General features: G+C 73.4%; 88 protein-coding genes and 5 pseudogenes (1 of these 93 running past the window's edge). 50 read left to right on the top strand and 43 right to left on the bottom strand.

Going from position 1 to position 115343, the window contains the following annotated elements:
• The 4 genes in view from L6E12_RS15760 to L6E12_RS15745 are tightly spaced (each overlapping or abutting the next) and all read right to left on the bottom strand, a layout consistent with a single transcriptional unit that may run on beyond the window.
• Positions 1–416 carry the 5' portion of an aminodeoxychorismate/anthranilate synthase component II gene (locus L6E12_RS15760; RefSeq protein WP_236228663.1) on the bottom strand. 202 nt of this gene lie to the left of the window's left edge, so the window shows 416 of its 618 coding nt (coding positions 1–416); its start codon is at positions 414–416; its stop codon lies off the left edge, out of view.
• Complete coding sequence (locus L6E12_RS15755; RefSeq protein ID WP_236228662.1) at positions 413–1879, bottom strand: anthranilate synthase component I family protein; 1467 nt, start codon at positions 1877–1879, stop codon at positions 413–415. The genes L6E12_RS15760 and L6E12_RS15755 overlap by 4 nt, the downstream gene beginning before the upstream one ends.
• Positions 1876–3192 carry a cytochrome P450 gene (locus L6E12_RS15750; RefSeq protein WP_236228661.1) on the bottom strand — a complete coding sequence of 439 codons (1317 nt, stop codon included), beginning with the start codon at positions 3190–3192 and terminating at the stop codon, positions 1876–1878. The genes L6E12_RS15755 and L6E12_RS15750 overlap by 4 nt, the downstream gene beginning before the upstream one ends.
• Entirely contained in the window at positions 3189–6044 is a 2856-nt protein-coding gene (locus tag L6E12_RS15745) for an aminotransferase class V-fold PLP-dependent enzyme (protein ID WP_236228660.1), read from the bottom strand. The genes L6E12_RS15750 and L6E12_RS15745 overlap by 4 nt, the downstream gene beginning before the upstream one ends.
• A 606-nt stretch (positions 6045–6650) precedes the next feature.
• On the opposite strand from L6E12_RS15745, the gene L6E12_RS15740 reads away from it, so the two are divergent.
• A complete protein-coding gene (locus tag L6E12_RS15740; RefSeq protein WP_236228659.1) occupies positions 6651–12131 on the top strand; it encodes a biotin carboxylase N-terminal domain-containing protein in 5481 nt (1826 codons plus the stop codon).
• Positions 12132–12190: 59 nt separating this feature from the next.
• On the opposite strand, the gene L6E12_RS15735 is transcribed toward L6E12_RS15740, so the two are convergent.
• A complete protein-coding gene (locus L6E12_RS15735; protein WP_236228658.1) occupies positions 12191–12610 on the bottom strand; it encodes a hypothetical protein in 420 nt (139 codons plus the stop codon).
• Positions 12611–12652: 42 nt separating this feature from the next.
• The gene (locus L6E12_RS15730; RefSeq protein WP_236228657.1) at positions 12653–13114 is read right to left on the bottom strand and encodes an ATP-binding protein; all 462 of its coding nucleotides are present in this window, start codon (positions 13112–13114) and stop codon (positions 12653–12655) included.
• A 321-nt stretch (positions 13115–13435) separates the two neighbouring features.
• Here L6E12_RS15730 and L6E12_RS15725 point away from each other — a divergent pair, with 321 nt between their 5' ends.
• Entirely contained in the window at positions 13436–14701 is a 1266-nt protein-coding gene (locus tag L6E12_RS15725) for a serine/threonine-protein kinase (RefSeq protein WP_236228656.1), read from the top strand.
• A gap of 32 nt (positions 14702–14733) precedes the next feature.
• On the opposite strand, the gene L6E12_RS15720 is transcribed toward L6E12_RS15725, so the two are convergent.
• Positions 14734–16311 (bottom strand): GMC oxidoreductase, encoded by a 1578-nt coding sequence (locus tag L6E12_RS15720; RefSeq protein WP_236228655.1) that lies wholly within the window; start codon positions 16309–16311, stop codon positions 14734–14736.
• Positions 16312–16415: 104 nt separating this feature from the next.
• Between L6E12_RS15720 and L6E12_RS15715 the strand changes: the two genes are divergently transcribed.
• Both L6E12_RS15715 and L6E12_RS15710 read left to right on the top strand, forming a co-directional pair.
• Positions 16416–16985 (top strand): TetR/AcrR family transcriptional regulator, encoded by a 570-nt coding sequence (locus L6E12_RS15715; protein ID WP_236228654.1) that lies wholly within the window; start codon positions 16416–16418, stop codon positions 16983–16985.
• A 200-nt stretch (positions 16986–17185) separates the two neighbouring features.
• A complete protein-coding gene (locus L6E12_RS15710; protein ID WP_236228653.1) occupies positions 17186–18106 on the top strand; it encodes a triacylglycerol lipase in 921 nt (306 codons plus the stop codon).
• A 90-nt stretch (positions 18107–18196) separates the two neighbouring features.
• Here the strand turns inward: L6E12_RS15710 and L6E12_RS15705 are convergent, their stop codons facing one another.
• The 3 genes from L6E12_RS15705 to L6E12_RS15695 form a co-directional block, all read right to left on the bottom strand.
• The gene (locus L6E12_RS15705; protein WP_236228652.1) at positions 18197–19633 is read right to left on the bottom strand and encodes a radical SAM protein; all 1437 of its coding nucleotides are present in this window, start codon (positions 19631–19633) and stop codon (positions 18197–18199) included.
• Positions 19633–22242, bottom strand: a complete 2610-nt coding sequence (locus tag L6E12_RS15700; protein ID WP_236228651.1) for a glycosyltransferase — start codon at positions 22240–22242, stop codon at positions 19633–19635. The genes L6E12_RS15705 and L6E12_RS15700 overlap by 1 nt, the downstream gene beginning before the upstream one ends.
• An 80-nt stretch (positions 22243–22322) precedes the next feature.
• Positions 22323–23246 (bottom strand): NAD(P)H-binding protein, encoded by a 924-nt coding sequence (locus L6E12_RS15695; protein WP_236228650.1) that lies wholly within the window; start codon positions 23244–23246, stop codon positions 22323–22325.
• Between the two features lie 148 nt (positions 23247–23394).
• On the opposite strand from L6E12_RS15695, the gene L6E12_RS15690 reads away from it, so the two are divergent.
• The gene (locus L6E12_RS15690) at positions 23395–23772 is read left to right on the top strand and encodes a VOC family protein (RefSeq protein WP_236228649.1); all 378 of its coding nucleotides are present in this window, start codon (positions 23395–23397) and stop codon (positions 23770–23772) included.
• A 10-nt stretch (positions 23773–23782) separates the two neighbouring features.
• Here L6E12_RS15690 and L6E12_RS15685 read toward each other — a convergent pair whose 3' ends face one another.
• From L6E12_RS15685 to L6E12_RS15645, 9 genes are all read right to left on the bottom strand, one after another.
• The gene (locus tag L6E12_RS15685) at positions 23783–24373 is read right to left on the bottom strand and encodes an LUD domain-containing protein (RefSeq protein WP_236228648.1); all 591 of its coding nucleotides are present in this window, start codon (positions 24371–24373) and stop codon (positions 23783–23785) included.
• A complete protein-coding gene (locus L6E12_RS15680; protein ID WP_236228686.1) occupies positions 24370–25803 on the bottom strand; it encodes a lactate utilization protein B in 1434 nt (477 codons plus the stop codon). Before L6E12_RS15680 ends, L6E12_RS15685 begins: the two co-directional genes overlap by 4 nt.
• A 17-nt stretch (positions 25804–25820) precedes the next feature.
• Complete coding sequence (locus tag L6E12_RS15675) at positions 25821–26558, bottom strand: (Fe-S)-binding protein (protein WP_236228647.1); 738 nt, start codon at positions 26556–26558, stop codon at positions 25821–25823.
• Positions 26555–28018 (bottom strand): rhamnulokinase family protein, encoded by a 1464-nt coding sequence (locus tag L6E12_RS15670; RefSeq protein ID WP_236228685.1) that lies wholly within the window; start codon positions 28016–28018, stop codon positions 26555–26557. Before L6E12_RS15670 ends, L6E12_RS15675 begins: the two co-directional genes overlap by 4 nt.
• Before the next feature lie 61 nt (positions 28019–28079).
• Positions 28080–30119, bottom strand: a complete 2040-nt coding sequence (locus L6E12_RS15665) for a bifunctional aldolase/short-chain dehydrogenase (RefSeq protein ID WP_236228646.1) — start codon at positions 30117–30119, stop codon at positions 28080–28082.
• A 50-nt stretch (positions 30120–30169) separates the two neighbouring features.
• A complete protein-coding gene (gene rhaI / locus L6E12_RS15660) occupies positions 30170–31345 on the bottom strand; it encodes an L-rhamnose isomerase (protein WP_236228645.1) in 1176 nt (391 codons plus the stop codon).
• On the bottom strand, positions 31342–31704 hold the full coding sequence (locus L6E12_RS15655) for an L-rhamnose mutarotase (protein WP_236228644.1): 363 nt from the start codon (positions 31702–31704) through the stop codon (positions 31342–31344). Before L6E12_RS15655 ends, rhaI begins: the two co-directional genes overlap by 4 nt.
• A 59-nt stretch (positions 31705–31763) precedes the next feature.
• Complete coding sequence (locus tag L6E12_RS15650; protein ID WP_304523885.1) at positions 31764–31955, bottom strand: hypothetical protein; 192 nt, start codon at positions 31953–31955, stop codon at positions 31764–31766.
• Complete coding sequence (locus tag L6E12_RS15645) at positions 31952–32620, bottom strand: VanZ family protein (RefSeq protein ID WP_236228643.1); 669 nt, start codon at positions 32618–32620, stop codon at positions 31952–31954. Before L6E12_RS15645 ends, L6E12_RS15650 begins: the two co-directional genes overlap by 4 nt.
• A gap of 258 nt (positions 32621–32878) precedes the next feature.
• Between L6E12_RS15645 and L6E12_RS15640 the strand changes: the two genes are divergently transcribed.
• The gene (locus tag L6E12_RS15640) at positions 32879–33247 is read left to right on the top strand and encodes a YciI family protein (protein ID WP_236228642.1); all 369 of its coding nucleotides are present in this window, start codon (positions 32879–32881) and stop codon (positions 33245–33247) included.
• 41 nt (positions 33248–33288) lie between these two features.
• Positions 33289–34521, top strand: coding sequence for an RNA polymerase sigma factor (locus L6E12_RS15635; RefSeq protein WP_236228684.1), 1233 nt, complete (start codon positions 33289–33291; stop codon positions 34519–34521).
• A gap of 7 nt (positions 34522–34528) precedes the next feature.
• Here L6E12_RS15635 and L6E12_RS15630 read toward each other — a convergent pair whose 3' ends face one another.
• From L6E12_RS15630 to L6E12_RS15615, 4 genes are read right to left on the bottom strand one after another with little or no spacing between them, the layout of a single operon-like run.
• Positions 34529–35734, bottom strand: a complete 1206-nt coding sequence (locus tag L6E12_RS15630; RefSeq protein WP_236228641.1) for an MFS transporter — start codon at positions 35732–35734, stop codon at positions 34529–34531.
• Between the two features lie 57 nt (positions 35735–35791).
• On the bottom strand, positions 35792–37315 hold the full coding sequence (locus L6E12_RS15625) for an FAD-dependent monooxygenase (protein ID WP_236228640.1): 1524 nt from the start codon (positions 37313–37315) through the stop codon (positions 35792–35794).
• Between the two features lie 38 nt (positions 37316–37353).
• A complete protein-coding gene (locus L6E12_RS15620) occupies positions 37354–38280 on the bottom strand; it encodes a VOC family protein (protein ID WP_236228639.1) in 927 nt (308 codons plus the stop codon).
• A 6-nt stretch (positions 38281–38286) separates the two neighbouring features.
• Positions 38287–39168, bottom strand: a complete 882-nt coding sequence (locus tag L6E12_RS15615; protein WP_236228638.1) for a fumarylacetoacetate hydrolase family protein — start codon at positions 39166–39168, stop codon at positions 38287–38289.
• 222 nt (positions 39169–39390) lie between these two features.
• On the opposite strand from L6E12_RS15615, the gene L6E12_RS15610 reads away from it, so the two are divergent.
• The gene (locus L6E12_RS15610) at positions 39391–40206 is read left to right on the top strand and encodes an IclR family transcriptional regulator (protein WP_236228637.1); all 816 of its coding nucleotides are present in this window, start codon (positions 39391–39393) and stop codon (positions 40204–40206) included.
• Positions 40207–40212: 6 nt separating this feature from the next.
• Here L6E12_RS15610 and L6E12_RS15605 read toward each other — a convergent pair whose 3' ends face one another.
• Positions 40213–41004, bottom strand: coding sequence for an IclR family transcriptional regulator (locus L6E12_RS15605; RefSeq protein ID WP_236228636.1), 792 nt, complete (start codon positions 41002–41004; stop codon positions 40213–40215).
• Between the two features lie 116 nt (positions 41005–41120).
• On the opposite strand from L6E12_RS15605, the gene L6E12_RS15600 reads away from it, so the two are divergent.
• The 8 genes from L6E12_RS15600 to L6E12_RS15565 are packed head-to-tail and all read left to right on the top strand — an operon-like array spanning position 41121 to position 48990.
• Positions 41121–42743: an FAD-dependent monooxygenase gene (locus L6E12_RS15600; RefSeq protein WP_236228635.1), complete on the top strand. Its 1623-nt coding sequence runs from the start codon at positions 41121–41123 to the stop codon at positions 42741–42743.
• Positions 42736–43665 carry a VOC family protein gene (locus L6E12_RS15595; RefSeq protein WP_236228634.1) on the top strand — a complete coding sequence of 310 codons (930 nt, stop codon included), beginning with the start codon at positions 42736–42738 and terminating at the stop codon, positions 43663–43665. Before L6E12_RS15600 ends, L6E12_RS15595 begins: the two co-directional genes overlap by 8 nt.
• Positions 43666–43668: 3 nt before the next feature.
• Positions 43669–44529: a fumarylacetoacetate hydrolase family protein gene (locus L6E12_RS15590; RefSeq protein ID WP_236228633.1), complete on the top strand. Its 861-nt coding sequence runs from the start codon at positions 43669–43671 to the stop codon at positions 44527–44529.
• Complete coding sequence (locus L6E12_RS15585; protein WP_236228632.1) at positions 44526–45488, top strand: TAXI family TRAP transporter solute-binding subunit; 963 nt, start codon at positions 44526–44528, stop codon at positions 45486–45488. The genes L6E12_RS15590 and L6E12_RS15585 overlap by 4 nt, the downstream gene beginning before the upstream one ends.
• A 30-nt stretch (positions 45489–45518) precedes the next feature.
• Positions 45519–46511, top strand: a complete 993-nt coding sequence (locus L6E12_RS15580) for a hypothetical protein (RefSeq protein WP_236228631.1) — start codon at positions 45519–45521, stop codon at positions 46509–46511.
• Positions 46508–47605 carry an alcohol dehydrogenase catalytic domain-containing protein gene (locus L6E12_RS15575; protein ID WP_236228630.1) on the top strand — a complete coding sequence of 366 codons (1098 nt, stop codon included), beginning with the start codon at positions 46508–46510 and terminating at the stop codon, positions 47603–47605. The genes L6E12_RS15580 and L6E12_RS15575 overlap by 4 nt, the downstream gene beginning before the upstream one ends.
• A gap of 16 nt (positions 47606–47621) precedes the next feature.
• Entirely contained in the window at positions 47622–48272 is a 651-nt protein-coding gene (locus L6E12_RS15570; protein WP_236228629.1) for an MBL fold metallo-hydrolase, read from the top strand.
• Between the two features lie 16 nt (positions 48273–48288).
• On the top strand, positions 48289–48990 hold the full coding sequence (locus tag L6E12_RS15565) for a class II aldolase/adducin family protein (RefSeq protein WP_236228628.1): 702 nt from the start codon (positions 48289–48291) through the stop codon (positions 48988–48990).
• A gap of 62 nt (positions 48991–49052) precedes the next feature.
• On the opposite strand, the gene L6E12_RS15560 is transcribed toward L6E12_RS15565, so the two are convergent.
• Entirely contained in the window at positions 49053–49847 is a 795-nt protein-coding gene (locus L6E12_RS15560; RefSeq protein ID WP_236228627.1) for an alpha/beta hydrolase, read from the bottom strand.
• A gap of 638 nt (positions 49848–50485) precedes the next feature.
• Positions 50486–50872, bottom strand: a complete 387-nt coding sequence (locus L6E12_RS15555; protein ID WP_236228626.1) for a hypothetical protein — start codon at positions 50870–50872, stop codon at positions 50486–50488.
• A gap of 596 nt (positions 50873–51468) precedes the next feature.
• On the opposite strand from L6E12_RS15555, the gene L6E12_RS15550 reads away from it, so the two are divergent.
• Positions 51469–51699 carry a hypothetical protein gene (locus L6E12_RS15550; RefSeq protein WP_236228625.1) on the top strand — a complete coding sequence of 77 codons (231 nt, stop codon included), beginning with the start codon at positions 51469–51471 and terminating at the stop codon, positions 51697–51699.
• A 308-nt stretch (positions 51700–52007) separates the two neighbouring features.
• On the opposite strand, the gene L6E12_RS15545 is transcribed toward L6E12_RS15550, so the two are convergent.
• On the bottom strand, positions 52008–52631 hold the full coding sequence (locus L6E12_RS15545; RefSeq protein WP_236228624.1) for a TetR/AcrR family transcriptional regulator: 624 nt from the start codon (positions 52629–52631) through the stop codon (positions 52008–52010).
• Positions 52632–52764: 133 nt separating this feature from the next.
• On the opposite strand from L6E12_RS15545, the gene L6E12_RS15540 reads away from it, so the two are divergent.
• The 15 genes from L6E12_RS15540 (at position 52765) to L6E12_RS15470 (ending at position 66087) form a co-directional block, all read left to right on the top strand.
• The gene (locus L6E12_RS15540; protein ID WP_236228623.1) at positions 52765–53706 is read left to right on the top strand and encodes an alcohol dehydrogenase catalytic domain-containing protein; all 942 of its coding nucleotides are present in this window, start codon (positions 52765–52767) and stop codon (positions 53704–53706) included.
• A 69-nt stretch (positions 53707–53775) separates the two neighbouring features.
• Positions 53776–54060, top strand: a complete 285-nt coding sequence (locus L6E12_RS15535) for an acyl carrier protein (RefSeq protein ID WP_236228622.1) — start codon at positions 53776–53778, stop codon at positions 54058–54060.
• A complete protein-coding gene (locus tag L6E12_RS15530) occupies positions 54050–55309 on the top strand; it encodes a beta-ketoacyl synthase (RefSeq protein ID WP_236228621.1) in 1260 nt (419 codons plus the stop codon). The genes L6E12_RS15535 and L6E12_RS15530 overlap by 11 nt, the downstream gene beginning before the upstream one ends.
• Positions 55306–56397, top strand: a complete 1092-nt coding sequence (locus tag L6E12_RS15525; protein ID WP_236228620.1) for a beta-ketoacyl synthase N-terminal-like domain-containing protein — start codon at positions 55306–55308, stop codon at positions 56395–56397. Before L6E12_RS15530 ends, L6E12_RS15525 begins: the two co-directional genes overlap by 4 nt.
• Positions 56394–57923, top strand: a complete 1530-nt coding sequence (locus L6E12_RS15520) for an FAD-dependent monooxygenase (RefSeq protein ID WP_236228619.1) — start codon at positions 56394–56396, stop codon at positions 57921–57923. The genes L6E12_RS15525 and L6E12_RS15520 overlap by 4 nt, the downstream gene beginning before the upstream one ends.
• On the top strand, positions 57920–58855 hold the full coding sequence (locus L6E12_RS15515; protein ID WP_236228618.1) for an AfsA-related hotdog domain-containing protein: 936 nt from the start codon (positions 57920–57922) through the stop codon (positions 58853–58855). Before L6E12_RS15520 ends, L6E12_RS15515 begins: the two co-directional genes overlap by 4 nt.
• Positions 58852–59523: an HAD family hydrolase gene (locus L6E12_RS15510; protein WP_236228617.1), complete on the top strand. Its 672-nt coding sequence runs from the start codon at positions 58852–58854 to the stop codon at positions 59521–59523. The genes L6E12_RS15515 and L6E12_RS15510 overlap by 4 nt, the downstream gene beginning before the upstream one ends.
• On the top strand, positions 59520–60230 hold the full coding sequence (locus L6E12_RS15505) for an SDR family oxidoreductase (protein WP_236228616.1): 711 nt from the start codon (positions 59520–59522) through the stop codon (positions 60228–60230). The genes L6E12_RS15510 and L6E12_RS15505 overlap by 4 nt, the downstream gene beginning before the upstream one ends.
• A gap of 59 nt (positions 60231–60289) precedes the next feature.
• On the top strand, positions 60290–61567 hold the full coding sequence (locus tag L6E12_RS15500) for a hypothetical protein (RefSeq protein ID WP_236228615.1): 1278 nt from the start codon (positions 60290–60292) through the stop codon (positions 61565–61567).
• Between the two features lie 29 nt (positions 61568–61596).
• A complete protein-coding gene (locus tag L6E12_RS15495) occupies positions 61597–63132 on the top strand; it encodes an MFS transporter (protein WP_236228614.1) in 1536 nt (511 codons plus the stop codon).
• Positions 63129–63509, top strand: a complete 381-nt coding sequence (locus L6E12_RS15490; RefSeq protein ID WP_236228613.1) for a 3-hydroxyacyl-ACP dehydratase FabZ family protein — start codon at positions 63129–63131, stop codon at positions 63507–63509. The genes L6E12_RS15495 and L6E12_RS15490 overlap by 4 nt, the downstream gene beginning before the upstream one ends.
• Positions 63506–63958: a 3-hydroxyacyl-ACP dehydratase FabZ family protein gene (locus L6E12_RS15485; protein ID WP_236228612.1), complete on the top strand. Its 453-nt coding sequence runs from the start codon at positions 63506–63508 to the stop codon at positions 63956–63958. The genes L6E12_RS15490 and L6E12_RS15485 overlap by 4 nt, the downstream gene beginning before the upstream one ends.
• A 13-nt stretch (positions 63959–63971) precedes the next feature.
• Positions 63972–64919 (top strand): ACP S-malonyltransferase, encoded by a 948-nt coding sequence (locus tag L6E12_RS15480; RefSeq protein ID WP_236228611.1) that lies wholly within the window; start codon positions 63972–63974, stop codon positions 64917–64919.
• Entirely contained in the window at positions 64919–65317 is a 399-nt protein-coding gene (locus L6E12_RS15475; RefSeq protein ID WP_236228610.1) for a PPOX class F420-dependent oxidoreductase, read from the top strand. Before L6E12_RS15480 ends, L6E12_RS15475 begins: the two co-directional genes overlap by 1 nt.
• Positions 65318–65589: 272 nt before the next feature.
• On the top strand, positions 65590–66087 hold the full coding sequence (locus tag L6E12_RS15470) for a hypothetical protein (protein ID WP_236228609.1): 498 nt from the start codon (positions 65590–65592) through the stop codon (positions 66085–66087).
• Positions 66088–66321: 234 nt separating this feature from the next.
• Here L6E12_RS15470 and L6E12_RS15465 read toward each other — a convergent pair whose 3' ends face one another.
• From L6E12_RS15465 to L6E12_RS35740, 4 genes and pseudogenes are all read right to left on the bottom strand, one after another.
• Positions 66322–67965: an acetylserotonin O-methyltransferase gene (locus L6E12_RS15465; RefSeq protein ID WP_236228608.1), complete on the bottom strand. Its 1644-nt coding sequence runs from the start codon at positions 67963–67965 to the stop codon at positions 66322–66324.
• Between the two features lies 1 nt (position 67966).
• Positions 67967–69337, bottom strand: a complete 1371-nt coding sequence (locus tag L6E12_RS15460) for an aldehyde dehydrogenase family protein (protein ID WP_236228607.1) — start codon at positions 69335–69337, stop codon at positions 67967–67969.
• Complete coding sequence (locus L6E12_RS15455; RefSeq protein ID WP_236228606.1) at positions 69337–70389, bottom strand: AMP-binding protein; 1053 nt, start codon at positions 70387–70389, stop codon at positions 69337–69339. The genes L6E12_RS15460 and L6E12_RS15455 overlap by 1 nt, the downstream gene beginning before the upstream one ends.
• Before the next feature lie 241 nt (positions 70390–70630).
• Positions 70631–70744: pseudogene (locus tag L6E12_RS35740) on the bottom strand (beta-ketoacyl synthase N-terminal-like domain-containing protein); the annotation flags it as partial.
• 1549 nt (positions 70745–72293) lie between these two features.
• Here L6E12_RS35740 and L6E12_RS15450 point away from each other — a divergent pair.
• The 3 genes from L6E12_RS15450 (at position 72294) to L6E12_RS15440 (ending at position 75290) form a co-directional block, all read left to right on the top strand.
• On the top strand, positions 72294–73016 hold the full coding sequence (locus L6E12_RS15450; RefSeq protein WP_236228605.1) for an IclR family transcriptional regulator: 723 nt from the start codon (positions 72294–72296) through the stop codon (positions 73014–73016).
• A 382-nt stretch (positions 73017–73398) separates the two neighbouring features.
• Positions 73399–74631 carry a 2-isopropylmalate synthase gene (locus tag L6E12_RS15445; protein ID WP_236228604.1) on the top strand — a complete coding sequence of 411 codons (1233 nt, stop codon included), beginning with the start codon at positions 73399–73401 and terminating at the stop codon, positions 74629–74631.
• Positions 74628–75290, top strand: coding sequence for a hypothetical protein (locus tag L6E12_RS15440; RefSeq protein WP_236228603.1), 663 nt, complete (start codon positions 74628–74630; stop codon positions 75288–75290). Before L6E12_RS15445 ends, L6E12_RS15440 begins: the two co-directional genes overlap by 4 nt.
• 230 nt (positions 75291–75520) lie before the next feature.
• On the opposite strand, the pseudogene L6E12_RS35735 reads toward L6E12_RS15440, so the two are convergent.
• Positions 75521–75637: pseudogene (locus L6E12_RS35735) on the bottom strand (hypothetical protein); the annotation flags it as partial.
• An 8-nt stretch (positions 75638–75645) separates the two neighbouring features.
• On the opposite strand from L6E12_RS35735, the pseudogene L6E12_RS35730 reads away from it, so the two are divergent.
• Together L6E12_RS35730 and L6E12_RS15430 are read left to right on the top strand one after the other, a co-directional pair.
• Positions 75646–75828, top strand: a pseudogene (locus tag L6E12_RS35730) (SDR family oxidoreductase); the annotation flags it as partial.
• 31 nt (positions 75829–75859) lie between these two features.
• A pseudogene (locus L6E12_RS15430) lies at positions 75860–76075 on the top strand (NAD(P)H-binding protein); the annotation flags it as partial.
• Positions 76076–76137: 62 nt separating this feature from the next.
• Here L6E12_RS15430 and L6E12_RS15425 read toward each other — a convergent pair.
• Positions 76138–76893: an SDR family oxidoreductase gene (locus L6E12_RS15425; RefSeq protein ID WP_236228601.1), complete on the bottom strand. Its 756-nt coding sequence runs from the start codon at positions 76891–76893 to the stop codon at positions 76138–76140.
• Between the two features lie 149 nt (positions 76894–77042).
• Positions 77043–77825, bottom strand: a complete 783-nt coding sequence (locus tag L6E12_RS15420) for an SDR family NAD(P)-dependent oxidoreductase (RefSeq protein ID WP_236228600.1) — start codon at positions 77823–77825, stop codon at positions 77043–77045.
• An 85-nt stretch (positions 77826–77910) separates the two neighbouring features.
• Between L6E12_RS15420 and L6E12_RS15415 the strand changes: the two genes are divergently transcribed.
• Positions 77911–78762, top strand: a complete 852-nt coding sequence (locus L6E12_RS15415) for a helix-turn-helix transcriptional regulator (protein ID WP_236228599.1) — start codon at positions 77911–77913, stop codon at positions 78760–78762.
• A 225-nt stretch (positions 78763–78987) separates the two neighbouring features.
• The gene (locus tag L6E12_RS15410) at positions 78988–80103 is read left to right on the top strand and encodes an NAD(P)/FAD-dependent oxidoreductase (protein WP_236228598.1); all 1116 of its coding nucleotides are present in this window, start codon (positions 78988–78990) and stop codon (positions 80101–80103) included.
• Positions 80104–80126: 23 nt separating this feature from the next.
• Here L6E12_RS15410 and L6E12_RS15405 read toward each other — a convergent pair whose 3' ends face one another.
• On the bottom strand, positions 80127–81299 hold the full coding sequence (locus L6E12_RS15405) for a serine hydrolase domain-containing protein (RefSeq protein WP_236228597.1): 1173 nt from the start codon (positions 81297–81299) through the stop codon (positions 80127–80129).
• Between the two features lie 146 nt (positions 81300–81445).
• On the opposite strand from L6E12_RS15405, the gene L6E12_RS15400 reads away from it, so the two are divergent.
• Positions 81446–82027: a TetR/AcrR family transcriptional regulator gene (locus tag L6E12_RS15400; RefSeq protein WP_236228596.1), complete on the top strand. Its 582-nt coding sequence runs from the start codon at positions 81446–81448 to the stop codon at positions 82025–82027.
• 28 nt (positions 82028–82055) lie between these two features.
• Here L6E12_RS15400 and L6E12_RS15395 read toward each other — a convergent pair whose 3' ends face one another.
• Positions 82056–82745, bottom strand: a complete 690-nt coding sequence (locus tag L6E12_RS15395) for a GntR family transcriptional regulator (protein WP_236228595.1) — start codon at positions 82743–82745, stop codon at positions 82056–82058.
• A gap of 9 nt (positions 82746–82754) precedes the next feature.
• A complete protein-coding gene (locus L6E12_RS15390) occupies positions 82755–83285 on the bottom strand; it encodes a carboxymuconolactone decarboxylase family protein (RefSeq protein ID WP_236228594.1) in 531 nt (176 codons plus the stop codon).
• Positions 83286–83617: 332 nt separating this feature from the next.
• Between L6E12_RS15390 and L6E12_RS15385 the strand changes: the two genes are divergently transcribed.
• From L6E12_RS15385 to L6E12_RS15370, 4 genes are all read left to right on the top strand, one after another.
• Positions 83618–84271: a cupin domain-containing protein gene (locus tag L6E12_RS15385; protein ID WP_236228593.1), complete on the top strand. Its 654-nt coding sequence runs from the start codon at positions 83618–83620 to the stop codon at positions 84269–84271.
• 55 nt (positions 84272–84326) lie between these two features.
• The gene (locus L6E12_RS15380) at positions 84327–85187 is read left to right on the top strand and encodes a LysR substrate-binding domain-containing protein (RefSeq protein ID WP_236228592.1); all 861 of its coding nucleotides are present in this window, start codon (positions 84327–84329) and stop codon (positions 85185–85187) included.
• Between the two features lie 209 nt (positions 85188–85396).
• Positions 85397–86590: a GDSL-type esterase/lipase family protein gene (locus L6E12_RS15375; protein ID WP_236228591.1), complete on the top strand. Its 1194-nt coding sequence runs from the start codon at positions 85397–85399 to the stop codon at positions 86588–86590.
• 207 nt (positions 86591–86797) lie between these two features.
• Positions 86798–89224, top strand: coding sequence for a helix-turn-helix domain-containing protein (locus L6E12_RS15370; protein ID WP_236228590.1), 2427 nt, complete (start codon positions 86798–86800; stop codon positions 89222–89224).
• Positions 89225–89353: 129 nt separating this feature from the next.
• On the opposite strand, the gene L6E12_RS15365 is transcribed toward L6E12_RS15370, so the two are convergent.
• The gene (locus L6E12_RS15365; protein WP_236228589.1) at positions 89354–89572 is read right to left on the bottom strand and encodes a hypothetical protein; all 219 of its coding nucleotides are present in this window, start codon (positions 89570–89572) and stop codon (positions 89354–89356) included.
• A 312-nt stretch (positions 89573–89884) separates the two neighbouring features.
• On the opposite strand from L6E12_RS15365, the gene L6E12_RS15360 reads away from it, so the two are divergent.
• Complete coding sequence (locus L6E12_RS15360) at positions 89885–90835, top strand: DUF3883 domain-containing protein (RefSeq protein ID WP_236228588.1); 951 nt, start codon at positions 89885–89887, stop codon at positions 90833–90835.
• A 352-nt stretch (positions 90836–91187) separates the two neighbouring features.
• On the opposite strand, the gene L6E12_RS15355 is transcribed toward L6E12_RS15360, so the two are convergent.
• The gene (locus tag L6E12_RS15355; protein WP_236228587.1) at positions 91188–98747 is read right to left on the bottom strand and encodes a type I polyketide synthase; all 7560 of its coding nucleotides are present in this window, start codon (positions 98745–98747) and stop codon (positions 91188–91190) included.
• Positions 98748–99003: 256 nt separating this feature from the next.
• On the opposite strand from L6E12_RS15355, the gene L6E12_RS15350 reads away from it, so the two are divergent.
• The 3 genes and pseudogenes from L6E12_RS15350 (at position 99004) to L6E12_RS15340 (ending at position 110749) form a co-directional block, all read left to right on the top strand.
• Complete coding sequence (locus L6E12_RS15350) at positions 99004–104223, top strand: type I polyketide synthase (protein WP_236228586.1); 5220 nt, start codon at positions 99004–99006, stop codon at positions 104221–104223.
• 2 nt (positions 104224–104225) lie between these two features.
• Positions 104226–109490: pseudogene (locus L6E12_RS15345) on the top strand (SDR family NAD(P)-dependent oxidoreductase); the annotation flags it as partial.
• Positions 109491–109909: 419 nt separating this feature from the next.
• Positions 109910–110749 (top strand): helix-turn-helix transcriptional regulator, encoded by an 840-nt coding sequence (locus tag L6E12_RS15340; RefSeq protein WP_236228584.1) that lies wholly within the window; start codon positions 109910–109912, stop codon positions 110747–110749.
• Between the two features lie 154 nt (positions 110750–110903).
• Here the strand turns inward: L6E12_RS15340 and L6E12_RS15335 are convergent, their stop codons facing one another.
• The 4 genes from L6E12_RS15335 to L6E12_RS15320 all read right to left on the bottom strand — a co-directional run bounded on the left by L6E12_RS15335 (position 110904) and on the right by L6E12_RS15320 (position 114231).
• Positions 110904–111689, bottom strand: a complete 786-nt coding sequence (locus L6E12_RS15335) for an IclR family transcriptional regulator (RefSeq protein ID WP_236228583.1) — start codon at positions 111687–111689, stop codon at positions 110904–110906.
• Positions 111690–112090: 401 nt separating this feature from the next.
• Positions 112091–112591 (bottom strand): helix-turn-helix domain-containing protein, encoded by a 501-nt coding sequence (locus L6E12_RS15330; protein WP_236228582.1) that lies wholly within the window; start codon positions 112589–112591, stop codon positions 112091–112093.
• A 286-nt stretch (positions 112592–112877) separates the two neighbouring features.
• The gene (locus L6E12_RS15325) at positions 112878–113798 is read right to left on the bottom strand and encodes a LysR family transcriptional regulator (protein WP_236228581.1); all 921 of its coding nucleotides are present in this window, start codon (positions 113796–113798) and stop codon (positions 112878–112880) included.
• Between the two features lie 94 nt (positions 113799–113892).
• Positions 113893–114231: a hypothetical protein gene (locus L6E12_RS15320; protein WP_236228580.1), complete on the bottom strand. Its 339-nt coding sequence runs from the start codon at positions 114229–114231 to the stop codon at positions 113893–113895.
• A gap of 571 nt (positions 114232–114802) precedes the next feature.
• Between L6E12_RS15320 and L6E12_RS15315 the strand changes: the two genes are divergently transcribed.
• Together L6E12_RS15315 and L6E12_RS35725 are read left to right on the top strand one after the other, a co-directional pair.
• A complete protein-coding gene (locus tag L6E12_RS15315) occupies positions 114803–115024 on the top strand; it encodes a hypothetical protein (RefSeq protein ID WP_236228579.1) in 222 nt (73 codons plus the stop codon).
• A 30-nt stretch (positions 115025–115054) separates the two neighbouring features.
• A partial coding sequence (locus L6E12_RS35725; RefSeq protein WP_374201885.1) for a MerR family transcriptional regulator occupies positions 115055–115343 on the top strand: 289 nt, incomplete at its 3' end.

Genomic DNA, 115343 nt, shown 5'->3' with positions numbered 1-115343 from the left:
CCGAACGGGTTGGGCAGCCCGCCCAGCGGCCCGCTCCCGTCGTGGGCGACCTCGGACGTCTTGCCGTGCGTCGGCACGCCGCGCACGATCCGGCCGCCGAAGGCCCGCGCGATGCCCTGGTGCCCGAGGCACACCCCGAGTACCGGCATCCGCCCGGTCAGCTCCCGGATCGCCCGCACCGACACACCCGCGTCGTCGGGGTTCCCCGGGCCGGGGGAGACGACGAGCAGGTCGTGCTCGGCCAGCTCGTCCACCGTGGTCTCGTCGTTGCGCCGCACGGTCACCTCGGCGCCGTGCTCGGCGAGGTAGTGGACCAGGTTGTAGGTGAAGGAGTCGTAGTTGTCGATCACGACCACCCGCTTGCCCGTGCCCACCGCGCCCGCGGCGGGTCCGGGGACCGGTGTCCGCGTGCTCATCGGGCCTCCTCGGCGGAGCGGACGGCGGTGAACAGGGCGTTCGCCTTGTGCAGGGTCTCCAGGTACTCGGCGGTGGGGTCGGAGTCGGCGACCACCCCGGCGCCCGCCTGCACGTGGACCAGGTCGTCGGCGACGACCAGGGTGCGCAGGCCGATGGCGAAGTCGACCAGGCCGCCGAAGCCGACGCAGCCCAGCGCGCCGCCGTAGACGCCGCGCCGGTCGGGCTCCATCTCGGCGATCAGCTCCATCGCCCGGATCTTCGGGGCGCCGCTGAGCGTGCCCGCCGGGAAGGCGGCGCGCAGCGCGTCCAGTGGGGTGGCGCCGTCGGTCAGCTCACCGGCCACGGTGGACGACAGGTGCATCACGTGGGAGAACCGCTCGACCTCCATCAGCCGCTCGACCCGCACCGTGCCGGGCACGCACACCCGGCTGATGTCGTGCCTGCCCAGGTCGACCAGCATCACGTGCTCGGCGCGCTCCTTGCTGTCGGTGAGCAGGTCGCGCTCCAGCGCCAGGTCGCCTTCGTGGTCGCTGCCGCGGGCCCGGGTCCCGGCCAGCGGGCGGGTCCGCACGGTCCGGCCGTCGGCGCGCACCAGCAGCTCGGGGGAGGCGCCGATGACGTGCCTGCCGCCGCCCAGGCTCAGGTGGTAGAGGTACGGCGACGGGTTGACCGCGCGCAGGTGCCGGTACAGCTCGGCGGGCTCGACCCGCAGCGGCCGGGTGAACCGCTGCGACAGCACGATCTGGAACGCGTCGCCCGCGGCGATGTGCTCCCTGGCCCGGCGCACCCGCTCCTCGAATTCGGCCTGCGTGGTGTTCGACGCCCACCCGTCGTCCGGCCGGACCCCGCCGGGGGGCTTGGCCGTCGCGGTGAGCACCGTCGACGGCGGCTCGGCGGTCAACCGGTCCTGCAGGTCGGACAGCCTGCCCAGCGCCGCCTCGTAGGGTTCCCCGGCCGGTCGGTGCAGGGTCACCAGCACCACCGAGCGGGTCGCGTGGTCGAACACGACCAGGTCGTCCGCGGCCAGGAACGCCGACTCCGGCACCCCCGGCCCCGGCCCGGCCGCCCGCGGCAGCCGCTCGAAGTGCCGGGCCGCCTCGTAGCCCAGGTAGCCGACCGCGCCGCCGGAGAACGGCGGCAGGCCCGCGACCGGCGCCACCGACCGCCCGGCCACCTCGGCCAGCGCGGGCAGCGGGTCGCCCTCGGGCAGGTCGAGCGGGCGGGGCCGGTACCCCAGGTAGGAGTAGCGGCCCACGTCGCCGCCGACCGGGACGCTCTCCAGCAGGAACCCGGTGTCGCCCGGCCCGCACAGCCGGTCGAACGCCGAGGTCGGGGACAACCCCTCGACCAGCAGTTCGCGGAAGACGGGCACCCACTCGTAGTGCTCGGCCAGGTCGGCCACCTCGGCCGGGCCCGGCACCGCGGTGCCGGTGGTCGCGGCGGAGTGGTGCACGGTCGTCATCGGTCCTCCACCACGCACTCGGTGCGCTCCGGGGCCATGAAGATGCCCTGCTGCCGCGCGGCGGGCACCGGCCCGACGGCGCGCATGTCCACCGAGGCCAGCACCATCGCCAGGATGACCCGCATCTCGGCGCGGGCGTAGCCGCGGCCCACGCACATCCGCGCCCCGCCGCCGAAGGCCCCGAACACGTACGGGTCGACCGGGGCGCCCAGGAACCGCTCCGGCCGGAACACCAGCGGGTCCTCGTAGTTGCGCGGGTCGCGCTGGATGACGTGCGCGCAGTGCACGACGACGGTCCCCGCGGGCAGCTCGTGCCCGTCGACGACCAGCGGTTCCACGACCATCCGCACCCCGTTGAGCGCCGACACCGGGTGCAGCCGCAGCGCCTCCGACAGCACCGCGTCGACGTAGTCCAGGTCCTTGGCGGCCTCGCCGGGCACCGGCCGGGTGGCGAACCGGTCGCCGATCTCGGCCATCAGCCGGTCCCGCACGCGCTGGTCGGCCAGCACCTCCAGGAACGCCCACGACAGCGCGTTCGCCGTGGTGGAGAACCCGGTGTAGAGCAGGCTGAACACCTCGTCGCGCACGACCTCGTCGGTCAGCGCCTCGTCACCGGCCTCGGCGTGCCGCTGCAGGGCGGCGCTGACGTCGTCGACGCCCGCCGCGTCGCACCGCTGCCGGTGGCCCGAGAGGTGCCGGTCGAGGTAGGCGCGCAGCTCCCGGTCGGCGGCGACGACCTCGTCCCGGCTGTACTTCGCGTTCTCCATCCGCGGCAGCATGGCGGCGATCTCGGCCTTGACCCCGGTGGGCATCCCGCCGCACACCACCTCGGCGATGATGTCGGAGGTCAGCGCCTGCAGGGCGGTGAACAGGTCGAACCGCTCCCCGCGCGGCCACCGGGCCACGTGCTCGTCCACCGCGGTGGTGATGATCGCGGCGTAGTCGCGGCCACCGCTGAACGCCGGGTGAAGCTGGCTGCGGCGGCGGCGGTGCAGGGTGCCGTCGATGTAGCCGACGGACTCCTCCGGCGTGCCGAAGAAGAGCTGGTTCGCCAGCGCGCCCGAGGTGCCCGCGTCCGGGGCGTACATCGCGCGCAGTTGGTCGGGGCGGGTCAGGAACACCCACGCCCCGTTGTGCTCGACGTCGACGAGGTCCTCGTTGCCCAGGCCGCCGAGGCGGAGGGTGAACAGGTCCCCGTACTCGCGGGTCATCCGCTCGACGCAGCCGAACGGGTCCGCCTCGAACCCGGCGAGCTGCTCGTCGACGGGCTCGTCCGGGCCTGGCGGCAGGCCCCTGAGGGTCGCGGTGGTCATGACGCGGTCTCCTTCTCCAGTCGCTGCATGGCGGACTGCACGTCTTCGACGAACTGGTCGACGACCAGTTCGTCGGTGAGGTGGTGGGTCAGGCACGCGCGCACGACGGTGCCCTCGCGCGGCAGCACGGACGTGGCGACGTAGACGTTGCCGCGGGCGCACACCCGCTCGCACAGCTCGGCGGTCGCCGCGTCCGAGTTGCGCACCCGGAACGCCACCGTGGGCAGGTGCGGGGCCGCGCGGTCCACCACGGCCACCCCGGGCAGCGCGGCCAGCCGGGCGGCCAGCTCGTCGGCCAGGTCGAGCTTGTGGTCCAGGCCGCGCTCGAACGCGACGGCCCCGTGCAGGCGCAGCGGCAGCCACGCGGTCAGGCCGCGGAACTCGCGGGTCACCTCCGGGCCGTAGTTCATGAAGTCGGCGGTGTCCTCGTCGGTGGACAGCTCCGGGATGTAGGCGGCGCCGGGGATGGCGAACGCCGCGCGCAGCGCCGCCTTCTCCCGCACCAGCAGCGCGGAGCTGCCGTGCGGCAGGAACAGCGACTTGTGCGCGTCCACGGCGATCGAGTCGGCCAGCTCGGTGCCCGCCAGCAGTTCCCGGCCGCGGGCGGTGAGCCGGAAGAAGCCGCCGAAGCAGGCGTCGACGTGCAGCCACACCCCGTGCTCGGCGGCGACCGCGGCCAGCGCGCGGATGTCGTCCACCGCACCGGTGTTGGTCGTCCCCGCCGTGGCCACCACGCACCCGGGCGGGTCGCCCGCGCGGGCGTCCGCCAGGATCGCCGACCGCAGCGCGTCGACGTCCATCCGGTGGTCGGCGCCGGTGGGCACCACGACCACCCGGTCGGCGGGCAGCCCGGCCAGCTTCGCCGCCTTGGCCACCGAGAAGTGCCCCTGGTCGGACACGTACACCCGGGCGCGGTGCCGGTCGTGCTCCGGGACCCGCTCCAGCGCGCAGCGCAGGGCCATGAAGTTCGCGATCGAGCCGCCGGTGGTCAGGTAGCCGAACGACCCGGACCCGTAGCCCATGATCCGGCAGAACCAGTCGATGACGTCGGTCTCCATCCGGGCGAACCCGGGTGCGGCCGCCCACGCCCCGGCGAACCGGTTGAGCGCGCGGGCCAGGAACTCCCCGACCGCGCCCTGGAACAGCCCGCCGGAGGGGACGTGCGCGAGGAACCCGGGGTGCGCGTGCATCATGCCCTGCGGCATCGCGGTGTCGAACAGCTCGTCGAGCAGCGCGGGCAGGTCCGTCCCGCACTCGGGCAGCGGGCTGGGGCCCTGGGTGTCGGTCGCCGGGTAGGACGCCGGGAAGTTCCGCTTGGCCAGGTCCTCGTGGTAGTCGGCCAGGCGGGCCGAGACCGCGTCCAGCAGGGCGCGCTGCCGGGCCGGGCCCAGGTCCAGCGACGCCGTCGCCCGGACGTGCTCGTCCTCGTGCCGCGGCGCGGGCACCGCGGCGCCCGCGCCGAGCACCGCGGCGTACTCGGCGATGATCAGGTCGCGGTCGGTGCTCGGGTCGTGGCGGCGGCACAGGTCGTCGAGCACCGCGCGCTGCCTGCGGTGCCTGGCCACCACCTCGTGGTAGGGCGAATCGGTGAACGCCACCGCGTGGTACAGCGGGACGTAGAGGTCCGGGTGGGTGGCGTGCAGCACCTTCTCCAGCGCCGAGCGGGCCCGGAAACCCGGGTCGCCGGTCCGGTTCTTCAGCTCGCGGGCCATGGCCAGCGACAGGTCGGCGATGGCGTCCCCGGCGGGCTTGCGCAGCCGGGTGTACTCCGGCAGCGCCGCGGCGATCGCGGCCGGGCCGTCTGCGCGGTTGCGGTTGGCCTCCAGCAGGGCCAGGAACGTGCGCACGTCCTCGAAGCTGCAGTTGATGCCCTGCCCGAAGAACGGCACCAGCGTGTGCGCCGAGTCTCCCAGCAGGACGGTCTTCCCGTGGTGGTAGGGGCCGCAGCGCAGCGTCTTGAGCGGTGCGGGCGGGAAGCGCAGCACGTCGTCGGCGAACCCGGGCGCCAGCGGCACCAGGTCGGCGAAGTGCTCGGCGAACAGCGCCTCCACCTCGGCCCGGCCGCTGAGCGTGCGCCAGTCCGGCGCGTCGCCGTCCGCGGTCATCGGCATCCACAGGCCCGCGGTGTACGTCCCGTCCACATTGGGCTGCGCGAGCAGCATGAAGTCCCCGCGCGGCCACACGTGCAGGCCGTGCACGAGGCTCTCCGGGGTCGCCGGGTCGCGCAGTTGCCGCAGCAGCGCGTGCCCGCCGTCCTCGGCGGCCGGGACGACGATCTCCACGAAGCCGTCGCGCACGTACTCCTGGTGGATCGTCATCCGCGACCCGCGCCGGGAGATCTCGTGCCGCACCGTGCTGTTCGCCCCGTCGCAGCCGACCAGCAGGTCGGCCTCCACCCGCACCATGGTGTCGGCGACGAAGGTCGCCGCCCCGGCCACCGGGTCCACCGAGACGCAGTCGTGCTCGAAGTGGATGCGCGCCCCGGCCCGCTCCGCCTCGTCCAGCAGGATGCGGTGCAGCAGGCCGCGGGGGATGGACAGCAGGTGGTGGTCCGGGTCCAGGCTGTAGGGCTGGTAGGACACCGACCCGTCCCCGGCGTGGATCACCCGCTGCGGCAGCGGGACACCGTTGGCGTACAACAGGTCCACCACCGCCGGGTCGAGGGACCCGAGACCCCGCTTGGTGAGGGTCAGGTTGAACGAGTGGCCGCGCCCTCCCTCGGCCCGCCGGATGTCCGGCCCCCGTTCGTAGAGGTCGACCTCGAACGACTGCGCGCGCAGTCCGATCGCCACCAGGCAGGCGACCGGCCCCGCGCCGACCACCGCCGCCGTCAGTCGGGTGGTTCCCGACATCAGCGCCTCCTCCCGTTCGACCAGGCTCGTCCGCGGCTGGTTCGCGCGGATCCGACCGTTCCGACGCTAGGAACGAGACCTCTCGCGGCACTCTCCGCTGACTCTTAACGATCACGCTGATCGCCGGGAGAGGGGATCGAGAGCGCGGTGCGCGACGGTGTCGGCGACGGACCCGCGCGGGCCGGTCGTCCACCTCGGAGTCGATCGCCGGGGGTCATCCGGGCGAGCCCGGCGAGGCGGTGCCCGGCGCCCCGCCCGCCGCGGACCCGGTCGCCCGATCCCGACCTGCCCGGGGAGTGCGCCGACCGCGCCGCCGACCCCGGTCGCCGCCGCCTGACCGCCCGCTGACGGACCGCAGGGCGCCCGCGGGCGGCAGCGCCGGGTGGTTATACCGGGTTTTGTGTCAGATCTCGTGCGAAACCCGAGCGATATGGGGTATGTAGGGGCCCCTTGTTGTAGGGTTCCCACAATGCAGCGGCCTGGTCCTGCGCGATGCGGACATTGGTGTACCGGCCGGTAATCGGACAGGGTAGGGACCAGGTGCAGGCGGCGGTCCGAGACCCGGGCGCCACCTTCTGCGTGTGGGGTACTTGGGAGGCTCAGCCGGTGTTCAGTCGTGTCGCCATTGTCAACCGTGGAGAGGCCGCGATGCGGCTCATCCACGCGGTCCGGGACCTTTCGGCCGAAACCGGGACGCGGATCGAGACGGTCGCCCTCTACACCGACGCGGACCGGGGGGCCACGTTCGTTCGGGAGGCCGACGTCGCCCACCCGCTCGGCCCCGCCTCGGCCCGGCCCTACCTCGACCTCGCCGTGCTGGAGCGGGCGCTGGTGGACACCGGCGCCGACGCCGCCTGGGTCGGCTGGGGGTTCGTCGCGGAGGACCCGGCGTTCGCGGAGCTGTGCGAGCGGATCGGGGTCACCTTCGTCGGCCCGAGCCCGGAGGCCATGCGCAAGCTCGGCGACAAGATCGGCGCCAAGCTGATCGCCGAGGAGGTCGGCGTCCCGGTGGCGCCGTGGAGCCGCGGTGAGGTCGCCACCCTCGAGGACGCGCTGCGCGCGGGCGAGGAGATCGGCTACCCGCTGATGCTCAAGGCCACCGCGGGCGGCGGCGGGCGCGGCATCCGCATGGTCGCCTCCGGGGAGGACCTGGCCGAGGCCTACGAGCGCACCAGCCAGGAGGCGCTGCGCGCGTTCGGCTCCGGCGTGGTGTTCCTGGAACGCCTGGTCACCGGCGCCCGGCACGTCGAGGTGCAGGTCATCGCGGACGGGCAGGGCACCGCGTGGGCGCTGGGCGTGCGCGACTGCTCGGTGCAGCGGCGCAACCAGAAGGTCATCGAGGAGTCCGCCTCCCCGGTGCTCGCCCCGGAGCAGACCGCCGAGCTGAAGGCGTCGGCCGAGCGGCTGGCGGTGGCGGTGGGCTACCGCGGCGCCTGCACCGTGGAGTTCCTCTACCACCCCGGCGACAAGCTGTTCGCCTTCCTGGAGGTCAACACCCGGCTCCAGGTCGAGCACCCGATCACCGAGATCACCACCGGCACCGACCTGGTCCGGCTGCAGCTTCACGTGGCGGCGGGCGGCAGGCTGCAGGGCCCGCAGCCGGTCGAGTCCGGGCACGCCGTGGAGGCCCGGCTCAACGCCGAGGACCCCGACCGCGACTTCGCCCCCGCACCCGGGCGCATCACGCGCCTGGTGCTGCCCGCGGGCCCCGGCATCCGCGTCGACACCGGGGTCAGCGAGCGCGACACCATCCCGGCCGACTTCGACTCGATGATCGCCAAGATCATCGCCTACGGCACCGACCGCGAGCAGGCCCTGGGCAGGCTGCGCCGCGCCATGGCCGAGACCACGGTGATCATCGAGGGCGGCGCCACCAACAAGAGCTTCGTGCTCGACCTGCTCGACCAGCCCGAGGTGATCGACGCCAGCGCCGACACCGGCTGGATCGACCGGGTGCGCGCCGAGGGCCGCCTGGTCAACCACCGGCACTCCGCGATCGCCCTGGCCGTCGCCGCGATCGAGGCCTACCAGGACGAGGAGGAGGTCAGCCGCCAGCGGCTGCTGTCCACCGCGTTCGGCGGGCGCCCGCAGGTGCAGCACGAGAGCGGTCGCCCGCTGGACCTCAAGCTGCGCGGCGCCGCCTACCGGGTCAGCGTGTCCCGGGCCGGTCAGCAGCGCTTCCGCGTCGGGGTGTCCGGCGGCGGGGACGCGCACCCGGCCGACGTCGAGGTCGAGCGGTTCGACGCGCACAGCGGCCAGATCGTGGTCAACGGCCACCGCTTCCGGGTGGTGTCGGCCACGCACGGCCCGATCCACCTGGTCGAGGTCGACGGCGTCACCCACCGGATCAGCCGCGACGAGGGCGGCGTCGTCCGCTCGCCCGCGCCCGCGCTGGTCGTGGCCACACCGCTGGCCGTCGGCGACGAGGTCGACTCCGGGGCGCCGATCCTGGTGCTGGAGAGCATGAAGATGGAGACGGTGCTGCGCGCGCCGTTCCGCGCCAGGGTCCGCGAGTGCCCGGTGTCGGTGGGCAGCCAGGTGGAGACCGGCGCCCCGCTGATGCGCCTGGAACCCCTCGCCGACGAGGGCGCCGAGGTGGAGGCCGCGGGCGAGGTCGTCGAGATCGACCTGCCCGCCGAGCCCGCGGCGGTGTCCGCGGCGGAGCGGGCCGAGCGGGGCCTGAACGACCTGCGCGGCCTGCTGCTGGGCTTCGACGTCGACCCGCACGACCGCGAGCGCGTGCTGTCGGGCTACCTGGCCGCGCGGGCCGAACTCGGCGGCAGGCCGCTGCCGGGCGAGGTCGACCTGCTGACCGTGTTCGCCGACCTGTCCGAGCTGAGCCGCAACAGGCACGGCGGCGAGGTCGAACTCGAACCCGGCAACCCGGTGCACAGCCCGCGCGAGCACTTCCACACCTACCTGCAGAGCCTCGACGTGGAGCGGGCGGGCCTGACCGAGGGCTTCCAGGCCAAGCTCAAGCGGGTGCTGGAGCACTACGGCGTCACCGACCTCGACCGCACACCCGAGCTGGAGGAGGCGGTCTTTCGCATCTTCCTGGCGTTGCAGCGGATGACCACCGACATCACGGTCGTCTCCGAGCTGCTGCGCCAGTGGCTCGTCGGGTCGCCGCCGGGGGAGTCGCTGAGCGAGCGCGCGGGCCTCGCCCTGGAGCACGTCGTCGAGGCCACCCAGGTGCGGTCCCCTGCGGTGTCGGACCTGGCCCGCGGCGTGGTGTTCCGCTGGTTCGCCCAGCCGCTGCTGCGCCGCAACCGGGCGACGGTCTACGCCGCGGTGCGCGAGCAGTTGCGCCACCTCGACCGCAACCCCGACGCCCCGGACCGCGCCGAGCGCATCCAGAAGATGGTGGCGGGCCCGCAGCCGCTGGTCCGCATCCTCGGCCAGCGCATCGGCCGCGCGGGCCACGACCACGCCCCGCTGCTGGAGGTGCTGACCCGCCGCTACTACGGCAACCGCAACCTCTCCGAGGTCACGGTGCACGAGGAGGGCGGCTGCAAGCTGCTCAGCGCCGCGCACACCCGGGAGAGCGGGGTGACCCGCCTGGTCACCACCGCCGTGGACATCACCGGCGCCGCCGAGGCCCTGGCCGCGCTCCGCGCCTTCGGGGCGCGGGCGGGCGGGGACGGGGTGGTCGCCGACCTCTACCTGACCTGGGAGTCCCAGCCCGACGAGGAGGGCATGGCGGTGCGGCTGCGCGAGCTGCTCGTCGAGCACCTCACCGAGGGCGTCCGCCGGATCACCACCACCGTCGCCGGGGCCAGCGGCGCGGTGATGCACCACCACTTCAGCTTCCGGCCCGACGGCGCGGGCGGCTTCACCGAGGACCGGCTGATCCGCGGCCTGCACCCGCAGATCGCCCGGCGCCTGCAGTTGCAGCGGCTCAGCGAGTTCGACCTGACCCGGCTGCCCTCCTCCGACGAGGAGATCTACCTCTACCAGGGCGTGGCCCGCAGCAACCCGGCCGACGAGCGGCTGTTCGCCCTCGGCCAGGTCCGCGACATGGCGCCGCTGCGCGAGACCGACGGCAGGCTGGTGTCGCTGCCCGCGGTGGAGGACGTGTTCACCGGCTGCCTCGACGCGATCCGCACCGCGCGGGCGGGTCGCCCGCAGAACAAGCGGTACGACACCAACCGGATCATGATCTACATCTGGCCGCAGACCCGGCTGACCGCCGAGGAGATCGACACCGTGGTCCAGCGCATCCTGCCGACCACGGTGGGCGCCGGGCTGGAGGAGGTGCAGTTCGTCGCCCGCACCCGCACCGAGGAGGGCCGCTCGGCCGAGATCGCCGCGCGGATCACCCTCAACGCCTCCGGCGGCTACCGGCTGCACGTCGGCGACACCACCGACGAGCTGGTGCGACCGCTGGACGACTACCGGCTCAAGGTGCTGCGCGCGGCCCAGCGCGGCAACGTCTACCCGTACGAGCTGACCGGCCTGCTCTCCGGGCCCGACGGCGGCTTCACCGAGCACGACCTCGACGACAGCGGCGCCCTGGTGCCGGTCGACCGGCCCGCGGGGAAGAACACCGCGGCGATCGTGGCGGGCGTGGTGACCACCCCGACCGCGCGCCACCCCGAGGGCGTCACCAGGGTGGTGCTGCTCGGCGACCCGACCAAGGCGCTGGGCGCGCTGTCGGAGCCGGAGTGCTCGCGGGTCATCGCCGCGCTCGACCTGGCCGAGCGGATGCGGGTGCCGCTGGAGTGGTTCGCGCTGTCGGCGGGCGCGCGCATCTCCATGTCCTCCGGCACCGAGAACATGGACTGGATCGCGGCGGCGCTCAAGCGGATCGTCACCTTCACCCAGGGCGGCGGCGAGATCAACATCGTGGTCGCCGGCATCGCCGTCGGCGCCCAGCCGTACTGGAATGCCGAGGCGACCATGCTCATGCACACCAAGGGCGTGCTGGTCATGACGCCGGACTCGGCCATGGTGCTCACCGGCAAGCAGTCGCTGGACTTCTCCGGTGGCGTCTCGGCCGAGGACAACTTCGGCATCGGCGGCTACGACCGGGTCATGGGCCCCAACGGCCAGGCGCAGTACTGGGCGCCGAACCTGCCCGCGGCCCGCGAGGTGCTGATGGCGCACTACGACCACACCTACGTGGTCCCCGGTGAGGCGGCGCCGCGCCGGGCGGAGACCAGCGACCCGGTCACCCGCGACGTGTCCTCCTTCCCGCACGCGGTCGTCGGCAGCGACTTCACCACCGTCGGCGAGATCTTCTCCGCGGCGCACAACCCCGACCGCAAGAAGCCGTTCGACATCCGCACGGTGATGCGCGCCCTGTCCGACCAGGACCACCCGGTGCTGGAGCGCTGGGCGGGCATGGCCGACGCGGGCACCTCGGCGGTGCAGGACGTGCACATCGGCGGCTGGCCGGTCTGCCTCATCGGCATCGAGTCCCGCTCGATCCCGCGCCGCGGCTTCCCGCCCACCGACGGCCCGGACACCTACACCGCGGGCACGCTGTTCCCCAGGTCGTCGAAGAAGACCGCGCGGGCGATCAACGCCGCGTCGGGCAACCGGCCGCTGGTGGTGCTGGCGAACCTGTCCGGGTTCGACGGTTCCCCGGAGTCGATGCGCAAGCTGCAACTGGAGTACGGCGCCGAGATCGGCCGGGCCATCGTCAACTTCGACGGCCCGATCGTCTTCTGCGTCATCTCCCGCTACCACGGCGGCGCGTTCGTGGTGTTCTCCAAGGCGCTCAACCCGAACATGACCGTCCTGGCGCTGGAGGGCTCCTTCGCCTCGGTCCTCGGCGGCGCCCCGGCCGCGGCCGTGGTGTTCTCCGGCGAGGTGAACAACCGCACCGCCACCGACCCGAGGGTGACCGAACTCCAGGCCAGGGTCACCGCCGCGGGCGGCGCGGAGCGCGCGGCGCTCACCCTCGAACTCGCCGAGGTGCGCTCGGCGGTGCGGGCGGAGAAGCTGGGCGAGGTCGCGGCGGAGTTCGACCGGGTGCACAGCATCCAGCGCGCGGTCGAGGTCGGCTCGGTGGACGCCATCATCAGCGCCGCGGAACTGCGACCCCGGATCATCGAGGCCATCGAACACGGCATGAAGCACTGACACCGCGCGAAACCGGCCGCCACCTGCTCGGGTGGCGGCCGGTTCGCGTATCCGGGACCTCAGCGGTTGTCAGGTGGGGTGGGTCGTTGCTTGCGGCTCTTCCGCCAGTGGGCGCTCTGCCGGTAGTACAGGTTCGACGGGGGCAGGTAGACCAGCACGGCACCGGCGACGAAGAGGACTGTGCCGATCAGGGCATAGCTCGCGGCCTGGCCCGCCGTCTCGTCGCCCAGGTTTTCGACGGCGCCGGGGAACCATTGGATGGTCAGGAAGGCCAAGATGACCACTGACGTCGTGCGGGCCCAGTTGCGGATTGCCGCCAGGGAGATGAGCAAGGCCAGCGAGGGGAGATTCGTTTCCGGACCCCCGGGGCCGTGGAGGTTGTTCACGGTCATGCCGAACAGCGCAGCCGCCAGCGGCAGCGCCACCAGGGCGGCGATCAGCACGGGTGGGCAACTCGGGCGCTTCGCCTGCTCGGTCATGCGCCGAGCGTGCCGCCCCCGGCGGGGGACCGGTCCCCGCTGTCACTCGGTGCGGATGGCGAACCGCATGGCCACGGTGGTGCCCGCGCCGACGCGGATGTCCACGGTGGCGGCCAGCGCACGCATGATGCCGACCCCCCGCCCCCGGTGCAGGGTGGCCTCGGGGGTGGGTTCGCGCCACCGCCCGTGGTCGGAGACGCTGATGACCAGCGCGGCGGTCGGGGCGGTGGCGAGGTGGGCGGCGACGGTGACGCTGCCCGGCGGCAGGTCCCGGTAGCCGTGCTCGACGCTGTTGGCCACCGCCTCGTCGACGACCAGCAGGACGTCGGTCACCAGCCCGGCCGGGACGGCCTGCGCCCCCAGCCAGGCCTCCAGCGTCCGCCGGGTGACGGCCAGTTCGGTGCTGGTCGCCGGAACGGTCAGCACGAGCCGGTGCCCACCGGGAGCGCCCCCGGCCGCCTGCGCCGGGTCCACCGCGCTGACGGGCGCGCGAACCCGTGCCACCTCCCGACGCGGGTTCACAGCGAGGCTGGGTCGGACGGCGCAGGCTCCCCGGTGGGCGCCTGCGCGGGCGGCGGTGAGTTCATCTGGGCTGCATACCCCGCAGCGCCGCGCTCAACCGTCGAGTTCGCCCGCCCAGGGCGCGCATCGGGCGGCACGGGCGGTGGTCCCGGGCGACCGCCCTGCGTCGTTCCCGGCCCCGGAACTGGTGTGGAATTGATGGACCGTGCCAAGGTGGGAGCGGGATTTCGTCACGACGGGCAGGTTTGCGCGTTGGACCGATCGGGTACAGAGACACTTTACGAGTCAGAAAGGGGACAGGCCGTGACCTCGTCCGCCGATCGTGCTGACCTGTTGGTGGCCGGGCGTTACCGACTGCTGGAGCCGCTGGGGGTGGGTTCGACGGCCGAGGTGTACCGGGCGCTCGACACCAAGCTCGACCGACCGGTGGCGGTCAAGGTCCTCACCGGCACCGCCGAGATCAGCGACCCCCGCCGCTTCGCCAACGAGATCCGGACGCTGGCGGGCCTGTCGCACCCCAACCTGGTCACCGCCTACGACGCGGGCACCGAGGGCGGCACCCCGTTCGTGGTGCTCAACCTGGTCGAGGGGCACACCCTGCGCGAGCGGATCCAGCAGGGGCCGATGTCCGTCGCCGAGGTGCGCGGGATGGGCGCGCTCCTGGCCGACGTCCTGGCCCACGTGCACGAGCACGGGATCGTCCACCGCGACGTCAAGCCCTCGAACATCCTGCTCGACACAGCGGGCGAGCCGCACCTGACCGACTTCGGCCTGGCCCTGCTCACCGGGGGCACCCGGCTGACCCACAGCGACCAGATGGTCGGCACCGCGGCCTTCCTGGCCCCGGAGCAGGTGCGCGGCACCGAGGTTGGCGCGCCCGCCGACGTCTACGCCCTGGGGCTGGTGCTGCTGGAGTGCCTGACCGGGCGCCGCGAGTACGTGGGCACCGAGGTCGAGGCGGCGGTCGCCCGCCTGTACCGGTCGCCTGCGATCCCCGACGACCTGCCCGCCGACCTGGTGCGGCTGCTGTCGCTGATGACCGCCCTGACCTCCCGCCGCAGGCCCACCGCCGCCGAGTGCGCGGCCGTGCTGCGCGGTACCGGCGCGGAACCGGGCCCCGCCGTCCCGGCCGAGAGCGCCGTCCCGGCGGAGACCGCTGTCCTGCCGGTACCCGCGCCCCGGCGACAGATGCCGCGGAAGTACCTGGTCACGGCAGGTATGGCCCTGCTCAGCGCGGTCGGCACGACGTTGGTCCTGACCGCGGGCAGCACACCCCCGGAATCGGTCTCCTCCCCGCCTGAGGTCCCGGCGAGTTCGTCCCCCGTGGCCGTGGTCCCGCCTGCCGTGGGGGTGGCGAGCAACGTCATCACCGGCCGGGACGAGCAACCCCGTCAGGTCGCCGACCCCCCGGTCGGGCAGGTCGCCACCAATGACCCCGGTGGGGCAGGCAAGCCCGACAACTCCGCGGCGGGCAACAGCGGGCCGGGCAACAACTCCTCCGCCAACAGCGGTGGCCCGGCCGCGGAGCAGGCGGCGAAGAAGCCCGCCAAGGGGAAGCCGGGGAAGTAGGCCCCGCCCTCGGGGCCGGGACGCGGGTGGGCTCAGATGACGGTGCCCACGTCCTGGCTGATCAGCTCGTCCAGTGCCCGTTCGGCCACCGCGGCGATGGTCATGGACGGGTTGCACGCGGCGGTGGTCCCCGGCATCAGCGCGCCGTCGAGCACGTAGAGGCCGCGGTGGCCGAGCACCCGCCCCGCCAGGTCGCACACCGACCCCATCGAGGCGCCGCCCAGCGGGTGCCAGGTGGAGGGGGCGATCGCGGTCGTGTCGAGCAGGACGCCGAAGGTGCCCGCGATGCGGGAGATGCGGGTGTGGATGCGCTCGCTGAGCGCCTTGTCGGCGTCCTTGGGCCACTGGAGTACGGCGTCGTCCTTCGCCGAGTCGTAGACGAACCGGCCCCGGCCCTGGCTGACGCCGTAGCCGACGAGCATGGTGGTGCGCAGGTTCGGTGACGGGGGCAGGGAAGCCTGGATGACGGTGTTGGCCGTGGCCGGGTCGTCCCACTCCTTGCTGCCGTAGATGACCGGCCCGCCCTGGGGGGTGCCGAAGTCGTCGGCGAAGTTCGTCCAGGTGTAGATCCGGTCGCCGTTGGAGCCCCAGTTGGCGCCCAGGTCGTCGGGCATGTCCGGGATGTCGCCCTTGGCCGCGGCGCGCATCAGCAGCCGGGTGGTGCCCGCGGTCCCGGCGGCCATCACCAGCGCCCGGGTGGTGATGATCTTCTTCTCCAGGACCTCGCCGCCGGTGCCGATCCGGTCGGTGTGGACCTGCCAGCGGCCGTCCGGCGCCAGCACCACGTCGGTGACGTTGTGCTGGGTGGCCACGGTGCAGCGCCCGGTGGCCTCGGCGGCGGCGACGTAGGTGACGTCGACCGAGTGCTTGCCGCCGTTGTTGACCCCGAGGGCGCAGTCGCCGTTGGTGTAGGACGGCTTCATCTCGCCCTTGAGCTCGCGCCGCGCGAAGTCCCAGTCGATCGGCATGGGGATCTTCTCCACGGCGTAGCCCGCGCGCTCGGCGTTGCGCGCGAAGATCCTGGACGCGGCGTAGGTCTTGCTGTTGACCACGTCGTCCGGTGCGACCCGCGGGCGCAGCATGGCGGCGACGCGCGGGTAGTACACGCTGTCCATCCGGGCGTAGTCGAGTTCCTGCGGGAAGGTCGCGTTGAACACGTCAGCCTCGGGCTGCAGCGTCATGCCCTGGTAGACCAGGGAGCCGCCGCCCACGCCCGAGGCGCACATGATGTCCATGCCGTTGCCCGCGACCCGTTCCAGCAGCCCGGTGTACCGCTCGAACGGCACGTTCGGGATGCCCGGGATCGTCGGCGCGGTGCCGAGCCAGAAGATCCGCTTGTCCGGCGAGAGCGGGCGCGGGAACGTCTCGGCGTCGGGGCCGGTGGGCCAGCGCAGGCCGCGTTCGAGCACCAGCACCGGCACCCCGGCCTGGGCCAGCCGCAGCGCGGTCACGCCCCCGCCGAAGCCCGACCCGATGACCACGACCCGGTGCTCCTCGCGCGTCACCGGCACCCGGCGGGGAGCGGCGATCCCGGTCGCCACCCCGACCGCCGACAGCCCCGCCGCCGCGGCGGCTCCCAGGAGGACGGAACGTCGGGTGACAGCGGGCATCGGCACTCCTCGGGGGACGGCTGCGGCACGGGCAACGGTAGGGAGGGCAACCGAGAGAAGGAACCGATTGCCGGTCTCACTACTTACCGGTAACATCACCCGGCGTGCGCCCCGCGAGGTCATCGACGTCTCGTCGCGCTGACGCCCGCCGCAACCGCGAGGTCATCCTCCGCGTCGCCGACGAGGCCTACGCCGAGGGGTCCGAGGTCGTCGCGCTCGATGAGATCGCCCGCCGCGCCGGTCTGGGCCGGGCCACGGTCTACCGCCACTTCCCCGACCGGCGGTCCCTCGGCCTGGCCGTGGCGACCGAGCGACTGGCCTGGCTCGGCCGCGTCGGCGCGGCGGGGGAGGAGTGCTCGTTCCGGGAGTTGCTGCTGCTCGTGCTCTCGGCGCAGGTCGAGCGCCGCTCCCTGGTCAACCTGTTCCGCAGCCTGCCGAACCGCTACCAGCAGCAGTACGCCGAGGCGCTCATCTCGGTGCTCAAGCCCGCCTTCGAACGCGCCAGGGACCAGGGCGACCTGCGCCCCGACATCGAGCTGACCGACCTGGTGCTGGTCTTCGAGATGGTCGAGGCCGCCCTGCTGGCCGACTTCGCCTGCGTCCACGGCGACGAGTCCACCCACCGCCTGATCAACGTGATCGTCGACGGGCTGTTCGCGCAACCGGGCGCCTGAGCACCCCGACCTGCGTCGCGTACCAAATCCTCGCTCGGTTCTTGACCGCCCACGCGCACTTCGCGCCCGCTGCGGTCTCCGTGTTGCCGGTCACGGCCGCGTCTGTCCTAATGGGTTTCCGCCCAGTCCGTCCGGAACACTCGCCCGGCCACGCGCGGAACCAGCACCAGCACGGAAGAACCTGCCGGAAAGGCACTTGCATGACCCCATTGCGCACCGCGCTCGCCGTCACAGCCGCCTGCGCGGCTGTGTTCGCGTCCGCGGTACCGGCGTCCGCGGACCCGGCCATCCCCAGCTTCGTCGTCTCCTTCACCTACACCAAGCTCGCCCCCGAGGCGACCCCGCCCGGGGCCAACAACTGGGCGTGCCGCCCCGACGCCCGGCACCCCCGGCCGGTGGTCCTCGTGCACGGCACCTACGAGAACCGGTACAACGACTTCGCCGCCATGTCACCGGCGCTGGCCGCCGACGGGTTCTGCGTCTTCGCGCTGAACTACGGCGACACCGACGACAGCCTGGCCTCGGTTCCGCCCTCGATCAAGGCCACCGGCGACATCCGGCGCTCCGCGGAGGAACTCGGGGCCTTCGTCGACCGGGTCCGCGAGGCGACCGGGGCGGCCCAGGTCGACATCGTCGGGCACTCGCAGGGCGGGCTGATGCCCCGGCGGTACCTCAAGGACGGCGGCGCGTCCGCCGTGCGCAACCTGGTGACCCTGGGCGCGACCCACCACGGCACGACGCTCAACGGCATCGCCACCCTCGTGGACACCCTGGGGCTGCTGGGGTTCACCCCGCCCGCGATCGGCAAGGCCGCCGCCCAGCAGGTCGTGGGGTCGGAGTTCCTGCTCGACCTCAACGCCGGGGGCGACACCGTGCCCGGCGTGTCCTACACGGTCATCGCCACCCGGTTCGACGAGATCACCACGCCGTACCGGTCCACGTTCCTCAGCGCCGGTCCCGGTGCCCGGGTGGACAACGTGACCCTGCAGGACGGTTGCCTGCTGGACCTGTCCGACCACCTGACCATGACCTACTCGCCCCGGGCCATCGGCTACGTCCGCCGCGCCCTCGACCCCACCGCGCCCGCACCCCCGTGCCTGCCCGCCCTGCCGCTCCTGTGATCGACCCACCGCGCGGGACCGACCGCGTGCAGTGCCCGGAATGCGCTGTGCCGACCGCGAACGTGGTCGGCACAGCGCATCCCGCTGTGCTCACAGCTCCGCGTTGATCAGCGCCTCCACCAGGGTACGGCCGTTGCCGGTCAGCTCGACCAGCCCGCCCACCCGGTCCACCCGGACCAGGTCCCGCCCCGCCAGCCGGTCGAACGCCGACGCCCACGGTTCGGCGAACAGCGACCGGCCGAAGCGCGCCCGGTACAGGTCCTCGCGCAGCGGTTGCAGCGTCGTCAGCGCCATCTTCACCGCCCTGGCCGCCTGGGCCTCCGGGGTGAACCGGGTCGCCGAGCCCAGGGGGATGCGGCCCTCGCGCACGGCCCGGGCGTAGCGGTCGCGGTTGGTGTCGGTGATCGCCTCGGAGGCCCGGCAGGACGAGCTGCCGCCGAGCCCGATCGCCACCTCGGCCTCCTGCCGGTCCTGGTCGACCATGATGGCCTTCCACTTCTCCGGCGGCAGCCCGGACCGGGCGAAGTACATCGTCGGGTGCTCGGTGTACCCGGCGGCCGTCAGCCCCTCGGTGAGCAGTTCGCGCATCTGGTACTGCTCACCGAGGGAGGGCCAGTGGTGGCCGGTCTCGCCGAGCTTGCGGCGGTAGTCCGGGAACTGCCAGGCGGCCGGCTTCTCGCCGGTGACCCCGGTGCGGGTGTCCGCGTAGGACATCAGGTGCAGCTTGGTGCACACCACCGCGTCCACCCCGTGTTCCAGCACCACGTCCAGGTCGCGGCGGACGCTGTCCACGGTCTGGTCGAGCAGGCCGTACATCAGGTCGATGCTCGCCCACTCGAAGCCCAGCGCGCGGGCGTTGCGCACGAAGTCCACGCACATCGCCGACGAGTGCTCCCGGCCGCACTCCCGCAGCACCGTGTCGTCGAAGGACTGCACGCCGCTGGAGATCTTGGTGCAGCCCAGTTCGCGCAGCAGTTCCAGCTTCTCCGGGGTGAAGGTGCTCGGGTCGCCCTCGAACCGGATCGTGGTCTCGGCGGTGAAGCCGAAGTTCTCCCGGTAGAAGTCCAGCAGCCTGCGGATGGCGTGGGCGGGCAGCATCGACGGGGTTCCGCCGAAGACGTTGAACTCGCCGACCGGTGCGCGGCGCAGGTTGGGCACCGCGTCGAGCCACAGCCGGGCCTCCTGGATGTTCCAGTCCACCCACTGCGCCGCCTTGGTGTCCACCACCTCCGGCGCCCCCTTGACCAGCACCACCGGGTACTGGCAGAAGCGGCACCGGTAGGCGCAGGTCGGGATGTAGGACCACAGGTGGATCGGGGCGGTGTCGGCGAGCTGGGCGTCGAGGTCGGCCAGGAATGCCTCCGGCGGGTGGCCGGGCACGTTGCCGGGGAACACGTGCGCGCCGAACGGGTCCTCCTCCAGGTACTCCAGCAGGTGCGCGTTCACCGGGTCGGCCAGCGCGTCCAGCACGGCGGGCCTCGGGTACGCCGGGTCCAGCCGGTGCAGCGACTCGCGGGCGGTCGACATCAGAACACGCCCCCGTTGCCGAAGTAGTTGTGCGCCTCGCCGGACTCGCGGTCCTCGCAGTAGTAGTGCACGAACTCCGCGAACCGCTCCTCGGGCACCCCGCGCAGGCACTCCGGCAGCGGTGGTGGGGCGCCGATGTCCTCGCCGACCGTGCGCCGCAGCACCGCGAACAGCTCCTCGCGGAATTCCAGGTAGAGTCGGTAAGACGGGGTCTTGTAGGCGTGGATCGGGGTGAAGTCGACCACCCGCATCTCGTCGCGGATCTCCGCGATCCGGTCGCGCAGCCGGGCGGCCAGGTCCGCACCGAAGAAGTCCACGACCCGCTGTTCTTCCAGCAGAGCCGGGGTGAGCAGCACCGGCAGCACGATGTTCTTCGGGGTGAAGTCCTTGATCGAGAACTCCCACGCCTGCCGCGCCTCGGCCGGGGTGAGGTCGCTGTCGCGGGCGGGCGCCGGGTCCGCCACCCGGATGTCGCGCATGACGATGATGCCGTCGTTGCCGTAGGCGCGGCCGGTGATCACCTCCTCCAGGGCGTGGTTCACCCGCCGCGGGTTGATCTCCACCCGGGACCTCGGGGCGTAGGCGATGTCGTACCCGCTGCTGCGCACCTTGATGCCGAAGTCCCAGTCGTCGGAGAGGTGGTTGACGAACCGCCCGTCCTGCACCTGGTAGAAGATCTCGATGCCGCCGACCGCCGCGTACGCCTCCCGCTCCACGGCGAAGCCCTTGCCGTCGGGGAACCCGCCGAACACCGACCAGGCCACCACCCGGCAGCGCAGGGTGCGCTGGATGGCGTCCCACAGCCGCGGCCTGCCCGCGAAGTGCTCTGCGGTGTAGTAGTAGTCGCACACCCCGATGGCGGCCTTGCTGGACTCCATGGCCGAGAACAGCTCCCACAGCCAGTCCGGGTCCACTACGCAGTCCGCGTCCGCCGACACCAGGTAGCACCGCTCGTCCGGGTCGGCGAACGGCCGCGCCCGGCTGCGCTGCACCGCGAAGTCCATGCCCGCCCGCCGCGCGCACGACACGCCCTGCTCGGCCTCGGTGATCAGGTGCACCGCGAGGTCCGGGTGCGCCTCGGCGAACCGGCGGGTGATCGCGGCGGTGTCGTCGGTAGAGTTGTTGTCCACCACCACGACCTCGAACAGCTCCCGGTCCAGCGGCCCGCCCGGGCCGCGCTGGTCGCGCAGCCCGGCGAGCACCCGCTCCAGGTGCGCGGCCTCGTTGAACACCGGCAGCACCACGCTCAACCGGGTCCGCGCGCCCATGGGCGCCGGGAACAGCCGCGCGACCGCCTCGCCCACCCGGTCCCGGCCGAAGTGCCCGGCACCCAGCCGGTGGTTGTGGGTCATGACCGCGTTCCACCTCTCCCGATCGGTGATCAGCTCCGCCACCTCGGCCACGAACTCCTCGGTGGGCAGGTCGTGGGTGGTGACGTCGAGCAGCGGCGCCCGGAACCCGCGCCCGCCGTAGACGGCGTCGTACAGCTCGTAGCGGCTCGCGGCGTACGGCGTGCCGGAGGCGATCGCCTCACCGACCGGGTTGCCGTAGCTCTCGTAGTCGTAGGAGGTCAGGAACAGCGCCAGGTCCGCGTGCGCGAGCAGGTCCCGCACGCTGTACCGCCCGCCGGGGGAGTCGTAGGGCGCGAGCCTGCCGCCGAACACGACCCGCCCGCGCACCCCCAACTCCTCGGCCAAGGCGACCAGCCTGGCCTGCTCGGGTGCGGACTCGGTGGGGTCACCGGCCACGAACAGCACCGCGTCCACACCCCGGGCGAGCAGCCCGGCGAGCAGGTGCAGGTCCCGGTCGATGCGCTTCTGCGGGATGATCCGGGTGAACCGGGCCAGCAGCGCCGCGTCCGCCGGGATGCCGAAGTCGGCGCGGAACCGGGCGTTGCGCCCGTCCACGCGGGCGGGCTCGTGGGTGAAGGTGTTGGGCAGCACGCTGATGTTGCCCAACCCGGGAACCCACTCCCTGGTGCGGCGCAGCGCGTGCTCGTGCAGGGCGAAGTAGTGGATGTGCCTGCTGTCGCGGGGGCGGGGGGTGGTCGGGTGCGGGAACGCGCCGTACTTGCCGGTGCCCGGTTCGCTCTGCCACATCAGGTCGTGGTCGCGCCAGAACACGAAGCGGCCCAACCGGTGCCGTGCGCCGTACCGCTCGATCGCCAGGTACAGCGCGGTGGTGTAGGTGATGTTCTCCGGCAGGGTCCCGTTCTCCACCACGACCAGCGTGACCCCGCACTCCTCCCACGTCGCCACGATCCGGTCGGCGACCGCCTCGGCGACCCGCCGCACCCTGGGCAGCAGCGCCTCGTCCCCCGCCGCCACGACCTCGCTGAGCACGCGGGCGACGAAGTCCTGGTCGTAGCCGGGCACGGTGTTCAGGTCGGCGACCCGGTCCAGGGTGATCCAGTCGGGCAGCAGGTCGGCTTCGCCGTCGTAGGGGCGGAAGAACCGGTGCTTGTCGGCCTTGATGTCGTAGCCCAGGTCCAGCCGGACCCGGTGGCCCCGGCGGGCGAACTCCCCGGCGACCTTGACGAACTCGACCACGACCCCGGAGATGGCGGCCCCGTCGAAGGACACACCCCACAGCGTCGGCGCCGATGTCACGTTCCCAGTATCGGGTTCGCCGGGTGGGTGCACCACCCGCCACTCGGACCGGATCACCGGCACCCGGGGTCGGCGGGGTGTCAGCCCTTCTCCCGGACCGCCTCGACCGTCTCGACCATCGCGGGGTCGATCGGGCGCGTGCCGGTGCCGGTGAGGTGGAGGTGGCGCAGGAGCAGGTCGGCCAACCGGGTCGGATGCAGGCCCGGTTCCTTCCCCGAGAACCGGTAGCGCAGGGCGGTCAGGCGCAGGGCCAGCCGGAACACCGCAGAGGGGAGCACCTTGACCGGGCGGGGGTTGCCCGCGGCGGCGGCGAGGCCGCCGATCATCTCCGCCCAGGTCAGGTTGCCGTCGGCCGCCGGGAGGTCCGCACCGGAGGCCGCTTCCAGGGCGTCGACCGCGATGTCCGCGACGGTCTCCGCGGTGGTCACCGCCGTGCCGCCGGTCGGGGCCAGCAGCGGGGACTTCGAGCTGACCCAGCCCACCAGGCCCTCCGCCCACGCCGGGAACCGGTCGCCCGCGCGGCCGAACACGAACGGCACCTCGACGACCGCCACCGGCAGACCCGGCCCGGCCGCCGTCCGCCCCTCCGCCGCCTGCGCGACCCGGCTGCGGATGTAGGGGTGGGCGCCCGCGAGGTCCCACTCCGGGTGTTCCCGGTTGAAGTGCGTGAAGTACGAGCCGAGCACGACCGCGCGGGTCGCGCCCGCCTGCCGCGCGGCGGTGAGCAGGGTGACGACCGGGACGACGTTGCCCGCGTGGAACGCCGAGTACGCGGGCCGCGCGGGCACCTCGCGGTCGTCGGCACCGGCGGCGAACACGACGCCGTCGCAGCCGGCCAGCAGCGGCAGCCAGGTCTCCACGTCGGCCGTGGTGGCGTCCACCGCGTGGTCGACCCCGTCCCGCGGTGTGCGGGCGACCGCGACCGCGGTGTGCCCGCCCGCGCGGAGCCGGGTCACGATCCGCCGACCCAGCAGGCCACTTGCACCGACCACGAGAACCTTCATGGGGCACGATGATCGCACCGCACCCCCGCGGTCGCCGCGCGGGTGCCCCGGTGGCGGGTGCCGTTGTCGAGCGCCCGGCCCCGCACCTTGGTAGACCGGTCCACGACAACGGCGGGCCACCGGGCCGCCGGAGGACTGGAGGACGCCCGTGAGCTGCCGCATCAGCGAGATCGTCATCGACGCCCGCGACCCCGAGCGGCTGGCCCGCTTCTGGTCGGACGTGCTGGGCTTCGTCGAGCTCTCGCGCGAGGACGGCGCCGTCGAGATCGGCCCGGCGTCCGGTTTCGGCGGCCCGCAGCCCACCCTGCTGTTCATCCCCGTCGCCGAGCCCACCCCCGGCAAGCTGCGCCTGCACTTCGACGTCAACCCGACCGACGGCGACCAGGAGCGGGAGTTGACCCGGCTGCTGGAGCTGGGCGCCCGCCCGGCCGACGTGGGTCAGGCCGACTCGGCGAGCTGGCACGTGCTCGCCGACCCGGAGGGCAACGAGTTCTGCCTGCTGCGCAAGCGGCTCGACCAGGTTTGACCGGCCCAGCTCACCCCACGACCAGGATGTGCAGGTTGCGGGGGCCGTGGACGCCTTCGACCCGGTTGAGTTCGATGTCGCTGGTGGCGCTGGGCCCGCTGATCCAGGTCTGCGGGCGGCGGGGGTCCAGTGCGGCCATGGCGGCGGGGACGTCGGGGACCACCCGGTCGGCGCGGACCAGGCACAGGTGGGTGTCGGGCAGCAGGGTCAGGGCCCGGCGGCCCTGGCCGTCGGTGTGGTCGAGGACGAGGGTGCCGGTGGCGGCGATCGCCAGGGCCGCGGTGGTGACCACGGCCTCGACCCGGTCCAGTTCGGCGGTGCTCTCGCCCGCGTCCACGGGGATGGGCAGGGGGTAGGGGAAACCGGGCGGGACCAGGACGCGGGTGAGGCCGCCCAGTGCCGAGGCGACGGCGGCGGGGACGTCCGCCTCCGCGCACCGGACCACGTGCGCCCGGTAGTCGGCGGCGCGCTCGATGAACAGGCCGACGACGTCGGCGGGCGGCGGGGCGTCCCGGTAGGCGCGCGGCACCGGGGCGTCCGCGCGGTCGGCGCCCGCCAGGGCGCTGCGCACGGCGGCCAGGATTTCCTCGCGGGCACTCATCGGCGGTCCTCCCACCAGTTCCGGAACGAGCGGCGCGGCGGGGCGGGCAGGTCCCGGGCGCCCGTCCACAGCGACCCGGGCCACGGCAGCCAACCCAAAGCCCGCCGACCGCCCGGCAGCACCCGCCGCCCCAGCCGGGAAGCCAGCCCGCTCGCGCCCTCGGCGGCGGCGAGGCGACGGGCGTCGCCGAACAGCCAGCCCGCAGCGCGCATGGCCAGGGCCTCCGCCGACGGTGGACCCGACCGGTGCGCGTCGACCACCCGGGAGCGCAGGTGGACCAGTACCTCCGGGATGTCGATGCGCACGGGGCAGACCTCGAAGCAGGCACCGCACAGCGTCGACGCGTACGGCAGCGAGTCGGTCTGCGCGTCCTCGCCGACCCCCTTCATCAGCGGGTTCAGGATGGCCCCGATCGGGCCCGGGTAGACCGACCCGTAGGCGTGGCCGCCGGTGCGCTCGTAGACCGGGCACACGTTCAGGCACGCCGAGCAGCGGATGCAGCGCAGCGTCTGCCGCCCCACCTCGTCGGCCAGCACCCGGGTCCGCCCGTTGTCCAGCAGCACCACGTGCATCTCCTGCGGCCCGTCCCCGGGGGTGACCCCGCTCCAGGTGGAGGTGTACGGGTTCATCCGCTCCCCGGTGCTGGAGCGGGGGAGCAACTGGAAGAACACGTCGAGGTCCGACCAGGTGGGCACGACCTTCTCGATGCCGACCACGCTGATCAGCACCTCCGGCAGCGTCAGGCACATCCGCCCGTTGCCCTCGGACTCGACCACCACCAGCGTCCCGGAGTCCGCCACGGCGAAGTTCGCCCCGGACACCGCGACCTTCGCCCGCAGGAACTTCTCCCGCAGGTGCCGCCGCGCCGCCGCGGCCAGCTCCGCGGGCTCGTCGGACAGGCCCTCGGGTGCGGGCATCCCGACCGAGCCCATCCGGTCGCGGAACAGCTCGCGGATCTCGGCGCGGTTGCGGTGGATGGCGGGCACCAGGATGTGGCTGGGCAGGTCGTCGCCGAGTTGGACGATCAGCTCGGCCAGGTCGGTCTCCCAGGCGGCGATGCCGTGCTCGGCCAGCGCCTCGTTGAGGCCGATCTCCTGGGTGGCCATGGACTTGACCTTGACCACCTCGTCCACCCCGTGCCCGCGGGCGATGGAGGCGACGATCGAGCAGGCCTCGGCGGCGTCGCGCGCCCAGTGCACGGTGACACCGTTGCCCTGCAACGACTCCTCCAGCCGCAGCAGCGTCTCGTCCAGCGAGCGCAGCGCGTTGTCCTTGATCGCCGCGCCCGCCACCCGCAACTGCTCCCAGTCGTCGACCTCGGCCACCACACCCGCGCGCTTGCCTCGGATGGTGCCGGTGGCGTGGGCGAGGTTGTGCCGGAGCTGGCTGTCGGCCAGGGCGGCGCGCGCCGCCACGGGGAACGGGGGCATCCCCAGGAACGTGCCGCTCACCGCTGGTCCTCCGTGCTGGCCAGGACCTCCGCCAGGTGCGCCACCCTGGTCCCCGCGCGCTGCCGCGACAGCACCCCGCCGATGTGCACCAGGCACGAGTTGTCCCCCGCCACCAGCACCTCGGCCCCGGTGGCGCGGACGTGGCGGGCCTTGTCCGCGCCCATGGCGATCGAGGTGTCGGCGTTCTTCACCGCGAAGGTGCCGCCGAAGCCGCAGCACTGGTCGGCGGCGGGCAGGTCGAGCAGGCGCAGGCCGCGCACCGCCCGCAGCAGCCGCAGCGGCCGGTCGCCGACGCCGAGCAGGCGCAGCGAGTGGCAGGTGGGGTGGTAGGCGACGGTGTGCGGGAAGTAGGCGCCCACGTCCTCGACCCCGAGGACGTCGATCAGGAACTCGGTGAGTTCGTGGGTGCGCGGCGAGGTTTCGGCGATGGCGGCGGCCAGGCCGGGGTCGCCGCTGCGGCGGCCGACGATGGCGTGCTGGTGGCGCACCGACCCGGCGCACGACCCGGAGGGGGTCACGACGGCGTCGTAGCCCGCGAAGGCGTCGACGAACGCGCGGACGGCGGGCACGGCCTCGTCCAGGTAGCCGGTGTTGACCATGGGCTGCGCGCAGCAGGTCTGCGCCGCCGGGAAGTCCACCTCGACGCCGAGCCGCTCCAGCAGCCGCACCACCGCCTTGCCGGTGTCCGGGAACAGCGCGTCGTTGACGCAGGTGACCATCAGGGCGACCTTCATCCGCGCGGCTCCCACAGTCCGGCCGAGACCAATCGGGCCTCCACAGCATCCCACCGCCCCGCCTGATCGCCCGGTTGGTGCGGGCGGGGGGCGTGCGTGTCGGCGATCAGCGCGCGCATCGCCCACCGGTCCGGCAGGTCGGCGCCCAGCGCCCTGGCCTGCACGACCACGTTGCCCAGGGCGGCGGCCTCGACCGGCCCGGCCAGCACCGGGACCCCGCACGCGGCGGCGGTCAGGTCGCACAGGAGTCCGTTGCGCACACCCCCGCCCACCAGGTGGATCACCTCGACCGGGTGACCGGTCAGCTCGCCCAGCTCGCGCACCGCCCGCCGGTAGGCCATGGCCAGGCTCTCCAGGACGCAGCGGACGACCTCGCCGGTGGTGCGCGGCGGGGTCTGCCCGGTGGCCAGGCAGGCCCGCTCGATCCGGGCGGGCATGTCGCCGGGCGGCAGGAACTCCGGCGCGTCGATGTCGACCACCGGCCCGAAGGCGGGCGCCTCGGCCCCGGCGGCCAGCGCCCCGGCGAGGGTGGTCGTGCGCCAGCCGCGCAGGCACTCCGACAGCACCCACAGGCCCATGACGTTGCGCAGCAGCCGGACCGTGCCGTCCACGCCGCCCTCGTTGCCGAACCCGGCGGCCCGGGCCGCCTCGGTGGTGACCGGCGCGTCCAGCTCGACCCCGACCAGCGACCAGGTCCCGGAGGAGATGTAGGCGAAGCGGGTGCCCGGGGCGGCGGGCACACCGAGCACGGCGGAGGCGGTGTCGTGCGAGCCGACCGCGACCACCGGCACCTCCGCGCCCAGTTCAGCGCTCACCTCGGGGGTCGTGCGGCCGATCAGGTCCCCGGCCGAGCGCAGCGGCGGCAGCAGGCGGCTGGGCACACCCACCCGTTCGGCCAGGTCAGTGGCCCAGTCGCCGGTCGCGGCGGCGTAGAGCTGGGTGGTGGAGGCGTTGGTGCGCTCGGCGCCGACGCGGCCGGTGAGCCAGTAGGCGAGCAGGTCCGGGATGAGCAGCAGCGCCTCGGCCGCGCCCAGCCGGGCACCGCCCGCCTCGGCGGCGAGCTGGTAGAGGGTGTTGAAGGGCAGTTGCTGCAAGCCGGTGACCGAGTACAGCTCCCGGGGCGTGACCAGCTCGTGCACCCGGGCGGGGACACCGTCGGTGCGGCTGTCGCGGTAGTGCACGGGGTTGCCCAGCAGCGCCCCGGACGCGTCGAGCAGCCCGTAGTCGACCGCCCACGAGTCGATGCCGATCCCGTCCAGGGGCCCGGACGCCAGCGCGGCCCGCAGCCCGGCGAGCGTTTCCCGGTAGAGCCCGAGGACGTCCCAGTGCAGGGTCGGACCGAGGCGCACCGGCTCGTTGGGGAACCGGTGGACCTCCTCGGTGGCCAGCTTGCCCGGCCCGACCGACCCCACCACGACCCGGCCGCTGCTCGCTCCCAGGTCGACCGCCGCCACGCGGATGCCGCTCACCGCACCACCACCAGTTCCAGACCCGCGATCCCGGGCCGGGCGAGGGTGCCCATCAGCGGAGGAAGGCCGCGGCGACGCCCGCGTCCACCGGGATGTGCAGGCCCGTGGTCTGGCTCAGGTCGCCACCGGTGAGGGCGAAGACCGCCGCCGCGACGTGGTCGGGCAGGACCTCGCGCTTGAGCAGGGTGCGCTGGGCGTAGAAGGCACCCAGCTCCTCCTCCGGCACGCCGTAGACCGCGGCCCGCTGCGCGCCCCAACCGCCCGCGAAGATCCCGGAGCCGCGCACGACCCCGTCGGGGTTCACCCCGTTGACCCGGATGCCGTGCTCGCCCAGCTCCGCCGCCAGCAGCCGGACCTGGTGCGCCTGGTCGGCCTTGGCCGCGCCGTAGGCGAGGTTGTTCGGCCCGGCGAACACCGAGTTCTTCGACGAGATGTAGACGATGTCACCGCCGAGGCCCTGGGTGACCATGGTCCGGGCGGCGGCCTGCGAGACCAGGAACGAGCCCTTGGCCATCACGTCGTGCTGCACGTCCCAGTCCCGCTCGGTGGTCTCCAGCAGGGACTTGGAGATGGACAGGCCCGCGTTGTTGACGACCAGGTCCACCCCGCCGAAGGCCAGCGCGGCGGCGTCCACCGCGGCCCGCACCGCCTCGGCGTCGGTGACGTCGGCGGTCACCGCGACCGCCCGGTCCGGGCCGCCGATGCCCTCGGCGACGCCGGTGGCCGCGGCGGCGTCGAGGTCGGCGATGACCACGCAGGCGCCCTCGGCCGCCAACCGCTCCGCGACGGCCTTGCCAATGCCGGACCCGGCGCCGGTCACCAGCGCGACCCGCCCGGCCAGCGGGGCGGGCGGGGGCATCCGGCGCAGCTTGGCCTCCTCCAGCTCCCAGTACTCGATGCGGAACTTCTCCGCCTCGTCGATGGGGGCGTAGGACGACACCGACTCCGCGCCGCGCATGACGTTGACGGCGTTGACGTAGAACTCGCCCGCCACCCTGGCGGTCTGCTTGTCCCTGCCGAAGCTGAACATGCCCACCCCGGGCACCAGCACGATCGCCGGGTCGGCGCCGCGCATCGGCGGGCTGCCCGGGGTGGCGTGCCGGTCGTAGTAGGCGCGGTACTCGGCCCGGTAGTCCGCGTGCAGCTCGCGCAGCCGGGCCACGACGTCCTCGACCGGGGCGGCGGCGGGCAGGTCGAGCACCAGCGGGCGGACCTTGGTGCGCAGGAAGTGGTCCGGGCAGGACGTGCCCAGCGCCGCGAGCGGCGCCAGCTTCTCCCGGGACAGGAACTCCAACACGGTGTCGCTGTCGGTGAAGTGGCCGACCTGGCGCAGGTCGGTGGAGACCAGGCCGCGGACCACCGGGGCCAGCGCGGCGGCCCTCGCCCGGCGCTCGGCCTCGGGCAGGGGCTCGTTGCCGGGCACCACCGCGCCGAACGGTTCGGCGGAGCCGCGCTCGGCCAGGAACCGCTCGGCGGTGCGGATGATGTCCAGGGAGTTGGCCCGGCACTCCTCGGACGTCTCACCCCAGGCGGTGATGCCGTGCCCGCCCAGGACCACGCCGATGGCCTGCGGGTTCGCCGCCTTGACGGCGGCGATGTCGAGCCCGAGCTGGAACCCGGGCCGCCGCCAGCCCACCCAGGCCACCCGGTCGCCGAAGCACTCCCCGGTCAGCGCCTCGCCGTCGGCCGCGGTGGCCAGGGCGATGCCGGAGTCGGGGTGCAGGTGGTCGACGTGCGCGGCGTCGACCAAGCCGTGCATGGCGGTGTCGATCGACGGGGCGGCGCCGCCGCGGCCGTGCAGGCAGTGGTCGAACGCGGCGACCATCTCGTCCTCGCGCTCGACGCCCGGGTACACCTCGACCAGGGCGCGCAGCCGGTCCAGCCGCAGCACGGCCAGCCCGGACCCGGTCAGGGTGCCCAGGTCGCCGCCGGACCCCTTGACCCACAGCAGCTCCGTGGGCGCGGCGGTCACCGGGTCGACCGCGCTGCCCTTGGCCGAGGTGTTGCCCCCGGCGAAGTTGGTGTTGCGCGGGTCGGCGCCGAGGGCGTTGCTGCGGGCGACCAGCTCGGCCGCCGGGGACTGCTCGGGCATGTCCGCCTCCCTGTCCTGGGTGGTCGATTCGAGGTCGGTCGGTGCCGGGGTCACGCGCCCCAGCCCGCCTGCTCGCCGCCCGCCCGGTCGGCGGTGATCTTCTCCTGGTGGCCGCTGCGCCTGTAGGCGGCGACCGGGTCCGGGTCCAAGCCCTGGTCGGCGCGCACGTCGGCCAGCAGCGGGCGCACGTCGGTGTTGTAGGCGTCCATGAACACCGCGTTGGCCTCCAGCACGTCCCCGCAGCGCTGGGCGGCGGCCAGGGCGTCGCGGTCGACCAGCAGCGCCTTGGCGGTGGCCTCCTGCACGTTCATCACCGAGCGGATCACCGCCGGGATCTTGGCCTCGATGTTGTGGCACTGGTCGAGCATGAAGTTGATGCCGCGGGCGGGGTCCAGCGCGTCCGCCCGGACGATCTCGTACATGATCCGGAAGAGCTGGAACGGGTCGGCCGCGCCCGCCATCAGGTCGTCGTCGGCGTAGAAGCGGGAGTTGAAGTCGAACGCGCCGAGCCGGTCCCGGCGCAGCAGGAACGCCACGATGAACTCGATGTTCGTGCCCGGCGCGTGGTGGCCGGTGTCGATGCACACCGCGGCCTTGGGCCCCAGCTCCACGCAGTGCGCGAACGAGGTGCCCCAGTCCGGGACGTCGGTGGCGTAGAAGGCGGGCTCGAACAGCTTGTACTCCAGCAGGATGCGCTGGTCGTCGCCGAGGCGGTCGTAGGTCTCGCGCAGGGCGGTGGCCAGCCGGTCCTGGCGGTCGCGCAGGTCGTCCTGGCCGGGGTAGTTGATCCCGTCGGCGAACCACAGCTTCAGGTCGCGCGAACCGGTGGCGTCCATGACCGCCACCGCCTCCAGCAGGTGGTCGGTGGCCTTGCGGCGGATGCCCGCGTCCGGGTTGGTGACCGAACCCAGCCGGTAGTCGTCGTCCTGGAAGACGTTGGTGTTGATCGCCCCCACGCCGACCCCGAGGTCCTCGGCGTACCGGGCCAGGGCGGCGTAGTCGTCAACCCGGTCCCACGGGATGTGCAGGGCGACGCTGGGCGCGGCACCGGTGAACCGGTGCACGGTGGCGGCGTCGGCGATCTTCTCCTCCGGGGTGCGCGGCACCCCGGGCTGGGCGAACACCTTGAACCGGGTGCCGGAGTTGCCGAAGGCCCAGGACGGGGTCTCGATGCGCTGTGCGGCGAGGGCTTGCTTGACTGCGGACAGGTCGGGCACGGCGATCACGTCACCTCTCGGGTTGCCGGGGTGGGGCGGGCGAGCTGCTCGTCGAGGTCGAACACCGGTTCCAGCAGCAGGAAGCCCTCATCGGGCGCGCGGTCGCCGAGGTCGGCGAAGAACTCGGCCATCTCCGCCTGCCAGCGGGCGTTCACCTCGGTGCGGGCCATCGCGGCCTGCGCGGCCTCCAGCGACTCCGCGCGCACGTGGCCCACCAGCAGGCCGTCCGCGCGCAGGAACAGCGCGTAGTCGTGCCAGCCGGTGTCGCGCAGCGCGGCCAGCATCTCCGGCCACACCGCCCGGTGCCGCTCGGCGTACTCGTCCACCCGCTCGGGTCTCACCTGGAGGCAGAAGCAATACCGCCGCACCGGATCTCCTCACCGGTCGGGCCGCGGCGGGCCGGGGACGACCCGGCCCGCCGCGGCGGTCAGAAGTCGTACTGGTCGAGTGGCGGCGTCGAAGACCGTCGGCGGCCGAGGACGATCTCCCCGTCCGCGCCGGTGGTGTACTCGCCGAGCTTCCCGGCCTTGAACTTCTCACCCCGCTTGCCGGGGATCTGCCCAGACTTGAGCGCCGCACAGCCTGACTCCCGACCCAGGCGGCCCCGCCCCGGCTTCACCCCTCGCGCTGCCGGGACGGCACCCCCACCGCCACGCGCCACCACCGGCGCGAGGCCAACGCGGCCAACGCGGCACCCACCGCGTTGACCAGCACGTCATCCACCGACGACACCCGGTCCAACCGGAAGGCGTACTGCGCGACCTCGACCAGGACCGAACAACCCGCCCCGAGCGCCAGCACCCGCGGCACGGACGCCAACGCCGCGAACCGCATCGGCGCGAAGAACCCCAGCGCCGCGAAGACCAGCAGGTTGCCGCCGATCCCGAGCGGCCCCATCGTCACCAGGTCCCGAAACGGGACCAGGCTGACCCGCCCGGGGACGACGCCCGCCCCGGAGCCCGGCATCAAGGTCAGCCACACCCAGGGCACCGTCCCGTAGACCAACCCCACCTCGGCCAACGACACCCGCCACGCCGACGGGTCGCCCGCGGCAACGCGGTGGCGTGCCAACGCCCACGCCACCAGAAGGGCCAGCGGCAGCCCCACCAGCATCATGAGCAGCACACCGTTCACGGTGTCGAAGCAGCCGTGCCACCGCCCGGCCACACACGCGGGCCCGGCCATCAGAAGCGGCCCCCGAACGGTGAACAACACAGCCGCCAGGCCGAGGACCGCCAGGCTGACGAACACGGTGCGACGCGTGCCGCGGGGTGGTGCTGACAAGGGTGGACTCTGGTTCACGCTCCCAGTGGACACGCGGGGCTGTTGCGACGGCGTATCCGATTTCGGATACGCCCGCGATACACCGATGCCCGCTGGAAACCAGCCCCCGGGTCCGGCAGGGGAGCCGGCAGGTCCTCCGGAGGGTTCGGTCGAGTCGCGGCCGGAAGTTTTTTCCGGGGTCGTGTCGATCCGCGGGCCGCCCGTTCGACGTGTGGGTGCGAGGGTTGAGAGGCGGCCCAGCCGGATGAGGAGAACGCGATGGCGAAGTACATGCTGATCATGCGGGGCACCGACGAGTCGAACGCGGCCATGATGGCCTCGATCGAGGAGCTGATCGCCGCTACCCGCCGGTTCATCGAGGAGACGGTCAAGGCCGGTGTCTACCTCGCGGCCGAGGGGCTGGATCAGGACAAGGGGGTCGTGGTCGATTTCAGCGGTGAGACCCCGGTGGTCACCGACGGGCCGTACGGGGAGACCAAGGAGCTGTTCGGGGGCTTCTTCCTGCTCGACGTCGCCTCGGAGGAGGAGGCGGTCGAGTGGGCCAAGCGGGTCCCGGTGGTCCGCGGGTCCAAGATCGAGGTCCGGCGGGTGCCCGGGGACGACGAGGTCCCGGGGGACAACGGGTGACCGCCGGGGAACGCCCCCCGGCGCCTGCGCGGCGGCCGGGCCTGGTGGGCGCGGCCGATGTCGAGGCCGTGTGGCGGATCGAGTCGGCGCGGATCGTCGCCGCGCTGACCCGGTTCACCGGCGACTTCGAACTGGCGGAGGACGCGGCCCAGGAAGCGGTGGCCGAGGCGCTGGTGTCGTGGCCGCAGACCCCGCCTGCCAACCCGGCGGCCTGGCTGATGGCCGCGGCCCGGCGGCGGGCCATCGACGCGGTCCGCCGCCGCAGCGCCCTGCGGGACCGCTACGCCCTGCTGGCGACCGCCCCGGCGGTCGACGGGGGGATCGACCCGGACCGGCTCGAAGGCGACAGGATCGACGACGACGTCCTGGCGCTGATGTTCATCAGTTGCCACCCGGTGCTCTCCCCCGAGGCCCGGGTGGCGCTGACCCTGCGCGTGGTCGGCGGCCTGTCCAGCGAGGAGATCGCCCGCGCCTTCCTGGTGCCGGTGCCGACCGTGCAGGCCCGCATCACCCGGGCCAAGAAGACGATCGCGGCCGCGGGCGTCCCGTTCGAGCTGCCCGCGGCAGGGGAGCGCCGAGAACGGCTGGGCGGCGTCCTCAGCGTCATCTACGTGATCTTCACCGAGGGCTCGACAGCCACGTCGGGCGACCGGCTGCTGCGCCCCGACGTCGCCTACGAGGCGATCCGCCTGGCCCGCACGCTGGCCGCACTGCAACCGGACGAACCCGAGGTGCACGGCCTGCTCGCGTTGTGCGAGCTGACGGCCGCGCGTTTCCCGGCCCGGACCGCCCCGGACGGTTCCCCGATCCTGCTCGAACACCAGGACCGGGCGCGGTGGGACCTCTCGGCGATCCGCCGCGGACTGGCCGCGCTGACCGAGGCCGCGCCCCGCGGCCTCGGCCCCTACGGCCTCCAAGCCGCGATCGCGGCCACCCACGCCTCGGCCCCCTCGGTCGAGGCGACCGACTGGGACCGGATCGTGGTGCTCTACGAGGCACTCGGCCGGATCGCCCCCTCACCGGTGGTCGAGCTCAACCGCGCCGTCGCCGTGGCCATGGCCACGGGCCCGGCACAGGCCCTGGCCATCGTGGACGAACTGGTCGCCGCGAACCGCCTCCCCGGTTCACACCTGGTCCCGACCGTCCGCGGCGAACTGCTGACCCGCCTCGGACGGCGACCGGAGGCGCGCGCCGAGCTGGAGCTGGCGGCCCGGCTGTGCACCAACCAGCGCGAACGTTCGGTGCTGCTGCACAAGGCGGCCACACTGGACTGATCACCTGTCACTCGGGGGGCGGTGTGAGGGTGCGGGGCAGCAGCGCGATGGTCGCCGCGCCCAGTACCGCGGGGACCATGAAGGCGATGAACCCCGCGCGTGGTGAGGCGTTGAGGGTTGTGGCGATGGACAGGTAGCCGGGGCCGACGATGGCGCCGATGCGGCCCACGCCGAGGCCGAAGCCGAGGGCGGTGCCCCGCAGTTGTGGTGGGTAGAAGGTGCTCATGCAGGCGATGACCAGGCTCTGGCAGCCCAGGGAGCCGAGACCGGCCAGTGCGGAGATCGCCAGCAGCAGGGGGCGCGGTTGGTTGGTGCTGAGGACGAGCAGTGCCACCGCGGCCAGCAGGAAGGTGCCCAGTGTGATCGTCTTCAGGTGGCCGCGATCGGCGATGACCGCCGCGACCAGGCCGCCCGCGCTGGCCCCGATGGTGAAGGCGATCAGGAATTCCAGCGACGAACTCAGGTTGTAACCGTTCTTCATCAGGACCGTCGGCAGCCAGGCGGTGGTGCTGTAGAGCAGGGCCATGCTCATGAAGGTCGCGGTCCACAGCAAGACGGTGCCCCGGCGGTTCCGCCCGGTGAGCAGGTGGGAGATCCGTTGGCGTTCCGCGGTTCCGGGGCGGCGGAGCGGGGTGGACGGCACCACCCGCCAGATCACCGGCACGAGCACGACGGCCAGCGTGCCGAGGAGGAACAGGGTCCGGAAGTGCGTGTTGGGCAGCAGCGCCCTGCCGAGCAGCGCGGAGGCGGTGCCGCCGACCCCGATGGCGCCCAGGGCGATCGCCAGGTGCAGGGTGCGGCGGTTCGCCGGGGCCGTGTCGGTGACGAACGCGCTGACCAGGGGGGCGAGCGCGCCGATGCCGATGCCGGTGCCGAAGCGGGCGGCGCCGAGCAGGGTGAGGTCCGGCGCGAGCGCCGCGGCGAGCATCGACGCCGAGATCCAGGTGACGGCCACCGCCATCGGGGTGCGCCTGCCCCAGGCGTCGGCCGCCCACCCGGCGAGGACGGATCCGAGTGGCATGCCCAGGGCGGTGACGCTGCCGAGGACGCCGAGCGTCGCCGGTGTCGCGCCCCAGGACCGTTCCTGGATCAGGCTGGGCCCGATGGTGCCGAGGGTGAACAGGTCGTAGCCGTCGATGAACAGGATGAGGCAGGCGAGGGCGAGCACGCTCGCCTGCTTCCGGGCCAGGGGTGGGGTATCGGTGGTGGTCATGTGACTTCCTTGTCTGTGACCAGGTGGGAGAGGAGTGGTGCGGGCCGGTGGGTGTGTTCAGGGGTGGCCGATCGCCCGGCGCAGGACGTCGCGGGGGACACCGGGGTCGGCCGCGGTCCACGCCACGTGCTGGTCCGGTCGGACCAGGGCCGGTTCGCCGGTGGGGTCGTCGAACAGCGCCAGCGGGACGCGTTCCGCGGCGGCGGCGGCGGAGAATTCCTCGACCAGCGGGTGGGTGAGGTCGCCGATGAGGGTGAATTCCCGGCCGAGGTGGTCGTAGAGCGAGTTCCCCGGTCCCAGCCAGCGGTGCGGCAGGCGCCCGCCCGCCGCGCCGGTCACGTGGGGGGAGCCGCGGTAGGTGTAGCCGAGGACCAGGTCCAGGCTGTGGAATTCGCTGTCCTTGGCGTGCTGGACCGCGCGGGCGACGGACGGGCGCGCGGCGGCGAACTCGCTGTCGGTGCCGATCAGCCGGTCGTCGGTGAGTTCGGGGCCCAGGGTCGCCATGTTCCGCGCGGCCTCGGCGATGGTCCGCGCCGCGATGGGCCTGCGTTCGGCCTCGTAGCCGACCAGCAGGGAGCGGGGTGCCCAGCCGTTCAGCACCGCGGCCAGCCTCCACCCGAGGTTCACCGCGTCACCGATCCCGGTGTTGAAGCCGTGGCCTCCCCACGGCGGGTTGAGGTGCGCCGCGTCGCCCGCGAGGAACACGCGGTCGGTGCCGTAGCGCTGCGCGAGCAGCAGCTTCGCCTTCCAGGGATCGGTGGCGACGACCTCGGCCTCGACGTCGGCGCCCACCAGGGCCCGCACGATCCGCAGCGGGTCGGCGTCCCCCTCCTCCCCGGTGACGCCCTGGGCGATGCACCACCACAGGTCCGCCAGGTCCAGGCGCCCGACGACACCGGGCTGGGTGGGGTGCAGGACCCAGTAGTGCACGGCGGGCCCGTGCGGCACCCTGTCGGCGAGTCCCGGTGCGCGGAAGACGATGTTGAAGTTGGGGCGCTCGTCGGCGCTGCCCTCGTACCGGGTGCCGATCGCCTCGCGGACCGTGCTCCACGCCCCGTCGGCGCCGACGACGTAGTCGGCGCGGATCCGGTGAGCGGCGCGGTCGGGACCCACGAGGCCCACCGCGACCCCTTCGGCGTCCTCCGCCAGCGTGTCGACTGACCAGCCCGTGAGCAGTGCCGCCTCGGCGGTGCGTTCGACCGCCTCGCGCAGCACCTGCTCGACCGCGGGCTGGGCGATCTGCTGGCCGGGTTCGGCGGCCAGGTCGTCGCCGGTGAGGTCGAGTCCGAAGCAACCCCGGATGCGGGTGACCTCCCGGCCGAGGAGTCCGGTGGTGAACACCGCCTCGTCCGACCACTCGACCGGGAGTGCGGCGCGGGCGCGCACGGTGCCCGCCAAGCCCCAGCGGCGGAACAGTTCCATGGTGCGCGCCGAGGTGGTCTTGGCCCGCGGCCGCAGCCACGACACCTCGTCGCGGGGTTCGACGACGAGGCTGCGCACGCCGTGGTGGGCGAGTTCCAGGGCGGTCGCCAGCCCGACCGGGCCTCCGCCCGCGATCAGAACGGGGATGCGGCTGTGCACGTCCGACGTCCTCCTTGTCCCTCTTGTGGTGCGGGGGTTCAGCCCCGGGTGGAGTGGGCGCCGGTCATCAGGGCGGCCAGGTCGTCGGGTTCGAGGAACGACGGCGGCGGTGGCGGTCCCCAGGCGTAGAGCCCCTGGACCCCTTCGAGGACCTGCGGTGTCCACAGCTCGTCCTCGGGGATGGTGTCCATGTCGGAGTAGTACTCGCAGAAGGTGCCCGCCGGGTCGCGCAGGTACCAGAAGAAGTTCGCGCCCGCGAAGTGGCGCCCGAGTCCCCAGGTGTGGCGCTCGGGGTGGTCGGTGAGCATGGCGTGGGCACCGCGGCCGACCTCGTCGACGTCGTCGACCTGCCAGCTCGTGTGGTGCAGGAAGGCGACCGGGGCGGCCATGACCAGCACGTTGTGGTGCTCCACCGAGCAGCGCAGGAACGCCGCCCGGTCTCCCATGTGGTCGCTGACCCGGAACCCGATCCCCTCGGTGAAGAACCGGCTGGTGGTGTGCAGGTCGGTGCTGCCGATGACGACGTGGCCGAGTTTGCGCGGCCGCACCCGGTCGGTGCGGGTGAGGAACGGCGCGCGCCCCCACCTGTCGATGCGCCCGGGACCGTTGTAGGGCGTGGTGGGAACGGGCGGGTCGGGCGCGATCCGCGGGCGGACCGCGACGGTGACGGGGGTGCCGGTGACCGGCTCGACCGCGCGGACGCGGTCGGTGTGCCGGTGCGCGGTGATCCCGTGCGCGGTGAGGCGCTGCGCCACGGCGGCGATGTCGTCGGGGTCGTCCGCGGCGATGGTCAGTCCGAGCAGCCTGCGGGTGGGCGAGTGGGTGATGCGCAGTTGTTCGCCGCCGTCGCGGGTGGCGAAGCGGCCGTCGCCGCGGTGCTCCAGGCCGAACTCGGTGTAGAAGCCGATGGCCTCGGCCACGTCGGGGACACCGATGCCGACCTCGGCGAGTCCGTGCAGTGCCATGTCGACCTACCTCCCGTCCGCGGCGGCGCGGAAGGTCTGGTGCAGTTCGCCGATGCCGCCGACCCAGCTCCGCAGGTGTTCCCCCGGTCGCAGGAAGCGCCGGGGTTCGCGGCCGAGGCCGACGCCCGCGGGCGTGCCGGTGAAGATCACGTCACCGGGGTGGAGGGTGACGGTCCGCGACAGCTCCGCGATGAGGGCGGGGACCGGGAAGACCAGGTCCCGGGTGCGGCCCTGCTGGACCTGCTCGCCGTTGATGTCGCAGCCGAGTTCGAGGTCGTCGGGGTCGGCGAACTCGTCGGGCGTGACCAGCCACGGGCCCTGCGGGGAGAACCCGGGGAACGACTTGCCGAGACCGAACTGCGGAGCGGGACCGCGCAACTGGGAGACGCGCTCGGAGACGTCCTGGCCGACGGTCAGACCCGCCACGTGCGACCACGCGGCCTCGACGTCGACCCGGTGCCCCCGCCTGCCGAGCACGACGACGAGCTCGACCTCCCAGTCGACGTCGCCGCCCGCGGGGATGGTGACGGTCGTGTCCGGACCGGTGAAGCTGGAGGAGTACTTGGTGAACACCGGCGGCAGGCCGTCGGGCGCTTCGAAACCCGATTCCGCGGCGTGGGCGCGGTAGTTGAGGCCGACCGCGAACACCTGCCGGGGCGCCGGGGACGGCGCACCCAGCAGGGCGCGGTCGAGGGCCGCGGCGTGCTCGGCGTCGGCGGTGCGGTCGCGGTCGCGCGCCCAGGCGGTGAACTCCGGCCAGTCCCGGTACAGCGCGGGCAGGTCGGGGCCGAACCGGCCGCCGGAGGCCGCCTCGACGTCCACGACGCGCTCGGCGCCTGCCTCGCCCGTGACCAGGGCGGCTCGATCGTTGTGGTTGGCGATGCGCATGGTCGGCGGGGTCTCCTCGCTCGATCGGGACGGCGGTGCGGTCCCGGGGGATGGCCTGTGTGGAGTCCGGACGTCGCCCGAGAGGAAGTGGGGCTGGTGATCCGCTCCGACCCGAGCAGCGGTGCGGGTTCGGGCCTGCGCTCGGGCGATGGCCTATCTTGGGTCGCGTGGCAGCCGTCACAGTTGTCGAGTTCCACTCAGCGGCACAGATCGAGGTGAACCGTGTCCGGTGACAAGGGTCCGGTCACATCGGACAGGAGCGCGGGGGAGCCGGTCCTCGACCGGGCGTTCCGGTTGCTGGGCGCGTTCTCGGTGGCGGACGACAGCCTGTCGCTGACCTCCCTGAGCACCCGCAGCGGGCTGCCCAAGTCGACCGCGCTGCGGATGGCGACCCGGCTGGTGGGACTGGGAGCCCTGGAGCGCACCGGCGACGGGCGCTACGTCATCGGGCTGCGCCTGTACGAACTCGCCTCGCTGGCGCCGAGCCACGGGTTGCGCGGTGTCGCGCTGCCGTACCTGGAGGACCTGCACCACGCGACCGGCCAGCACGTCCTGCTGGCGGTCCGCGACGGTCACGAGGCGGTGCTGGTCGAACGGCTGTCCGCGCACCGGGCCGGGCGCGTGCTGTACCGGGTGGGCGGGCGGATGCCGCTGCACGCCACCGGCGTCGGCCTGGCGCTGCTGGCCCACGCACCGGACGCCGTGCAGCGCGAGGTCCTCGACGGCGACCTCACCCTGCGGCCGGAGAACCTGGCCAGGTCGCCGCGCGAGGTGCGCCGGTTGCTGGCGGGGGTCCGCACGGAGGGGGTCGCGGTGATCTCGCGGGCCCGCCCGGAGCCGATGACCTCCGTCGCCGCGCCGGTCTTCGGCCCGGGCCGGGCCGTGGTCGCCGCCCTGTCGGTGGTGGTGCCCGCCGGGTCCGCGGATGCCTCGGCCGTGCGCCCGGCGGTCATCGCGGTGTCGCGGGCGGTGTCCCGGCAGGTGGGTCACCGGGAGGGTGGCGCGGGCCGTGGCCGGGGGCTCGCCGCCGGGGGCTGAGCTCGGTCAGGCGTCGCGCAGAGCGAGTTCGCGCGAGACGGCTGCCGCGGCGTCGCTCACCGCGGCCTCGACGGTCTTCAGCTCACCCGGTGGGACCCGGGCGGCCAGCGCGGCGACGCTGATGGCCGCGCACACCGAGCCCGCGGCGTCGCGGATGGGCGCCGCTACGCCGAGGATGTGGTCGTCGAGCTCGCCCTGGGAGAGCGCGACACCGCGCTTGCGGATGTGGGCGAGCCGGGTGCGCAGGGCGTCGGGGTCGGTGAGGGTCTTCGCGGTGAACCGCTCCAGCGGGGCCTGGTTCAGGACTGCGGTGACCTCGCCGGGGTCGGCCCAGGCGAGCAGCACCTCGGCGGCGGCACCGGCGTTGATCGGCAGCACGTGCCCGCGCTCGTAGGACAGCCGCACCGCGTGCTGGGCCTCGACCAGGTCCAGGCACACGACCGAGCGGCCGGAACGCCTGGTCAGCAGCACGGTTTCGTTCACCTCCGCCGCCAGTGCCCGCATGACCGGGAGGGCGACCTCGGACAACCCGATCCCGGTCCGGGCCAGTCGTGCCAGTTCGAAGATGCGCGGTCCCAGCCGGAACCCCCCGGCGGCCTCTTCGAGGAACCCGGTCCCGGTGAGGCTCTGCAGGTACCGGTAGCCGGTGGAGCGCGCCACCCCGAGCCGCGCGGCGATCTCCGCGCCCGCCCAGACCGGTTTGTCGGCGCTGAACAGCAGCAGGATGTCCAGCGCCCGGTCGGCGGTGGAATTGCGTTCTCGGTAGCTGCCGCTCGCCGCGTCAGTGGGTCCGGCCATGCGCACACCGTAGCCAGTTCCACCTTGTCCTGTAAATCAGGACGTTGCTTACGAAATTTAGGACAGTGCTCGTACTGTGGTGGCAACGGACCGGACGAGCGGGAAGAGGTGGAGCCGTGGCGCCGAACGCGACGGGTGACCGCGTCGACGTGGTGGTCTGCGGCGCGGGCCCGGTGGGCCTGACCGCCGCCGCGCTGCTCGCGGCCCGCGGCGTCGGCGTGGTCGTGCTCGAACAGCACAGCGGCACCAGCGACGAGCCGAAGGCGATCAGCATCGACGACGAGGCCCTGCGGGTGTACCAGCAGGCGGGCGTCGTCGATCGGGTCCTGCCGGTGATCGTGCCCGGCACCGGGACCCGCTACCACGGCTGCGACGGGCAGGTGCTGTTCCACGCCCGCGGCCCCCAGCCCTTCCGGCTCGCCTACCCGTTCAAGAACCCGTTCGCGCAGCCGGACCTCGAACGCGCCCTGGCCGCCGCCGTGAGTGCGGCGCCGACGGTGGACCTGCGGTTCGACACCCGGGTCACCGGGTTCGACCAGCACCCCGACCGGGTGACGGTCCACGCGTGGGCGGGAACGACGCCGGTGGCGATCGACGCGGCGTACGTCCTCGGGTGCGACGGCGGGCGGTCGGCCACCCGGCTGCTGCAGGGCGTCGACATGACCGGGCGCAGCCACGACGAGGTCTGGCTGGTCGTGGACACCCTCGACGACCCGCACACCGAGCGGTTCGCCATGCACCACGGCGACCCGGACCGCCCGCACGTGATCGTGCCGGGGCTCGGCGGGCGCTGCCGCTACGAGTTCCGGCTCTTCGACGGCGAAGGGGTCCCGGGCCGGGAGCCGTCGTTCGACCTCATCCGGCGACTGGTGTCCAGGTACCGGGTGATCACCGCGGACCAGGTCGAGCGGGCCGTCAACTACCGCTTCAACGCCGTGGTGGCCGACGAGTGGATGATCGGGCGCTCGTTCCTGCTCGGCGACGCCGCCCACATGATGCCGCCGTTCGCCGGTCAGGGCCTGAACTCCGGCATTCGGGACGCGGCCAACCTCACCTGGAAGATCGCCGACGTCCTGGCGGGGCGCCTCGACGCGGGGGTGCTGAGCAGCTACCACAGCGAACGCGGCCCGCACGCGCTGGCCACGGTGCGGCTGTCGGAACGGCTCGGCCGGGTGGTCATGACCACCTCGCGCCGGGTGGCGGCCCGGCGCGACGCCGAGGTCGCCCGCGCCGTGGCGACCGACGAGGGCCGCGCCCACCTGGAGGAGATGCGGTACCGGCCCGCGCTGCACTATACCGACGGGCTGGTGGTCCCGGGCGACCGGCCCGAGACCGTCGGCGTGCCGGTGGGGCAGCCGCTGGTGTTCGACACCGGCACCCACCGGATACGCCGCCTCGACGACGCGCTCGGCATCGGGTGGGCCGTGCTCGCGGTCGGGACCGCCGAGGCGGACTGGGCCGCGGTCGAACCGGTCGTGCGCGGACTGGACGCGGTGGCGCTGCGGGTGGCCCTCGGCGACGACATGCCCCGCACCGGTCACCGGACGCTGATCGACGTCGACGGTGCCCTGGTGCGCGAACTCGCCGACCACACGGGACGTTTCGTGTTGCTGCGACCGGACCGCGTGGTGGCCGCCGCCTGGCCCGCGAGCGGCAGCGCCGAGACCTGCGCGCGCGTCCTGTCCTGGGCGCCCGCCTCGATCACCGACTCACCGGAAAGGGTGTTGAACCATGGATGAACCGCAGCGGGTGGTACTGGCCGAACGCGGCGCGGCCGGGAGCCTGACCAGAACCTCGGTGTCGCACGTCGGTTTCGCCGTCCCCGACGTGGCCGCGACCGCCGAGTTCTACCGGCGGGTGCTGGGCATGGTCGTGCACGACGAACTCCCGGCGGGCGGGCTGCGGCTGGGGTGGGGGAGCGGCCACCACGTCATCGAGCTGGTCGAGGGGGAGAAAGCCCTGCACCACTACGGTTTCGAGGTGCGCGACCCCGACGGCGTCGACGGGATCGCCCGGCGGCTGTCCGCCGCCGGGCACCCGACCACCGACCTCGACCCCGCCTACCTCGACGCCGGGGTCGGTCCCGCGCGCGGCATCGCGACGGTCGACCCGCACGGCACCGGGGTGCACTTCCACACCGCTGTCGAGCGCCAGGGCGAGGCCACCGCGGACACCGGGCGGCGGCCGGTCAAGTACCAGCACATCACCCTGGCCACCGACGACGTCGAAGCCGTGGCGGCGTTCTTCGTCGACGTGGTCGGGTTCCGCATCTCAGACCAGCTCGACGACGGCCGCTTCGCCTGGCTGCGCAGCGACCGCGACCACCACACCCTGGCCGTGGTGAACACCGGGGCGGGCGGCGACATCGACCACTACTCCTACGACCTGGCCGAGTGGGAGGACTTCAAGACCTGGTGCGACCGGCTCACCGACGAGGGCGTGGACGTGACGTGGGGACCAGGGCGGCACGGCCCGGGCAACAACCTGTTCGTCTTCTTCGACGACCCCGCGGGCAACCACATCGAGCTGTCGGCGGAGATGGAGAAGTTCCACGACGACCGCGCCACCTACGTGCCGCGGCGGTGGGAGCCGATCCCCCACACCGTGAACCTGTGGGGCGGCCAGCTCGCCTCGTGGCGCAAGACCAGTGGGAGCAGGTGACCGGTGGCGTACGCGAGCTACGAGCACCTCGGTGTCCGCCGCGTCGGTGAGGTGCGGGGGTCATCGCTGGTCCCCCTCGAAGGCCACGCCGAGCTGGGTCCGGGGACCGGCCCGGAGTGGTTGCGCGACGCGGTCCGCGAGGAGCGGGCGCGGGTGCCGGTCGACGAGGTGCGGCTGCTGCCGGTCGTGCCGCGGCCGTCGAAGGTCTTCTGCGTCGGCCTCAACTACCGCGACCACGTGACCGAGACGAAGCGCGAACTGCCGACCTACCCCGTGCTGTTCCCGAAGTTCGACTCCAGCCTCATCGGCGCCCACGACGACATCGTGCTGCCGCCGGAATCGACCCAGGTGGACTACGAGGGCGAGCTGGCCGTGGTGATCGGGCGGGCGGGCAGGCGCATCGCCGAGGCCGACGCCCCGCACCACGTGCTGGGCTACACCGTCGCCAACGACGTCACCATGCGCGACTTCCAGTACCGGACGCACCAGTGGGTGCAGGGCAAGGCATGGGACGCCAGCACACCGATCGGCCCGTACCTGATCCCACCCGATGGGGTGAACCTCGCGGGCGCGGGCATCCGCACCGTCCTCAACGGCGAGAAGGTGCAGGAGTCCGACCTGTCGATGCTGATCTTCTCCGTGCCGCGGCTGATCGCCACGATCTCGACCTTCACCGCGCTGCGACCCGGTGACCTCATCCTCACCGGCACACCCGGCGGCGTCGGGTACCGCCGCGACCCGCAGGTCTTCCTCACCGCGGGCGACCGGATCAGCGTCGAGGTCGACGGCATCGGGACCCTGAACAACCTGGTTACCATGGAACAGCAGACCGATCAGTCCAATCAGGAAGGTGCAGGCCGGTGACCGGACGCCCCGAGGAACCACGGATCCGGCGGTCGCTGACCCTGCACCTGAAGGGTGACTGGGGGACCGCGAACCTGCACCGCGTCTGCGGCTGGATCGCCCAGGAACTCACCGACCGCAGTGGACCGCACACCCGGATCGCGATCTGGAACGGACGCGGCTTCAGCGACTCGGTCCGCGCCGTCGGCCGCGGTGAGGTCGACATCGCGATGACCACCCCCGCGGCGTTCGCCACCGCGGCCCTGGACGCGCGCGGGGTGTACCGCGACGAGTCCTTCCCCGAGCTGCGCGCGCTCGGTGTCGTGCCGCAGCGCGACCGGCTCGTGGTCGGCGTCCACAAGTCGGTCGGCGCCACGACCTTCGCCGAGCTGCGGGACCTCAAGCCCGCGTTGACGGTCGCCACGTCGGTCGACGACGGCGTCAACCACGTCGGGCTGGCCGCGCACGCGCTGCTCGACCGCGCCGGGATCGACGTGCCGGGGTGGGGCGGGGGATTCCTGGCCGACGAGCGGCCGTTCGAGTCGTTCGAGCACGTGCTGGCCGGACGCGCGAACGCCGTCGTGCACGAGGCGGTCATGCTGCCGCACTGGCAGCGGTTCGGACCGGACTTCGACTTCCTGGAGGTCGAACCCGAGGTGCTGGCCGCCCTGGAGGCCGACTTCGGCTGGCCCGCCGCCACCGTCGACGACGAGTTCTTCCCCGGCCGCAGCGCGTTCCGCACCCTCGACTTCTCCGACTTCCTCGTGCTCACCCGCAGCGACCTCCCCGACGACGTGGCCCACGCCATCGCCTGGATTCTGGGCGAAACCCGCCACCTCATCGAACAGCAGTACCGGCACCTGCCACCCGAGCGCAGCCCCATCACCTACCCGCTGGACCCGCCCACCATGGGCCGCTCCCCGATCCCGCTGCACCCCGGCGCCGCCCGCTACTACGACGCGCTGCCCGAGAACCGATAGCCCACCGATCCACGAGACGAGGAGGTCGCCGTGAGGGTCGTCGAAGACGTCGTGCTCATGGGGTCCGACCGGCCGCTGCGCAGCATCGACCGCGACGAGGAACTGCTGCTCGCCCCGCCACGCCCGGGCAAGGTGCCGATGAAGCTGTCGAGCGACCACCCGCCGCTGACCGTCGTCCACCACCCGCAGCAGTACCGGGCCCAGCCGTTCGCCCCGCCGCGCGGCCTGTACGAGAACGACCAGATCCGCGTCGAGTGGCAGACCATGGACAACCGGCAGCCGTTCTACCACCGCAACTGCGACGTCGACGAGATCTCCTACCAGATCGCGGGCGAGCGGACGCTGATGACCGAACTCGGCGTGGTCGAGCACCGGCCCGGCGACTTCTCCCGCATCCCGCGCGGCGTGGCGCACGACAACTACGGTCGCCGGGAAAGCCACCTGCTGTTCTACATCCCCGCCCCGGTGGCGGAGAAGGTCACGGCCGCGAGCAGTTCGCAACCGGTCTCGCCGCCGTTCCCCGGCTGGGAACCGGGGGAGATCAACGAGGCCGTCACGCAGTGCATGGGCGCCCACGGGCACGACATCGCCGTGTTCCCCGTGGACGAACGGCAACTGCTCGACCGGGTCCACGACGAGGAAGACCGCCTGCGCGTGCTGCGCGGCGGCGAGGAAGTCGGGACGACGCTGTTGTACGAAGCACCGCAGTTCCGCCTCGCGACGGTCACCACGGCACCCGGTGGTGAGCACCGCTACCGCCGCACCCTCGACGCCGACGAGATCCAGTACCAGGTACGAGGGCGGCGCACGCTGCTGACCCAGCGCGGGATCGTCGACCTCGAACCCGGCGACCTCGTCCGCATCCCCCTCGGCGTCGCCCACACGAGCACGGGCGACGAGGCGGGGCAGTACATCTCGTTGCTGTCGCACCGGGAATTGCCGCAGATCGCCGAGACCTCGCGCACCGCCGACCCCTGCTCACCCGAGCGGCTCGCCGCCGCCAGGGAGAAGGCTCCCCGATGACCACCATGCTCGCCGCCCGCGCCCACCGCGATGCCGACACCATCGCGCTGGAAAGAATTCCGGTGCCCGAGCCCGGGCCGCTCGACGTCGTCGTCCGGGTCGCCGCCGCCGGACTGGCCCCCGGCATGATGCGGCTGCTGAAGTCCGGTGCGTTCAAGCACCTGCCGACGACGCTCGGCCACGAAGCCGCCGGGACGGTGGCGGCCGTCGGCACCGGGGTCACCGGGACCGCCGTCGGTGACCGGGTGCGCGTGCACCCCAACCTCAACTGCCGCGACTGCCCGTACTGCCGCACCGACCGCGACATGATGTGCGCCCAGCAGGCCATGATCGGCCACGCGGCGTTCGGCGACGCCCCGATGCCGCTGTACGACGAGTACCACGACGGGGGACTGGCCGAGTACCTGCGGGTTCCGCACTGGCTGGTCGACCCGCTGCCCGACGGCGTCAGCTTCGACGTCGGCGCGAAGGTCCACGACCTCGCCAACGCGGTGCGGGCGCTGAAGTGCGCCGACCTGCCGCTGGGGTCGACCCTCGTCGTCACCGCGGCCACCGGCACCATGGGCACCGCCACCACCAAGCTCGCCGAGCACTTCGGCGTGTCCCGGCTCGTCCTGGTCGGGCGCGACGCCGAACGCCTGCACGCCGTCCGGTCGCTGGCCGGTCGGGTGGCGACCGACGTGATCGCGCTGGAGGACCTCCCCGACTGGGCGAGCACCGGTGGGCTGACCCGACGGCTGCGGGAGGTGGCACCGGCGGGCGCGCACGCGGTGCTCGACTTCATCCCCGACGGCCCGGCGACCGGTCAGGCCATGGCCGCGCTCGCCACCGGCGGCACCCTGGTGCACATGGGTGCCAACCGCGCCGCACTGGCCCTGGCACCGGCCGCGCTGATGGTGAACTGCTGGCGGTTCGTGGGCACCCGCGCCTGCACCCGCACCGACGCGCGCGAGGTCCTGCGGTTGCTCGGCACCGGCGCCCTGGACGTCGACGAACTCATCACCCAGCGGTTCGCGCTGGCCGACGCGCCCACGGCGGTGGACGCGATGCAGCGGCGAGAGCATCCCATGTGGATGACCGTCGTCAATCCCTGAGCGCCCCGGAGGAACCATGCACATCACCCACTACGGGCACGCTTGCGTCCTGGTCGACATCCCCGGTCCGGGTAAGTCCGCGCGTGTGCTGATCGACCCGGGCACCTACTCCCGCGACTTCGAGGACCTGCGGGACCTCGACCTGGTCCTGATCACGCACGCCCACCCCGACCACCTCGACGCGGACCGCCTGCGGGCACTGCTGGGCGCCAACCCGGACGCCCAGGTCGTCCACGGCCCCGGAGCCGCCAGCGCCCTGACCGACCACGCCGGGCGCACCCACCTGGCGCACCCGGGTGAGTCCCGGAACCTGGCGGGCGTCGAGATCGCGGTGACCGGCGGGCAACACGCCCACGTCCACCCGGACCTCCCCGGCTCGGACAACAACGGCTACCTCCTCGCCGGTTCGCTGTTCCACCCCGGTGACGCCTTCGACCCGCCACCGGCGCCGGTGGACACCCTGCTGGTCCCGGTGGGCGGGCCGTGGATGAAGATCGGCGAGGGCATCGACTACCTGCGCTCGGTCGCACCGCGCGTGGCCATCCCGATCCACCAGGCCGGCCTGGCCCCGGCGCACCAGGGGATGCACCACCACCTGCTGGGCAGCCTGGCCCCCGCGGGCACCGACGTCGTCGTGCTGGAACACGCCGTCCCGCACGCACTCTGACGCGCTGAGGAGCGACGTGGACGACGTTCGGAACGCGGTGGTCCAGGCCAGTCGGGTCCTGGCCGCCGCCGGTCTCGGTGACATGGTGTGGGGCCACGCGTCGGTGCGCGACCCCGGGGGCCGGGGCGCGTGGATGAAGGCATCCGGCTGGGGGTTCGAGGAGGTCGACGACGAGAAGGTGGTCCTCGTCTCGCCGGGAGGTGCCGTCCTGGACGGCACCGGGCCCAGGCACCTCGAATCCCCCATCCACACCGAGGTCATGGCGCGGCGCCCCGACGTGGGGAGCGTCGTCCACACGCACGCGCCCGCACTGGCGGCATTCGCGTCGCTGGACTGCGAACTGCGCCCGATCTCGCACGACGCCGTCCCCTTCACCTGTCCGCAACTGCCCCGGTTCACCGAGACCGGTGCCCTCATCGCCACCTCCGAGCTGGGCAGGTCGCTCGCCTCCCGGCTCGGGGGTGCCAACGCGATCCTGATACCGAACCACGGCGCCGTCACCGTCGGCCCCGACGTCGCCACCGCCGTCATGTACGCCGTGCTGCTCGAACGCGCCTGCCGCACACAGCTCCTAGCCGCGTCCGCGGGCGGGCCCATGACCTGGTCCGACGACGCCGAAACCCGCTTCAAACGCGACCAGGTGTGGAACACCACCCAGCTCCACGCGGGGTGGAGCTACTTGCTCAGAGGAGTCGAGACCGGACACGCCGGCAGGTGAACCCACTCGAACAGAGTGATACCGGGCGTGTACCTGCCCTCTTGCGCGGTCGGTGGGTCGACTCAGTTGTAGGGGCAGTTGCTGCGGTACTGGGCCACCCCGTCGCCGCTGGGGCCGGGGCAGAGGAACCGGGTGTAGCGGGTGTCGCCGTCGACGAACCGCTTCACCCAGGAGACGGCCAGGGTGCTGACGAGGGGGGTCGGTCCGGTGAAGGTGAGGTGGTCGGCGCCGCTGAGTTCGGCGTAGGCCTTGTGGGTCGAGTTCGACAGGCCCTGGTACATCGGGATGGCGAAGTTGCCGACGGGAGCTGTCTTGTCCTTGCTGCCGCCCACGAGCATGGTCGGGACCTCCACGCCCGACCAGTTGCTCACCACGGACCAGGGAGCCATGGCGAACGCCGCCTTCAGGGAGGGGGTGGAGCGGGCGGCGAAGAGCGCGCCGCCGCCACCGAGCGAGTGGCCCGCCACGGCCAGCCTGCTGGTGTCCGCGCGGCGCCGGACCTCGGCGGGTGCCTGGGTGGTGAGGTATTCCAGCGCGGCCTGCAGTTGACTGCCGCGTTCCGGGGCGTTGTCGTCGGTCGCGACGTTGGAGATCGCCATGGTCACGAACCCGTGGGTGGCGAGCCGCCGGGCGAGCCACCCGACCGACGCCTGGACCGAGCCGCCACCGGGGCTGATCGCCACGACACCGAACGTGCCTTGACCGGTGTCCCTGGGGTGGAAGATGCGCCCGCCGCCGAAGCGCGGACCGTCCTCGGTGGAGACGTCGATGTAGGAGATCGAGAACGGTCCGACCCCGCTGACACTGGCGGCGGTGGGCGCCGGGCCGCGCTGGTACGGGTTCGACGTCACCGCCACCGAGGGGTTCGAGGCCGCGGAAGCAGCCGTTGTGGCGCCTGTGATCGAGGTGAGGGACAGGATCGCTGCGGCTGCCAGAGTTCGGAACGCATGTGCGGGCACGGGATTCCTCCGACCGTTGAAGTCCGTTTGGGACGGTTGTGATTCTTGGTCGCCCGGCGGTGGGGGACAAGTGGGGAGGCTCGCAGTCGTGGGGAAGTCTGGGCGAACAGACGATGAAGGGCGTTTTCGTTCTTACGCTTCGCGGTGGCTGATGCGTTGTTCTGCGGATGCAGTCACAGGACAGTACGTACTCGCGCGCATCGATCACGCGGTGGCGCTGACTTTTCGACCCACGGGTCGGGAACCACCCACCCGGGTGGACGCCGCGCCTCGTTGTCCTGTGGGACGGGCGGTTGGCCAGCAGGCGAAGCGGTGCGGCGAAGTGGCGCGCGGACTCCGCTCGACGCCCCCGCCGGAGGTGGGTTCAGCGAACCGGTGGCCGGCTCTCGGGCACCGCGTCGGTGCTCACCACGCACCGCACGGTTTGGCCCGTCCGCTCGACGTGCTCGGAATCGGCGTGGTCGGTGGGCCTGCGCGACGGTGTGCCCACCAGGCCGCCGACGCAGGTCGCCGCCGGGGTGGTCCGCGCGGGGGTGTCAGCCGGTCGGTTCCCCGGTGTCCTCGGACGGCGGCGCGGGGACGGGTTCCGGCTCAACCGTCGTCGGGTCGGACTCGACCGTCGTCGGGCCCGGCTCCGCGGTCACCACCGGTGGAACTGCCTGCTCGGTGCGGGCGACGGCGGGGATGCCCAGCCGTTCGGACAGGTAGGCGGTGGTGAAGACGAGCGCGTCGCCGTCGAGCAGGTGCACCACCGGGCGGTGCCCGGTGCTGGCCGCGACGCTGGCCACGAGGGTGTCGGCGCGGTCGCGGGCGGCGACGAGGCCGCCCTCGACTCGATCACCCGCCCGCTGGCCGTCGCAGGTCACCGTGACTGTCCATCCGTTCTCCACGGTCGTGTAGTCGGCGTAGATGGGTTGCTGCACGCGACCTCCTCGATCTTCCTGGTCTGCTGCTCACCGGGGAGACAAGCCCAGCGGGCTCCGATTACGGCGTTTTGACGTGGGTCACACGGTGAAGACCCGATCGGGGCAACCCCGTGCCGGAGTCCGAGGACCGCCGCCTCATCCGGATGGCGGAACGACCTCGAAGGCGAGGAGGCGCGGCTCGACCGCAACGGCTCCACCCCGAGGGGCTCGCCACCTCCCGCTCGGTCTGTGTCGGTGGTGCTGTGGCGACCGTTTTTCGCCCTCATCGCGACCGGAATCCGATTCATGTAGGCCAGGGTGGACGATCCGGACCCCGGCTGCTGACCCTAACGACTGTTAGGTTACGTTGTCGTGGCGGGGTGGACAAATCTCGCATCTCGCGATGTGCGAACAACCGTGACAGGCGAGGTCGCCGCGACACGAGCAGGCCCCGCCGTCGGTGTGTCGAAGAGACGGTCGAACTGCTCGCCCGCTGGCGGGCAGGCGCACCGGGGCGACGCAAGTCCGGCGCTCGGCCAGGTATGGAGGCTCCTCCTGCGGGGAGTTGCCGGGTTCTTGCCCACGGCGCCCCGGTGCTGTGAAAAGCTCACGGCATGAAGAAGGCACTGGGGCGTCTGGGCGCCATCACCGTCATCGCCGGTTCACTCCTCGGGTTCGCGGCGGGCACCGCTTCCGCGGGGAACCCGGAGTACATCCGCAGCTACCAGCGGCAGGCCGACTGCGAGCGCGCCGCGGACGAGATCCGCAGCGGGGCCGACCTCGCCGCGTACTGCACCTGGGACCAGGGGCACACCGAGTGGGACCTGTGGGTCCTCTCGCTCTGAGCTGAACCCGAGTCCGCACCCGAGGTGCTGCTCCCCGGTCGCTTCGACCGGGGAGCAGCACCTTTTTTGTGGTGCCCCCGGCTGCCCGTTCAGCGACACCGCCGCCTGCCAGGCGCGCACCGCGACACTCCCGACTCCCACCTCCACGCCGAGCGGCATTGCCATGGTCGTGGACCCCGGCAGGCCTCGCCCACGGTCTACTCGGAACTCGTGGGCGAGGCGGAGTCGTCGTGTCGGTGAGCCCGTGGGGTCGACGCCGAAAAACCTGCCTGGGTCACAGCCGCGGTCGCGGCGGACCTGTTGCCCGGTCAGACCTCTCGTGGGTCCACGACGCCGAGGTCCTGGACGAGTTCGAACGCCTCGCACCGGGTGGCGACCAGTGAGCTGATGGTGCGGTCGTCCGCCACGCGCCACCGACTCTGCGCGATGCGCCAGGAGGCGAGGAAGACGCCGACCCGCATGTGGGTGACCAGGCTGTCCGGTGTGCCGTTGGCGACGACCCGGCCCAGGATCGTGGTCTCCATCTCGACGCAGTGGTCGAAGCTGTGCTTGGCCAGCGCCATGCTGCCCGCCGCGAGGTCCAGGGAGGCGGCGAAGTCTTCGGCCCACTGCTCACCCGCGGTGCGCAGCACGTGGTCCAGCGGGTCGTTGAGGTCTGCCATGGACGAGGCGTCGGCGGGCAGCTCCGCCAGGTAGCGGTCCCACAACTCGACCTCGGGGGCGAGGAACACCGACTGCTTTTCCGGGAAGTACCGGAAGAACGTGCTGGTGCCCACGCGGGCGTGCCTGCAGATCTGGGCGACGGTCGTGGCGTCGTAGCCCGCGACCGAGGCCAGCTCGCGCGCCGAGCGCACCAGCTGCTGCTTGACCTCGGCTTTCTTGATGTCACGAAGCGTTTCCGCCTGTGGTTCCGCGGGAGTTGCGCCAGCCATGGGAGAGATCGTAGCATGACCCAAGTGGTAGTGACTCCCAAAAGGGACCAACCATCAGTTGGTTGCTGAACCCTTGTGGTAGTTGTTGCCACCAGGTTAGGGTCCGGCTGTACGGAGCGGGGGAGTTCGAATCATGTGCGGCGACCGCATGCGGGCGTTGACGGCGGACGGTGCGGGGGAGCTCGTGCCCGCCGAGGTCGAACGCCCCGTGGTGGGGGCGAACCAGGTGCTCGTCGCCGTACGGGCCTCCTCGGCGAACTTCGGCGAGATCATGGACGTCGTGCCCACGGCACCGCACGGGTTCGTGCCCGGCTGGGAAGCTGTCGGGACGGTGCTGGAAACCGGGTGCGGCACCACGCGGCTGCGGCCCGGCGACCTGGTCGCCACGCTCGGGTTCGCGGGTGGCTGGGCCGAGTACCGGGTGGTGGACGAGGAGCTCGCCTTCCGCCTGCCGTCGGACAGTTCGCCCGCCGCGATGGCGGTCGTCGGGGTCGCGGGTGGCACCGCGATCCGGGCGATCCGCCGACTGGGGTCGACGCTGGGCGTGCGGGTCATGGTCACCGGCGCGGCTTCCGCCGTCGGCTTTTTCACCATTCAACTGCTGGCCAAGGCGGGAGCGTGCGTTGTCGCGGTCGATCCCAAAGTCGAACGGCACTCGCGGCACCGTGAACTCGGCGCGGCAGAGACGCTCGTCACGCCTGAAGAAAATGGTGAACCCCTCGGTGCGGTAGTCGATACAGTCGGAGGCAGCGTTCTTGTTCACGCATTCCGGCAACTGAGGGCGCACGGCCGGTTGATCGCAGTGGGTCATACCGCGCGTGAACAGGAAACGTTCCAAGTAGGGGACTTGGAAGGGGGTTCCGGAAGGCATGGTCGGGTCATCGAGACCATGCACCTGCTGCAGGATGACCTGCGGCGCACGTTGGTCGACGACATCGAGTGGCTGGCTCGGCTGGTCAACGACGGGGACGTCCTCATTCCGGACACCGTCGTGCGGGGGTTCTCCTCCTTCGCGTCGTCGGCAACATTGAAATCTCGTTCAGGCGGTTGGGTGAAGACCGTCCTGGAACTGTGACACAGTAAAAAACCGCCCTCTCGAGCGGCGCTGGACGCTGCCCAAAAGGGCTTTCTTTGGGGGAAAGCAATGGAAAGCAAAATCAGTGACGAAATGGTCAAGCGGGTCACCCTGGACATCGTCGTCGACGAGTTGGAACTCGACGTCGAGGCCGACGAAGTCAACCTGACCGCGGACCTGGTCGACGAGTACGAGGCCGATTCGCTCGGCCTGATCCAGGTCCTCGCGCGGGTGAACAAGGAACTGGCGATCCGCCTGCCCCGCGAGGAGGCGGTCGACCTGCGCACCGTGGACGCGCTGGTCCGCCGGATCATCCAGATCCGGGACGGCGAGGGGGCCGTCAATGCCGGTTGAGCCCCGCCGGGTGGTCGTCACCGGCATCGGCTGCGTCAGCAGCATCGGCACCGGGGTGGACAGCTTCACCGAGAGCATCAAGCTCGGCCGCAGCGGGGTCTCCGAGCTCCGCGCGTTCGACAGCGGCGACTTCAGCGCCCACCTGGGCGGTGAGGTCCACGACTTCGCGCCCGAGGCGATCGTGCGCACGATCGACCCGGCCGACTGGGGGCGGACCGCGCAATTCGCGGCCGCGGCCGCCCGGCTGGCCGCGCAGGACGCGGGCATCGAGCTGACCGACGAGCTCCGGCTGACCGCCGGGGCGATCATCGGCACGACCAACGGCGAGGCCCCCACGGTCGACACGCTGACCCGCCAGTGGCTGGAACGGGGCCCGGGGCTGATGGACGCGGACCTGGTCAGCCTGCTGCCCGCGGGCAACATCGCGGCCGCGGTCTCGGCTGAACTCGGCCTCCACGGCGAGACGCTGACCATCCCCACGGCGTGCTCGGCGGCCAACTACGCCATCGGCAGCGCCAACGACAAGATCGCCTCGAGGGAGGCGGACATCATGTTCGCCGGCGGTGCCGACAGCGTGAACCGGTTCACGCACGCGGGCTTCCTGAGCCTCGGCGCCATCGCCGACGGCGTGGGCAGGCCGTTCGACCGCAACCGCACGGGCATCGTCACGGCGGAGGGCGGCGCGGTGCTCATGCTCGAGGAACTGGGCCACGCCCGGCGCCGTGGTGCGCGCATCTACGCCGAACTGCTCGGCTACGGCCTCTCCTGCGACGCCCACCACATCGTGCACCCGGACGCGGACAGCATCGCCGACTGCATCCGGCGGGCCCACGCCCACTCCGGGATCGACGCGAGCAGCGTCGACTACATCTCCGCGCACGGCACGGGCACGCCGACCAACGACATCACCGAGGTCACCGCCACCCGCAGCGTCTTCGGTGCCGCGCACCCGCCGATGAGCTCCATCAAGTCGATGCTGGGGCACACGATGGGGGCGGCCAGCGGGTTCGGCGCGATCGCCTGCTGCAAGGCGATCGAGGAGTCGTTCCTGCCGCCGACGATCAACCTCGACGAGGTCGACCCGGCGCTCGGCCCGGACATCGACTTCGTGGCGGGGCGATCCCGGAGCGCGACCGTGGAGGTCGCCCAGAACCACGGGTTCGCCTTCGGTGGGAACAACGCCATCACGATCTTCGGGGCGGTCCGCGACCGCACCGGGGCCGCCGCTGTGGGGGAGGGGGCGCGATGAGCGCGATCGACGAACTGCGGATCACCGGCATCTCCGTGCTGTCCGTGGCGGGTGAGGGCATGGAGGTGCTGCGGGAACGGCTGGCCGCGCCCGCAGCGGACGAACTGCCGGACAACCCGCCGCCGCCCGGTGACGCCGGGGACTACGCGGGCATCCCCGGGCGGGTCTCGGCCGTGCCGTCGTTCGACATCACCGACTTCGTGCCCAAGAAGGGGACGAAGAACATCGACCGCACCACCGCGCTCGGCCTCGCGGCGGCCTCGCGGCTCAAGCAGGCGCTGTCGCGCAGGGCGCACATCACCGAGGAGTCCTGGCGGAGCACCGGGGTCGCGATGGGCAGCATGTCCGGCAGCGTCCGCAGCAGTATCGAGCTGGACTCCCGGGTGATCGAGGGGGCGGGCATCGACCTGGTCAACCCGGCCCAGTTCCCCAACACCACGATGAACTGCTGCGCCAGCCAGATCGCCATCTGGCACACCTTCCGCGGTCCGAACTCGACCCTGGCCAACGGCAGCCTCAGCGCCGTCTCGGCACTGCAGTACGCGGCCCGGCTGATCCGCCGCGGCCACGGGCAGCGGATGTTGGTGGGCGGGGTGGAGGAGCTGTCCTCGCACACGGCGTGGGGCATCCGCTCGAAGAAGGTCGTGCACGACACCGTGGTCGTCGGCGAGGCCGCGGCGGTGTTCGCGCTCGAACCCGGGGGTCTGAGCGACGCGCCCGCGCTGGCCACGGTCCCGGCCTGCGCGGTGGGCTTCGCCCCCGACCGCACCGGGGCCGGGTTCACCGAGGCACTGCGCCGGGTGGTCGCCGGGGTGCTCCGGCAGTCCGGGGCGGGTGCCGTCGACCTGGTCCTGCCCGGCGCCGAGGGCACCGTGCTGGGCGAGGCCGAGCACGCGGCGCTCACCGACCTGTCCGCCCGCAGGGTGGACGTGCGCGGGGCACTCGGGGAGTGCGGCAGCGCGACCGGTGCCCTGCAGGTCGCCGCCGCGCTGGCCCTGGGCGAGCCCGGTTCCACGGCGCTGATCACCGGGCTCGACGTCTCCGGTGCGGTCGGCGCGGCGGTGCTGCGGATCGGGGCGGCGTCGTGAGCGCCCGGGTCCTGGTCGTCGGGGCGGGGCCCGCCGGTCTGTCCGCGGCGATCTCGTTGCTGCTGCGGGGGGTGCCGGTCACGGTGGTGGACAAGGCCGCCGCGCCGCACACGCACCCGAAGGCCGTGGTGCTCTGGCCGCGCGCGCTGGAGGTCTTCGAGCGCCTCGGCGTCGCGGAGGCGCTGGTGGCGGGCGGGCACCCGCTCACCAGCCAGCACTACCACTCCAACGGCACCCGCGTGGCCAGCCTGACCTTCCGGATGCTCCGGCACACCAAGTACCGGTACGCGCTGGCCATCCCGCAGCACGTGACCGAGCGCGTGCTGCGGGAGCGCCTGACCGGACTCGGCGGCACCATCCGCGCCAACACCGAGTTGACCGCGCTGCGGCAGGACGCGACCGCGGTGACCGCGACGCTGACCGACCTGAGCACCGGCGAGCACACCGAGGAGGTCCACGACTGGGTGATCGGCGCGGACGGGGTGCGCAGCGCCGTCCGCACCGCCATCGGCGTCGAGTTCACCGGCCAGACCTACGAGCAGACCTTCCTGCTGTCCGACGGCCCGTGCGAGACGGACCTGGCCACCGACGCGGCGCACTACTTCATGACCGACACCGGCGTGCTGGTGGTGGTGCCGCTGCCGGGCGGGCAGTGGCGCGCCTTCATCAGCGCGCCCCGGGAGATCCCCGAGGGCGAGGCGCTCGCGGCGACGGTGGAGCGCGTGACGGCCGCGCGCTCCCCGGTCCCGGTGCGCTTCCTCGACGGCCACACCGCCGGGCGGTTCCGGATCCACCGCAGGGCGGCGGAGCAGGTGTGGCGGGGGCGGGTGTTCCTCGTCGGGGACGCCGCGCACGCGCACAGCCCGGCGGGCGCGCAGGGCATCAACACCGGTGTGGAGGACGCGACCAGCCTGGCGTGGCGCCTGGCCGGGGTCTGCCTGGGCTCGTCGTCCGCCGCGGACAGCGGTCGGGTCTTCGCCGAGTGGGCGGCCGAACGCCACCAGGTGGTGCGGAACGTGCTGCGCGACACCGACCTGCAGACCCGCCTGTGGGGGGTGCGCGGCCTGCGCCGCCGCCTGCGGGACCTGGTGCTCTCCGGGGCCGAGCGCACGACGCTGCTCGACCGGGTGGTCACCCCCCGGCAGACCCAGATCGACCAGCGGTACCGGACGGCGCCCGGCCGGGCCAGGCCGGTGTCGGCGGGGGTGCTCCGCAGCCATGCCCGGCTGCCCAACGTGGCGATCCCGACGACCGCCACCGGCACCGCACACCTGCACGACTTCCTGTCGATGGCCGGGCCGGTCTCCCTGCGCTTCGACCCGGTGGGCACACCGGGTCGGCGCACGGAGGTGCGGCGCTCGACCGACCCGGAGACGGGGTTCGACGTGGTGTCCCTGACCGGACCGGCGCTGCGGTCCGCGCTGGGCATCAGCAGGCGCGTCGCCTGCCTCGTGCGCCCGGACGGCATCGTGGCCGCGGTCGCGTCGCACACCGCTCTCGAAACCGAGGGGGAGGTCCTCCGATGACCACGTCCACCATCCGCACCTCGCAGGACCTGGTGCACCGGGCGAACCCGAGGGAGATCCTGGTCTCCCCGCCGAGCCGGGGCGCCGGGCGCCGCTACCACAGCACCACGGTCACCACCGACATCAGCCCGTACTACCTGGACCACCCGGCCCGGCACCGGCTGGACCTGCTGCTGATGACCGAGGCGTGCCGCCAGGCGGCACTGAGCGCGGCCCACCTGTTCGAGGGGCTGCCACTCGGGGTGGCCGCCTTCTTCAACTTCATCGACGTCCGGCTGAGCAACGTCGACGAGCTGGTGAACTCGGCCAGCGAACTGCTGATCACCACGACCGTGCAGGAGATGAAGCTGCGCGGCGACGGTTCGCCGAAGCAGATCGTCTACTCCCAGGAGGCCGCGGTCGCGGGTTCGGACACCACCGTGCTGCGCGCCCGGATGGCGGTGCAGGGCGTGACCAAGGGACGCTACGAGGACCTGCGGGCCTACCAGCGCAACGGCTCCGCGGCACCGTCCACGGCGGACCTGCGCGCCACCGCCCGGCGCCACGACGACCTGACCGAGCCCGATCGGGTCGGCCGCACCCAGACGGCCAACGTCGTGCTGGCCGGGCTGCGGCACACCGACAGCGGCGCCACCGCGATCCTCGACGCCGACCTGGGCAACGCCAGCCTGTTCGACCACGACTACGACCACTACCCGGCGATGGTGCTCATCGAGGCGGGCAGGCAGCTCGCCCTGGCGAGCACCGGCCGCGCGGTGGACTGGGTGATCACCGGCTGCCACGCCGAGTTCCCGCAGTTCGCCGAACTCGACACGCAGACGGTGCTGGTCGCCCGCCGCGACGGCGACCAGGTCGAGGTCCGCTGCCGCCAGGACGGCCTGGTGGTCACCGACATGCGGTTCGAGCTGACCCCGATGGCGAGCAGGCGATGAGGCGCCTCGCGGTCTGGAGCGACTTCCGGGGTGTGTACACCCCGCCGCTGGCCGAGGGCGTGCGGCGATTCTGCGCGGGCACCGCCCACACCCCCGCGCAGGTCGTCGAGTGCCTGCGCGCGATCGCCGCCCGCCACGGCTGCCCGGACGGGATGGCGGTGCTCGACTCCGGTGTCCTGGACGAGCGGAGCTGGACCCGGGAGATCGAGCGCGAGCTGGTGGAGCGGTTCGACGTCACCGCCGACCTGTCCGGCTTCGCCGCCCGCTGGTGGAGCGACCAGCGGGTGGACCGGGCCTGGGTGGCCGCCCTGCGCCGCTGGCGGGGGGCCGGGGTGTTCGTCGGCCTGCTGTCCAACCTGCCGGTGGAGTGGAAGGGGTACCTGGCCACCTTCCCCGGTGTCGCGGACACCTTCGACGCCGTGCTGCTCTCCTGCGACGTCGGCACCCGCAAGCCCGACGCCGAGATGTTCCGCCTCGCCGCCGCCCGCTCCGGCCTCGACCCCCGGTCCACCGTGCTCGTCGACGACCTGGTCGAGAACGTGGCGGGCGCCCGGCGGGCGGGCTGGCTCGGCGTGGTGTCCGGCGGCGAATCGACCCGAGCCGCGATAGCGCTCGTGGACCGCATGGTCAGCGGCGAAGCGGCGATCAGCGAAGGAGTGTCGCGATGAGTTCGCGATCGGCATTTGTGACCGGGGCCAACCGCGGGATCGGCGCGGCGATCGCCAGGGACCTGGTCGAGCGCGGCCACCGCGTGGTCGGCACCCACCGCGGCACCGGGCCCGAGGTGGACGGCGTCTCGTTCGTGCGCTGCGACGTCCGCGACCCGGAGTCGGTGGCCGCGGCGGTGCGCGAGGCCCGCGAGGTCGTCGGGGAGATCGACATCGTCGTCAGCAGCGCGGGCGTCACCCGGGACGGGCTGCTGATGGCGCAGACCCCGGACGAGGTCTCCGGGGTGCTGGACACCAACCTGGCGGGCGCCTTCAACGTGGTGCGCGAGGCCGTGTCCGACATGGTCACCAACAAGTGGGGCCGGATCGTGTTCGTCTCCTCGGTCATGGGCCTGTGGGGCTCGCCGGGACAGAGCACCTACTCCGCGTCCAAGAGCGGCCTGGTCGGCCTGGCCCGCTCCCTGGCCTGGGAGCTCGGCCGCAAGCGCGTGACCGCCAACGTGGTCCTGCCCGGCCTCATCGAGACCGACATGATCGCCGGGCTGGCCGACCGCAGGCGCGAGCAGGTCATCGCCCAGACCCCGCTGCGCCGCACCGGCACCCCCGAGGAGGTGGCCGCGCTGGTCGGCTTCCTGGTCTCGGAGGAGGCCGGGTTCATCACCGGTGCCTCGGTGCCCATCAGCGGCGGCGTCGGGATGGGCCTGTGAGCGGTCCAGGCGCCCGGGCGGGCAAGGAAAATTCGATCCCAGTGAGAGGAAGTGCAGTGATGGGTGCCGTTCAGGTGAACCCGTTCTACCCGTGGCGCGAGGAGTACGCGACGCTCCCGGTGCAGACCCGCACCGGTGTGGCAGCCTCGATCGGCCTGCTGAAGGTGGGTGACCCCAACGCCTCGACCGTGGTGCTGTTCCTCGGCGGCAAGGAGGGCGCGGCAGCGGGCTTCACCGCGCTGGGCCGCAGCATCGCGGCGGTCACGCCCGGCGTGCAGTTCTGGGCCCTGGACCGGCGCGAGGTGTTCCTCACCGACACCAGCAAGGCGGACGCGCCCCTGGACGAGGCCCTCGACTACTACCTCGGCGGCCACTACCGGCAGCCCGACCAGGCCCACTTCGGCGAGTACGCGGAGTGGGGCCTGCGGAGCCTGCTGGAGGACGTCCGGGTGGCGGTCGAGGCGGCCGCCGAGGGCGGGCGCAGGGTCCTGCTCGGCGGGCACTCGGTGGGCGCGGCCGAAGCCGTGCACTACGCGGCCTGGGACTTCGACGGCGTCGGCGGCCACCGGAGCATCGACGGGCTGGTCCTCGTGGACGGCGGGGTGCGCAACGCCTTCCGCGGCGCGGGCATGGAGTTCGGCATCGACCTCGCCACCGCCACCGGCTGGCTGGGCGGCATCCGGGCGGGCGGGGTGTTCGAGACCGACACCTCGACCTCCGCCACCCTCGGCTTCGACGGGCCGCCGGAGTCCACCGCCCTGTTCTGCAAGCTGGCCGCCCGCGCGGTGCTGGAGCGACCCACCGAGGTCTCGCCGCTGGCCGCCCGGCTGCCCGCGCGCTACCCGGTGCCGGACGCGGCCACCAACCACGAGGTCTTCGCCGCGCTGACGTGCATGGCCAACGCCAAGCCCGGCCACGGTGTCACCGCAGGCCACTTCGAGGACGGCGCGTGGGTGCAGACCGGCCCGACCCGCCTCGGTGTCGTCGCGCACGCCCACTCGCTCGGCGCCGGCGCCTTCCAGTGGTACACGATGAACCGCCTGCTGCTGGACCTCATCGCGGCGGACTCGTTGGAGCAGAACGAAATCACCGAACTGCTCGACCTGCGTGCCGTCCACGCCGGGGAGATCGGCGTGCCGGTGCTGGCCTACGCTTCCGCCTTCACCAACGGCTCCGCGCTGCAGGCCGCGAAGCAGCTCGCCGACTCCTCGGCCATCACCCGGCTGGACCTCGTGGAGGACAAGGCGCTGAGCCACCACGACGCCCTGTTCGCCGACCTGCCCGCCAACTCGCTCGTGCACGCCGTCGCGGCCTTCGCGGGCTCGCTCGACCGATAGTCCGAGAACCCCGAAGACAGGAGCCAACAGTGAGCAGCACGGAGTCCGTCCCGCGCCCGGGCGCGGGCGACGCGGCCCGCGCGCACCGCACACCACCCTGGCTGGTGCTCGCGGTCGCCGCGGTGGCCGTCGTGATCGTCCCGCTCGGCGTCAGCGGCACGCCGATCCTGCTACCCGGCATCGGGTCCGAGCTGGGCGGCGGCCTCGCCCAGCTCCAGTGGGTGGTCAACGCCTACAACGTGGCCGCGGCAGCCACCATGCTCGCCACCGGTGTGCTCGCCGACCGGTACGGCAGGCGCCGGGCGTTCCGGCTCGGCGCCGGGCTGTACCTCGCCTCGCTGGTGGTCACCGTCCTCGCCCAGGACACACTGGTGATCGACATCGCCAGGGGCGCGGCCGGGGTCGGCGCCGGGGCGATCGTGACCTCGATGACCGCCATCGTGGCCAACGAGTTCGCGGGCCCGGCCCGCGCCAAGGCGTTCGGCCTGGTCGGCGTGGTGATCGGCGCCGGGCTCGCGCTCGGGCCGAGCATCGGCGGCGCGGTCGCGCAGGTCTGGGGCTGGCGGGCGGTGTTCACCCTGCACGCCGTGATCGTGGCGCTGGGCCTGCTGGGTTCCCTGGTGCTGAGCGAATCCCGGAACCGGGGCGGCAGCCGGTTCGACTTCCTCGGCGCCGGGCTGTTCACCGCGGCGCTGGTGCTGCTGACCGTCGGCACGATCGAGGGCCCGCAGTCGGGGTGGGGGAGCCCTCGCACGATCGCCCTGTTCGCGGGCGCGGTGCTGGCCTTCGCGCTGTTCGTGCTGCACGAGCGGCGCACCGCCAACCCGATGTTCGACCTGGGGCTGTTCGCCGACCGCCAGTTCCTGACGGTGAACCTGGTCAACATCGAGTTCGCGTTCGGCTTCATCGGCCTGCTGCTGTTGCTGCCCGCCTTCCTCGGCAGCGTCGGCGGCCTCGGGGACGGGCCCACCGGCCTGCGGATACTGCTGCTGACCGTGCCGATCTTCCTGGTGCCCATGGTGTCCGGCAGGCTCAGCGCCGCGGGCGTCCCGCTGCGGGTGATCCTGGCGGGCGGGCTGGCGCTGATCGGCGTCGGCGCGTTCGGCCTCACCTTCGTCGTCGCGGACAGCGCGCTGTGGGTGCTGGCCATCCCGCTGGTCGTGACCGGTGCCGGGGTCGGTGTGCTCAACGGCGTGATGGACGGCGCCGCAGTCTCCTCCGTGCCGAACACCTCCGCGGGCATGGCCGCGGGCATGTTCAACACCATCCGGCTCGCCGCGGAGTCCCTCGCCTCGGTGGTCGTGGTCGCACTGGTCGCCTCGTTCGTCCACACCCGGCTCACCGAGGCGGCCCTGCCCGCGGACCTGTCCGCCACCGAGGCCGCGGACAAGCTGGCCGCCGGTGACGTGGAGCAGCTCTTCTCCCGGTTCCCGAACCTGGTCCCCTCACTCGAGGAGGCGCACGCCTCGGCTTTCCACCAGGTGATGTGGATTTCCGTGGTGGTGGCCGCGGTGTCCGTGGTGGCGGTGCTGGTGCTGCTCGGCAAGCAGGGGAGCAAGCGGTGACCGCGTCCCGGCGGCTGCCGCTGATCGCGGTGGACGCGGTCGACCCGGCCGAGGGCGGGTTCGTCGGGCGCAAGCACGTGCGCGCCGGGGAACCCTGCCTGGCGGGTCACTTCCCCTCGCTGGCGGTCTACCCGGGGGTGTTCCTGATCGAGGGGGTGCAGCAGGCACTGGAGCTGCACCTGGACGGAGTGCCCGGCGGGGTCGAGCTGGCCTCGGTCGAGTCGGCCCGGTTCAGCAGGCCGGTGTTGGCCGGGGACGAGGTGCTGCTCGCCACCCGGGTCACCGGCGAGCGCCCGCTGCTGTCCACCTCGACCACCTGCACCGTCGATGGCGCGACGTGTGCCCGGATCACCGCGACCTGGCGGTGCGCGGGATGACCGGGTACCCGGACCCGGCCGACCTGCTGCCGTACGGGCACCCGGCGTTGCAGGTCGACCGGATCACCGACCACCGCCCCGGCGCGCTGACCGCGGTGAAAGCCGTGTCCCAGCACGAACTGGGCGGCCACCTCGGTTCGGCGCGCCCCGCCCACCTGCCCTCGACCCTGGTGCTGGAGTCCTTCCTCCAGGCGTGCGGGCTGCTGGTGGTGCTCGACGCCGGGGACGGCGCGCGGGGCAGGCTGCTCGTGTTCGGGTCCGCGCGCAACGTGCGCTTCGACGGCGCGGTGGGGGCGGGCGAACTCCTGGTCCACTCGGTGGAACTGGTCGACGCGGACGAGGACACCGCGGTGTTCTCCGGCGCCTCCCGCACCGGCGACGGCCGTGCCGTGCTCGCCGTGGAGCGCGCGATCACCCTGCTCCGGCCCGCCGGGGCCCTGGACCGATGAAAGCGAGAAGACCGTGTACGACCACGTGATCACGGTGCCCGGCCAGGGTTCGCACCGGCCCGGCATGCTCGACTCCTGGCTGGACGGGGCCCCGGGGGCGCACGACCGGCTCGCCGAGTGGTCGGAGATCGCCGGGCTCGACCTGCTCGCGGCGGGCCGCGACGCCGCCGCGATGGCCGACACCGCCGTCGCGCAGCCCCTGATCACCGCCGCGGCGCTGCTGTCGCTGGCGCGCCTGCGCGACCGGCTCGACCTCGACCCCGGCCGGGTGCTCTTCGCCGGGCACTCGGTCGGCGAACTGGCCGCGGCCGCGGGGGCGGGCTGCCTGACCCCCGAGGCCGCGATCGCCCTGGCCCGGGCCCGCGGCCAGGCCATGTCGGCGGCCTGCCACGCGGCCCCGACTGGGATGGCTGCGGTCGTGCCCACCAAGCGGGACGGCGCGTCGGACGAGGTGATCGTCACCGAGGTGCTCGCGGCGGGCCTGTCCGTGGCCAACCGCAACGGCAGCCACCAGTTCGTGGCGGCGGGCCCGCTGGCGGCACTGGAGGTCTTCACCGCGAACCCGCCCCGGGGCACCCGGGTGCTCAGGCTGGAGGTGGCGGGTGCGTTCCACACCGGGGCGATGGCCTCGGCGCAGGAGCGGTTCGCCCGAGCCGTGACCGAGGTCCCGTTCCGGGAGCCGGACTCGGCGATGCTGGGCAACGGCGACGGCGCACTGGTGGCGGGCCCGGCCGACCTCCGAGCGCGCCTGGTGGCGCAGCTCACCGCGCCGGTGCGGTGGGACCTGTGCTCGGCCTCGATCGCCGAGCACGCCGCCGAGCACGCACCGCACATCGAACTGGCCCCCGCGGGACCCTTGACCAAGCTGGTCGAGCGCGCCCGCCCGGGGGTGCGGGCGTTCGCCCTGCGCGCGGCGCAGGACGTGGACCGCGTGGCCGCCCTCGTCGGCAGTGGTGCCTGATGACGCGCCCGGTGGTGCCCGACAGCCACGAGGACCTGCTGACCCGACCGCTGTTCTGCCACCTCGGCACCGTGCGCCACGACGGCGCTCCCCAGGTCAACCCCATGTGGGTGCTGTGGGAGGACGGCGACCTGTCCTTCACCACGTCGACCACCCGGGTGAAGTACCACAACCTCCAGCGCGACAACCGGGTCTCGGTCTCGCTCAACGATCCCGAACAGCCCTACCGCTTCCTGGAGGTGCGGGGCCGGGTGCACCGGATCGTGCCCGACCCCGACGGGGTGTTCTTCCGGCGCCTGGCCACCCGCTACGGCCGCGAACTCCACGGCACCCTCCCCCCGGATGTGGCGACCCGGGTGCGCCTGGTCATCCGCCCGGAAGTCGCCCGCTGGCAATGAGCGCTGCCCGGTGGGGCCCACCCCGGTCGAAGTGGCCTGGCGGGGCGGTGGTTCCCTGCTCGGGGGTGCCTTCGCGTTCAGACGTGCGCGCGACCGAGGAACCACCGGGTCCACAGACCGCAGAGCTTCACTCGTTCGAGTGGACCGACATCGATCGGCTGTGCTGCCACGCGGGAGGGGAGCACGATCCGGACAACGGGCACCAGCCCGGATGCCGGGGATGACCGCGCCTGGTTGGGACACTCCCGGCGGATGACGACAGGGAGGTCGTGATGAGGATGCCGACGATCGGCGGAGGAAACCGGATCAGACGTCTTCGCCCGCTCGCCGCCGTGGCGGCGATGGTGGTGGTGACGGCGGGCGCGGTGGTGGGCGCCACGCCCGCCGTGGCGGCGCAGGGCTGCGGAGGCACCCTGGTGGGCCAGTACGTCTACGGCGACGACAATTTCGCCCAGGTCGACGTGTACCTGGAGAACGGCACCACGAACTGTCTGGTCAACCGCACCCGCGATGGTTCCTGGGGGCAGGCCGCCGGCATGGCGGTGGCAGTGTCGAAGTCCTCGGCCGACATCCCGAGCGCAGGCAGCACCAACCTGTGCTCTGGCTTCACCGACACCGCCACTCGTCAAGCCGACTGCAGCAACTCCTACGCCTACTACGCAGGCCCGGTGCGCATCTACGCCCCGAACTCCTGCATCAGCTTCGGCGCACGAGCCAACACCGGCGGCTGGATCCAGCACGCCAAGTGGGCCAACCGCCACTGTGGCTGACCCACCGGACTTCGGTGTACCGGCCGGGATCGACGAGTCCACCACAGCGCGCCAAGAGCCCGCAGCGGCCACCGGACGACTCGCCGCCGCGCCCTGACGCCGGGTGGTTCACCGCGCGGTGGGCGTGGCGGCAGGCGGTGGTCTCGCAGCGGGGGAGCAGGTTGGAGCAGCGCTCGACCACGTTGCGCAGCTTGTGGAGGTGCGGGTCAAAGGCCGGGGCCAGATCGTCGGCGGTCAGGGCCGGTTGCCCGTCGGGCGGCAGACCAGCAGCCGCAGGTCCACCGGCAGCTCCGTGGTCGCCTGGATCGCGAAGCCTGCCTCGTCCAGCAGCGTCGCGTATTCCGATGAGGTCCGCTCGCGACCGCCGGTGATGGCCATCATCTGCAGGTCCCACGGCTGGGCCAGCGACCGGGTTCCGTCCTCGGGCAGCAGCCGTTCCACCACCAGCAGCGTGCCTCCCTCCGGGCACGCGGTGCGGCAGACCTTCAAGATGCGCACGCAGTCCTCGTCCGACCAGTCGTGCAGTACTCGGGACAGCAGGTAGACCTCGTGTCCGGCGGGCACCTCGGTGAAGAAGTCGCCGGTCACCGAGACCAGCCGTTCCCCTGCCGTCATCGCGGAAGCCACGTGTGAGCGGTCCACCACGATGCCGTTGACCTCTGGATGGGTCCGCAACACCTCGCGCAGCATGGTGCCGTCCCCACCGCCGACGTCCACCACGGTGGTGCCCGGGAGGAAGTCGTGGTTGCGGCCCAGGCTGTCCGCGACCAGTCCGCTGACCGCGGACATGGCCCGGTCGAAGGCGCGGGCGGCGTCCGGGTGCTCGGCGAAGTAGTCGAAGTGCTCGATGCCGAAGGTGGCACCGAACGCACTGGTGCCGGTGCGCACCGCGTGCTCGAAGTGTTCCCAGGCTTCGTAGAACTCCTGGCCGTACAAGGCGGTCAGGTCGCGGAACGGGTTGTCCGCGCACAGCAGCTCCCCGACCGGGCTGAGCGCGTAGGTCTCGTCCTTCCCCGCCTGCACCACACCGATGCCGTGCAGGTAGCGCAGCAGTCGGGCCATGGCCTGGCTGTCCGCGCCCAGGGTGTGCGCCACGTCATCGGCCGTCCTCGGGACCGGGGTGAGCAGGTCGGCGATGCCCCAGCGCGCCATCACGTGCACCGCGCGTGCCGCCCAGTGCCCGGTGAGCAGGTTCAGCAGGGCGTGCGGGGCGGGCACGGTGTCCGCACCACCCAGGTGAGCGGCCAGCAGTTCGCGGTGCCGGCCTGAGCAGAACAGCTCCAGGCGGGCGCCGCCCGGTACGGCGAAGTAGAACACCGTTCGCCCACCAGCCGCCTCGTCCTCCGCCGGGTTGTAACCACCCCCGTCGGCACGCAGACCGAGCCGCTGCATGGCGGTGCTCAACTCGCGCAGCCTGTCGTGGCCGGGGTTGCGGACCCGCAACGCCAAGTGGCTCTCGTTGTCCTCCCGGGCTTCCCGGCGCATCATCGCGGGTTCGGCCTGGGCCTGGGACAGGCAGAAGATCTCCAGGCCCCTCGGGCAGCCCGCCTCCGCGCCGACCGCGAAGTGCTCGATGGTGACGTCCAGTTCCTCGACCGGCCTGCCGAAGCGGCGGGCGAGGCGGTCTCGGACGATCACGCTGGGCACGGTGCTGGTCGGGGTGGCCCCGAGCCCGCCGAGGAGGTCGGCCACCTGGCCGGGCTCGCTGGGGAAAACCAGGGTGGCGGCGTGGTCGAACGCGCAGGACTCGGTCACCAGCCGCAGTGCCCGCGCGTCCGCCCCGGACCCCAGGGCCTCCCGGAGCACCTCGTCCAGGGTGCGGAAGTGGACGCGGTCGAACAGCGCGGTCAGCTTGCGGACATCGGTCTCGGCGAGCATGTCAGTGCCCTTCGGTCTGTGCGGCGGGGCCGACAACGGTCTTGGCGCGCATCAGGAACTCCGCCAGGTAGCCGTCGTGCGGCAGCAGCGGGTCCATCACGTGGGTGGGATGCGCACCCACGTGCAGGTTGCGGATCGTGGGCTCCCGCACCAGGTCGGCGAGCAGGGCCTCGTCCTCGGTGAGCGCGGTGACCACCAGGCTGTCCCGCAGTGGCGCGGTTCCCCGGGCCGGGGTCCACGGCGCCAGCCACACGCACGGGAACGGCAGCTCCAGGTTCAGCCTCGGGTCCTCGGCGCGGTCGAGCAGCACCACGGCGGGCCGCAGCACCGCCCCACCGCCGGGCAGGACCTCGGTCAACGGGCCGTTGGTGAACAGGCGCGCGCCTGCCAGCCGGGAGCGCAGGAACTCCTCCAGTTCCCTCGCCCGCGCCTCCGGGAACGCGGGCAGCACTGCCTCCTCGTGCCCGGGCGGGTACACCGGCAGGGCGGCCAGCCGCGCGGCCAGGGCCTCCGCGACCGGCAGCGGATCACCGTCGACGAGGATCGCGGTGGTGTTGACGCAGGCGGTGCCGCCGAACCCCGCCACGGAGTCGGCCAGCACGTCCAGGTGCTCTCGCCAGTCCGCTGTGGACAGCAGGACCTTGCTGCGGCCCGGGCCCTGCACGAGCACGTCGTCCCGGCCGCCGTAGCGCCGGGCCAGCTCGGCTCCGCCGTAGACCAGGGCCAGGTCGGCCGCGCGGACCAGCTCGTCGGCCACCTCGTGGCCGCTGGGCAGCAACGCCACCTGGTCGGCGAACCCGCTGGCGCGGAGGGCGGCGACCAACCGGGCCGGGGTGATCGGGTCCCGGGTGGACGGCCGGACCGCGACCCGGTAGCCCAGTGCCAGCGCGGTCAGCCACGGGCCGTGGGTGCCGGGGTGGTTGCCCGGTGCCAGCACGCCCAACACCTCACCCCGGCGCGTCCACACGGCCCGGCCGCCGCTGGACCGCAGGCGCTCGGCGATGCCGTGCGGGCGGGCCGCGGCCGCCACCTGCTCGGCGGTGCGCAGGGTGTGGGCCAACGTGTGCGTGGCCATGCGCACCACGGGCAGCGCGATCCCGCTCAGCTCCGCGACCGCGGCCTCGTGCTCCTCGGGCGGCACGCCGTCCACGGCCCCGCCTGCGAACAGCTCGGCCGCCGCGCGCAGCGCAGACAGCCGTTGCGGCGCGGGTGGCGGGGTGGCCACGCGGAGGGCCTCGACGGCCCGCCGGACGTACAGCGGCGGAACCTGGGCGAGCGTGCCGTACTCGGCTCCGGTGACCGTGGTGAGCGGGACCGTTCGGTTGGTCCGGTAGGGGCCCGCAGGCCCCAGTGCGGGGAGGAAAAGGGGCATCAGTAAACGCCCTCGATCACCTTGGTGTCCTGGAAGGCGGCCACCGGGGCGACGTCGGCGACCGAGCAGCCGGGCACCCCGGGCGGGGCGGCGATCCGGGTGGCCAGATCGCGTTCGAGGTTGTTCGGCAACAGCAGGGAGCGGCTGACGTGGTGCATGACCACCTGGCCGCGCTCGCCCTCGGCCACGTCCTCCCCGGTGGCGGGGTCGACCACCGAGAAGGTCATCTGCGGTGCGAACGGGTCGAACACGCACACCGGGTCCCCGGGGGCGGCAGGCCGTTCCATGGCGCCGCCGAGGATCGTGGTGCTGCCGTACATGCCGAAGAGCCCGACCGTGGGCAAGACCTCCTCGCGCAGCAGCTGCCGCGTGTCCGGGTCGAGGCTGGCCCCGCCCCACAGGATCGTGCGCACGTTCGCGGTGACCGCCTCCACCAGCGCGGGCCGCAGGCTCAGGCGTTCCAGCAGCGGCGGGGTGGCGACGAGGACGTCCACGCGCTGGCCGGTCAGGATGGCCTCGGCCTGGTCGAGCAGGTGTTCGGTGTACAGCTCGGCTTCCTCGGTGCGGCCCTCGGCCAGGCAGCGCCGGACCCACCGCGGGTCCAGGTCGATGGTGAACAGGATGCCCTTGCGCCGCCGGACCAGGTCCGCGACGACCCGGCCGAACACGTGCGGCCCACTGGGCGCCAGCGCCAGCCAGTTGCCCGCTTCCGGGAAACCGAGGGCGTCCATGCGCTCACCCACCCAGGGGAGGTAGCTCGCGAACCAGTCGGCGTGCAGGAGCAGCCGTTTCGGGTCGCCGGTGGTCCCACCGCTGTCGTAGGCGCCGATGACGTCCAGATCGCCTCGGTAGCCCCGTGGCACCAGGTCGGCCACCGGGACCGCGCGCAGCTCGTCGACCACGTTCGGGAACAGCCGCAGGTCCTCGTGTGTACGCACGTCGGTCCTCGGGTCGAAACCGAGTCCTGGTAGCCGTTCCAGCCAGAACGGCGAGCCGGTCTCCGGCGCGAAGTGCCAGTCCATCAGCTCGGCGAAGAAGCCGTGAAGGTCCATCCTGTTGTCCTTCCAATACGGTGCGACTACCGATGGGTGGGGTCATCCGGCCGCCTCCGCGGTGCAGGTCAGGCGGATCGCCGCCACCTCGCCGCGGGGCGACCGCACCAGGGCCGAGCACCGCCAGGTCGTGCCGTCTCGCGCCCAGTCCAGGGTTCGTCCCCCGGCGAACACCGGTTCGCCCTCGGCGACCCGCAGCCCGGTGACCGCCCGACCGCGGGTCGGCGGGGCGCCGCGACAGCGCGCCCATCCGCGCGAACCCCGCCGTGACCAGCGAGGTCAGCATCATCTCGCTGCCACCGGTCAGCACGACGTCGCACCGGTCGAGCAGGAGCAGGTCGCGCGCCACCCCGATCGCGGTCGCACCCCGTCCCGGTCGACCCGGGGCCCGGCGGTGGGGTGTCCCTGACGCCTGACCACGCTGGAGTTGCGCTCACGCGGATGCCGTCCTTCACAGAAGAGAGGGAAGAGAGAATGCACGTGGTTCAGACCGTCCGGAACTGGCACGCCGCTGTGCGATCGGATCGGGTTGCCGCTGCTGTTTGCGGACTGCCAATACATCCGACGTCTGGAGAATGCCTGATGCCCCATTGGATGCCTACACCAACTCGACATGTTCACCCGTTCGGCGGCCACTGTTCCACTCTTCGCGAATGAGTTTCGGTTCGCTCGAACGCGCGAGCCGCGCATCACAACGGATCCCCTTGACGTGCCGGGAAAGCGTTCGGTGTCAAGGCAATGCGTGTCGATATGCGTATGTCCACAACGGCATCCACCGCAACGGTAAATCGAGGCGCCGTTGACATTGTGCCGGGGTGGGAAGTGGTGCCTTCGCTCGTCCGGTGAGGCGCACTACATTTCCTTGTCATCAGGGGCACCCAGACTCTCCCGGGTGCTCGCCTGCGGCCGGGAATGTGACCCGTGCCCGCACCGCGGTGTCGACTACCACCGGATCGCCTTCCCGCCCACACCGTTGCCCGACCGACCTGGCGGTGACCACTCACGACGCTGCGCGAGGTGACGCCGCCGGGAGCGAGAGGCGTCGCGCGCGCAAGTCCCCGTTCCGACTCGTGGAACGAGGTTCGCGGGCCCTGCCTCCTCCGCGCGTACCCCGCGATGGCGTTCCGCCGCTGGGAACGCTGCCCGACAGCGGACACGCCCGAACGTACCGTCGCCTCCGCAGTGCCGACGCGCTCGCCGTGACCATCGCGACTCCGAAGGGCCGCCATGCGCACCCACAGCATCGCCACCGCCGACCACGCGCCGATCGCCGTCGTCGGCCTGTCGAGCTGCGGCGGCGCTGCGCGGCCAGGCCGCCCGGCTGCGCTCGGTCCTCGACCTCGGCCCGGCCGGTGTCGGCACCGCGCCGGCGTCCGCGCGCACCGGGTTCGGGCACCGCGCCGTGGTGCTGGGCGACGACCGGGCGGCGCTGGGGGCTGGGCTCGACGCGGTGGTCCGCGGGCTGTCGAGCGCGACGGTGGTGATCGGGGTCGCCGATGCCGGGGACGGGCCGGTTCGAGGCGGGCCATCACCGCCTCGCCGAGGTCCTCCGGCCCTTCGAACAGGACGACCCGGGGACTCGCCCGCCGCCGTGAGGTTCTCGTGCAGGACCCGCTGCTCGCGGTCCCTGCCGATCAGCGCCGGGTCGGGCAGAGGGGTTTGCGGCATCCGATCCTCCTGGGGTTCGCACGGCGGGGCTGCGGTCGGTTCGTGCGTCGGTCCGGTGCCACCGGTTCGGTGCGGCAACGGCGTGGTGGTCCCGCCGCGGAGTGCGGGGACGTCGTTGCGGACCCGTCCGGACTACTGCGGATCTCCGCAGGACGGCTGGTCGACCGGGTTCGTAGCCTTGGTGGCACCCCACCCGCGCAGCGCGGGAACACGACGAGGAAGGTGTCGGTGCTCCATTGAGTGAGACGACGCGATCGTCATCACCCGCACCCCGAGCCATCGCGGGGGTGGGCGAGGACCCGCCCACGGCCAGGGCCGCGGCGGCGAAACTGCTCGCGGTGCTGGAGGCGTTCGCCGCGCACCGGGGCGCGGCGGGGGTCGCCGAGCTGGCGCGCGCGGCGGCGCTGCCCAAGTCGACCACGCACCGGGTGCTGGGTTTCCTGTGCGACGCGGACTTCGTGCGCGCCGAGGCCGGTCGCTACCGACTGACCGCCAAGGTCGCCGCGCTGGCCCCGCCCGATCCGGAGCCCGTCGACCCGCGGCTGCGCGAACACCTGCTCCCGTACCTGACCGACCTGCACGAGGCGGTCGGCAAGCCGGTCCTGCTCGCCGTCCGCTCCGGCGGTGCGGCCGGGGTGGTGCACCGCGTGTGCGGCAGCCGCTCGGCGGGGTTCGCCGCGGGTCTCGGCGACGACGTGCCCCTGCACTGCACGGCGGTGGGCAAGGCGCTGCTCGCGCACTCCTGGGCCCCGGGCGAGCCGGGCGGCGACCTGGGCCGGTTCACCGCGGCGACGATCACGTTCCGGCGCGGGCTCGACCGGGACCTGGCCGCCGTCCGCTCCACGGGCATCGCGGTCGACCTCGACGAGTGGCGCCCCGGTGTGCGCACCACTTCGACCCGACCCGTTCCCGTGCGGAAGAGTTCACGCGCGGGACCCACGCCGGTTCCGGTTGTGTGAATGGGAATTGCCAGCTCCGACTCGGTTGCTCCATGCGCCGTCCGGTGGAGCGTGGATATCGCCTGACGGGCTTGACGATAGGGCAACCGGGTACCCCCGTCCGGGCCTGATTCGGGCGCCCGAAATTGTCCGATCGGGCAGCGGAGGATTTATTCGAGGAGCGTTCGATTTCTGTTCTTCCTGCGAACCCTCGCGTGATGGGCGATCCGCATACAAATCCGTTTCACGTGCGATCGCTGTACCTGTCGAACGGGATCGCAGGGCTTCTTCGCCACGATTTAACGCAGCGGCCATCAAGGTGTCGGGGGTCACCTTGACAGTGGTAAAAGCTCGACGTTCACTGATTTTTGTTTGGTTCCTTTTCTTTGTCGGGGAGTGTGAAATGACGTATCCGGACATCGTGCGGGAAACGGCTCTGGGTGGGCGCGTGGTGTTGTGGGAGGAATCGGCCCGTGACGGCGCTCAGGGCAAGACGTTGATGAGTGCGGACTTCCGGGTGGAGTTGGCGCGCACCCAGGGGGCGATGTTCGGCGCCGACGGGCCGCGGCACGTGGTGTTCGCGGCGGGGTTCCCGGCGGTGTGTCGTGAGGAGTTCGAGGCGACGCGGCGGGTTGCGTTGGAGGCGGGGGACCGGGTGAGCCCTGCGGCGGTGTGCCGGGCCACGCCGGAGGATGTCCTGCAGGCGTGTCGGTGCGTGGCGGGCGCCCGCAATGCCCGGGTCATGATTGTGGTGCCTGCCTCGGACGAGATTGCGGACGCGATGGTGCACGGTACTGCTGCCGAGGCGTTGCGCGAGGCGGTGGGGTTGGTGCGCTTGGTGGTCGAGTCGGGGATGGACGTCGTGCCGGACGTCTGTTTCGCCGACGCGCCGCGTGGTGACGTCGCGTTGATGGCCGTGGCGGCGACCGAGCTGACTGCGGTGGGCGCGGGTTTGATCGTCATCGCCGATACGACGGGGGACATGCTGCATACGCGGGCGGGTGCGTTGTTCGGTGAGTTGCGGGCGCGGGCGGGTGCGGATGTGGTGTTCGTGACGCACCTGCACAACGATCTCGGGCTGGGTTTGGTGAACACCCTGGAGGCTGTCCGCGCCGGGGTGCGAGGGGTGTCGTCGTCGTGGTTGGGTGTGGCCGAGCGTAGCGGCATGGTCGCCACCGAACAGTTGCTGTTCTTGCTCGCGTACCGCGCCGATGAGCTGTTGGGCGCGGGCGTCGAGCTGTGGTACACCGCGCCGGATCTGACTCGGCTGCCGGTGATCGCCCGCATGGTCGCGGCGGAAACCGGTCTGCCGATCACCGTGACCACTCCGATCGTGGGCACTGGTGTGGGCACCATTTCCACCGGTACCCCGTTCGTGCGTCCGGCGACGTTCCAGCCGTTTGATCCCAAGGCCGTTCTCGGCATCGAGCCGACCGTCCTGCTGACCCACCTCGCCAGCGGCCGGGTGTTGCGCGCGGTGGCCTCCCGGCTTGGCTACGAGCTGAGCAAGCAGGAGGCATTCGCCGCGCTGGCGTGGGTGAAGTCGGAGGCGTTCCGCCGCAATCACCCCGTCATCCCCGACGAGGTCTTCACCGACTACCTCAACACCCTGCGCGAATCGGCGGCCGTGGCGTGAGCGACGCGACCGGCACCCGGGTCGATGCCGCGCTGACCGAAGCGCGGGAGGTCCTGCGCGCAGGCGGCGCTGTGGTGCTGCCCAACCCCCACCCCCTGACCAGCGTCGTCGCCGCGACCACGCCCCAGGCGGTCAACGCCGCCAAGGGCAGGCCGGTGGAGCAGTCCGTCGCACTGTGGATCACCGACGACGAGCGGTGGGCCGAGTTCGCCCCCCACGCCGCCCTCGACGACCCGACCCGCGACCTGGCCTGCACACTCCTGGTGGAGGAACTGGTGACCCTGCTGGTGCCGGTGGACACTCACCCCTCGTGGATCGCGCCCGCCACGCGCGACGGGAAGACCCTGCTCTTCGGCGCCCGGTGGGCACCACTCGCACCGGTGTTCGGCGGTGTCAGGGGTCTGCACGTCAGCAGCGCCAACCGCACCGGCCAAGCCCCGGTCGCCTCCGCAACCCAGGCACGCCAGGTGTTCGGCGAGCACGTGCACGTACTCGACCTCCACGACGGCCTGCCCGCGGAAGGCCGCAGGGCGACCACCACCCTGGAATTGCGCGCCGACCGCACACTCACCCACATCCGCGCAGGCGCCCAAGACCACACGCACGGAGGCCCCAGCGCCTACCTGGACCACCTCACCGAGAAATACTCGTTGTCCTGATCGGACCCTGGCGACGTCGACGACCAGGACGAGGGCCGCCCGGGCCGCGTCGACCTGATCACCTCCTGGCTGCGCGTCGTGCTCTCCGTCCGCACGCCCGCGGCGGTGCGACTTCGCAGTACCGTTCAGTGAGCCGGTTGCGCGGCACGTCGACCGACGGCGGGACTCGACCTGGACCTGCGCGCGCCGGGTGTTTCCCCAGGCGAATCAGGTGAAGCCCAACCATGCGTTCAGGCAGGCGAGACGGCGTGGTTCTGGATGTGGGCGATCACGGCGTCCAGGGCGTCGCGCACCCACCCGTGGTCGTCGGACAGTTCGCTGGACAGGCTGCCCAGCGGGCAACCCCCGGCCCAGCCGCACCGAGGTCACCAGGGGCATGGGCGACATGCTCGACACCCCCGCCGCCGCCAGCCCGCTGGGCCGGGCCAACGAACCGGACGAGGTCGCCCGCGTGATCGCCTACCTGGCCGGGGAGGACGCCCGGCCGATCACGGGAGCTGTCCTCGCCGTCGACGCGGGCCGGGTCGCCACGCTGTGACCGCCCACGAACGCTCTCCGAAGGGGACAGGATGATCCTGGTCACCGGCGCGACCGGCACGGTCGGGTCCGAGGCCGTGCGGCTGCTGCCCGCGCGACGCCTGCCCGCGCGGGCGTTGGTCCGTGACCCGTCCCGCGTGGCCCACCGCGACGACCTCGCCGACGGGATCGAGATCGTCACCGGCGACTTCGACCGTCCGGACACGCTGGACGCGGCCCTGCGCGGCGTGGACACCACCATCCTGGTGAGCTCGGCCGCGTTTCCGGGAATGTCGCTGCACCACGCCACCATGCGCGGCGAGGGGCCTGGTCAGCTCAACGCGCCGCCACTGACGAGCAACTGCTGTCCGCTGATCCAGCGGGCCAGCCCGCTGGTGAAGAACTCGACCGCGTCCGCGACGTCATCGACCGATCCCATGCGCGAGCTGAGCGGGCTGGCGTTCTGCACGAGCAGGCGGAGTGGGTCGTCGGCTTTGCTATCGGTGAAGTGGCCTGCGCCGTCCGTCGCGGTCGGGACGACCGCGTTGACCGTGACCCCTCGTTCGCCGATTTCCTGGGCGAGCACTCCGACCAGGAAGCTCGCCGGCAGTTTGCTCGACGTGTAGAGGCCGAAGCCCGCAGTGGGGCGGAGCGTGGAACTGGAGCCGATGTAGACGATCGAGCCGCCGCTGTCGACCACGGCCCCTGCCTTCTGCAGCGTGAAGAACGCGCCTTTGGCGTTCACGCTGAAGATGCGGTCGTATTCGGCTTCCGTGACGTCCAGCACCGGACCCAGGCCCTCGTCGAGTCCTGCGTTCGCCACGACGATGTCCAAGCCGCCGAACCGGCTTCGCGCCGTGTCGAGGAGCGCCTCGATCTCGTCCGGCTTCGACACGTCCGCACGGACGGCGGCCGCGCGGGAGCCCCCGGCTTCGATCGCCGCGACCGTTGCGGCGGCGCCGGACGAGTCCCGCGAGTAGTTGACCACGACGCGGGCGCCGAGTCGACCCAGGCGGATCGCGATCGCCTGACCGATACCGCGGCTGGCGCCGGTGACGACGGCTACCTTGCCCGTGAGATCCGTCATGACTGGTTTCCCCTTTTCTCCTTCGGCGGCCCGCAGCTTCCGCGCGGGGCCGGAACCGACACCGGTCGCGTCGCCGGTGATCGGAACACCGTTGTCGTTCCTGGGCGGGGTGGTGGGGGAGCGGCCCGGGGCTCGGGCCGCTCCCCTTGTCAGGCGCCCGCGCCGCCGTCGACCGGGACGATCGCGCCTGCCACGAACGAGGCGCGGTCGCTGAGCAGCCAGGCGGCCACTTCGGCGACCTCGCGGGGCTCGGCCATGCGGCCGAGCGGGGTTGCCGCGGTGGTGGCCTCGACGATGCCTGGGGTCGCCGCCTCCCACTCGTCGATCATCTCCGTGGCGGTGCCGCCGGGGGTGATGCCGTTCACCCGGATGCCCTCCGGCGCCCAGGTGACGGCCGCGGTCTCGGTGATGCTGTTGAGCGCGCGCTTCATGGCGCCGTACGCGGGGAGGGAGGGGTTCGCGCGACGGCTGCCGATGCTGGAGGTGTTGACGATCGCCCCACCGCCGGTGCGGCGCATGAGTGCGGCCTCGGCGGTCATCGCGGTCCAGTGCGAGCGGAAGTTCACCGCGAACTGCGCGTCGATGTCCTCGTCGCTGGTGGTGTCGAGCGGACCGGGCTGCTGGATCACCGCGCCGTTGTTGAAGGCGCCGTCGAGCCGCCCGTGCAGCTCCTCGACGCGGTCGACCGCGTCGCGGATGCTCGCGGGGTCGGCGAGGTCCAGGGTGACGGCGTCGGCGACCCCGCCGTCGGCGTGGATCTCCTCCACGATGCGGCCGAGGGCGTCGGTGCTGCGGGCGGCGAGCACGACAGCGGCGCCCTCGGAGGCGAAGAGCCGGGCCGCGGCGGCCCCGATGCCGCGGCTGGCGCCGGTGATGAACACGACCTTGCCGGTGAGCAGGCCGATGGGTGCGTTGTGGGTGGTGTCCGTCATGGCAACAGCCTCTGGCAGGCCCCCGACCGGATGCAGGCACAGGTTGTACCAGGATCCACCGGCGTGCCGCGTGCACACTGGGCGTATGGACAAGCAGGAACTCGGGGTGTTCCTCCGCAGCCGCCGCGAGCGGCTGCGGCCCGATGACGTCGGCCTCCCCCCGGGACCGCGACGCCGGACGCCGGGTCTTCGCCGCGAGGAAGTCGCGGTCCTGGCGCACATCTCCACGGAGTACTACACCCGGCTCGAGCAGGGCCGGGCGCCGCGGCCCTCGGGCGAGGTCCTCGCCGGGATCGCAGGCGCACTGCGCCTCACCGACGCCGAGTCCGACCACCTCCACGTCCTCGCGGGCACCGCGCAGAGCCGTACCGGACTGCACCGGCGCGACGTCCGCCCCAGCATCCTCGCGCTCCTCGAACGGCTGCCGCAGACAGCGGGTTTCGTGATGTCCGCCGCGTTCGAGGTGCTCGCGTGGAACGACCTCGCGGCCGCGCTCATGGAGGACTTCGCCCAGCTCGTCCCGCGGGACCGCAACCTCGCCCGCCGAGCCTTCCTCGGACCGGCGCGCGCCGACGTGCCGCTGTACGGGATCTCCGACGCCGCCGAGTTCCGGCTGAGCGTCGTGACGCAACTGCACACCACCCTCGCCCGCTACCCCACCGACCCCGAGGTGACCGGCCTCGTCGACGAACTCCGCGACACCAGCCCCGACTTCGCCCGGCTCTGGGAGCGGCACGACGTCCAGGCCGCGCCGATGCTCACCAAGACCTTCCGCCACCCGACCGTCGGGCAGATCACCGTCGACTGCGACGCCCTCACCCTCACCGACCGCGACCAGCACCTGGTGCTCTACACCGCGCCGCCGGGGTCCCCCGACGCCGAAGCCCTCGCTCTGCTGAACGTGCTGGGAACCGAGGCCGGTGACTACCTGCGGTAGCGCCGCAGCCGATCGCGGCGAACACCCGGCCGCCGCGGGCCGGGTGCTGAGCTACAGTTGTGAGGTCGCGAAAAACGATGCTCCGCGGTTCAACCGCCGGACTTCGCGCATACACCGGTGCAGACAGTTCTGCTCGATGAGCGTCTCCTCGCCGAGATCGGACGTCCCGTTCGCTCACGGCGCTGACCACCGCAGGCACGTGCCCGCGCAACAGAGGAGCGTCTCATGCAGAAGACTGTCACCATCATCGGCGCGGGACTGGGCGGGCTGGTGCTCGCCCGGGTGCTTCGAACTCACGGCATCGCGGCGACGATCCACGAGGGTGAGGCGTCGGCGACGAGCCGCGGGCAGGGCGGGCTGCTCGACATCCACGCGGAGACCGGACAGGCCGCGCTCCGCGCAGCCGGTCTGCACGACGAATTCCTCGCCTTGGGTCGCCCGGGTGAGGATGCCAAGCGCGTGGTCGACCGCCATGGCGCGCTTCTGCTCGACAAGCCCGCAGACCCCGGTTCGACCCGCCCGGAAGTGGACCGCGGCGAACTGCGGCGCCTGCTCATCGACTCGCTGGCGCCCGGAACGATCAGGTGGGGGCACAAGCTCACCTCGATCCGACAACACCCGGCGGGCGGCTTCGACCTCACCACCGCGGCGGGTTCCCCGTTCCACGCCGACCTCGTCGTCGGCGCGGACGGCGCCTGGTCGACGGTGCGCCCGCTGCTCACCTCCGCAGAGCCCCGCTACAGCGGAACCTGCTTCGTCGAGATCGCACTGACCCCGGGCGGGCGCACCCACCAGGAGGTCGTGGCGGCGATCGGCAGCGGCACGCTGATGGCGGTGGCTCCGGGCAAGGGCATCATCGCCCACCGCTACGCCGACGGGCGGGTACGCGGATACGTGGCGCTGAACCGGTCCGAGGAGTGGGTGGGGTCGATCGTCTTCGACGACCCGTCCGCCGGCCTCCACCGGCTCAGCCGCGAGTTCGACGGCTGGTCGCCGCTGCTCACCGCGTTCGTGACCGAGAGCGACGCGGCCCCGGTGCTCCGGCCGATCCACGCCCTGCCCGTCGGGCTGCGCTGGGACAGGCTGCCCGGCGTGACGCTCGTCGGCGACGCCGCGCACCTGATGTCGCCCTTCGCCGGGGAGGGGGCGAACCTCGCCATGTACGACGGCGCCGACCTGGCGGCCGAACTGGCCGCGCACTCCGACGTCGAGGCCGCGCTGTCCACGTACGAGGAGCGGCTGTTCACCCGCAGCCGCGAGGTCGCTGAACGCTCGGCGCACAACCTCGAAGTCTTCTTCGGCGAAGAGGCGCCGCAGAGCGTCGTCGCGTTGTTCAACTGACCGCGACCCGGTACGGACGGTAGTCAGGCCCTCCGTGCCGCGGTGACCAGGGCACTCAGCAGTCGCAGGTGGTCGGCATCGGCCTGGGCGGGGAGCAAGAAGCGTCGGCGCAGGAAGGCGTAGGACAGCTCGTGGCGTGGGTCGACCAATGCCTGTTGTCCGCCCGCTCCGCTGTGGCCGAACGCGCCTGCCCCGAGGACCGGGTAGGTCTCCGCCGAGGCGTGGAATCCGACTGCCCACGCCTTGGGCTGCCGCAGGACCAGGTCGAAGCCGTTGTCCTGGATCTGGCCGAACGCCGCCGCGGTGGCGGGTTCGAGCAGCGGGTCGCCACCGTCGACCGGGGATACGAGAGCCGCGTACAGCTTGGCCAGGCCGCGGGCGGTGCCGACACCCCCGAACGAGGCGGGCCCACGGGAGCGGGTGACCGCGAGGTTGGGCAGTTCCCACACCTCCCGGCTGCGCGGGTGGTGGCGGTTGAAGGCGATGCCGCTGAGACTGTCCGGGGCGGTCGCCGCCGCGGCCAGTTCGCGCAGGCGTTCCGGGGTCGGTGTCATCGGTTGCGCGCTGAGGAACCGGTCGTCCTGCTCCGCGGGCAGACCCAGGTGCAGGTCCAGCTCCAGCGGAGCCTGGAGCCGCTCGGCGAAGTGCTCCTGGACGGTGCGGCCGGTGACGCGGCGCACGACTTCCCCGCTCAGCGCGGCCACCACCAGCGCGTGGTATCCCGCTGCCCGGCCCGGTCGCCAGAACGGGCGCTGCGCGCCGAGTCGTTCCGCCACGATCTGGTCGTCGGCGAGTTCGTCCACCGTGAGCCCGTTCGTGGCGCCGACCAGACCGGCCTGGTGGGCGAGCAGTTCGCGCACCAGGAGGTCCCGCTTGCCCTCGACCGCGAACTCCGGCCAGTAGTGGCTCACCTTCTGGTCCAGTCCCAGCACACCGTCTTGGACCAGCAGCGCCACCACCAGGTGGGCGACCCCCTTGCTCGCCGAATAGATCCCCATGATCGAGTCGGCGTTCCCCTCGGGCCCCGCCCACAGGTCGACCACCTTCTTCCCGCGGTGGTAGGCCGCCACTTGGGCATCGAGTTCGCTTCCCTCGGCGTGCAGCAGCGCGGCGAACCGCTCACGCACAACCTCGAACCCCGGCGCCACCGTCCCCCGGATGCGAGTCGCCGCGTCCTCCTCCGCTTGCCCCATCATGCCTCCCGCTGCTCGTGGTGATGGCGAATCCGTCCGACACGACTCACCATAGCCCCATTAGTGACCAATGGCCACTAACTTGCCGGTCGCTTCCTCCGAGGTCCCACGGTGGTCAGCACGGTGCGCGTTCTGGCTATCGTCGTGCCATGACCGACGAAGTGACCGGGCGACGGCGTCCGGGGCGTCCTGCCCAGATCAGCCGGGACAGGATCGTCGAAGCGGTGTCGCTGGCCGAGAACGTCGACACGCTGACCATGCGCGAGCTCGCGGCGAGCCTCGATGTCAGCCACGGCGCCCTCTACCGGTGGGTCAAGAACCGCGACGAGCTGTTCGACCTCGTCAGCGAGGTCGTCGTCGAGCGCGTTCTGCTGCGGGCCGACGCCGGGGACTCCGACAGCCGAGCCTGGCTCACCCGGCTCGGGTGGGCGATGCACGACGAATTCCTCGCCCTGCCCGGCTATGCCACGCACCTGTCCCGTCCACACGAGCACAACGCGCACTCCGCCGACCGGCTCAGGGACGCGGTCGGCGCCGTTCTCCGCCGATCCGGCGTCACCGCCGAGATGGCCGAGCACAGCTGGCAGATCTTCATCACCTGCGTCATCGGCTGGCTCGCGGCAACCGAGAACCCCCTCCGCCTCGGCGCCGACGCGTCGAGGTTCGACCTGTTCCTCGACACCCTGTTGCGCGGTCTGCCCGCCCGCGAGCCCGGCGCTGCACGACCGTGACCCGTGTCAGCGCGGGAACCCGAGGTCGTCACAGGTGCTCTTCCCTCAGCGTCGATGGCAGGACGCGGGCCGTCTGGCCGTCGAGCAGGGCGCTGATCACGTGGTGCAGCGAGGACTGGATCCTTTCGTGGCTGAGGCGTCCCGCGCTCTCGGCGTCACCTGCCGCGATGGCGCGACACTCGTCGGCGCGTTGTCGCGCCGCGACTGTCAACCGGCTGGGGGCGAACGACGACAGCCTGCGCAGCCGCAGCAGGGCCGCCCGTGTCGCCTGCAACGGCCCGAGCAGGTAACCGTTGGGCACAGCCCGGAGCAGCGCCTGGTCGAATTCGTCCGAGAGCGCATACAGCCGGTCGGTCAGCTCGTCCGTTCTCGGCGCCTGCTCGGCGAACCGGTCGTAGCCGGATGCCAGCGGAGCGAACAGCGATCGTTGCGAGGACCGGGCCGCGAGCTGGACGGCGTAGGTCTCCAGGGCGTCACGAGCCTGGTAGACGGCGACGGTGTCGTCCAAACCCACCGGTGACACCCGGGCGATCTGGCCCGAGCGCTGCTCGACGAGGCCGTCGGAGCGCAGCCGTGCCAGCGCCTCACGCACCGGGGTCCGCGAGACACCCAGGTGGGCGGCGAGCTCTTCCTCCCGCAGCGGACTCCCCGGCGGCAGCTCCCAGGAGGTGATGTCGGCCAGCAACTTCGAGTAGACGTCGATCCTGCGCGTTGCCATGTCCGGACGCTAGCCCAGCGGGCTGACGCGGTCGCCGATCTTGTCGGTGGTTTCCAGCGGCACGCGCGTGGCGTTGAGGAACAGGCTGAGCATGCTGAACCACGCGATGGTGGTGATGTACTTGCGCGTGACGACGGTGCCGAAGGCGTCGAGCATGGCCCGCAGGGTCGGATCGGTGAGGGTGCCGGTGGTGAGCATCTCGTCCGTGGCCGCGGCGAGGAGCGCGAACTCGGGGTCGATGCCGGTGACGGGGCCGTCGGCGGCGACCGCGTCGATCTGCTCGTCCGTCAGGCCCGCGTTGCGCGCCATCTGCTCGTTGGCCTGCCACTCGTAGGGCACGTTCAGCACCGCGGCGGCCCGGAGGATGATCACCTCGCGGTGGCGCGCGTCGATGTCCCGCGTACCGAACACGGCCTTCACCATGCCGATGAGCGCAGGGAAGAACTCCTCGGTACCAGCGAACATCTGCACGACGTGCAGCGTCGCCTCGGGGTCGTAGGAGTCGCCGATCACCGCGCGGACCTCGGCCTCTTCGGGCATCGGCACACTGACCTCGGTGGCATGAGGGGTCGGACGTCCCATCGGTCGGTCCTCTCACTCGCGGGTCGTTGTACACAGGAAGTATACAACAGCTGGGGCGGGCTTGGGTCGGCGCGTGCCACGACTGCCGCCGCCGTGATCGGGGCGAGTCCCCGGGGCTCGCCCCAGAACCGTCCACACCGGACCGTGAGCGATCACCTCGACGCCCGGGCACGGCTCGCCGCCGCGGTCATCGGTTGGCGCGATGACAGTGATCCGACCGAGGTTGTTTCCGTTTCCCCGTGGAACGGAAAGATCAAGAGGGAAGGTTTTCCCTCTCGAGAGGCGATTCGATGTCGAAGATCAGCAGGCGCGACGCACTGGGCGCAGGGGCGGGGGTCGCCGCCGCCGCGGCGCTCAGCGCCACGGCTTCCGCCACCCCGGCGGGGGCCGACCAGCCCACCAAGCCCACCCGACCGTCGGGTGGCGCGCACCCGCACCTGTTCTCCCTGGCCGCGACCGCGCCCACGACCTACGACGGCGGGAACCTGCGCGGCGCCAACGAACAGAACTTCCCGGTGCTCGCGGGCCAGAACGGGTCGGTCTACCTGGTGCACCTGGACCCGGGCGGGATTCGGGAGCCCCACTGGCACCCGACCGCGTGGGAGCTCAACTACATCATCTCCGGCCGCGCGGAGTGGAGCATCCTCGGCACGCACCCGGACGGCAGCTACCACAACGACGTCTTCACCGCGAACCGCGGCGACCTGGTGTTCGCGCCACAGGGGTTCTTCCACTACTTCGCCAACCCCAGTTCGACCGAGGGTCTCGACGTGCTGGTCATGTTCAACACCAGCGTGGCGGAGCCGAACGACGACATCGGTGTCGTCGGCACGCTGAACTCCATCCCGCGGGAGATCCTGGCCGCGTCGTTCGGTGTGCCGGTGTCCGCGTTCGCCGCGGTGCCGAGGGACATCAAGCCGGTGGTCATCACCAAGCGGCGGTAGTGTTCGCAACCACAGTTCATGCGCGTGCGGTGGCGGTGAGTGGTAGTCCGGAGAGGTGATCGACCCGGCGCTGCTGCGCACTTTCCTCTCCGTGGCCGAGGCGGGCGGCTTCACCGAGGCCGCCCGCCGTCTCGGGATGGGGCAATCCACAGTCAGCCAGCACGTCCGACGCCTCGAGGCCCTGGTCGGCTGCGTGCTGTTCGAGCGCGACACGCACAGCGTGCGGCTGACCGGCGACGGGGAGACGATGACCGGCTTCGCCCGGGGCATCATGGACCAGCAGGACCGGGCGCTGCGGTACTTCGCCCGCCCCGGGCCGCGCGGCCGGGTCCGCTTCGGCGTGTGCGAGGACTTCCTGCTGGGGCACGCGGCGGACGTGCTGAGCCGCTTCCGCGGCGCCCACCCGGATGTCGACCTGGAACTGTCGGTCGAGCTGAGCGCGGTGCTGCACCGCCGCCTGGCCGAGGGGGAACTCGACCTGATCGTGGCCAAGCGCGAGACCGGGCACGGCATCCGGCGGGACCCCCTGCTGTGGGTGGGCGGTCCCGGCCTGCGACCGGTGTCGGGGGAGCCGTTGCCGCTGGTCGTCTACCCGGAGCCGAGCGTCACCCGGGCGCGTGCGCTGGGAACCCTGCGCAGCCACGGGATCGAGTGGCGGATCGGCTGTGTCAGCGAACGCCTGAACGGCTTGCGCGCCGCCGTCCAGGCCGGCCTCGGGGTCGCCCTCTTCGCGGCCTCGCTGGTGCCGGAGGGGCTGCACCCGGTCGAGGGCTTGCCCGACCCGGGCGCGGTCACCTTCGTCCTCGACCGTCGCAGCGGGGGCACCGGGGACTCGGCGCAGGCCCTCGCCGACGCGGTCCTGTCCTCCGCTTGGAGCCGCCCGGGGAGCGCGGTCCGGCGGGTCGAGCACGCCTGACCCCACCGGAGGCGGACATCGGCCACGTCGGTCCGGCTCGGTTCGGCGTCTGTGCCGAGCTGAACTGCCGGACCACTTCCGTCGACTTGTCGCGCAGCGGCTCGAAGTGGTCTTCTGCGGGTGCCGGAGTGCGGTTGCTGACCGGAGGAACCATTCCTGCCGGTTGTTCTGCGTGGTCTCCGGTGGGCGGGGCCCATACGTTGCACGCCATGAGAAGCGCATTCATGACCGGTCTCCGCGTCGGCCCGTGGAAGGGAGGTGCGGTCGTGGCGGGAGTGGCCCTGGTCGCGGGCCTGGCCGCAGCGCCCCAGGCACAGGCCGCGCCGCCGCAGGCGCCTGCCGCGGTGGTGACGTTGGGGGACAGCTTCATCTCCGGTGAGGCGGGCCGGTGGTCGGGCAACTCCAACGATTCGGGGCAGGGGGACTTCAGCGGCACGGACCGTGCCTGGGCGCCGGGCGGTGCCGACCCGCACCGGGTCTACGGGACGAGCGCCGACAACGGCTGTCACCGCTCGGACGTGGCCGAGGTCCACAGCGCGGCCATCGCGAACGCCACCGCGGTCAACATCTCCTGCTCCGGGGCGAAGACGACAAACGTGCTCACCGGGGGAACCGCCTTCAAGGGGGAGAACCCGCAGAACGAGCAGTTGGCCCAGGTCGCCAGGAGCCACCGGGTGAAGGTGGTCGTGGTGTCCATCGGCGGCAACGACCTCGACCTCGCGGGCGTCGCCGAGCAGTGCGGTCGTGACTTCATGTTGAGCACCGTGTTCGTCACCTACAAGTGCCAGTCCAGCCAGAGCCAGGTCGTGCAGAGCCGGATGGCCGCGCTGACGACGAGCATTCCCGCGGTTCTGGACGACGTCCGCACCACGATGCGCGCTGCCGGGTACGCCGACACCGACTACCGGCTCGTGCTCCAGGGCTACGCCCACCCCGTGCCCGCCAGTGGCGACTACCGGTACGCCGAGAGCGGCTACACCCGCTACCAGGTGGGCGGGTGTCCCTTCTGGAACTCCGACAGCGACTGGCTCCGGAGCGTCAACGACCAGCTCGCGTCCGTGCTGAGCGCGGCGGCCACCGCCGAGGGCGCCGACTTCCTGGACCTGCGCGGCGCCACGGCGGGGCACGAGGTGTGCAACAAGAACTCCGCGCTGGTCACCCCGGGCACCCCGCCGAGCCCGGCCGCCAACGAGTGGGTCCGGTTCACCGACGTCACCATCGTGCCCGGCAGGAACACCCAGGGTGACACCCAGGAGTCCCTGCACCCCAACGCGTACGGCCAGCGCGCGCAGGGCCGCTGCCTGGCGCTGCTCGCCGCTCGCGGCTCGGGGAAGTACTCCTGCACCGCCCAGCCCGGCGCGGGCATCGAAGGCGTCACCCTGGCCGCGAACGCAAACCTCTGACCTGCAGCAGTCCCGCACCCGTGTCGGGTGGACCGCGATCGTGCGGGCCACCCGACACGGGCGCGGGAGGTGGGGGACGCGTCGCCGACGCGGCCCGGCCTGGCTCGCGACCGCCGGAGGCACGCCTGCCGAGTGCGACCGGTGCGACACCCCGGGCACGCGCGTCGCGGCGGCGGGCCTCCCGGCCCGGCTGGGATGATGGGGTGCGTGAAGAACACCGCGGCCACCGGGGCGGAGCCCGCGTTCAAGGACCTACTGCGCGGCCACCGCCTCCGGGCGGGGCTCACCCAGGAGGAGCTCGCGGAGGGCTCCGGGGTGAGCGTGCGGGCCATCAGCGACATGGAGCGCGGGGTGGCCAGGAGCCCCCAGCGGCGCACGATCGAGGCGATGGCAGGCCCGCTGTCGCTCACCGCCGACGAGCTGACCCGGCTGCGGGAGGCCGCCAAGCAGGGCAGGGTGCGCACCGAGCCCGTGGCACGCGTCTACGACGCCCCCGCTGTGCTGCTGCCCCCGCCCGACATCGACGACCTGACCGGCCGCGACGGCGAGGTGGCCGCCCTGGCCGCACTCGCCGACGAGCTGGCGGGCGGCGGGCGCCGGACCGGGCACGTCGCAGTGCTGACCGGGCCGCCCGGGGCGGGCAAGACCAGCCTCGCCGTGCGCGCGGCGCACGCGCTGGCGCCGCGCTTCCCGGACCACCTGCTGTTCCTGCGGCTGCGCGGCATGTCGGCCGAGCCGAGCGACCCGGCGGACGTGCTGCACCTGGTGCTGCGCACGCTCGGGGTGCCCGCCGTGGACGTCCCCGCGGAGCTGGACCAGCGGACGAGCCTGTGCCGGGCGCTGCTGGCCGACCGGTCCGCGCTGCTCGTGCTGGACAACGCCGCCGACGAGGCCCAGGTCCGGCCGCTGCTGGTCGGCGGGCCGCGCTGCCTCACCCTGGTCACCAGCCGCCAGGCGCTGGTGGGGCTGGTCGGGGTCAGCAGGGTCGGCCTGGGCCTGCTCGGGGAACAGGAGGCCGTCACCCTGCTCGCGGCGATCATCGGTGAGGGTCGGGTCGCGGCGCAGCGCGCGGCGGCGGTCGAGCTGGCGGAGCTGTGCGGGCGGCTGCCGCTGGCGATCCGGATCGCGGGCAACCGGCTGGCCAGCCGCCCGGCGTGGCCGGTGGAGCACCTGCTGGGGCAGCTACGTGACCGCAGGCGGCGGCTGAGCACCCTCACCGCGGGCGACCTGGACGTCCGCACCCTGTTCGACCTCTCCTACCGGCAGCTCAGCCCCGACGCGGCGGTGCTGTTCCGCAGGTTGTCGCTGGTGCCCGCCGCCGACTTCGGCGCGGGCGCGGCGCGGGCGCTGCTGGAGGCGGGGGACGCCGAACTGCTCCTGGAGGAACTGGCTGACGCGAGCCTGCTGCAACCGGGCACCGACGCGGGCCGCTACCAGTTCCACGACCTGCTCAACACCTATGCCACCGAGCGGCTGGCCCAGGACGAGGACCCGGGGGCGGCGCGGCGGGCCGACGAGCGCCTGACCGACTGGCTCGTGCGCACCGCGACCGAGGCGGGCAGGTACTTCGAGCCCTCGGAGCGGGTGTCCCCGCCGCCCGCGCCCACCCCGGAGTTCGCCGACCACCTCGGGGCGGGTCGCTGGCTGGCGGCCGAGGCGGGCGGCTGGGTGGCCGCGGTGGGCAGGGCGGCGGCGCGCGGGCAGCACCGCGCGGTGATCGACCTGTCGGAGGCCATGCACTGGTACTCCGAGATCGACGGGGCGGGCAGCACCTGGCACGAGGTATTCGACCTCGCGGTGCGCTCGTCGGTCGCGCTCGGCAGCGAGCGCGACGAGGCGGTGCACCGCGGCTTCCTGGCCTGGGTGCTGACCAAGCTGCTCGGCCGCCCGCAGGACGGCGAGGCGATGGCCGAGCGCGCGCTGCAGGCCGCGACGGCGTCCGGCGACCTGCGCGAACAGGGGTGGTCGCGGCTCTACCTGCTGTCGTCGCGGCTCGCGGGAGCGGGCTCGCCCGACCACGAGCGGGTCCTCGACGAGGTGATCGCGCTGTTCACCGAGGCGGGCTACCGCACCGGCCTCAGCGTCGCCCACTCGATCCGCGGCGCGCACCTGCTGGCCGAGGGGGAGCTGGACGCCGCGGCCGAGCAACTGGAGCTGTGCGTCGGCCACTTCCGGGAGGTCCGCCGCGGCGGCGCCCCCACCCCGGTCGACGACTCCAACCACGCCTACAGCCTCGTGCGCTCGGCGAGGGTCCTGGCCGCCCGGTCCGACACCGCCGAGGCCGTCCACCGCTGCGGCGAGGCCTTGGCGCTGTTCCGCGGCCTGGGTGTCCTGATGGGTCAGGCGGAAGCGCTGTGCCTGACCGCGGACCTGCTGCGCGGCGGTGACGACGCGGGGGCGCGCACCGCCCTGACCGAGGCGGCCGCCCTCTACGCCCGCCTCGGGAACCCGCTGCGCGAGGCCGCGGCCCTCGCGGACCTGGCCGCGCTGTCCGAGCAGGACACGGCCGAGTCCTGCCGCGAGCGCGCGCTCTCCCTCACGCTCGCCCTGCCGCAGACGGAAGCGACGGCCGAGTTGCGCCGCCGACTCACCGCCGAGCTGTCCCCCGGCGGGTCGCGGCACGGGGTCGACTGAGCGTTTGACCTGCCACGCCGGTGGTCCGGTTGCGCCGATGCAGGCGGCCATGGCGAGCTGGCGCTGTGCGGACCTCGGGACGCGCTCCCGACCGACGCCGGGCGGCAGGCGTTCTAGCCGTTCGCGGGTTTATGACGCGACCGGACGTTGATAGCGCAGGGCTTGGGTTGCGACCCGGGCCCCGAGGTGGCGTGCCGTGCTCATGTCGGCGGTGTGGACGGCGTCCGGACCTTGGTCGTTCCAGGTTTGGGCGCCCGCGCCGAGGTAGAACCCGAGCCGGTTGTCGTCGTACTCGCTGCTGGTGGTGGTGTTCCAGCCGGGCATCAGGCCCAGGCTGACCCAGTGCATGCCGTGTTGTGTGGCGAGCAGGGCCAGGTACTGCAGCGTTCGCTGCCGTGGCGGTCTGCTCGTCGTGGTCGTGTCCGAGGCCGGAGTCGCTCGCTGACCACACGCCTCCGCCTGTCCTGAGTCGTCCGTGAACACAGGTCGTGCGGGACGCCCGGCGGTTGGGGCTCGCAATCCGCTGACCTGCGGTGGATGAGCGGGACGGGTTGACGGGCAGGTTGTCCCGGGTGTCCCGTCGTCGCCTGACGACGGCTCAGGGAGGTGCTGGTGGTCCGGGACGGCGGTGTTGTCGGTGGGGCGTGCCAGGCTTGCTGCATGCGAGTGAGTCGTGATGACGGTGTGGTGTTGAACGCGGAGTTCGGTGTCGAGGTGGATGGCGGGCATCTCGCGGTGGTGTTGGAGAGTGGTGGTGGGCGGGTTTCCGGTGCCGGTCCCGCGCGCAACCACGAGTACGTGGCCGCGCTCGATCTGCTGTTGGCCCGGCTGGCGGCGCGGGATGCGGTGCTGCTGCGGGCGCTGCTGGCCTCTGCGCGGGTGTCGGGGTGGCCTGAGTCGGAGCGGCTCCTGCTGGACGGCCCGATCTCGCTGGCCTCCGGTACGGCTGGGCTGCGCAAGAAGCTGACCCGCGCCCAGGGCGTGGTCGGCCGGGCCGAGGGGGCGGTGAAGGAAGGCAACAACCGCAAGCGGATCCTGCTGCGCGTCGAGGTCCCCGGCTACACCGCCGACGATCCCGGGCGTCTGGCCCGTGACCTCGCCGCGCCCGCTGCCGGGTTGCCTGCCGAAGCCGACCCGGACCTCCTCGACGCCCTCGCCGACGCCGAACGCACCGCGGGCCGCACCCGCCGCAGCGGACAGGGCCGCGGCCTGACCCAGCCGGAGAAGGTCGCCGTCGAGCGCCGCGCCATGGACCTCGCCACCGACCACCTCACCAGCCAGGGCTGGACCACCCGAGACGTCGGCGCCACCCACTCCTACGACATCGATGCCACCCGCCCCGGCGAACACCTCCACGTCGAGGTCAAAGGCACCACCTCAGCGGGCGACGACATCATCCTCACCCGCGGGGAAGTCGAACTCATGACCGAGAAGTACCCCCACACCATGCTGATCGTCGTCCACGACATCCACCTCGACCGCACAACGACCACCCCACAGGCCACCGCCGGAACCCTGGACATCCACTCGCCGTGGAAGATCGACCCCGACCGCCTCACTCCGATCTCCTACCAGTACCGCACCGAGAAGAACCAGCAGCATGTCCGATAAGGATTGACTGTCAATCGAGACCCCCGCGCGACGGCTGAGGCCCTCCACGACCTGTGGATCGGGGCGAGCGTGCCTGCGAAGATCCACCGCAGTCCGGAACACCTCGACCGCGCCACGGCCGTTACGCGCCAGGTCCTCCACACCTGACGAGCCCCCCTCGGCCGGGCACCTCCTCCTGAGCGGACTCCCCGCCCATGCCATTCGGCACGAGCGGGGACGACCCGCCGATCGGCGGGCGGTCGGCGGCGGACCGGCACGCCGAGTCGACGATCCTGCGCGTCGCTGCTGGGGTCGAGTCCGGTCCACGACCAGCACCCCGCCGACTGACGGCGCTCCGAGGACCCGGGACGCGTCAGGGCCGGTGCCCCGACGTCCCGGTGTCCCGGGCGCCGGACCCGGTGTCGAAGCGCAACTCGCCGTCGATCAGGTCGAACAGCTCATCGTCGGTTGCTGCCGCGATCCGGTCGGCGCCGGTCGCGCCCGGGCCGCCGCTGTCGCCGCCGCCGCGGGCCCGGTCGCACAGGGCGGTGAGCCGTTCGATGATGCAGGCGGGTGGGACCGCGGCCGCGGCCACCGCTGATTCGAGGCGGTCCACCAGGGCCGCCAGGTCCTCCTCGCCGTCGTGGTCGAGTTCGCCGAGCAGGTGCAGGGCGAGGGCCTGCGCGCTCGGGTGCTCGTACACCACGGTCCTGGCCAGCGGCAGGCCGGTCGCCTCCTGGAGGCGGTCGCGGAGTTCCACCGACATCAGCGAGTCGAAGCCCAGGTCGCGCAGGGCCTGGTCGGGCGGGAACTCGTCGGTGGTGTCCTGGTCGCGCACGGCGGCGGCGTGGTGCAGCACGATGGCGAGCAGGTGGCGGTGGCGGTCATCCGGTGCCAGGGCGGCCAGTTCCGCCCGCAGCGGCGCCGTCCCGGCGGTGGTCACCTCCTCCGCCGCCACCATCCCGTCGAACAGGTTGCGCTCGCGGGCCGCGGAGAACAGCGCCGCGAACCTGTCCCGGTCGATGTCGGCCACGGTGATCGTCGCCTGGTCCGCGGTGAGGACCTCGCCCAGGGCGCGCAGCGCCTGCCGCGGGGGCAGCGGGCGCATCCCGGAGCGGGCCAGGCCGCGGGCCAGCTCCTCGTCGGCGCCCATGCCCGCTCCCGCCCAGGTGCCCCACGCGATCGACACCGCGCGGTGGCCCCGGGAACGCAGGTCCTGGGCCAGCGCGTCGAGGTGGGCGTTGGCCGCGGCGTACGCGCCCTGCCCCCGCCCGCCCCAGACGCCCGCGGCCGAGGAGAACAGCACCAGTTCGCGCACGCGCCCGGCGGCGAGCAGGTCGCCGAGGACCCGCGCGCCCCCCGCCTTGCCCCGCAGGACGCGGCGCAGGTCGTCGGGCGTCGTCTCGGCCAGGGGGCGCACGTGGTTGACCCCCGCGGCGTGGATGGCGGTGTGGACCGGCCTGCCCCCGGCGGCGAGGTCGTCCAGCAGAGCGGTGACGGCCCCGGCGTCGGTGACGTCGCACGCGACGGCGGTCACGCCGACCGACCGCTCGGCCAGCTCGGCGCTCAGCGCGGCCACGCCCTCCGCCGCCGCGCCCCGCCTGCTCGCCAGTACGACGTGCTCCGCGCCCCCGTCGGCCAACCACCGGGTCAGGTGCGCGCCGAGGGCGCCGGTGCCCCCGGTGACGAGCACGGTGCCGGTCGGCCGCCACCGCTCCCGCGCCACCGCCGCCGGGGCCTGCCGCACCCGGCGCCCGAGGACCGCGGTGCCGCGGATCGCGACCTGGTCCTCGGCGCCGGGTCGGGCCAGCACGCCGAGCAACCGGTCGACCACTGCGCCGTCCGGGTCGGTGGGCAGGTCGACCAGCCCACCCCAGCAGCCGGGGTGCTCCAGCGCCGCGGTGCGCCCCAGGCCCCAGACCTGTGCCTGGGCGGGGTCGCGCACCGGGTCGTCGGCGCCGGTGCCCACGGCGCCCTCGGTCAGCAGCCACAGCGGGACCGGCCGGTCGAGATCGGCGACCGCGGTGACCAGCGCGAGGGTGCGGGGCAGGTCCGCCAGGGCGGGCGGGGACACCACGGCGTCCACCCGGTCGAGTGCGCGCAGCCGCCGGGTCAGCTCGGCGCGGTCGTCCCCCGCCGGGAGGTGGTGCACGCGGGCGCCCCGCCCGGTCAGGGCCTCGGTGAGCGCGCGCGTCCAGCGCCCGTCCCGGTCCGCCTCGGTCACGAGCACCCAGGTCCCGGTGGGGTCGGCCGCCCGCCGCGGTGCGATCGGGGTCCACTCCTCCCGGTACCGCCACTCGGTGGTGGTCACCTGCGGGGCCTCGCCCGCACCGGAGGCGGCCCAGTAGCGCTCGCGCTGGAAGGCGTAGGTCGGCAGCTCGACGCGCACCGGACCGGTGTGGCCGCCGACCCGGGCCCAGTCCACGGCCACGCCGCGGACGTGGGCCGCCGCAACCGCCGCCACCGCGGTGCGGGCCTCGGGCTTGTCGCGGCGCAGCAGCGGGGTGAACAGCGCGTCGTCGACCGAGGGCAGGCACGCCGGTCCCAGGGCGCTGAGCACACCGCCGGGTCCCACCTCCAGGAAGGTGCGGACGCCTTCGGCGGCCAGCGCTCCCACCGCGTCGTGGAAGCGCACGGTCCCGGCCGCGTGGCGCACCCAGTAGTCGGCCGAGGCCAGGTCGTCGGCGGTGGTGAGCCGACCGGTCACCGTCGAGACCACCGGGACGCGCGCGGGGTGGTAGGTCACGCCCCCGGCCACCCGCCGCCACTCCCGCAGCGCGGGCTCCATCAGCGGCGAGTGGAAGGCGTGGCTGACCCGCAGCCGCTTGGCCCCGGGGAAGTGCCGCGCCGCGGCGTCGACGGCGTGCTCGGCGCCGGAGAGCACCAGCGAGCGCGGCCCGTTGACCGCGGCCACGGCCAGCTCGGCACCGAGCAGCCCGCCCACCTCGTCCTCGGTGGCCTCGACGGCCAGCATGGCGCCGGTCTCGGGCAGCGCCTGCATGAGCCTGCCCCGGGCGGTCACCAGCAGGCAGGCGTCGGGCAGCGACAGCACCCCCGCCACGTGCGCGGCGGCGATCTCGCCGATGGAGTGCCCGGCGAGGAAGTCGGGGGTCACCCCCCAGTCCGCCAGCAACCGGTGCAGCGCCACCTGGATGGCGAAGAGCGCCGGTTGGGCGTACTCGGTGCGGTTGAGCAGGTCGGGCTCCTCGGCCACCACCCGCGGCAGGTCGGGGTCGAGGTGTGCGAACACCTCTGCCAGCGCCGCGGCGAACACCGGGAACGCCCCGGCCAGTTCCACGCCCATGCCCACCCGCTGACTGCCCTGGCCGGTGAACAGCAGCGCCGTCCCGCCCGCCACGACGGCCCCGCGGACCACCTCCCTGGTCGACCTGCCCCCGGCCAGCGCGCCCAGCCCGGCCACGACCGCCGCCCGGTCCGGCCCCAGCACGACCGCGCGCTCGCGCAGCGCGGTCCGGCACCGGGTCAGCGCCGCGGCGACCTCGGCGGGCGGCACGTCGCCGTGGTCGGCGGCGAACCCGCGCAGCCGCTCGGCCTGCGCGCCCAGCGCCGCGGGCGTGGCCGCCGACAGCGGCCACGCGACGACCGCGGGCTCACCGCCGTCCGCGGGTCCGACACTGTCCGCGGGGCGGGCAGTGCTGTCCATTGTGGATGGCTCACGCGGGGCCTCCTCCAGGACCACGTGGGCGTTGGTGCCGCCGATGCCGAACGCGGACACCGCCGCCCGGCGCGGCCGGTCGCCCGCGGGCCAGGGCACCGCGCGGTCGAGGACGCGGACCCCGGCGCGGGACCAGTCCACGTGCGGGGTCGGCTCGGTCACGTGCAGGGACCTGGGCAGCAGCTCGTGGCGCAGGGCCAGCACCACCTTGACCAGCCCGGCGGCGCCCGCGGCTGCCTGCGTGTGGCCGGTGTTGGACTTCAGCGAGCCCAACCAGACCGGGTCCTCCGGCGCGCGCTCGCGGCCGTAGGTGTCCGCCAGCGCCAGCGCCTCGATCGGGTCGCCGAGGACGGTGCCGCTGCCGTGCGCCTCCACGGCGTCGACCTCACCGGCGCGCAGGCCCGCGGCGGCCAGGGCGTCGCGGATGACCTCGACCTGCGCCCGGCCGTTCGGCGCGGTCAGGCCGTTGCTGGCGCCGTCGGAGTTGACCGCGCTGCCGCGCAGCACGGCCAGCACCGGGTGCCCGTTGCGCCGGGCGTCCGACAGCCGCTCCAGCAGGACCAGGGCCGCCCCCTCGCCCCAGGCGGTGCCGTCGGCGGCGGCGGAGAACGACTTGCACCGGCCGTCGGCGGCCAGCCCGCCCTGCTTCTCGAACTCGACGATCAGGCCGGGGTTGGCCATCACCGTCGCCCCGCCTGCCAGGGCCAGCGAACACTCGCCCGCGCGGACGGCGGCGGCGGCGGTGTGCACCGCCACCAGCGACGAGGAGCAGGCGGTGTCCAGGGTGATCGCCGGGCCGCGCAGGCCGAAGGTATAGGCGATGCGCCCGGAGGCGACGCTGGTGGCGCTGCCGGTCAGCAGGTACCCGGTCAGCGGCGTCCGGTCGTGCATCCGCGGCCCGTAGTCCTGCGCCATGACCCCGGCGAAGACCCCCGTGCGGGAACCGCGCAGCGCCGCGGTGTCCAGACCGGCCCGCTCGAAGACCTCCCACGCCAGTTCCAGCAGCAGCCGTTGCTGGGGGTCCATCGCCTCGGCCTCGCGCGGCCGGATGCCGAACAGGTCGGCGTCGAAGTCGCCCGCGTCGGCGAGGAACCCGCCGCGGCGGGTGCTGATGGGCACCGGGTGCTCCAGGTCCCAGCCGCGGTCGGCGGGGATGTCGCCGGTGGCGTCGGTCTCCGCCACGAGCAGCCGCCACAGCTCCTCCGGCGACCGCGCCCCGGGCAGCCTGCACCCCACGGCGATGATCGCGACGGGGTCGTCGTCCGCGGCGTGCGCCCCGGCCGCGGCGACCGGCTCGGGGCGGTCCTCCTCGCCGAGGCGGGCGCGCAGCGCCTCGGCCAGCGCGGACGGGGTGGGGTGGTCGTACACCGCCGAGGTGGGCAGCCGCACCCCGGTGGCCGCGCCCACGCGGTCGCGCAGCTCCACGGCGGTGCGCGAGTCCAGCCCCAGCTCCTTGAACGTGCTGGTGGGGTCGATGGCGGCCCCGTCGGTGTGGCCGAGGACGACCGCGGTGTGCGCGCGGACGAGCGCGAGCACCCGGGGCCCGCTCAGCGCCCGCTGCTCGGCCGGGGCGGGGTCGTGCACCGGTGTGGTGTGGGCCGGTGCGGTTGCCGCCGGGGGAGTGGTCACCGGGGAAGTGGCCGCCGTGCCGGGCAGCCAGTACGGGCGCCGCTGGAAGGGGTAGGTGGGCAGGCGCGGTCGGGTGGCGGGCACGGCCGGGAGGGACCGCGCCCAGTCGACCGGTGCGCCCGCGACGTGCAGGGCTGCCGCGGAGGTGAGCACGCGCGCCCAGTCCCCGCTGTCGCGGCGCAGGGTCTCGGCGAGCACCGGATCGGCTCCCCGGGCCTCGGCGACCTCGGCCACCGCGCCGAGCAGCACCGGGTGCGGGCTGACCTCCACCACGACGTCGTGGCCGTCGGCCAGCGCGGTCTCGACCGTGCCCGCGAACAGCACGGGGGAGCGCAGGTTGTCGAACCAGTACTGCGCGTCGAGCACCGGTTCCGCGACCCGCTCGCCGGTCGTGGTGGAGTAGAAGGCCACCTGCGGCGCCCGCGGCGTCAACCCGTCCAGGTCGCGCAGCAGCCGCTCGCGCACCACGTCGACCTGCGCGCAGTGGGAGGCGTAGTCCACCGCGACCCGGCGGGCCCGGACCCCGGTGCCCTCGCACGCGGCCACGAACGCCACCACGGCCGCCTCGGGCCCGCTGACCACTGTGGACACCGGGCTGTTGAGCGCGGCGACCTCCAGCCCCGGGTGGGCCCCGAGCAGCGACCGCACCCGCTCGGCGGGCAGCGCCACGACCGCCATCGTGCCGGTGCCCGCCAGGGCGGCGAGCGCCCGCGAGCGCAGGGCGACCACCTCGGCCGCGTCGGCCAGGGTCAGCGCCCCGGCCACGCAGGCGGCGGCGATCTCGCCCTGGGAGTGCCCGAGCACCGCGTCGGGCCGCACCCCCAGCGAGCGCCACACCGCCGCCAGGGAGACCATCACCGCGAACAGGGCGGGCTGCACGACCTCGACCCGGTCGAGGCCGTCGCCGCCGCGCAGCACCTCGTGCAGCGACCAGTCGGTGAACGGCGCCAGGGCCTCGGCGCACTCATCGATGCTGTCGCGGAAGACCGGGGAGGAGTCCAGCAGCGCACCGGCCATGCCCACCCACTGCGAGCCCTGGCCGGGGAAGACGAACAGCGTCCGCCCGGTGGGCCGCGCCCGCCCGAGGGTCGTGGCGGGGTCCGGCAGGCCCTCGGCGGTGGCGCGCAGGGCCCGCACGAGTTCCGGGTGGTCGCGGGCGACCACGGCCGCGCGGTGGCCGAAGCCGGTGCGGGTGGTCGCCGCCGCGTGCGCCACCGCGGCGAGGTCGGCGCCCTGGTCGCGGTCGAGGTGCGCCGCGAGCCGGTCCGCCTGCGCGCGCAGCGCGTCCTCGGTGCGCCCCGACAGCGGGACGCAGACCGCGTCGACCGGTCCGGGCGCGGGGGCGGGGCGGGCCGGTGGCGCGGCGCCGAGGACGACGTGGCAGTTGGTGCCGCCCATGCCGAAGGAGCTGACCCCCGCCAGCCGCGGCTCTCCGTTCCCCGGCCAGTCCTCGGCCGCGGTCACCACCCGCAGCCGCAGCCGCTCCAAGTCGATGTCGGGGTTGGGGTGCTCGTGGTTGAGGGTGGGCGGGATGACGCCGTGCTCGACCGCCAGCGCGGTCTTGATGAACCCGACGATCCCGCCCGCGCCCTCCAGGTGCCCGAGGTTGGTCTTCACCGACCCGACCGGCAGCGGCGCCGCGTCCCCGCGGGCCGCCCCCAGCGCCGCCGCCTCCACCGGGTCGCCGACCCGGGTGCCCGAACCGTGCAGCTCGACGTACTGGAGTGCGCCCGGGTCCACGCCCGCGTCCGCGCACGCCGCGCGGAGCACCTCGCACTGCGCCTCGACGCCGGGCACGGTGAGCCCGGAGGTCGCGCCGTCGTTGTTCACCGCGCTGCCCAGCAGCACGCAGTGCACGGGGTCGCCGTCGGCGACCGCGCGCGCCAGCGGCTTGAGCACGACCACCCCGGCGCCCTCGCCGCGCACGAAGCCGTTCGCGCGGGCGTCGAAGGTGAAGCACCGCCCGTCCGGGGACAGCCCGCCGAACCGCGCCGCGGCCACCGCGCCCGACCGCAGCAGGTTGAGGTTGACCCCCGCGGCGACGGCCACCTCGGACTCGCCCGAGCGCAGGCTGCCCGCGGCCAGGTGCAGCGCGACCAGCGACGAGGACTGGGCGGTGTCGACGGTCATGCTGGGGCCGCGCAGCCCCAGCGCGTAGGAGACGCGGTTGGCGATGACGGCCCGCTGCGTGCCGGTGACCGCGGTGGGGTCGATCGCGGCCTCGTCGGCCAGGCTGAGCACGGCGTAGTCGTCGCGCATCGCCCCCACGAACACCCCGACGCTCCGCCCCGCCAGCGCCGCGGGCACGATCCCCGCGTCCTCCAGGGCCGTCCACACCAGTTCCAGCACCAGGCGCTGCTGCGGGTCCATCGCCGCCGCCTCGCGGGGGGACACGCCGAAGAACTCCGCGTCGAAGCCCGCCACGTCGTCGAGGAAGGCGCCGAAGCCCGTCGCGGCGTCCGCCCCCTCGCCGGGGGTCGCCCACCGCCCCGGCGGGACGGACGACACACTGTCCACACCGGACAACAGCAGCCGCCAGAACGCGTCCGGGTCGTCGGCGCCGGGGAGGCGGCACGCCATCCCCACCACGGCGAGGGCGTTGTCGTGCGGCAACTGACCGGCGTCCATCGGGAGTTCCCATCGATCGTGTCGAGCGCGGGGCGGCACAGTGATCCCAACACCGGCCGGACCGCGCGTCGATCAGCCGTTCTGGATAGCTGAACGGCGGGGATGCCGCGCCCGGCGGGGCGGTACAGCTTTCCGGAACTCGTGTTTGAGGGCGCGGTTCCGGCTTCCTAGCCTCGGTCGGGCGCCGACAGGTCGCCGACCGCTGGTCCGGTCGGCCCGGCGAAGTGCGCGACGTGGACGAGGAGAAGGAAACCCCATGACCGTCGAGGGCAAGCTCCGCGAGTACCTCAAGCGGGCCACCACCGACCTGCACCACGCCCGCGAGCAACTGCGGGCGGCGGCCGACCGCGACCACGAACCGATCGCCGTCCTCGGCATGGCCTGCCGCTACCCGGGCGGGGTGGACACCCCCGAAGCGCTGTGGGACCTCGTGCGCGACGGCCGCGACGCCACCGGCGAGTTCCCCACCGACCGCGGCTGGGAGGTCGGGTACGACCCGACGGGCGAGGAGCCCGGGACGACGAGCACCCGCCGCGGCGGGTTCCTCGACGCGGTGGCCGACTTCGACGCCGACTTCTTCGGCATCAGCCCCCGCGAGGCGCTGGCGATGGACCCGCAGCAGCGACTGCTCCTGGAGCTGGTGTGGGAGACCCTGGAGCGCGCGGGGATCACGCCGTCGACCCTGCACGGCACCGACACCGGCGTGTTCGTCGGCGCGGTGCACGACAACTACGAGTCGCTGCTGCGCGGTGCCGAGGGGACCGAGGGCCACCTGCTCACCGGCAACTCCACCAGCGTCGCCTCCGGCCGCATCGCCTACACCCTGGGGCTGCGCGGACCCGCCCTCACCATCGACACCGCGTGCTCGTCGTCGCTGGTCGCCGTCCACCAGGCCGTGTCCGCGCTGCGGGCGGGCCAGTGCGGGCTGGCGCTGGCCGGGGGCGCGACGGTGATCGCCACCCCGGACACCTTCGTGGAGTTCAGCAGGCAGCGCGGCCTGGCCCCGGACGGGCGCTGCAAGTCCTTCTCCGCCGACGCCGACGGCACCGGGTGGAGCGAGGGCGCGGGCGTCCTGGTCCTGGCGCGGCTCAGCGACGCGCTGGCCGAAGGCCACCCCGTGCTCGCGGTGATCCGCGGCTCCGCGGTCAACTCCGACGGCGCGAGCAACGGGCTCACCGCCCCCAGCGGCCCCGCCCAGGAGGCGGTCATCCGCCAGGCGTGCGCGAACGCCCGGCTGGCGCCCGCGGCCGTCGACGCGGTCGAGGCGCACGGGACCGGCACCGCCCTGGGCGACCCCATCGAGGCGCGCGCCCTCGCCGCCGCCTACGGCGGGCACCGCGACCGGCCGCTGTGGTTGGGCTCGCTGAAGTCCAACATCGGCCACGCCCAGGCCGCCGCGGGCGTGGGCGGGCTGATCAAGCTGGTCATGGCGCTGCGGCACGGGGAACTCCCGCGCACCCTGCACGCCGAGCGGCCGGTGGCCGACGTCGACTGGTCGGTGCTGTCGCTGCTGACCGAGCCGGTGGCCTGGCCGCGGTCGGACGCGCCCCGGCGCGCCGCGGTGTCGTCCTTCGGCATCAGCGGCACCAACGCGCACCTCATCGTCGAGGAGGCCCCCGAGCGGGAACCCGCCGCGGACCCGCGACCGCCGACGACCGCGGTGCCCGTCGTGCTCTCCGGCCGCGACGACGACGCCGTGCTCGCCCAAGCCGGGCGCCTGCGGGAGTTCCTGACCGCCCACCCCGAGGTCGAACCCGCGGCGCTCGGCGCCGCGCTGGCCACGACCCGTACCCACTTCCCGCGCCGCGTCGGCTTCGCCGCCACCGACCGCCGGGAGCTGCTGGACAAGCTCGCCACCGCCGTCCCCGGCGGCCGCGACGGCGCCACGGCGTTCCTGTTCTCCGGCCAGGGCGCCCAGCGGCTGGGCATGGGAGCCCGGCTGTACGAGGCGTTCCCGGTCTTCGCCAAGGCGTTCGACGAGGTGTGCGCGCTGCTGGAGGTCGACGTCAAGGCGGCTGTGTTCGGCGCGGACCCCGCGCCGCTGGAGCGCACCGGGCTCGCCCAGCCCGCCCTGTTCGCCTTCGAGACCGCGCTGTACCGGCTCGTGGAGCACTTCGGCGTCGTCCCCGACTTCGTCGTGGGCCACTCGATCGGGGAGATCGCCGCGGCCCACGTCGCCGGGGTGCTGTCGCTGGCCGACGCGTGCGCGCTGGTGTCCGCCCGCGCCCGGCTCATGCAGGCGCTGCCCGAGGGCGGCGCCATGCTGGCGGTGCAGGCCGCCGAGCACGAGATCGACCTGAGCGGGGTCGCCGAGCAGGTCTCCATCGCCGCGGTCAACGGCGAGCGCTCCGTGGTGCTCTCCGGCGCCGAGCCCGCCGTGGCCGAGCTGGAGCGGCAGTGGCGCGAGCGCGGGCGGTGGGTGCGCAGGCTCGCCGTCAGCCACGCGTTCCACTCGCCGCTGATGGACCCGGTCCTCGACGGGTTCGCCGACGCCGTGCGCACCCTGGAGCACCGCGCCCCCACGATCCCGCTGGTCTCCACCGCCACCGGGGAGCCCCTCCCCGCCGGGGCCTCGATCGACCCGGGCCACTGGGTGGACCACGCCCGCGGCACCGTGCGCTTCCACGACGCCCTGCGCGTGCTCGTCGACCGCGGCGTCACCACCTTCGTGGAGATCGGGCCCAGCGCCGTGCTGACCCCACTGCTGGGGACGGTCGACGGCGAGGTCATCCCGACGTCGCTGCGCGGCGCGCCCGAGGACACCGCGGTCGTCGCCGCGTTGGCCGCCGCGCACGCCCGCGGGCACGACGTGGCGTGGGAGCGGTTCTTCCCGCGCGCGGCGACGCTGCCGGACGGGCTGCCGACCTACCCCTTCCGGCACCAGCGCTTCTGGCCCACCGCCCGCCCGGCCGCCGCGGACGCCTCCGCCCTCGGCCAGGACGCCGTGGACCACCCCCTGGTGCGCACCGCGGTGGAGCTGCCGGACGGCACGACGGTGTTCACCGGCGCGCTGACGTTGCAGATTCCACACTGGACGCCGCAGCACCTCGTCCACGGCACCCCGATCCTGCCTGGCACCACGTTCGTCGACATGGCCCTGTGGGCGGGCAGGCGGCTGGGCTTCGGGCGCATCGACGAGATCAACCACCACGTGTTCGTCTCCGCCGAGCCGGACCGGACCCGCCAGCTCCGCCTGGTGGTCGAGCCCGTCGACGGCGGCGGCCTGCGCGCGTTCACCGTCCACTCGCGCTTCGTGGACGACCCGGCCGGGCAGTGGACCCACCACGCCACCGGCGCGCTCGCCGCGGAGCCCCTGGAGGCCAGGGCCGTGGCGCAGTGGCCGCCCGCCGACGCCGAGCCCATCCCCGTCGAGCCGTTCTACCGGCGGCTGGCCGACGCCGGTCTCGGCTACGGCCCCTACTTCACCGGCATCCGGGCCGGGTGGCGCAGCGGCCCGGTCCGCTACGCGGAGGTGTCGCTGCCCGCCGACGCCGACCCCGGCACCCACGGGGTGCACCCGGCGCTGCTCGACGCGACCCTGCAACTGGCCGCGGTCGGCACCGAGCCCGGCACCGAGCACCAGGTCCGCGTGCCCTACTCCTGGTCCGGGATCACCCTGCACGCCACCGGGGCCACGTCGGTGCGGGTGCGGCTGACCGCCAAGGGCGTGGACACCATGGCCATCGACATCACCGACCCGGCGGGCAACCCGGTCGCCACGGTCGACTCGATCACCCTGCGGCCGGTGTCGCCGGAGCAACTGCGCGCGGCCACCGCCCGCCGCGGCGGGCTGCTGCACGAGCTCACCTGGCGCACCGCCACCCCGGCGCGGGCCGACGCGGCGACCGCGCCGCTGGTCGTCCGGCTCACCGGCGAGGACACCGACCCGGTCACCGCCGCGCACGACCTGCTGCACCGCGCGCTGAGCACGGTGCAGGGGGAGGACGACCCAGTGGTGGTGTGCACCACCGGTGCCGTCGCCACCGACTACGACGAGGCGGGCCCCACCGACCTCGCCGCCGCCGCCGCGTGGGGACTCGTGCGCTCCGCGCAAGCCGAGCACCCCGGCCGCTTCGTCCTGGTCGACGTGGACGGGGAGTTGGCCGACTCCGTCTTGGCCGCGGCCGTGGCCACCGGTGAGCCGCAGGTGGCGGTGCGCCGGGGGCGCCTGCTGGTGCCCAGGGTGGTGCCCGCGGTCGCCCGGCCACGGGAGGGGGGCGCCCTCGACCCCGACGGCACCGTCCTGGTCACCGGCGCCGCGGGCGCCCTGGGCGCGCTGGTGGCCCGCCACCTGGTACGCCACCACGGCGCCCGGCACCTGCTGCTGGTGAGCAGGCGCGGTGCGGCCGCCGGGGGGATCGCGGAGCTGGAGGCCGAGCTGACCGGGCTGGGCGCGGCGGTCACCGTTGCCGCCTGCGACGTCGCCGACCGCGCCGCGCTGGCCGCGGTGCTGGCCGCCCTCCCCGAGCGGCACCCGCTGACCGCCGTCGTCCATGCCGCGGGCGTCGTCGACGACGGGGTGGTGGCCGAGCTGACGCCCGAGCGCGTCGACGCCGTGCTGCGCCCCAAGGTCGACGCCGCCTGGCACCTGCACGAGCTGACCGCCGGGTTGGAGCTGCGCTCGTTCGTCCTGTTCTCCTCGGTCTCCGGGCTGCTCGGCACCCCCGGGCAGGCGGCTTACGCCGCGGCCAACAGCTTCCTCGACGCCCTGGCCCAGCACCGGCGGGCGCGCGGGCTGGCCGCCACCGCACTGGCCTGGGGACCGTGGGCCGAGGCCGAGGGGGGCCTCGGGATGGCCGAGGGGCTCACCGCCGTCGACCGCGACCGCCTCGCCCGCTCGGGCATCGCCCCCATCACCGGCGGCGAGGGCCTGGCCCTGTTCGACGACGCGCTCGGCACCGACGCGGCGCTGCTGGTCACGGCCCGGTTCGCCGTCGCACCGGGCAGCTCGCCCGCCCCGGTGCTGCGCGAGCTGGTCCGCCCGGCGCCCCAGCGGTCGCGCCCGGCCGTGGTGCCCGAGCGCGACGACCTGGCCCGGCGGCTGGCCGCCGCACCCGCCGAGGACCGGGTCGACACCGTGCTCGCGGTGGTGCGCACGCACGTGGGCGCCGTGCTGGGCCACGACCGGCCGCAGGCGATCGACCTGGCGCGCGGGTTCCTGGAGATCGGGTTCGACTCGCTCACCACCCTGGAGCTGCGCAACCGCCTCAAGGCCGCCACCGGGGTCAAGCTCACCACCACCGCCCTGTTCGACCACCCGACACCGACGGCGCTGGCCGAACACCTGCTCGGCCTGCTCGTCGACGACGGCGCCGACGGCGGTACCGCAGGCACCGCCAGCACCGGCGCGGTCACCCCCGCGGTCACCCCGCCGTCCTCCGCCGACGACCTGGCCGACGACTTGGCCGAGGACCTGGCCGACTCCAGCGACGAGGAACTGCTGGCGTTCATCGGCCGCGAGTTCGGGGCCGTCTGATGAGCGACGACAAGCTCCGGTCGGCGCTGAAGAAGCTGACCGTCGACCTCTACCGCACCCGGGAGCGGCTGCGCGCCGCCGAGGACCGCGCCGAGGAGCCCATCGCGATCGTCGGCATGGCCTGCCGCCTGCCCGGCGGGGTGCGCTCCCCGGAGCAGCTCTGGCAGGTGCTCGCCGACGAGCGCGACGTCACCGGCGAGTTCCCCACCGACCGCGGCTGGGACCTCGACTCGCTCTACGACCCCGACCCCACCAGGTCCGGGCGCAGCTACACCAGGCGCGGCGGGTTCCTCGACGACGTCGCGGGCTTCGACGCCCCGTTCTTCGGCATCGCGCCGAAGGAGGCCGCGGCCATCGACCCCCAGCAGCGGCTGCTGTTGGAGACCGCCTGGGAGGCCGTGGAGAGCGGCGGGCTGGACCCGCGAGCGCTGCGCGGGTCGCGGGCCGGGGTCTTCGTCGGCCTGATGTACCACGACTACGGGCCCCCGCCGCACCTCGCGCCGCCCAGCGCCGAGGGGCAGCTGACCATCGGCACCGCGGGCAGCGTCGCCGCGGGCCGCATCTCCTACCTGCTCGGGTTGCAGGGCCCGACGATGGCGGTCGACACCGCCTGCTCCTCGTCGCTGGTGACCCTGCACCTGGCCTGCCAGGCGCTGCGCGCGGGGGAGTGCACCCTGGCCCTGGCCGGTGGGGCGACGGTGATGTCCACCCCCGGCACCTTCACCGAGTTCAGCAGGCTGCGCGCGATGTCCCCGGACGGGCGGTGCAAGCCGTTCTCCGCCGACGCCGACGGCGTGGCCTGGGGCGAGGGCGCGGGTGTGCTGCTGCTGGAGCGGCTCAGCGACGCCCTGGCCAACAACCACCCGGTGCTGGCGGTGGTGCGCGGCTCGGCGACCAACTCCGACGGCGCCAGCAGCGGGCTCACCGCGCCCAGCGGCCCGGCCCAGCAGCGGGTCCTGCGCGCGGCCCTGGCCGCCGCGGGCCTCGAACCGTCCGATGTGGACGTGGTGGAGGCGCACGGCACCGGGACCCCGCTGGGCGACCCCATCGAGGTCCAGGCCCTCGACGCGGTCTTCGGCCCCGACCGCGACCGCCCGCTGTGGCTGGGGTCGGTGAAGTCCAACACCGGTCACGCCCAGGCCGCCGCGGGCGTGGCCGCGGTGATCAAGGTGGTGCTGGCCCTGCGGCACGGCGTCCTGCCGCGCAGCCTCAACGTCAGCACGCCCACCCCGCACATCGACTGGTCCACCAGCCCCGTGCGCCTGCTCACGGCGGCGACGCCGTGGCCGCGCGGTGACCGGCCCCGCCGGGCCGGGGTGTCGGCGTTTGCCATCAGCGGCTCCAACGCCCACGTGGTGGTGGAGGAGGCGCCCGCGCCGCAGGACCTCCCCGCGGTCGAACGCGTCACCACGCCTTGGGTGCTGTCCGGCCGCACCGCCGAGGCCCTGCGCGAGCAGGCCGCCCGGCTGCACGCGCACCTGGTGGCCCACCCCGGCGCGCACCCCGGCGACGTGGCGGTGTCGCTGGCCGCGCGCACCCCGCTGGCGCACCGGGCCGCCGTGCGGTGCGCGGACCCGCTGCCCGCCCTCGCCGCGCTCGCCGCGGGGGACCCCGCCCCCGGGGTCACGACCGGCGTCGTCGACGGCGGTGACGTCGCGGTCCTGTTCTCCGACGAGCAGCCGCACACCGGCGCGGGGAGTGCCCTGCACCGGGCGCACCCGGTGTTCGCCGAGGCGTTCGACGCCGCCTGCGCGGCCTTCGACCCGCACCTGGACCGGCCGCTGCGGTCGGTGGTCTTCGACCCGGAGCACGCCGAGTCGCTGCGGCGGCCCGAGTACGCCCAGCCCGCCCGGTTCGCCCTCGCCGTGGCGCTGTTCTGGCTGGTGCGCTCCTGGCGGGTCCGCCCGGACGCGGTGGTGGGCACCGGTGTCGACGAGCCCGCCGCGGCCCACGTCGCGGGCGAGCTGTCGCTGGCCGACGCCGCCCACCTCGTCGTCGCGCGCAGCAGGTCCCTGCCCGAGGACGAGATCCGCGCTGTCGTGGACGGCCTCGACCACCAGCCGCCCGTGCTCACCCGCACGACCGTTCCGGAGGCGAGCACCACCCTGCGGCTCGGAACGCGCACCGCCGACCGGGAAAGCCTGGTCGCCGCGCTCGCCGAGGCGTTCGCCGCCGGGGTCGACGTCGACCTCACCACCGCCCTCGCGGGCACCGGGACGACCGTCCCGCTGCCGACCTACGCCTTCCAGCGGCGTCGGTACTGGTTGGACAGCACCGACGTGGCCGGGAACCCCGCCGTGCTCGACACCGCCGTCGACCTGGCCGAGGGCGGCAGCGTGCACACCGGTTGGCTCTCTCCCGCGCGCCCGGCGTGGCTCGCCGACCACCGCGTGGGAGACCAGGTCGTGGTGCCCGCCACCGCGGTGCTCGACCTGGTTGTCCGGGCAGGCTCGGGCCGGGTCGAAGAACTCGTCCTCACCGAGCCCCTCGTCGCCCCCGCCGAGGTCCAGGTGCACGTCTCGGCGCCGGACGAGCGCGGCGCGCGGTCGGTGGCGGTGTCCGCCAGGACCGCGCGCGACGCGGCGTGGACCCGGCACGCCCACGCCAGGGTGGTCGCCCCGACCGCGGCGCCCCCGGCGCAGGTCCAGTGGCCGCCCGCCGGTGCCGAACCCGTCGACACCACCGGGCTGCACGACGCCCTCGCCGCCCGCGGCCTGCACTACGGGCCCGCCTTCCGCGGGCTGCGGGCGCTGTGGCGCGCCGACGGCGAGCTGTACGCCGAGGTGCGGCTGCCGGTCGAGGCCGGGCCGCACGCGGTGCACCCGGCGCTGCTCGACGCGGCCCTGCACCCGGTGGCCGCGGGGGTCCTGCTCGCCGACACCGGCTCCACCCGGCTGCCGTTCTCCTGGGCGGGTGCCCAGGTGCACGGTGCCTGCGGCACCGAACTGCGCGTGCGCCTCACCGCCACCGGCCCGGACTCGGTCGCCCTGGCGGCGTGGGACGCGGCGGGCAGGCCGGTGTTCAGCGCCGAACAGCTCCACGCCCGACCGGTCGACCTCGCCGTCGGTGAGGGCGGTGTGCTGCACCGGGTGGACTGGGAGGAGGTGGCACCGGTCGAGGCAGGCAGGCACACCCGGTTGGAGGCGATCCTCCCCGGCGGTGCCGACGACGACCCGCTGCCCCGGCGCGTGCGTGGCGCGCTCGCCGAGGCCACCGCGTTCGTCCGCGACCGGGTGATCGCGCGCGGCGAACGGGTCGTGGTGGTGGGCACCGACGTCGAGGCCGACCCGGTGCGCGCCGCGGTGTGGGGACTGCTGCGCTCCGCGCAGACCGAGCACCCCGACCGCATCCGGCTCGTCGACACCGACGGACCGGTGGTGTTCGCCGACGAACCCCGGATCTCGGTGCGCGGCGGGCGCCCGCACGCCCCCCGGCTGCGCCCCGCCGCCGCCCACCCGGCGCCCCCGTGGCGGGGCGGCGCGCTCCTGGTCACCGGCGCGGGTGGGGTGGTCGGCTCGGCGCTGGCCCGGCACGCCGTCGACGCCCACGGCGTCGACCGGCTGGTGCTGGTCAGCCGCCGCGGCGAGCACTCGCCCGGCCTGGCGCGGCTGGCGCGGGAGCTGCGCGACCGCGGCGCCTCGGTGCTCGTGCGCGCCTGCGACGTCTCCCGGCACGAGCAGGTCGCCGACCTGCTCGCGGGCATCGAAGACCTGCGCGGCGTCGTGCACGCCGCCGGGACGACCTCGGACGCGGTGCTCGACCGCCTGACCCCGGCGGACTTCGACCGCGTGCTCGCGCCCAAGGTCGACGCGGTGACCGCCCTCGACGCGCTGACCCGCGACCACGACCTGGACTGGTTCGTCGTGTGCTCGTCGGCGGCGGGGTGGTGGGGCACCGCCGGGCAGGCCAACTACGCCGCGGCCAACGCCTGCGTCGACGCCATGGTGCGAGCCCGCCGCGCCGCCGGGCTGCCCGGCCTGTCGCTGGCCTGGGGGTTGTGGGCCGAGCGCGGTGACCTCAGCGGTCACCTCGACGAGGTGGACCTGCGCAGGCTCGCCCGCGCGGGGGTCGAACCGATGTCCACCGCGGACGCCCTGGCCGCCTTCGACGGCGCGCTGGGCGCCCCCGACCCGGTGCTGCTGCCGGTGCGGCTCACCACGGTGGCCACGGCCCCGCCCGTGTCCGCGGCCCCGGCCCGGGCGGTGGAGGTGGGCGGGGGAGACCTCACCGCCATGATCACCGCCGCGGTCGCCGACGTCCTCGGGCACCGGTCCGAAGACGTCTCCCCGGACTCCACGCTGTTCGAGGTGGGGCTCAACTCGCTGACCGCGCTGGAGCTGCGCGACCGCGTCGAGCGGCTCTCCGGCCTGTCGCTGCCGGTGACCGCCGTCTTCGACCACCCGACGCCGCGGACGCTGGCCAAGCACCTGCGGGCCCAGCTCGACCCGGCCGAGCGCCCCATGACCACTGTGGACACCGAGCCGCTGGCGGGCACCACGGTCCTGATCACCGGCGCGTACGGGGGGCTGGGCCGGTTGTTCGCCGAGCACGTCGCGGAGGCCGGGGCCGACCTCGTCCTCACCGGGCGCGACGGCGACGCCCTAGCCGAGGTGGCCGAGGCCGCCCGCTCCCGCGGCGCGCGGGTGCTCTGCGCCCCGCTGGACATCACCGACGACACCGCGCCCGAGGTGGTGCGGCGCGCCGTCGCCGAGTTCGGGGCGGTGGACGTGCTGGTCAACAACGCGGGCGTGGCGGGCCCGGCGGGACCGCTGTGGGAGACCGACGAGGCCCAGTGGTGGCACGCGGTGGAGGTCAACCTGCGCGGCAGCCTGCGGGTCTGCCGGGCCGTGCTGCCGGGCATGGTGGCCCGCGGGTCGGGGCGCATCGTCAACGTCGTCAGCTCCGCGGGCAGGCACCGCTGGCCCAACCTGTCGTCCTACTCGGTGTCCAAGGCAGCCCTGATCAAGGTCGGGGACAACCTCGCGCCCGAGCTGGCGGGAACCGGGGTCTCGGTGCTCAGCTACCACCCCGGTCTGGTCGACCTGGGCATCACCCAGCGCCGGATCGACCTCGGCGCCACCGGCGAGTACTGGGGCGACGGGGTCGGCGACTGGTTGCGCGAGCAGCGCGACCACGGCCGCTTCACCAGCCCGCGGCGGGCGGCCGAGGTGCTCGTCGACCTCGCCGCGGGCGCGGCCGACCGGCTGTCCGGGGCGTACCTGACACCCGATGACGACATCGCGGCACTGCTGCGCGACCACGGCTGAGCAGCGACCGGGAACCACACCCGAGGTGCCGCGGTCCAGGCGCGGGCCGCACCGGTGCCCGCGGTCGACCGACGACGGCGGTGGGCCCGGTCCAGGATGGCCGCACGGCCGCCCGACCTGACCGGAAGGCCCGGGTACCGGGTCCGTGCGGCACCCGGCACCACCTGCCCGGGTGGCCGGGCCGCCTGCGTCGTCGGTTCCGTTCGCTGCCCGTTCGGTGCCCGGTTCCGCCGCACCCGTGCCCGTTCGGCCCGCGGTCTGCCCGCTTGCGAACCGGGTGGCCCGCTGGTCGGCAGCCGGGGCCATCCCTGCTCGGCGCGCCGGTGCGCCGAGCAGCGGTGTGGTTTCGCGCGGCGGGTGCTGACTGCATCACCGGTGGGCGATTTGGTGGCGGGCGGTTTCGTCGTCAGCATCCTCCCATGATCTCGCCGGAACACTCCGAACTGATCCGCGCCCGGTTGTCCAGCGGGCTCCGCCGACTGCGGGTGGACGCGGGCATGACGGGGATCGTGCTGGCGAAGGCCGTCGGCATCAGCCAGCCGAAGCTCTCCAAGATCGAGACCGGGATGGCGCTGCCCGGTTCGGCCGAGGTGCGGGCGATCGCGGAGGTGACCGGCGCACCCGAGGCGGTGCTCGACGAGCTGCTCTCCCTGCTGCGCGCGCTGCACACCGACTACGAGAGCCCGCGGGTGATGCTGCACCGCGGCGCGCACCGCAGGCAGCAGGAGATCAACCGGATGGAGGAGAAGGCCACCCGCACGCACTGCCTGCAGATCTCGATGGTGCCCGGGCAGTTGCAGACCGAGCGGTACATGCGCACCTGCTTCCCGTCGCTGTCCCCGGACGAGGTCGACGCCGCGGTCGCCGCCCGCAAGCAGCGGCAGCGCCTGCTCGCGCGCCCGGACAAGCAGTTCACCTTCCTGCTCACCGAGAGCGCCGTGCGGTGGTGCCGCGGCCCGGCCGCGACGATGGCCGAGCAGGTGCGGACCCTGATCGACTTCACCTCCTCGCCCACGGTGCGCCTCGGGGTGCTGCCCTGGCACAGACCGGTCCTCGCCCAGCCCAGGCACAGCTTCTACGTCTACGACGAGCGCCTGGTCACGATCAGCCTGCAAACCGCCTACACCACCATCCGCGACCCGGAGGAGGTGTCGGACTACCTGGAGCTGTTCAACGCCGTGCAGGACAAGTGCGCATTCGGCGCCGAAGCGCGGGTCGTGCTGGGGCGGGTCCTGCGAGACCTGCGCGGCACACCGTGACCCGGGTCGTGCGCTTGTCGAGGCCCGCGACGAGCTACTTGTCGATGATCCCGTGGTCCTGGTCGGGAAAGCGACCCTGACGACGATTCGCATTACGGCACGGGAATCGTCGTCCGGCGCTTTCCGGGGAGTGGTACTTGCGCGGGTGGGGCGATCAGCACGCGGTCATCGGTGTGCGGTCGCTGGTCAGGTCCACGCGAATGGCTTCGGCCGTACGGAATACGGCATTCATGGCGCGGGTCACGTCGATCCGGCCCTTGGGCGCCCACACGCCGATGGCCATGAACGGGTGCTGGTCTCCGGTCAGCAGGGGCGCCCCGATCGCGGTGGTGTCGGGGAGGTACTCGCTGTCGACCAGGGCGACGCCGCGGTTGCGTGTGACCTCGAACTGGCGGGCCAGGTCCACCACGCAGGTGCGGGTCCGCTCGGTGTGCCGCTGCGGGAAGTGCTCCTCCAGCAACGAGACCGCGTCGGGCCGGTGGGCCAGCAGCGCACGCCCGACGGCCGTGCAGTGCGCGGGGGCGGTGACGGGTGAGCGCAGGACCAGCGGCGCCCAGTGCCGGGTGTAGAAGGTGTCGACGATCTCGACGTCGGGCCCGCTCAGCACCGCGGTGATCACGATGCCGCCGGTGGCGTCGCGCAGTTCGACCAGGTACGGGTTGAGCACCCGGCGCAGCCGCTCGGCCCGCGACCGCGCGCTGTCGCGGGTCAGGTCGCCCAGGTAGGACCCGAGGACGTAACCGTCCTGCACCCGGGTCACCAGGTCCAGGTCGAGCAGGATGCGCAACATGCGGTGCACGGAGGACTTCGGCTTCCCGGACTGCCGGGTGATGCTCGACAGCGACGTCGGACCGGGTGCCTGCGCGATCGTCTCCAGCAGCTCGAAGGCCTTCTTCAGGGGCCCACCGGCGCTGGGTGCCGACGAGAGGGTTTCGGTCATGTCGATCAGGCGCTCCAGGGGGACGGGTCCGGTGTGGTTCAGTGGTCGGTGACCACTGTGAACGTACCCGCGCGATGGCCTGATTCCACATATTCGCAGTGACGGGGAATGGTGGGGACTTCCCCTGTGCGCGGCCCCTGTTCCGCCATTGGTGTGACGGCGACGGCCAATCGGTGGCGATGCCCGGCCTGATATTCCGAGTGCTGTGGAATTACGCTCGGAATTAACCTCGATTTTCACCGTGAAAGACGATGACGGGGGCGGTGGTGCTTTGTGTGTCACATTTCGGGAAGAGGTGGGGCTCGTCCACGTCCGCGCTCGCGCCGCCGACCCGCCGCTGTCAGTTGTAGGCGGGTGTACGACCTGCCGCGACCTGCCGTCAGCGCATCGGTGGCGTTTCGTCAGGACATCGTCATCCGCGGTCGCCACCACCGGGATGGCCGTGCTGCACGAACTGGCCGACGACCTCGACGACGACACCGCCGTCCTGCCCGGTGGGCGGGGCCCGACCCCGAACCCCTGACCGGCTTCTCCGTGCGCCGGTGGGCCGCGCGCCACCTGTCCGACGACACCGAGCCTGCGGCCGGGCCTGCCCGCGCGGCCGGGCGCGCCGCGCGGGGGTCCTCGCCCAGCAGCGCCCGGCCCCGCGCCCGCAGCGCGGTGAACCGGTCGACGTCCAGCTCACCCTCGTCCACGTGCAGCAGGTAGCCGCGCCCGCGGGTGGCCAGGCGGCGGCGCCCCCTGCCGCCGGGGTCCCAGGAGTCCAGCTTGGCGCGCAGTCGCTTGACCTGCGCCTCCAGCACGTTCTCCGCCCCGGCCGGGTCCTTGCCGTGCCAGGCTGGCGCCAGCAGCGCGCCGGTGGACACCACCCGGTTGGCGTTGAGCAGCAGCGACGCCGGCACCACCCGGTTGCGCGCCGCGCACCTCGACCTGGGCGCCGTTCGCCGTGGACACCGCCGGCGGGCCCAGCAGGCGGAACATCACCGGTCGCTCCTCCTCACCACGTTCGCCATCGGTCCTCTCCCCGTCGTCGCCGCGGTGGGCGCCCACCGAACGTCCGCCACCGGGCTCGCCGACTCAGATGTGACCACCGCCGAGCCCGCGGCGCACGGCCGGGTCGATCGGCGTGTCGGGAGCGTGTGGGGCGGTGGTGTCACCGCCGGTCCGCGGTCGGGGCGCCCACGACCGTCAGCCCGCGGTGGCGTGCACCGGGCGCGCGGCCGGGACGTCCGCACCACGCCGTGTCCCCTCGATCCGGGCAGCGCGGTTCGCGGCGGTGTCCCGCAGCGCCGCGACCAGCTCGCGCGCCAGGTCCGGTGCGAGTCCGTCGACGCGGTGGACCAACCACAGCGTCCGGGTCGCCCGCGGGTCGGGCAGCGGGCGCACCGCCACCTCGACGGGGAGCGGGACGGGCAGCGCCCCCTCCGGCAGCAGTGCCACCCCCATGCCGCGGGCGACCAGGCCCAGCACGACCTCGATCGAGTCCAGGTGCACCACCGGTCGCCGGGCCCCGCCCAGGTGGCGGGCGGCGGCGCCCAGCGCTCGTTCCCCCTTCGAGCACAGCACGGGCAAGCCCGCGCCCCCGGTGGCGCCCGTGGTCGCGGTGAGCAGCACGACCCGCTCGGTCAGCAGCGGCACCCGGGTGACCTCGGTGCCCGGCGCCACGGGTCCGGGCACCACCGCCGCGTCGAGGTCGCCGGACGACACCGAGCGCAGCAGGCCCGCGCAGTCGTCCTCGACGACCTCCACCCGCGTCCCGGGCCTGCGGGCGCCCAGCGCGGTCACCGCACCGGGCAACCAACCCGCCGCGGCGGTGGGCACCGCGCCGAGGCGCAGGTTCCCGGCGCCCGGCGGTGGACCGGACGCGAGGCCGTGTAACAGTTCCACCAGGCCGACGATCGCGCGGACCGGTTCCAACATGGCCCGTGCGGCGTCGGTGAGCGCGACGGGCCGGACGCTGCGGTCGAAAAGTTCTACGCCCAACTCGCCCTCGAGGCCCTTGATCTGCATGCTGATCGCGGGTTGGCTCAGCCCGACCTGCCTGCCCGCCTCGGCGAAGGACCCCGAGCGGTCGATCGCCAGCAGGATCTCCAGTGACTTCAGGTTCACCGCACCCCCTCTTCCTGGACCAGACCACCCGAGGCTAGGGCGAGGTCGGTTCGGTCGGGGTCCCTGTCCAGGAAGTCGGAACGGGCGGTGTCGGCTACCGGTTGCCGCCGACCGGTTCGACCGCCGGGACCGCGGGGTGCGGCGGGTGACCCGGCGGGACCGGTCCGGCATCCTTCGGCAGGCAGACGCGGCGGTCGAAGGGGTAGGCGAACAGCGGCACGCGGCGGGGCCGCCGGGCCCCGGGCCACCACCGCGTCCAGTCGACCTCGGCGCCGGACAACCACTCCAGCGCCGTGACCGCCTCCTCGATATACCTGAACTCCGTTCCCGCGGCTCTGCTTGCCCGGCACCCGATTTCGAGGACCCCGCGCTCCACCGCCACGGCCACCCGTACGAGTTCCTGGCGGCCCTGCGCGAGGAAGCGGCGGTGCACCCCACCCGACCTCGCCCACCCTGGGTCACGACTTCTGGGGGTGTTCCGGTCGAGGAGGCCGTGCGGGTCATGGTCGGCGCGGCGTGTCGGGACCCCCGCCGCCACGCCGATCCCGGCGTGTTCGGCCCCCGGCGCGCCAGGCACGGCGGCCTCGTGTTCGGCCACGGTCCCCACCACCGCGTGGGTGCGGTGCCGGCCCAGGAGCAGGTGGCGCTGCTCCTGCGAACCAGGGAGTAGGACCGCGCCCGAGCGCCGGTGGTCCGACGGCTTGCCAGTCTACTTAGGATTCTTCGTTGGGGGAGCGGCATTCTGGGTGCGCTGGAACCGATTAATCCACAGCTATGTTGTGCCGCACCGACTACCGGTGCGAGAACCACTCTTCCGTGGTCGACGGAGGACCGGCAAGGGGTGGTAGACACTCGGCGGGTTCTATAGCCTCTCCACAGCGGTGGCCGTTCCCGAACTCGGCCCCGGGTCGTGCCGGGCGGTCGCCCGCGACCGGAGCAGGTGACGACGTCGAACCCCGAACGGTGACGCCACGCGGGCGCGTCCGTCGGCGAAGGAGGCCGGGATGGTCGAATTGACCCGAATGGGGTTGGCGTGCCAGGACGGCGAGGCCTGTCCCGCGTTCTACCTGACCTCGCACGGCACCGTGGTGGTGCAGGGACACTCGGTGGTGGACCCCGGGGCGCTCGCCCAGATCCGGTTCTCCCCCGGCGAGGACGCGGTCGAGGTGCCGCTGTCGGTGCTCGTCGCGGCCTACGAGCACTACCGCGCCGCGTCGTGCACGTGAAGTGACCGCCGCCCTGCGCCCCCTCCGGGCGTGGGACTGCCCGTCCGGCCCCCGTGCGATCGATCGTGCCGACGGTCGTCGTGGGTCGTGAAGTGGGGGTTCCGCACAAGTCGTGGCGGGGCTGTCCGCCCGCCTACCGGCGGCCGGAGGGTGGGGCGCGTGGTCGGTGGCACTGGCCGGACCTCCTGGACGCGGGAGTCGCTGGCGCGCAGGCTCGGGGTGGCGCCGGGCGCCCTGCGTGCCTGGGAACTGCGGTACGGCCTGGTACCCACCGTGCGCGTCGGCCCCGGCAAGCTGCGCTACGGCGCCGCCGACGCCG

Origin of the sequence: Actinokineospora sp. PR83 (assembly GCF_021056305.1) — a bacterium.
Lineage (GTDB): Bacteria > Actinomycetota > Actinomycetes > Mycobacteriales > Pseudonocardiaceae > Actinokineospora > Actinokineospora spheciospongiae.
The sequence above is the reverse complement of the archived record's forward strand: the minus strand, read 5'-3'. Positions and strand labels throughout refer to the sequence as shown.

Coding starts and splice junctions, on each gene's coding strand:
- L6E12_RS15665 (WP_236228646.1), bottom strand. CDS start 30,119: ATGCCCGAGCAGTCCCCGGCGGCCGAGCTGGTCGCCCGCAGCAACGCC.
- L6E12_RS15420 (WP_236228600.1), bottom strand. CDS start 77,825: ATGACGGACACCACCCACAACGCACCCATCGGCCTGCTCACCGGCAAG.
- L6E12_RS15390 (WP_236228594.1), bottom strand. CDS start 83,285: ATGCCCGAAGAGGCCGAGGTCCGCGCGGTGATCGGCGACTCCTACGAC.
- L6E12_RS15525 (WP_236228620.1), top strand. CDS start 55,306: ATGAGCGCGATCGACGAACTGCGGATCACCGGCATCTCCGTGCTGTCC.
- L6E12_RS15460 (WP_236228607.1), bottom strand. CDS start 69,337: ATGCCCCTTTTCCTCCCCGCACTGGGGCCTGCGGGCCCCTACCGGACC.
- L6E12_RS15550 (WP_236228625.1), top strand. CDS start 51,469: ATGAAGAAGGCACTGGGGCGTCTGGGCGCCATCACCGTCATCGCCGGT.
- L6E12_RS15335 (WP_236228583.1), bottom strand. CDS start 111,689: ATGACCGAAACCCTCTCGTCGGCACCCAGCGCCGGTGGGCCCCTGAAG.
- L6E12_RS15685 (WP_236228648.1), bottom strand. CDS start 24,373: ATGAGTGCCCGCGAGGAAATCCTGGCCGCCGTGCGCAGCGCCCTGGCG.
- L6E12_RS15415 (WP_236228599.1), top strand. CDS start 77,911: ATGGACAAGCAGGAACTCGGGGTGTTCCTCCGCAGCCGCCGCGAGCGG.
- L6E12_RS15350 (WP_236228586.1), top strand. CDS start 99,004: ATGACCGTCGAGGGCAAGCTCCGCGAGTACCTCAAGCGGGCCACCACC.
- L6E12_RS15515 (WP_236228618.1), top strand. CDS start 57,920: ATGACCACGTCCACCATCCGCACCTCGCAGGACCTGGTGCACCGGGCG.
- L6E12_RS15630 (WP_236228641.1), bottom strand. CDS start 35,734: ATGACCACCACCGATACCCCACCCCTGGCCCGGAAGCAGGCGAGCGTG.
- L6E12_RS15615 (WP_236228638.1), bottom strand. CDS start 39,168: ATGCGCATCGCCAACCACAACGATCGAGCCGCCCTGGTCACGGGCGAG.
- L6E12_RS15705 (WP_236228652.1), bottom strand. CDS start 19,633: ATGTCGACCGCCCGCGAGTCGCTGCACCGGCTGGACCCGGCGTACCCG.
- L6E12_RS15315 (WP_236228579.1), top strand. CDS start 114,803: ATGGTCGAATTGACCCGAATGGGGTTGGCGTGCCAGGACGGCGAGGCC.
- L6E12_RS15470 (WP_236228609.1), top strand. CDS start 65,590: ATGAGGATGCCGACGATCGGCGGAGGAAACCGGATCAGACGTCTTCGC.
- L6E12_RS15755 (WP_236228662.1), bottom strand. CDS start 1,879: ATGACGACCGTGCACCACTCCGCCGCGACCACCGGCACCGCGGTGCCG.
- L6E12_RS15605 (WP_236228636.1), bottom strand. CDS start 41,004: ATGGCCGGACCCACTGACGCGGCGAGCGGCAGCTACCGAGAACGCAAT.
- L6E12_RS15500 (WP_236228615.1), top strand. CDS start 60,290: ATGGGTGCCGTTCAGGTGAACCCGTTCTACCCGTGGCGCGAGGAGTAC.
- L6E12_RS15535 (WP_236228622.1), top strand. CDS start 53,776: ATGGAAAGCAAAATCAGTGACGAAATGGTCAAGCGGGTCACCCTGGAC.
- L6E12_RS15545 (WP_236228624.1), bottom strand. CDS start 52,631: ATGGCTGGCGCAACTCCCGCGGAACCACAGGCGGAAACGCTTCGTGAC.
- L6E12_RS15720 (WP_236228655.1), bottom strand. CDS start 16,311: ATGCCCGCTGTCACCCGACGTTCCGTCCTCCTGGGAGCCGCCGCGGCG.
- L6E12_RS15540 (WP_236228623.1), top strand. CDS start 52,765: ATGTGCGGCGACCGCATGCGGGCGTTGACGGCGGACGGTGCGGGGGAG.
- L6E12_RS15400 (WP_236228596.1), top strand. CDS start 81,446: ATGACCGACGAAGTGACCGGGCGACGGCGTCCGGGGCGTCCTGCCCAG.
- L6E12_RS15620 (WP_236228639.1), bottom strand. CDS start 38,280: ATGGCACTGCACGGACTCGCCGAGGTCGGCATCGGTGTCCCCGACGTG.
- L6E12_RS15505 (WP_236228616.1), top strand. CDS start 59,520: ATGAGTTCGCGATCGGCATTTGTGACCGGGGCCAACCGCGGGATCGGC.
- L6E12_RS15385 (WP_236228593.1), top strand. CDS start 83,618: ATGTCGAAGATCAGCAGGCGCGACGCACTGGGCGCAGGGGCGGGGGTC.
- L6E12_RS15340 (WP_236228584.1), top strand. CDS start 109,910: ATGATCTCGCCGGAACACTCCGAACTGATCCGCGCCCGGTTGTCCAGC.
- L6E12_RS15675 (WP_236228647.1), bottom strand. CDS start 26,558: ATGAAGGTCGCCCTGATGGTCACCTGCGTCAACGACGCGCTGTTCCCG.
- L6E12_RS15575 (WP_236228630.1), top strand. CDS start 46,508: ATGACCACCATGCTCGCCGCCCGCGCCCACCGCGATGCCGACACCATC.
- L6E12_RS15445 (WP_236228604.1), top strand. CDS start 73,399: ATGACGTATCCGGACATCGTGCGGGAAACGGCTCTGGGTGGGCGCGTG.
- L6E12_RS15425 (WP_236228601.1), bottom strand. CDS start 76,893: ATGACGGATCTCACGGGCAAGGTAGCCGTCGTCACCGGCGCCAGCCGC.
- L6E12_RS15510 (WP_236228617.1), top strand. CDS start 58,852: ATGAGGCGCCTCGCGGTCTGGAGCGACTTCCGGGGTGTGTACACCCCG.
- L6E12_RS15530 (WP_236228621.1), top strand. CDS start 54,050: ATGCCGGTTGAGCCCCGCCGGGTGGTCGTCACCGGCATCGGCTGCGTC.
- L6E12_RS15595 (WP_236228634.1), top strand. CDS start 42,736: ATGGATGAACCGCAGCGGGTGGTACTGGCCGAACGCGGCGCGGCCGGG.
- L6E12_RS15355 (WP_236228587.1), bottom strand. CDS start 98,747: ATGGACGCCGGTCAGTTGCCGCACGACAACGCCCTCGCCGTGGTGGGG.
- L6E12_RS15395 (WP_236228595.1), bottom strand. CDS start 82,745: ATGGCAACGCGCAGGATCGACGTCTACTCGAAGTTGCTGGCCGACATC.
- L6E12_RS15640 (WP_236228642.1), top strand. CDS start 32,879: ATGGCGAAGTACATGCTGATCATGCGGGGCACCGACGAGTCGAACGCG.
- L6E12_RS15455 (WP_236228606.1), bottom strand. CDS start 70,389: ATGGACCTTCACGGCTTCTTCGCCGAGCTGATGGACTGGCACTTCGCG.
- L6E12_RS15695 (WP_236228650.1), bottom strand. CDS start 23,246: ATGAAGGTTCTCGTGGTCGGTGCAAGTGGCCTGCTGGGTCGGCGGATC.
- L6E12_RS15365 (WP_236228589.1), bottom strand. CDS start 89,572: ATGCACTGGGTCAGCCTGGGCCTGATGCCCGGCTGGAACACCACCACC.
- L6E12_RS15745 (WP_236228660.1), bottom strand. CDS start 6,044: ATGTCGGGAACCACCCGACTGACGGCGGCGGTGGTCGGCGCGGGGCCG.
- L6E12_RS15475 (WP_236228610.1), top strand. CDS start 64,919: ATGACGCGCCCGGTGGTGCCCGACAGCCACGAGGACCTGCTGACCCGA.
- L6E12_RS15410 (WP_236228598.1), top strand. CDS start 78,988: ATGCAGAAGACTGTCACCATCATCGGCGCGGGACTGGGCGGGCTGGTG.
- L6E12_RS15680 (WP_236228686.1), bottom strand. CDS start 25,803: ATGCCCCCGTTCCCCGTGGCGGCGCGCGCCGCCCTGGCCGACAGCCAG.
- L6E12_RS15465 (WP_236228608.1), bottom strand. CDS start 67,965: ATGCTCGCCGAGACCGATGTCCGCAAGCTGACCGCGCTGTTCGACCGC.
- L6E12_RS15570 (WP_236228629.1), top strand. CDS start 47,622: ATGCACATCACCCACTACGGGCACGCTTGCGTCCTGGTCGACATCCCC.
- L6E12_RS15375 (WP_236228591.1), top strand. CDS start 85,397: ATGAGAAGCGCATTCATGACCGGTCTCCGCGTCGGCCCGTGGAAGGGA.
- L6E12_RS15735 (WP_236228658.1), bottom strand. CDS start 12,610: ATGACCGAGCAGGCGAAGCGCCCGAGTTGCCCACCCGTGCTGATCGCC.
- L6E12_RS15485 (WP_236228612.1), top strand. CDS start 63,506: ATGACCGGGTACCCGGACCCGGCCGACCTGCTGCCGTACGGGCACCCG.
- L6E12_RS15360 (WP_236228588.1), top strand. CDS start 89,885: ATGCGAGTGAGTCGTGATGACGGTGTGGTGTTGAACGCGGAGTTCGGT.
- L6E12_RS15710 (WP_236228653.1), top strand. CDS start 17,186: ATGACCCCATTGCGCACCGCGCTCGCCGTCACAGCCGCCTGCGCGGCT.
- L6E12_RS15405 (WP_236228597.1), bottom strand. CDS start 81,299: ATGATGGGGCAAGCGGAGGAGGACGCGGCGACTCGCATCCGGGGGACG.
- L6E12_RS15750 (WP_236228661.1), bottom strand. CDS start 3,192: ATGACCACCGCGACCCTCAGGGGCCTGCCGCCAGGCCCGGACGAGCCC.